The organism is Methylobacterium sp. Leaf106 (assembly GCF_001422895.1).
GTDB classification, from domain to species: Bacteria; Pseudomonadota; Alphaproteobacteria; order Rhizobiales; family Beijerinckiaceae; genus Methylobacterium; species Methylobacterium bullatum.
This window is the reverse complement of record NZ_LMNB01000033.1, coordinates 283,736-396,978: the sequence shown is the minus strand read 5'-3', so window position 1 is coordinate 396,978 and position 113,243 is coordinate 283,736. Positions and strand designations below refer to the sequence as shown.

Annotated in this window: 105 protein-coding genes, 1 tRNA gene and 4 pseudogenes (2 of these 110 running past the window's edge); 52 read left to right on the top strand and 58 right to left on the bottom strand. The window is 67.7% G+C overall.

Annotation, left to right across the window (positions count from 1 at the left end; translation table 11 throughout):
• The 7 genes from ntrB to cysG form a co-directional block, all read left to right on the top strand.
• Positions 1-213, top strand: partial view of a nitrate ABC transporter permease gene (gene ntrB, locus ASF34_RS19435; RefSeq protein ID WP_056163610.1) — the 3' end only. It extends 654 nt beyond the left edge of the window; the window shows 213 of its 867 coding nt (coding positions 655-867); its start codon lies off the left edge, out of view; it ends in the stop codon at positions 211-213.
• Positions 214-289: 76 nt separating this feature from the next.
• Positions 290-1,084 carry an ABC transporter ATP-binding protein gene (locus tag ASF34_RS19430; RefSeq protein WP_018044086.1) on the top strand — a complete coding sequence of 265 codons (795 nt, stop codon included), beginning with the start codon at positions 290-292 and terminating at the stop codon, positions 1,082-1,084.
• Between the two features lie 16 nt (positions 1,085-1,100).
• Positions 1,101-2,324, top strand: a complete 1,224-nt coding sequence (locus ASF34_RS19425) for an NAD(P)/FAD-dependent oxidoreductase (protein ID WP_056163607.1) — start codon at positions 1,101-1,103, stop codon at positions 2,322-2,324.
• Positions 2,325-2,335: 11 nt separating this feature from the next.
• A complete protein-coding gene (locus tag ASF34_RS19420) occupies positions 2,336-4,123 on the top strand; it encodes a NirA family protein (protein ID WP_056163604.1) in 1,788 nt (595 codons plus the stop codon).
• Between the two features lie 247 nt (positions 4,124-4,370).
• Positions 4,371-5,969 carry a sulfite reductase subunit alpha gene (locus ASF34_RS19415; RefSeq protein ID WP_056163601.1) on the top strand — a complete coding sequence of 533 codons (1,599 nt, stop codon included), beginning with the start codon at positions 4,371-4,373 and terminating at the stop codon, positions 5,967-5,969.
• A gap of 209 nt (positions 5,970-6,178) precedes the next feature.
• The gene (locus ASF34_RS19410; RefSeq protein ID WP_056163765.1) at positions 6,179-8,857 is read left to right on the top strand and encodes a nitrate reductase; all 2,679 of its coding nucleotides are present in this window, start codon (positions 6,179-6,181) and stop codon (positions 8,855-8,857) included.
• A gap of 15 nt (positions 8,858-8,872) precedes the next feature.
• Positions 8,873-10,366 (top strand): siroheme synthase CysG, encoded by a 1,494-nt coding sequence (gene cysG / locus ASF34_RS19405; RefSeq protein WP_056163598.1) that lies wholly within the window; start codon positions 8,873-8,875, stop codon positions 10,364-10,366.
• A 9-nt stretch (positions 10,367-10,375) separates the two neighbouring features.
• Here cysG and ASF34_RS19400 read toward each other — a convergent pair whose 3' ends face one another.
• Both ASF34_RS19400 and ASF34_RS19395 read right to left on the bottom strand, forming a co-directional pair.
• The gene (locus ASF34_RS19400; protein WP_056163594.1) at positions 10,376-10,858 is read right to left on the bottom strand and encodes a hypothetical protein; all 483 of its coding nucleotides are present in this window, start codon (positions 10,856-10,858) and stop codon (positions 10,376-10,378) included.
• A 77-nt stretch (positions 10,859-10,935) separates the two neighbouring features.
• Positions 10,936-11,838, bottom strand: coding sequence for an acyl-CoA desaturase (locus ASF34_RS19395; protein WP_056163591.1), 903 nt, complete (start codon positions 11,836-11,838; stop codon positions 10,936-10,938).
• A gap of 102 nt (positions 11,839-11,940) precedes the next feature.
• Between ASF34_RS19395 and ASF34_RS19390 the strand changes: the two genes are divergently transcribed.
• The 3 genes from ASF34_RS19390 (at position 11,941) to ASF34_RS19380 (ending at position 14,219) form a co-directional block, all read left to right on the top strand.
• The gene (locus tag ASF34_RS19390; RefSeq protein ID WP_018044078.1) at positions 11,941-12,264 is read left to right on the top strand and encodes a metalloregulator ArsR/SmtB family transcription factor; all 324 of its coding nucleotides are present in this window, start codon (positions 11,941-11,943) and stop codon (positions 12,262-12,264) included.
• A gap of 144 nt (positions 12,265-12,408) precedes the next feature.
• Positions 12,409-13,524 carry a D-alanyl-D-alanine-carboxypeptidase/endopeptidase AmpH gene (gene ampH / locus ASF34_RS19385; protein ID WP_056163588.1) on the top strand — a complete coding sequence of 372 codons (1,116 nt, stop codon included), beginning with the start codon at positions 12,409-12,411 and terminating at the stop codon, positions 13,522-13,524.
• Positions 13,525-13,640: 116 nt separating this feature from the next.
• Positions 13,641-14,219, top strand: coding sequence for an SCO family protein (locus tag ASF34_RS19380; RefSeq protein ID WP_056163762.1), 579 nt, complete (start codon positions 13,641-13,643; stop codon positions 14,217-14,219).
• Positions 14,220-14,223: 4 nt separating this feature from the next.
• On the opposite strand, the gene ASF34_RS19375 is transcribed toward ASF34_RS19380, so the two are convergent.
• A complete protein-coding gene (locus ASF34_RS19375) occupies positions 14,224-16,092 on the bottom strand; it encodes a glycosyltransferase family 2 protein (protein ID WP_156465781.1) in 1,869 nt (622 codons plus the stop codon).
• Between the two features lie 45 nt (positions 16,093-16,137).
• On the opposite strand from ASF34_RS19375, the gene ASF34_RS19370 reads away from it, so the two are divergent.
• The gene (locus ASF34_RS19370; protein WP_422395341.1) at positions 16,138-17,079 is read left to right on the top strand and encodes a transporter substrate-binding domain-containing protein; all 942 of its coding nucleotides are present in this window, start codon (positions 16,138-16,140) and stop codon (positions 17,077-17,079) included.
• A 31-nt stretch (positions 17,080-17,110) separates the two neighbouring features.
• On the opposite strand, the gene ASF34_RS19365 is transcribed toward ASF34_RS19370, so the two are convergent.
• Positions 17,111-18,181: an NAD(P)H-dependent flavin oxidoreductase gene (locus ASF34_RS19365; RefSeq protein ID WP_056163586.1), complete on the bottom strand. Its 1,071-nt coding sequence runs from the start codon at positions 18,179-18,181 to the stop codon at positions 17,111-17,113.
• Positions 18,182-18,430: 249 nt separating this feature from the next.
• Here ASF34_RS19365 and ASF34_RS19360 point away from each other — a divergent pair, with 249 nt between their 5' ends.
• Genes ASF34_RS19360 through uraD form a run of 4 tightly spaced genes read left to right on the top strand, consistent with a single transcriptional unit; the run spans position 18,431 to position 21,309 of the window.
• The gene (locus ASF34_RS19360; RefSeq protein WP_056163583.1) at positions 18,431-19,798 is read left to right on the top strand and encodes an MFS transporter; all 1,368 of its coding nucleotides are present in this window, start codon (positions 18,431-18,433) and stop codon (positions 19,796-19,798) included.
• Between the two features lie 46 nt (positions 19,799-19,844).
• On the top strand, positions 19,845-20,381 hold the full coding sequence (uraH, locus tag ASF34_RS19355) for a hydroxyisourate hydrolase (protein WP_056163580.1): 537 nt from the start codon (positions 19,845-19,847) through the stop codon (positions 20,379-20,381).
• A gap of 51 nt (positions 20,382-20,432) precedes the next feature.
• Positions 20,433-20,786 (top strand): hydroxyisourate hydrolase, encoded by a 354-nt coding sequence (uraH, locus tag ASF34_RS19350; RefSeq protein ID WP_056163576.1) that lies wholly within the window; start codon positions 20,433-20,435, stop codon positions 20,784-20,786.
• Positions 20,787-20,790: 4 nt separating this feature from the next.
• Complete coding sequence (gene uraD, locus ASF34_RS19345; RefSeq protein WP_056163573.1) at positions 20,791-21,309, top strand: 2-oxo-4-hydroxy-4-carboxy-5-ureidoimidazoline decarboxylase; 519 nt, start codon at positions 20,791-20,793, stop codon at positions 21,307-21,309.
• A 48-nt stretch (positions 21,310-21,357) separates the two neighbouring features.
• Here the strand turns inward: uraD and ASF34_RS19340 are convergent, their stop codons facing one another.
• The gene (locus ASF34_RS19340) at positions 21,358-22,863 is read right to left on the bottom strand and encodes a calcium-binding protein (protein ID WP_056163570.1); all 1,506 of its coding nucleotides are present in this window, start codon (positions 22,861-22,863) and stop codon (positions 21,358-21,360) included.
• 258 nt (positions 22,864-23,121) lie between these two features.
• On the opposite strand from ASF34_RS19340, the gene ASF34_RS19335 reads away from it, so the two are divergent.
• Positions 23,122-24,822 (top strand): lysine--tRNA ligase, encoded by a 1,701-nt coding sequence (locus ASF34_RS19335; protein ID WP_026175983.1) that lies wholly within the window; start codon positions 23,122-23,124, stop codon positions 24,820-24,822.
• Positions 24,823-24,838: 16 nt separating this feature from the next.
• On the opposite strand, the gene ASF34_RS19330 is transcribed toward ASF34_RS19335, so the two are convergent.
• The 9 genes and pseudogenes from ASF34_RS19330 to ASF34_RS19290 form a co-directional block, all read right to left on the bottom strand.
• Positions 24,839-25,156 carry a type II toxin-antitoxin system RelE/ParE family toxin gene (locus ASF34_RS19330; RefSeq protein ID WP_018044061.1) on the bottom strand — a complete coding sequence of 106 codons (318 nt, stop codon included), beginning with the start codon at positions 25,154-25,156 and terminating at the stop codon, positions 24,839-24,841.
• Positions 25,153-25,404, bottom strand: a complete 252-nt coding sequence (locus ASF34_RS19325; RefSeq protein WP_056163567.1) for a type II toxin-antitoxin system ParD family antitoxin — start codon at positions 25,402-25,404, stop codon at positions 25,153-25,155. Before ASF34_RS19325 ends, ASF34_RS19330 begins: the two co-directional genes overlap by 4 nt.
• 116 nt (positions 25,405-25,520) lie before the next feature.
• Positions 25,521-26,381, bottom strand: a complete 861-nt coding sequence (locus tag ASF34_RS19320; protein WP_056163564.1) for an SDR family oxidoreductase — start codon at positions 26,379-26,381, stop codon at positions 25,521-25,523.
• 46 nt (positions 26,382-26,427) lie between these two features.
• On the bottom strand, positions 26,428-26,607 hold the full coding sequence (locus ASF34_RS19315) for a DUF1328 domain-containing protein (RefSeq protein ID WP_018044058.1): 180 nt from the start codon (positions 26,605-26,607) through the stop codon (positions 26,428-26,430).
• A gap of 48 nt (positions 26,608-26,655) precedes the next feature.
• Positions 26,656-28,026, bottom strand: a complete 1,371-nt coding sequence (locus ASF34_RS19310) for a chloride channel protein (protein WP_051074321.1) — start codon at positions 28,024-28,026, stop codon at positions 26,656-26,658.
• A 272-nt stretch (positions 28,027-28,298) separates the two neighbouring features.
• Positions 28,299-29,717 carry a deoxyribodipyrimidine photo-lyase gene (locus ASF34_RS19305; protein WP_056163562.1) on the bottom strand — a complete coding sequence of 473 codons (1,419 nt, stop codon included), beginning with the start codon at positions 29,715-29,717 and terminating at the stop codon, positions 28,299-28,301.
• A 439-nt stretch (positions 29,718-30,156) separates the two neighbouring features.
• The gene (locus tag ASF34_RS19300) at positions 30,157-31,254 is read right to left on the bottom strand and encodes a TRAP transporter substrate-binding protein (protein ID WP_018044055.1); all 1,098 of its coding nucleotides are present in this window, start codon (positions 31,252-31,254) and stop codon (positions 30,157-30,159) included.
• A gap of 121 nt (positions 31,255-31,375) precedes the next feature.
• Complete coding sequence (locus tag ASF34_RS19295; protein WP_018044054.1) at positions 31,376-32,467, bottom strand: branched-chain amino acid ABC transporter substrate-binding protein; 1,092 nt, start codon at positions 32,465-32,467, stop codon at positions 31,376-31,378.
• A gap of 277 nt (positions 32,468-32,744) precedes the next feature.
• Positions 32,745-33,843 (bottom strand): annotated as a pseudogene (locus ASF34_RS19290) (polysaccharide biosynthesis/export family protein).
• Between the two features lie 290 nt (positions 33,844-34,133).
• On the opposite strand from ASF34_RS19290, the gene ASF34_RS19285 reads away from it, so the two are divergent.
• The 8 genes from ASF34_RS19285 to ASF34_RS19250 all read left to right on the top strand — a co-directional run bounded on the left by ASF34_RS19285 (position 34,134) and on the right by ASF34_RS19250 (position 41,266).
• Entirely contained in the window at positions 34,134-35,435 is a 1,302-nt protein-coding gene (locus ASF34_RS19285) for an alpha/beta hydrolase (protein ID WP_443136551.1), read from the top strand.
• Positions 35,436-35,476: 41 nt separating this feature from the next.
• The gene (locus tag ASF34_RS19280) at positions 35,477-35,989 is read left to right on the top strand and encodes a gluconokinase (protein WP_056163756.1); all 513 of its coding nucleotides are present in this window, start codon (positions 35,477-35,479) and stop codon (positions 35,987-35,989) included.
• Positions 35,989-36,813 carry a Cof-type HAD-IIB family hydrolase gene (locus tag ASF34_RS19275; protein ID WP_056163753.1) on the top strand — a complete coding sequence of 275 codons (825 nt, stop codon included), beginning with the start codon at positions 35,989-35,991 and terminating at the stop codon, positions 36,811-36,813. The genes ASF34_RS19280 and ASF34_RS19275 overlap by 1 nt, the downstream gene beginning before the upstream one ends.
• 227 nt (positions 36,814-37,040) lie before the next feature.
• On the top strand, positions 37,041-37,952 hold the full coding sequence (locus tag ASF34_RS19270; RefSeq protein WP_018044048.1) for a transglycosylase SLT domain-containing protein: 912 nt from the start codon (positions 37,041-37,043) through the stop codon (positions 37,950-37,952).
• Between the two features lie 434 nt (positions 37,953-38,386).
• A complete protein-coding gene (locus tag ASF34_RS19265; RefSeq protein WP_081612664.1) occupies positions 38,387-39,343 on the top strand; it encodes a helix-turn-helix transcriptional regulator in 957 nt (318 codons plus the stop codon).
• Between the two features lie 217 nt (positions 39,344-39,560).
• Positions 39,561-40,421 carry a serine O-acetyltransferase gene (gene cysE / locus ASF34_RS19260; protein WP_018044046.1) on the top strand — a complete coding sequence of 287 codons (861 nt, stop codon included), beginning with the start codon at positions 39,561-39,563 and terminating at the stop codon, positions 40,419-40,421.
• A 121-nt stretch (positions 40,422-40,542) separates the two neighbouring features.
• Complete coding sequence (locus tag ASF34_RS19255; RefSeq protein WP_018044045.1) at positions 40,543-40,755, top strand: DUF3126 family protein; 213 nt, start codon at positions 40,543-40,545, stop codon at positions 40,753-40,755.
• 184 nt (positions 40,756-40,939) lie between these two features.
• On the top strand, positions 40,940-41,266 hold the full coding sequence (locus ASF34_RS19250) for a DUF6949 family protein (protein ID WP_018044044.1): 327 nt from the start codon (positions 40,940-40,942) through the stop codon (positions 41,264-41,266).
• Between the two features lie 103 nt (positions 41,267-41,369).
• Here ASF34_RS19250 and ASF34_RS19245 read toward each other — a convergent pair whose 3' ends face one another.
• The 4 genes from ASF34_RS19245 to ASF34_RS19230 all read right to left on the bottom strand — a co-directional run bounded on the left by ASF34_RS19245 (position 41,370) and on the right by ASF34_RS19230 (position 44,580).
• On the bottom strand, positions 41,370-42,053 hold the full coding sequence (locus ASF34_RS19245; RefSeq protein ID WP_018044043.1) for a transglutaminase-like cysteine peptidase: 684 nt from the start codon (positions 42,051-42,053) through the stop codon (positions 41,370-41,372).
• Between the two features lie 153 nt (positions 42,054-42,206).
• Positions 42,207-42,803: a transglutaminase-like cysteine peptidase gene (locus ASF34_RS19240; RefSeq protein ID WP_082494235.1), complete on the bottom strand. Its 597-nt coding sequence runs from the start codon at positions 42,801-42,803 to the stop codon at positions 42,207-42,209.
• Between the two features lie 420 nt (positions 42,804-43,223).
• Positions 43,224-43,850 (bottom strand): PilZ domain-containing protein, encoded by a 627-nt coding sequence (locus tag ASF34_RS19235; RefSeq protein WP_018044040.1) that lies wholly within the window; start codon positions 43,848-43,850, stop codon positions 43,224-43,226.
• 112 nt (positions 43,851-43,962) lie between these two features.
• Positions 43,963-44,580, bottom strand: coding sequence for a PAS domain-containing protein (locus ASF34_RS19230; RefSeq protein ID WP_056163560.1), 618 nt, complete (start codon positions 44,578-44,580; stop codon positions 43,963-43,965).
• A gap of 317 nt (positions 44,581-44,897) precedes the next feature.
• On the opposite strand from ASF34_RS19230, the gene ASF34_RS19225 reads away from it, so the two are divergent.
• Both ASF34_RS19225 and ASF34_RS19220 read left to right on the top strand, forming a co-directional pair.
• Complete coding sequence (locus tag ASF34_RS19225; protein WP_018044038.1) at positions 44,898-45,722, top strand: rhomboid family intramembrane serine protease; 825 nt, start codon at positions 44,898-44,900, stop codon at positions 45,720-45,722.
• Between the two features lie 127 nt (positions 45,723-45,849).
• Positions 45,850-46,281, top strand: a complete 432-nt coding sequence (locus ASF34_RS19220; protein ID WP_026175981.1) for a CBS domain-containing protein — start codon at positions 45,850-45,852, stop codon at positions 46,279-46,281.
• 28 nt (positions 46,282-46,309) lie between these two features.
• Here the strand turns inward: ASF34_RS19220 and ASF34_RS19215 are convergent, their stop codons facing one another.
• The 3 genes from ASF34_RS19215 to folE are packed head-to-tail and all read right to left on the bottom strand — an operon-like array spanning position 46,310 to position 48,656.
• Positions 46,310-47,374, bottom strand: a complete 1,065-nt coding sequence (locus ASF34_RS19215) for a patatin-like phospholipase family protein (protein ID WP_018044036.1) — start codon at positions 47,372-47,374, stop codon at positions 46,310-46,312.
• On the bottom strand, positions 47,371-47,811 hold the full coding sequence (gene hisI, locus ASF34_RS19210; protein ID WP_018044035.1) for a phosphoribosyl-AMP cyclohydrolase: 441 nt from the start codon (positions 47,809-47,811) through the stop codon (positions 47,371-47,373). The genes ASF34_RS19215 and hisI overlap by 4 nt, the downstream gene beginning before the upstream one ends.
• Before the next feature lie 17 nt (positions 47,812-47,828).
• On the bottom strand, positions 47,829-48,656 hold the full coding sequence (gene folE / locus ASF34_RS19205) for a GTP cyclohydrolase I FolE (protein WP_026175978.1): 828 nt from the start codon (positions 48,654-48,656) through the stop codon (positions 47,829-47,831).
• Between the two features lie 231 nt (positions 48,657-48,887).
• Here folE and ASF34_RS19200 point away from each other — a divergent pair, with 231 nt between their 5' ends.
• The 3 genes from ASF34_RS19200 to ASF34_RS19190 are packed head-to-tail and all read left to right on the top strand — an operon-like array spanning position 48,888 to position 50,179.
• Positions 48,888-49,331, top strand: coding sequence for an iron-sulfur cluster assembly scaffold protein (locus tag ASF34_RS19200; protein ID WP_027173118.1), 444 nt, complete (start codon positions 48,888-48,890; stop codon positions 49,329-49,331).
• Between the two features lie 4 nt (positions 49,332-49,335).
• Positions 49,336-49,668: a membrane protein insertion efficiency factor YidD gene (gene yidD / locus ASF34_RS19195; RefSeq protein WP_056163558.1), complete on the top strand. Its 333-nt coding sequence runs from the start codon at positions 49,336-49,338 to the stop codon at positions 49,666-49,668.
• 40 nt (positions 49,669-49,708) lie between these two features.
• The gene (locus ASF34_RS19190) at positions 49,709-50,179 is read left to right on the top strand and encodes an OsmC family protein (RefSeq protein ID WP_056163555.1); all 471 of its coding nucleotides are present in this window, start codon (positions 49,709-49,711) and stop codon (positions 50,177-50,179) included.
• On the opposite strand, the gene ASF34_RS19185 is transcribed toward ASF34_RS19190, so the two are convergent.
• The gene (locus ASF34_RS19185; RefSeq protein ID WP_056163551.1) at positions 50,166-51,527 is read right to left on the bottom strand and encodes a 2-hydroxycarboxylate transporter family protein; all 1,362 of its coding nucleotides are present in this window, start codon (positions 51,525-51,527) and stop codon (positions 50,166-50,168) included. The genes ASF34_RS19190 and ASF34_RS19185 overlap by 14 nt on opposite strands.
• Positions 51,528-51,877: 350 nt before the next feature.
• Here ASF34_RS19185 and thrS point away from each other — a divergent pair, with 350 nt between their 5' ends.
• Positions 51,878-53,905 carry a threonine--tRNA ligase gene (gene thrS / locus ASF34_RS19180; RefSeq protein ID WP_056163548.1) on the top strand — a complete coding sequence of 676 codons (2,028 nt, stop codon included), beginning with the start codon at positions 51,878-51,880 and terminating at the stop codon, positions 53,903-53,905.
• Positions 53,906-54,458: 553 nt separating this feature from the next.
• On the opposite strand, the gene ASF34_RS19175 is transcribed toward thrS, so the two are convergent.
• The 6 genes from ASF34_RS19175 to ASF34_RS19150 all read right to left on the bottom strand — a co-directional run bounded on the left by ASF34_RS19175 (position 54,459) and on the right by ASF34_RS19150 (position 60,159).
• A complete protein-coding gene (locus tag ASF34_RS19175) occupies positions 54,459-55,586 on the bottom strand; it encodes a branched-chain amino acid ABC transporter substrate-binding protein (RefSeq protein ID WP_443136550.1) in 1,128 nt (375 codons plus the stop codon).
• Between the two features lie 70 nt (positions 55,587-55,656).
• The gene (locus ASF34_RS19170; protein WP_056163545.1) at positions 55,657-56,013 is read right to left on the bottom strand and encodes a DUF6867 family protein; all 357 of its coding nucleotides are present in this window, start codon (positions 56,011-56,013) and stop codon (positions 55,657-55,659) included.
• Positions 56,014-56,203: 190 nt separating this feature from the next.
• Positions 56,204-56,974, bottom strand: a complete 771-nt coding sequence (locus ASF34_RS19165; protein WP_018044026.1) for an ABC transporter ATP-binding protein — start codon at positions 56,972-56,974, stop codon at positions 56,204-56,206.
• Positions 56,971-57,891 carry an ATP-binding cassette domain-containing protein gene (locus ASF34_RS19160; protein ID WP_018044025.1) on the bottom strand — a complete coding sequence of 307 codons (921 nt, stop codon included), beginning with the start codon at positions 57,889-57,891 and terminating at the stop codon, positions 56,971-56,973. The genes ASF34_RS19165 and ASF34_RS19160 overlap by 4 nt, the downstream gene beginning before the upstream one ends.
• Positions 57,888-59,240, bottom strand: a complete 1,353-nt coding sequence (livM, locus tag ASF34_RS19155; RefSeq protein WP_156465780.1) for a high-affinity branched-chain amino acid ABC transporter permease LivM — start codon at positions 59,238-59,240, stop codon at positions 57,888-57,890. Before livM ends, ASF34_RS19160 begins: the two co-directional genes overlap by 4 nt.
• Position 59,241: 1 nt before the next feature.
• Positions 59,242-60,159, bottom strand: coding sequence for a branched-chain amino acid ABC transporter permease (locus ASF34_RS19150; RefSeq protein ID WP_018044023.1), 918 nt, complete (start codon positions 60,157-60,159; stop codon positions 59,242-59,244).
• A 314-nt stretch (positions 60,160-60,473) separates the two neighbouring features.
• Here ASF34_RS19150 and ASF34_RS19145 point away from each other — a divergent pair, with 314 nt between their 5' ends.
• From ASF34_RS19145 to ASF34_RS19135, 3 genes are all read left to right on the top strand, one after another.
• The gene (locus tag ASF34_RS19145) at positions 60,474-61,100 is read left to right on the top strand and encodes an acyl-homoserine-lactone synthase (protein WP_018044022.1); all 627 of its coding nucleotides are present in this window, start codon (positions 60,474-60,476) and stop codon (positions 61,098-61,100) included.
• Positions 61,101-61,221: 121 nt separating this feature from the next.
• Entirely contained in the window at positions 61,222-61,371 is a 150-nt protein-coding gene (locus ASF34_RS19140; RefSeq protein WP_244474465.1) for a hypothetical protein, read from the top strand.
• A gap of 284 nt (positions 61,372-61,655) precedes the next feature.
• Positions 61,656-62,306, top strand: a complete 651-nt coding sequence (locus ASF34_RS19135) for a PRC-barrel domain-containing protein (RefSeq protein ID WP_056163543.1) — start codon at positions 61,656-61,658, stop codon at positions 62,304-62,306.
• A 269-nt stretch (positions 62,307-62,575) separates the two neighbouring features.
• Here the strand turns inward: ASF34_RS19135 and ASF34_RS19130 are convergent.
• Together ASF34_RS19130 and ASF34_RS19125 are read right to left on the bottom strand one after the other, a co-directional pair.
• Positions 62,576-62,660, bottom strand: a tRNA-Leu gene (locus ASF34_RS19130).
• Positions 62,661-62,775: 115 nt separating this feature from the next.
• Positions 62,776-63,081 (bottom strand): FliM/FliN family flagellar motor switch protein, encoded by a 306-nt coding sequence (locus ASF34_RS19125; RefSeq protein WP_018044018.1) that lies wholly within the window; start codon positions 63,079-63,081, stop codon positions 62,776-62,778.
• 68 nt (positions 63,082-63,149) lie between these two features.
• On the opposite strand from ASF34_RS19125, the gene lipB reads away from it, so the two are divergent.
• The 3 genes and pseudogenes from lipB to ASF34_RS19110 form a co-directional block, all read left to right on the top strand.
• Positions 63,150-63,872, top strand: coding sequence for a lipoyl(octanoyl) transferase LipB (lipB, locus tag ASF34_RS19120; protein WP_200913334.1), 723 nt, complete (start codon positions 63,150-63,152; stop codon positions 63,870-63,872).
• Positions 63,873-64,257: 385 nt separating this feature from the next.
• The gene (locus ASF34_RS19115; protein WP_056163537.1) at positions 64,258-65,421 is read left to right on the top strand and encodes a PepSY-associated TM helix domain-containing protein; all 1,164 of its coding nucleotides are present in this window, start codon (positions 64,258-64,260) and stop codon (positions 65,419-65,421) included.
• 208 nt (positions 65,422-65,629) lie between these two features.
• Positions 65,630-65,956, top strand: a pseudogene (locus ASF34_RS19110) (transposase); the annotation flags it as partial.
• Positions 65,957-65,960: 4 nt separating this feature from the next.
• Here the strand turns inward: ASF34_RS19110 and ASF34_RS22480 are convergent.
• The 6 genes and pseudogenes from ASF34_RS22480 to attM all read right to left on the bottom strand — a co-directional run.
• Positions 65,961-66,351, bottom strand: a pseudogene (locus ASF34_RS22480) (transposase); the annotation flags it as partial.
• 456 nt (positions 66,352-66,807) lie between these two features.
• Positions 66,808-67,569, bottom strand: a complete 762-nt coding sequence (locus tag ASF34_RS19105) for an SDR family NAD(P)-dependent oxidoreductase (RefSeq protein ID WP_056163536.1) — start codon at positions 67,567-67,569, stop codon at positions 66,808-66,810.
• Positions 67,570-67,571: 2 nt separating this feature from the next.
• Positions 67,572-68,003, bottom strand: coding sequence for a cupin domain-containing protein (locus tag ASF34_RS19100; protein WP_056163533.1), 432 nt, complete (start codon positions 68,001-68,003; stop codon positions 67,572-67,574).
• 20 nt (positions 68,004-68,023) lie between these two features.
• On the bottom strand, positions 68,024-68,809 hold the full coding sequence (locus tag ASF34_RS19095; protein ID WP_056163529.1) for an SDR family NAD(P)-dependent oxidoreductase: 786 nt from the start codon (positions 68,807-68,809) through the stop codon (positions 68,024-68,026).
• A gap of 1 nt (position 68,810) precedes the next feature.
• The gene (locus ASF34_RS19090; RefSeq protein WP_056163526.1) at positions 68,811-69,656 is read right to left on the bottom strand and encodes a fumarylacetoacetate hydrolase family protein; all 846 of its coding nucleotides are present in this window, start codon (positions 69,654-69,656) and stop codon (positions 68,811-68,813) included.
• Between the two features lie 21 nt (positions 69,657-69,677).
• On the bottom strand, positions 69,678-70,463 hold the full coding sequence (attM, locus tag ASF34_RS19085) for an AttM family quorum-quenching N-acyl homoserine lactonase (RefSeq protein WP_056163524.1): 786 nt from the start codon (positions 70,461-70,463) through the stop codon (positions 69,678-69,680).
• A 184-nt stretch (positions 70,464-70,647) separates the two neighbouring features.
• On the opposite strand from attM, the gene ASF34_RS19080 reads away from it, so the two are divergent.
• On the top strand, positions 70,648-71,046 hold the full coding sequence (locus tag ASF34_RS19080) for an acyl-CoA thioesterase (protein WP_043764673.1): 399 nt from the start codon (positions 70,648-70,650) through the stop codon (positions 71,044-71,046).
• Between the two features lie 17 nt (positions 71,047-71,063).
• Here ASF34_RS19080 and ASF34_RS19075 read toward each other — a convergent pair whose 3' ends face one another.
• Both ASF34_RS19075 and ASF34_RS19070 read right to left on the bottom strand, forming a co-directional pair.
• Positions 71,064-71,582 (bottom strand): MarR family transcriptional regulator, encoded by a 519-nt coding sequence (locus ASF34_RS19075; protein ID WP_200913332.1) that lies wholly within the window; start codon positions 71,580-71,582, stop codon positions 71,064-71,066.
• Between the two features lie 86 nt (positions 71,583-71,668).
• Complete coding sequence (locus tag ASF34_RS19070; protein ID WP_056163740.1) at positions 71,669-74,011, bottom strand: bifunctional salicylyl-CoA 5-hydroxylase/oxidoreductase; 2,343 nt, start codon at positions 74,009-74,011, stop codon at positions 71,669-71,671.
• 246 nt (positions 74,012-74,257) lie between these two features.
• Here ASF34_RS19070 and ASF34_RS19065 point away from each other — a divergent pair, with 246 nt between their 5' ends.
• The 5 genes from ASF34_RS19065 (at position 74,258) to ASF34_RS19045 (ending at position 79,622) form a co-directional block, all read left to right on the top strand.
• Positions 74,258-75,925 carry a benzoate-CoA ligase family protein gene (locus tag ASF34_RS19065; RefSeq protein WP_056163521.1) on the top strand — a complete coding sequence of 556 codons (1,668 nt, stop codon included), beginning with the start codon at positions 74,258-74,260 and terminating at the stop codon, positions 75,923-75,925.
• Positions 75,922-76,413 (top strand): acyl-CoA thioesterase, encoded by a 492-nt coding sequence (locus tag ASF34_RS19060; protein WP_082494233.1) that lies wholly within the window; start codon positions 75,922-75,924, stop codon positions 76,411-76,413. The genes ASF34_RS19065 and ASF34_RS19060 overlap by 4 nt, the downstream gene beginning before the upstream one ends.
• A 5-nt stretch (positions 76,414-76,418) precedes the next feature.
• Positions 76,419-76,832 (top strand): RidA family protein, encoded by a 414-nt coding sequence (locus ASF34_RS19055; RefSeq protein ID WP_056163738.1) that lies wholly within the window; start codon positions 76,419-76,421, stop codon positions 76,830-76,832.
• A 4-nt stretch (positions 76,833-76,836) separates the two neighbouring features.
• Positions 76,837-77,679, top strand: coding sequence for an alpha/beta hydrolase (locus ASF34_RS19050; RefSeq protein ID WP_056163518.1), 843 nt, complete (start codon positions 76,837-76,839; stop codon positions 77,677-77,679).
• A 407-nt stretch (positions 77,680-78,086) separates the two neighbouring features.
• Entirely contained in the window at positions 78,087-79,622 is a 1,536-nt protein-coding gene (locus ASF34_RS19045; RefSeq protein ID WP_056163514.1) for a flavin-containing monooxygenase, read from the top strand.
• 141 nt (positions 79,623-79,763) lie between these two features.
• On the opposite strand, the gene ASF34_RS19040 is transcribed toward ASF34_RS19045, so the two are convergent.
• Positions 79,764-80,795, bottom strand: coding sequence for a helix-turn-helix domain-containing protein (locus ASF34_RS19040; RefSeq protein WP_056163512.1), 1,032 nt, complete (start codon positions 80,793-80,795; stop codon positions 79,764-79,766).
• A gap of 217 nt (positions 80,796-81,012) precedes the next feature.
• Between ASF34_RS19040 and ASF34_RS19035 the strand changes: the two genes are divergently transcribed.
• From ASF34_RS19035 to ASF34_RS19025, 3 genes are all read left to right on the top strand, one after another.
• Complete coding sequence (locus tag ASF34_RS19035) at positions 81,013-81,477, top strand: cupin domain-containing protein (RefSeq protein ID WP_018044001.1); 465 nt, start codon at positions 81,013-81,015, stop codon at positions 81,475-81,477.
• Between the two features lie 130 nt (positions 81,478-81,607).
• Positions 81,608-82,612: a SphA family protein gene (locus tag ASF34_RS19030; RefSeq protein WP_056163509.1), complete on the top strand. Its 1,005-nt coding sequence runs from the start codon at positions 81,608-81,610 to the stop codon at positions 82,610-82,612.
• A gap of 301 nt (positions 82,613-82,913) precedes the next feature.
• On the top strand, positions 82,914-83,153 hold the full coding sequence (locus tag ASF34_RS19025; RefSeq protein WP_026175967.1) for an Lrp/AsnC ligand binding domain-containing protein: 240 nt from the start codon (positions 82,914-82,916) through the stop codon (positions 83,151-83,153).
• 688 nt (positions 83,154-83,841) lie between these two features.
• Here the strand turns inward: ASF34_RS19025 and ASF34_RS19015 are convergent.
• From ASF34_RS19015 to ASF34_RS18985, 7 genes are all read right to left on the bottom strand, one after another.
• Complete coding sequence (locus ASF34_RS19015) at positions 83,842-85,203, bottom strand: CmpA/NrtA family ABC transporter substrate-binding protein (RefSeq protein ID WP_018043997.1); 1,362 nt, start codon at positions 85,201-85,203, stop codon at positions 83,842-83,844.
• A 162-nt stretch (positions 85,204-85,365) separates the two neighbouring features.
• Positions 85,366-86,133 (bottom strand): sulfite exporter TauE/SafE family protein, encoded by a 768-nt coding sequence (locus ASF34_RS19010; RefSeq protein ID WP_018043996.1) that lies wholly within the window; start codon positions 86,131-86,133, stop codon positions 85,366-85,368.
• Between the two features lie 79 nt (positions 86,134-86,212).
• A complete protein-coding gene (locus ASF34_RS19005) occupies positions 86,213-87,163 on the bottom strand; it encodes an MBL fold metallo-hydrolase (RefSeq protein ID WP_156465778.1) in 951 nt (316 codons plus the stop codon).
• A gap of 10 nt (positions 87,164-87,173) precedes the next feature.
• A complete protein-coding gene (locus tag ASF34_RS19000) occupies positions 87,174-88,508 on the bottom strand; it encodes an FAD-dependent oxidoreductase (RefSeq protein ID WP_056163506.1) in 1,335 nt (444 codons plus the stop codon).
• Positions 88,505-89,701 (bottom strand): acyl-CoA dehydrogenase family protein, encoded by a 1,197-nt coding sequence (locus ASF34_RS18995; RefSeq protein ID WP_056163503.1) that lies wholly within the window; start codon positions 89,699-89,701, stop codon positions 88,505-88,507. Before ASF34_RS18995 ends, ASF34_RS19000 begins: the two co-directional genes overlap by 4 nt.
• A gap of 59 nt (positions 89,702-89,760) precedes the next feature.
• Complete coding sequence (locus tag ASF34_RS18990; protein ID WP_056163500.1) at positions 89,761-90,312, bottom strand: OsmC family protein; 552 nt, start codon at positions 90,310-90,312, stop codon at positions 89,761-89,763.
• 210 nt (positions 90,313-90,522) lie between these two features.
• Positions 90,523-92,055: a sigma 54-interacting transcriptional regulator gene (locus ASF34_RS18985; RefSeq protein ID WP_200913340.1), complete on the bottom strand. Its 1,533-nt coding sequence runs from the start codon at positions 92,053-92,055 to the stop codon at positions 90,523-90,525.
• Between the two features lie 199 nt (positions 92,056-92,254).
• Here ASF34_RS18985 and ASF34_RS18980 point away from each other — a divergent pair, with 199 nt between their 5' ends.
• From ASF34_RS18980 to ASF34_RS22930, 3 genes and pseudogenes are all read left to right on the top strand, one after another.
• Positions 92,255-92,527, top strand: a complete 273-nt coding sequence (locus ASF34_RS18980) for a hypothetical protein (RefSeq protein ID WP_056163495.1) — start codon at positions 92,255-92,257, stop codon at positions 92,525-92,527.
• A protein-coding gene (locus ASF34_RS22475) for an IS5 family transposase (RefSeq protein WP_443136549.1) occupies positions 92,524-93,320 on the top strand; the annotation gives its coding sequence in 2 pieces (ribosomal slippage) (positions 92,524-92,845 and positions 92,845-93,320; 798 coding nt in all). The genes ASF34_RS18980 and ASF34_RS22475 overlap by 4 nt, the downstream gene beginning before the upstream one ends.
• 110 nt (positions 93,321-93,430) lie before the next feature.
• A pseudogene (locus ASF34_RS22930) lies at positions 93,431-93,532 on the top strand (IS5/IS1182 family transposase); the annotation flags it as partial.
• Positions 93,533-93,691: 159 nt separating this feature from the next.
• Here the strand turns inward: ASF34_RS22930 and ASF34_RS18970 are convergent.
• On the bottom strand, positions 93,692-94,786 hold the full coding sequence (locus ASF34_RS18970; protein ID WP_056163492.1) for a rhamnan synthesis F family protein: 1,095 nt from the start codon (positions 94,784-94,786) through the stop codon (positions 93,692-93,694).
• 33 nt (positions 94,787-94,819) lie between these two features.
• Complete coding sequence (locus ASF34_RS18965) at positions 94,820-95,758, bottom strand: glycosyltransferase (RefSeq protein ID WP_056163732.1); 939 nt, start codon at positions 95,756-95,758, stop codon at positions 94,820-94,822.
• Between the two features lie 273 nt (positions 95,759-96,031).
• Here ASF34_RS18965 and ASF34_RS18960 point away from each other — a divergent pair, with 273 nt between their 5' ends.
• The 3 genes from ASF34_RS18960 to ASF34_RS18950 all read left to right on the top strand — a co-directional run bounded on the left by ASF34_RS18960 (position 96,032) and on the right by ASF34_RS18950 (position 97,316).
• Entirely contained in the window at positions 96,032-96,229 is a 198-nt protein-coding gene (locus ASF34_RS18960) for an Rmf/CrpP family protein (protein ID WP_056163489.1), read from the top strand.
• Positions 96,230-96,378: 149 nt separating this feature from the next.
• Positions 96,379-96,708, top strand: coding sequence for a hypothetical protein (locus ASF34_RS18955; RefSeq protein ID WP_018043378.1), 330 nt, complete (start codon positions 96,379-96,381; stop codon positions 96,706-96,708).
• Between the two features lie 257 nt (positions 96,709-96,965).
• Complete coding sequence (locus ASF34_RS18950) at positions 96,966-97,316, top strand: translation initiation factor 2 (protein WP_244479047.1); 351 nt, start codon at positions 96,966-96,968, stop codon at positions 97,314-97,316.
• An 18-nt stretch (positions 97,317-97,334) separates the two neighbouring features.
• Here the strand turns inward: ASF34_RS18950 and ASF34_RS18945 are convergent, their stop codons facing one another.
• The 6 genes from ASF34_RS18945 to ASF34_RS18920 all read right to left on the bottom strand — a co-directional run bounded on the left by ASF34_RS18945 (position 97,335) and on the right by ASF34_RS18920 (position 105,979).
• On the bottom strand, positions 97,335-100,307 hold the full coding sequence (locus ASF34_RS18945) for a response regulator (protein ID WP_056163487.1): 2,973 nt from the start codon (positions 100,305-100,307) through the stop codon (positions 97,335-97,337).
• A gap of 67 nt (positions 100,308-100,374) precedes the next feature.
• Entirely contained in the window at positions 100,375-101,763 is a 1,389-nt protein-coding gene (locus ASF34_RS18940; RefSeq protein WP_056163726.1) for a pentapeptide repeat-containing protein, read from the bottom strand.
• Between the two features lie 4 nt (positions 101,764-101,767).
• Positions 101,768-103,678, bottom strand: a complete 1,911-nt coding sequence (locus tag ASF34_RS18935; RefSeq protein WP_056163484.1) for an AI-2E family transporter — start codon at positions 103,676-103,678, stop codon at positions 101,768-101,770.
• Positions 103,679-103,762: 84 nt separating this feature from the next.
• Complete coding sequence (locus tag ASF34_RS18930; RefSeq protein WP_018043373.1) at positions 103,763-104,143, bottom strand: response regulator; 381 nt, start codon at positions 104,141-104,143, stop codon at positions 103,763-103,765.
• 421 nt (positions 104,144-104,564) lie between these two features.
• Positions 104,565-105,026 (bottom strand): DUF4126 family protein, encoded by a 462-nt coding sequence (locus tag ASF34_RS18925; RefSeq protein ID WP_056163481.1) that lies wholly within the window; start codon positions 105,024-105,026, stop codon positions 104,565-104,567.
• Positions 105,027-105,181: 155 nt separating this feature from the next.
• Positions 105,182-105,979: a lytic murein transglycosylase gene (locus ASF34_RS18920; protein ID WP_056146745.1), complete on the bottom strand. Its 798-nt coding sequence runs from the start codon at positions 105,977-105,979 to the stop codon at positions 105,182-105,184.
• A 475-nt stretch (positions 105,980-106,454) separates the two neighbouring features.
• Here ASF34_RS18920 and ASF34_RS18915 point away from each other — a divergent pair, with 475 nt between their 5' ends.
• Complete coding sequence (locus ASF34_RS18915; RefSeq protein WP_244479046.1) at positions 106,455-108,674, top strand: TonB-dependent siderophore receptor; 2,220 nt, start codon at positions 106,455-106,457, stop codon at positions 108,672-108,674.
• An 80-nt stretch (positions 108,675-108,754) separates the two neighbouring features.
• Here the strand turns inward: ASF34_RS18915 and ASF34_RS18910 are convergent, their stop codons facing one another.
• From ASF34_RS18910 to ASF34_RS18895, 4 genes are all read right to left on the bottom strand, one after another.
• Positions 108,755-111,076 (bottom strand): TonB-dependent receptor family protein, encoded by a 2,322-nt coding sequence (locus ASF34_RS18910; protein WP_056163475.1) that lies wholly within the window; start codon positions 111,074-111,076, stop codon positions 108,755-108,757.
• Positions 111,077-111,139: 63 nt separating this feature from the next.
• Positions 111,140-111,541 carry a hypothetical protein gene (locus ASF34_RS18905; RefSeq protein ID WP_018043368.1) on the bottom strand — a complete coding sequence of 134 codons (402 nt, stop codon included), beginning with the start codon at positions 111,539-111,541 and terminating at the stop codon, positions 111,140-111,142.
• A gap of 25 nt (positions 111,542-111,566) precedes the next feature.
• Positions 111,567-112,967 carry a PepSY-associated TM helix domain-containing protein gene (locus ASF34_RS18900; protein ID WP_056163473.1) on the bottom strand — a complete coding sequence of 467 codons (1,401 nt, stop codon included), beginning with the start codon at positions 112,965-112,967 and terminating at the stop codon, positions 111,567-111,569.
• 42 nt (positions 112,968-113,009) lie between these two features.
• Positions 113,010-113,243: the 3' portion of a hypothetical protein gene (locus ASF34_RS18895; RefSeq protein ID WP_056163470.1), read on the bottom strand. The gene runs 129 nt beyond the window's last position; only the last 234 of its 363 coding nucleotides appear in the window; the start codon falls outside the window, past its right edge — the gene reads right to left on this strand; it ends in the stop codon at positions 113,010-113,012.

The following is a 113,243-nucleotide window of genomic DNA, read 5'->3' as shown; positions in this document are numbered from 1 at the left end:
CGCATCGGCGTCGGCCTGTCCTGGCTCGCCATCGTGGCGGCGGAGATGCTCATCGGCGGCGTCGGCATCGGCTTCTTCATCTGGGACGCCTGGAACTCGTCGCACATCTCCGAGATCATCGTCGCCCTCGTCTATGTCGGGGTGATCGGGTTCTTCCTCGACCGGTTCGTGGCCTTCATCGGCACCCTCGTCACCCGCGGCGCCACCGCCTGAACGCCTCCGCACGGCGCGCCGGGGCTTCCCCGTCGTGCCGTGCCCCGACCGCCTCTCGCAGAGGGACACGAGACCCATGAGCTATCTCAGCATCGAGAATGTCGGCATCAGCTTCACCCGCGCCGGGCGCACCAACGAGGTGCTGCGCGACGTGAGCGTGAAGATCGACAAGGGCGAGTTCGTCTCGCTGATCGGCCATTCCGGCTGCGGCAAGTCGACGGTGCTCAACATCGTCGCCGGGCTGCTCAAGGCCTCCACCGGCGGCGTCCTCCTGGAAGAGAAGGAGGTGAACAGCCCCGGCCCGGACCGCGCCGTGGTGTTCCAGAACCATTCTCTGCTGCCCTGGCTGACCGTGCGCGAGAACGTGGCGCTCGCCGTCGAGAAGGTGCTCAAGGGCAAGAAAACCAAGGCCGAGCGGTCCGAATGGATCGACCACAACCTCGCCCTCGTGAACATGACCCACGCCGCGGACCGTCGCCCCAACGAGATCTCGGGCGGCATGAAGCAGCGCGTCGGCATCGCCCGGGCGCTCGCCATGGAGCCGAAGGTGCTCCTCCTCGACGAGCCGTTCGGAGCGCTGGACGCGCTGACCCGCGCCCATCTGCAGGACTCGCTGATGGACATCCATGCGCGGCTGAAGAACGCCGTGATCATGATCACCCACGATGTCGACGAGGCGGTGCTGCTCTCGGACCGGATCGTGATGATGACCAACGGTCCGTCGGCAACGGTCGGCGAGATCCTGAAGGTCGATCTCGAGCGTCCCCGCCGCCGCCTCGATCTGGTGGAGGACGCCACTTACACCCATGCCCGCGCCGCCGTGCTCGAGTTCCTCTATGCCCGCCACGCCAAACCCGCCATGGCGGCGTGAGGATCGGACGCAGGTCATGAAGGAGCGTCTGGTGGTGATCGGCAACGGCATGGCGTCGTTGCGGTTTCTAGAGCGGCTGACCGAGCGCGCGCCCGGTCGCTACGACGTCACCGTCGTGGGTGCCGAGCCGCAGGCGGCCTATAACCGCGTGCTGCTCTCGTCCCTGCTGGGCGGCGAGGTGGATGAGGCGGCCTGCGCGTTCCGGGGCCTCGACTGGTACGAGGCGCACGGCATCCGCCTCATCACCGGAGCGCCGGTGACGCAGATCGACCGGGAGAACGCCCTCGTCATGGTCGGCGAGACCCATGTCCTGCCCTTCGACAAGCTCGTCCTCGCGGTGGGTTCGCTGCCGATCCGGCTGCCGAAGCCCGGCATGGACCTGCCCGGCATCATCACGTTTCGCGATCTCGCCGATGTGGCGGCGATCCGGAAAGCGGCGGTCACCGGTGCCAAGGCCATCGTCATCGGCGGCGGCCTGCTCGGGCTGGAAGCCGCCGTCGGCCTCGCCCGGCTCGGCGTCGACACCACCCTGCTCCACGTCATGGACCGGCTGATGGAGCGCCAGCTCGACCATCACGCCGCCGGCCTGGTGAAGCGCGCCATGGAATCGCGCGGTGTCCGCGTGCTGCTTAAGGCCGACACCGCCCATGTGGAGGGCGACGGCCGGGTCGAGCGCCTCGTCCTGTCGGACGGCACGGTGCTGCCGGCCGACCTCGTGGTGATGTCGGTGGGGGTACGCCCCAATGCCGTCCTCGCCCAGGGCGCCGGGCTCGAAGTGGGGCGCGGCATCAAGGTCGACGACCGGATGACGAGCTCCGATCCGCGCATCTTCGCGCTGGGCGAATGCGCCGAGCATCGCGGCATGGTCTACGGCCTCGTCGAGCCCGCCTACGACCAGGCCGAAGTGCTGAGCCGCCACCTCGTCGGCGAGGAGGCCGCCTATCCCGGCACCTCGCTGGCCACCAGCCTGAAAGTGTCCGGCCTGCCGGTCTTCTCCGCCGGGCTGATCGATGCGCCCGAAGGCGCCGAGACGGTGGTGATGTCGGATCCCGGCCTCGGCCTCTACCGCAAGCTGATCATCGGCGACGGCAAGCTCCTCGGCGCCGTCTTCGTCGGCGACATCGCCGAACAGGGCTGGTGCAAGACGCTGATCCGCACCGGCGAACCCATCGCCGACCACCGCGACGACCTGATGTTCGGGCGCGTCCACGCCCCCGATTCCCAATCCCTGGCAGCATGATGGAGGCTTCCATGGCCGACGACTTCAACGCCGAGCAGATGCGCTACCTCGAAGGCTTCGCCTCGGGCATCGCCGCCGCCCGCCTCACCGGCGGCCTCGCCCTGGGGCAGGGTGCCGCCGCTCCTTCGGAGCCGACCGGGCCGGACGCGATCCACATCAAGGCCCAGGACGCCACGGTGAAGGCCGGCGGCAAGCTCTGCGACCAGGAGAAGTGGAAGCGGGCCGAGAACCCGTTCGACGGGCATAACCGCCTCATCGCCGAGGCCGCCACCGGTAAGGCCCCGAAGCCGGAGGACAATTTCCGCTGGCGCTATCACGGCCTGTTCTGGCTCGCCCCGGCCAGCGGCGACTTCATGTGCCGCCTGCGCATCCCCAACGGCATCCTGCAGCATTGGCAATTCGCCGGTATCGCGGATCTCGCCGATACCCATGGCGGCGGTTACAGCCACGTCACCACCCGCGCCAACCTCCAGGTCCGCGAGATCACGGCGGAGCACGGCCAGCCCTTCCTCGACGGGCTGATCGACCTCGGCCTCACCGCGCGCGGCTCGGGCGCGGACAACATCCGCAACGTCACCGGCTCGCCGGTGGCCGGGATCGACGCCCAGGAACTCCTCGACACCCGGCCCCTGGCCAAGTCCTGGCACAACTGGATCATCAACGACCGTTCGCTCTACGGCCTGCCGCGCAAGTTCAACGTCGCCTTCGATGGCGGCGGCGTGATGCCGGTGCTGGAGGAGACCAACGATATCGGCTTCCAGGCGGTGAAGGTCCTCGACGGCGCGGCCGTGGAGCCCGGCATCTGGATGCGCCTCGTGCTCGGCGGCATTTCCGGCCACCGCGATCTCGCCCGCGACACCGGCGTGGTGCTGAAGCCCGAGGCCTGCAACACGGTCGCCGACGCGATCCTGCGGGTCTTCATCAAGAACGGCGATCGGACGAACCGCAACAAGAGCCGGATGAAGTACGTCCTCGATGCCTGGGGCTTCGACAAGTACCTCGCCGCCGTGGAAGACGAGCTCGGCTACAAGCTCGACCGGGTCGACCCGGCCCACATCGCCCCGCGTGGGCCCATGGACCGCTTCTCCCATGTGGGCGTCCACAAACAGGTCCAGCCGGGCCTGAACTGGATCGGCGTGATCCTGCCCGTGGGCAAGATGACCTCCGACCAGATGCGGGAATTGGCAAAGATCTCGTCGGAATGCGGCGACGGCGCCATCCGCATGACGGTGTGGCAGAACTTCCTGTTCTCCGGCGTGCCCGACGCCAAGGTGGCCGAGGTCCAGGCCCGCGTGGCTTCCCTCGGCCTCACCACCGAGGCGTCCAGCATCCGCGCCGGCCTGGTCGCCTGCACCGGCAACAAGGGCTGCAAATTCGCTGCCTCGGACACGAAGGGCCACGCGCTCGTCATCGCCGATTACATGGAGGCCCACCTGCCGGAACTCGACGTTCCAGTGAATGTCCACGTCACCGGCTGCCACCATAGCTGCGCCCAGCATTACATCGGCGATATCGGCCTCATCGGCGCGAAGGTCGTCGTCTCGGAGGAGGGCGACACGGTCGAGGGCTACGACATCGTCGTCGGCGGCGGCTTCGGCGACAGCCCGAAGATCGGTACCGAGATCTGGAAGGCGGTGAAGGCGGAAGAGTGTCCGTCCCGCATCGAGGCGCTGCTGCGCAGCTACCTCGCCCGCCGCGAGAGCCCAGCCGAGAGCTTCCAGGCCTTCACCGCGCGCACCGGCCCCGAGACCCTCCGCAACCTCGCCGAAGATCAACCCGTCCTGAAGGCCGCAGCATGACGCGGATGGGACCATACCCTCTCCCCGCACGCGGGGAGAGGGTCGAGCCCCCCTCGTCGGGGGCGAGACAAGCCCGAAGGGCGGGGGTGAGGGGGCGTCTCCACCCGAAGCTCCTCCGACTACGCCCCCTCACCGTCGGCTGCCGCCTCGCCGCGACGACGACGGGGTCGTCGCGGCCCTCTCCCCGCACGCGGGGAGAGGGGACCGAATGCCGTCGAGCGCTCCGCCAATCCTTCCGGTAATCGCCATGACTCAACACGTTAGCCCCCCCCTCGTTCTCATTCCCGAGAACGCCCCGTTCAACCCGGATCAGCGGTCCTGGCTGTCCGGTTATTTCGCCGCCCTGCTCGGCCCCGCCGTGGAGGGTGCGACGGCCCTCGCGCCCGGCGATACGGGCAGCGGCCCGAAGCTCGCCGACAACGACGACGCGCCCTGGCACGATCCGTCGATGCCGCTGCCCGACCGGATGGAGCTCGCCAAGGAGCGTCCCGAGCCCCAGAAGCTCATGGCCGCCATGGCCCAGCAGGATTGTGGGCAATGCGGCTACAATTGCGCCGACTACGCCAACGCTCTGTTCCTGAAGAAGGAAGAGCGCCTGAACCTGTGCCAGCCGGGGGGCAAGGACACCCTCCGCATGCTCAAGAAGCTGGATGAGGAATTCGGCGCGGGCGGCGGCGCGAAGGCGGCCGAAGCGGGGGAGGGCGAGGCCAAGGCGGAAGCGCCCCTCGGACCGCTCGGCTATTGCCGAGAAAACCCGGTGGAAGCCGTGTTCCTGTCCCGCACCCGCCTCAACGAGCCGGGCGGCGAGAAGGAGACCTGGCATGTCGAGATCGATCTCACGGGCACGCCCATCGAGTACGTGGTCGGCGATTCCCTCGGGCTCTTCCCCTCGAACCCGCCGGCCCTGGTGGATGCGGTGATCGCCGAACTCGGCACCCGGCCGGAACGGATCATCGGCGGCCAGACCCTGCGGAACCGGCTGATCAAGGATTACTCCCTGGGCGCCGCGCCGGACGGGCTCTACCAGCTCCTCTCCCTCCTCACCTCGGGGGAGGCGCGCAAGAAGGCGCGGGCGCTCTCGGCGGGCGAGGACCCGGACGGCGACGCCGCCTATCTCGACGTGCTCGGCGCGCTCCACAAGTTCCCCGGTGCCCGGCCCGACGCGGAGGTGTTCCTGGAAGCCCTCGACGAGCTGCAGCCGCGACTCTACTCGATCTCCTCCTCGCCCAAGGCCGATCCGGGCCGGGTCTCGCTGACCGTCGACGCGGTGCGCTACAACCACCGCTCGCGGCTGCGTCTGGGCGTCGCCTCGACCCATCTCGGCGAACGCATCGCCGAGAAGACCACGGTCAAGGTCTACCTGCAGAAGGCGCACGGCTTCGCCCTGCCGGAGGACCTGTCGAAGGACGTGATCATGTGCGGGCCGGGCACCGGCATCGCGCCGTTCCGCGCCTTCCTGCGCGAGCGCGCCGCGACCCAGGCGCCGGGACGCAACTGGCTGTTCTACGGCCACCAGCGCCAGGCCAGCGACTTCTTCTACAAGGACGAACTGAACGCGCTGAAGGACGGCAAGGTGCTCACCCGCCTGTCCCTCGCCTGGTCGCGGGACGGGACCGAGAAAACCTATGTGCAGGACCGCATGCGCGAGAACGGCGCGGACCTGTGGAAATGGCTCGAAGGCGGCGCCCATTTCTACGTCTGCGGCGATGCCAAGCGCATGGCCAAGGATGTGGAGCGGGCGATCATCGACGTCGCCGGGACCCATGGCGGCAAGAATCCCGACGAGGCCGTGGCCTACCTCGCCCATCTGAAGAAGACCGGGCGGTATCAGGCCGACGTGTATTAGCACACGCCGAACCCTCCCCCCGCCGCGGGGGAGGGTGCCTGCGGAGCAGGCGGGAGAGGGGCAGCGCGACCTTTCCGAATGGGGCAGCGCTCCCCTCTCCCGACCCGCATTCGCGGGCCACCCTCCCCCGCAGAGGGGGGAGGGAGATGCGCACATCCGGCCCGACTCTTGCTGCCCTTCGAACCCTGGAATTCGCCGAGGATTTCGCCATGAACGCGCACGTCCAGGCACCCGCCGCCGCCGTGAAGACCACCTGCCCGTATTGCGGCGTCGGCTGCGGTGTGATCGCCACGCCGGACGGGCAGGGCGGCGCGGGCATTGCCGGCGATACCGAGCATCCGGCGAATTTCGGCCGCCTCTGCTCCAAGGGCTCGGCCCTCGGCGAGACCCTGTCCCTCGACAGCCGCCTGCTGCATCCCTCCGTCGACGGGGTGCGAGCGAGCTGGGAATCGGCCCTCGGCACCGTGGCCGGCGGCCTGCGCAAGGTCGCCGAGCAGCACGGCCCGGATTCGATCGCCTTCTACCTGTCAGGCCAGCTTCTCACCGAGGATTACTACGTCGCCAACAAGCTCGCGAAGGGCTTCCTCGGCACGCCGCATGTGGACACCAACTCGCGCCTTTGCATGTCGAGCGCGGTGGCCGCCCACCGGCGCGCCTTCGGTTCGGATACCGTGCCGGGCTGCTACGAGGATCTCGACGAGGCCGACGTGATCGTGCTGGTCGGGTCCAACACCGCCTGGTGCCACCCGATCCTGTTCCGCCGCATGGTCGATGCACGCGCCAAGCGCGGCACCAAACTCGTGGTGATCGACCCGCGCCGGACCCAGACGGGGGAGGAGGCGGACCTCTTCCTCGGCCTGAAGCCGGGCACCGACACCGCCCTGTTCTCAGGCCTCCTCGTGCATCTCGCGAGCGCGGGCGCCCTCGATTACCGCTTCGTCCTCGACCACACGACGGGCTTCGAGGGGGCGCTCGAACGCGCGCGCTCGATCGCGCCGGACATCGCCGCGACGGCCGCCGCCACCGGCCTTTCGGACGCGGATGTGGGCGCCTTCTTCGCGCTGTTCACCCGCACGAAGCGCGTCGTCACCGCCTTCTCACAGGGGGTGAACCAGTCGGCGCAGGGGACCGACAAGGGCAACGCGATCATCAACTGCCATCTGGCCACCGGCCGCATCGGCAAGGCCGGCGCGGGGCCGTTCTCACTCACCGGCCAGCCCAACGCCATGGGCGGGCGCGAGGTCGGCGGCCTCGCCAACATGCTGGCCGCCCACATGCATTTCGCCCCCGAGGAAGTGGACCGGGTCCGCCGGTTCTGGTCGGCGCCCAACATCATCACCGGCGAGGGCATGAAGGCCGTCGCCCTGTTCGAGGCGGTGGAGCGCGGCAAGATCAAGGCCCTGTGGGTGATGGGTACCAACCCCGTCGTGTCGATGCCACGCGCCGACGCGATCCGCGAGGCGATCAAGGGGCTCGACCTCTACGTCGTGTCCGAGGCCGTGGCCGACAGCGACACCGCCATGGCGACGGGCCGGAAGACCGTGCTGCTGCCGGCCCAGGCCTGGGGCGAGAAGGACGGCACCGTCACCAATTCCGAGCGGCGCATCTCGCGCCAGCGCAGCTTCCTGAAGGCTCCCGGCGAGGCACGGGCGGATTGGGCGATCATCAGCGACATCGCCAAGCGCCTCGGCCACGGCGAGGCCTTCGCGTATCCGAACGCCGCCGCGATCTTCCGCGAGCACGCGTCGCTCTCGGCCTTCGAGAACAACGGCACCCGCGACTTCGACATCGGCGCGGTGAGCGATATCTCGGACGCGACCTATGCCGGCGCGAAGCCGCTGCAATGGCCGCTGACGAAGCGCGGGGCCAAGGACGGCAAGCCGCGCCTCTTCGCCGACGGACAGTTCTTCACCTTCGACAAGCGCGCCCGCTTCGTCGCCGTACAGCCCCCGGCCCTGGCCCAGGCGGCGAGCGCGGACTTCCCCTTCGTGCTCAATACCGGCCGGGTCCGCGACCATTGGCACACGATGACGCGCACGGGGAAAAGCCAGCGCCTCTCGGCCCATCGCGACGTGCCCTTCGTGGAGATCCACCCCGACGACGCGGCCATGATGGGCCTGGTCCATGGCGGCCTCGCCACGGTCTCCACCGCGCATGGTGCGGCGGTGCTGGAGGTGATGGTGGGGGAGGGTATGCGCCGGGGCGACCTCTTCGCCGCCTTCCACTGGAGCGGGGCCACCGCGTCGGAGGGCCGGGTCGGCGCCCTCGCGCGCGGCATCCCCGATCCGGTCTCCGGACAGCCCGAGTTGAAGGCGACGCCGGCCGCCATCGCGCCGGCGGTCTATCGCAGCCGAGGCTTCCTGTTGACCCGCGAGCAGCGGTCGCTTCCCACCGGATGGTGGTGGGCGCGCGCCACGATCCAGGGCGGATCCGGACTGCACTTCGCCACCCAGGAGAGTTCGCGCGAGGTCGCGCTGATGCTGCGGGGGATGTTCCAGGGCCTCGAGATCGCCGAATATGCCGACCACGCCCGTGGCCGCTACCGCTTCGCCGCCTATGACGGGGAGCGTCTCGTCGCCTGTCTGGCCCTGACGCCCGGCGACGCGAAACCGGGCTGGGAATCGGAGAAGGCCTATTTCGCCTCCCCCGACCTCGAACCCTCCGCCCGGCGCGCCTTGCTTTCAGGCCGGGCCGAGACGACGTCGGCCGGGCCGACCGTCTGCGCCTGCCACGGGGTCGGCCTCGACGTCATCACCGGCACCATCGCTGCCGGGGCGCAGAGCGTCGAGGCGGTGGGTGCCGCCTGCAAAGCCGGCACGAATTGCGGCTCGTGCATCCCAGAGATCCGCAAGCTGCTGCCGCAGGCGCTTGCGCGCGACGCCGCATAAGCTCATTTTCATAGGATGAGCACGCCCCGCCAGCCCCGGGAAACCCGACCCGCCGGAATCGCCGCCCGTGAGGGCGCCGGACATGCCGGCCTCGAACCGCTGGCGGTCCTGCCGGTCTTCGTGCCGCTGCAGGGCAAGCGCGCGGTGCTGGCCGGGTCCAATGGCGGCGCGCCGTGGAAGGTGAAGCTGCTCGCCGCCGCCGGGGCCGATGTCGACGTCTACGCGCCCGAACCCAGCGACGAGTTGCGCGCGGTGCCGGGCGAGATCGTCGCCGGCAGCGTCACCCTGCATGAGCGCCAGTGGCAGCCCTCCGACCTGCAGGGCGCGGCCTTCTGCATCGGCGCCATGGAGGACGAGGCCGATTGCATCGCCTTCGTGGCCGCCGCGCGGGCGACCGGAGCGATCGTCAACGCCGTCGACCGGCCGCATCTCTGCGACGTAAAGTTCGGCGCCATCGTCAACCGCTCGCCCATGGTGGTGGGCATTTCCACGGAGGGCGCGGCTCCGGTCTTCGGGCAGACGGTGCGCGCCCGGATCGAGGGCATGCTGCCGCGCGGGTTCAAGGCCTGGATCGGCGCCGCCCGCGACTGGCGCGAGGAGGTCACGAGCCGCTTCCACGCCTTCTCCGACCGCCGCGCCTTCTGGGAGCGCTTCACGGATCGCGCCTTCGCCGAGCCGGATCGCATTCCGACCGAGACGGATCTGGCCGAACTCCTCGATCACACCGAAGCCGCCCCGAAGGGCGGGGCGGTGACCTTGGTCGGGGCCGGGCCGGGCGATGCCGAGCTCCTCACGCTGAAGGCCCTGCGGGCGCTCCGCAACGCCGACGTGATCCTCTACGACGACCTCGTGGCGCCCGAGATCCTCGATTATGCCCGCCGCGAGGCGCGCACCATGCTGGTGGGCAAGACCGGGCACGGCCCCTCCTGCCGCCAGGACGACATCAACGCGCTGATGGTGCAGCTCGCCAAATCCGGCAAGCAGGTGGTGCGCCTCAAATCCGGCGACCCCCTGGTCTTCGGCCGGGCCGGCGAGGAGATCGACGCCTGCCATCAGGCTGGTATCCCCGTGAGCGTGGTGCCGGGCATCTCGGCGGCCCAGGGGGCGGCCGCGTCGCTGGGCGTCTCCTTGACCAACCGCGACTCGGCGCGACGCCTGCAATTCGTCACCGGCCACGACCGCCGCGGCACCCTGCCGTCGGACCTGAACTGGGGCGCGCTCGCCGATCCGAGCGTCACCACCGTGGTCTACATGCCGAAGAAGACCCTGCGCGAGCTGCTCGACCGCGCTGTCGCCGAGGGGCTGGCACCGGCCACCCCCGCGCTCCTCGTCTTCAACGCCACGCGCCCCAACCAAGCCGTCGTGTCCGGCACAGCCGCCGATCTGGCGGACCGGGTGGAGGCATCCGGCTACGATGGGCCGGCCTTGCTGATGGTGGGCGAGGCTTTGCGGCGACAGGGGGCCGCCCTGGCGGACGAGACCGGGGAACGAGATCAGATCGCCGTGTGACAGGGTTCGTCACACCGGAGGCGTCTGCTTTCGCGGCACCGACAAGCCATAGAATGCGAGGCCCGACACGAGGGGCCCCAACAGGAAGAGCAGGTTTTCCGCCGACCCCATGGCGGCGGCGAGCCGGTGGAGAAATCCCTGCGGCCTGGAGGCGGATTCCGTCATCAGGACGAGGACGAGACAGGCGAACAGCCATACCGCGACCGGCGAGCCGAGGCTCCATGGCAGGAGATGCCGCTCGATTGACGGCCGGAAGATCGCCCCCGCGAAAATCGCGATGAGGATCAACGGCCCGGCAAAGAGAAGTCCGGCCACCATCAGGGCCATCGTTCTGCCGAGGCCCCTCGACAGGGCTAGGGCCATCGTCTCCGTCGCGGCCCCATCCGGCAAAGCCGGCCAGAGCAGCATCTGAATGACCAGAACCGATCCGACGAGGCCGATGATGCCCGCCAAGGCGACGCGCAGGGTGATCGGCCAGGAGGCGGATGACATGATCGTGTTCCTTTCGTCGGCCGAGGCAGCGAGGGGATCGCGGTCGCCCCGGAGCGGGCGGGCTCCGGGGGATGGGTTCAAACCGTGACGCGGCGCAATCCCTCCCTCGGCGTCAGGTCGCCCGGCTGCTTGAGCCCCCACACCAGACCGAGCCGGCGCATCGCGAGCAGCACCCACCAACCCGGATCGTGCTGACCCGGCTCGATGCCGAGGCGAGCGGAGTCCGGCCAGGCATGGTGGTTGCCGTGCCAGGCCTCGCCGAAGGTGACGAGGGAGGCCGCCGGCAGGTCGTGTCCCTGCACCGCGACCCCGTCCACCGCCCAGCCCTGCGGCCCACACCGGTGGGTCAGGTGGCCGACGAGCCAGTGCCCGGTGAGGCTCACGGCGATCCGCACGGGAATGCCCCAGACCAGCCACGGCATGCCGCCGAGCGCGTAGAACAGGATCGCCCACGGGATCTGCTGCGCCATCCAGGTCGCCTCCAGCCAACGCAGGAAGCCATCGCGGGCGATCCTGTCCTCCGGCACGAAGCGGGGCGGGTGGGTGAGATCGAGGCGGCAATGCATCTGCCACCACGCGTCACGTAGAAACGGTGCGCGGTGGGCATGGAGATCGTGGCACGAGGCCTGGCGCTGCGCCCAGTCCCGGGTGTCGTGGAGCCGTACCATGCCGAGTGGTCCCGCCATGCCGACCAGCGTGCCGAGATAGACCAGCACCCGCTCCACCCAGAGCGGCGCCGACAGGCTGCGATGGATCAGGAGCCGGTGCAGGCCGATGGAGTGCCCAAGGCACAGGGTGACCGCACTGCTGGCAAGGAAGAGCAGCACCGCACCGGGCGTGACGAAGAGCGGCGCCAGGAAGACAGCCGCCAACGTCATGCCACCGGTCCAGAGCGAGCGGGACGGCGCCCAGCGGACCCGCCCTTCCGTGGCGGAGGTGTCCGGTCCCGCAATGAGGCGGGGTGTCGAGAGAAGCGTCATGCGGGCCTCCAATGATTAGGCACTTACCTAATTATATCAGCGACCAGTTTGTCAATCGTTAGCTCATCGCCTAAATGTTCGATGAAGTGAGGCACCGATCCCATGCAGCGCGTCTTCGAGGCCCTGGCATCCCCAGTGCGACGGAAAATCCTCGCCTATCTGGCGCATGCCGAGCTGAGCGCGGGCGACATCGCCTCGCGCTTCGAGATGTCGAAACCGTCGATCTCGCAGCACCTGTCGATCCTGGAAAATGCCGGCCTGGTGGCGAGCGAGAAGCGCGGGCAGTTCGTGTTCTACCGGCAGGTGGAGGACAATCTCGCCAACACACTCGCCGGCTTCGTGCAGGAGGTCTGCCCCGTCGGCCGCCCGCTCCGGCGCGAGAGCGCCACCCTGGCCGGCGACCGTGGGAAGGGCGGGGAGGGCTGAGATCGGACGTCCCGTCGCGGCGACTTGCCTCCGGACGGCGTGAACGATCAAACACCTGTGAATCGACCCGGCGGCGCCACCCGCCCGATGGGCTTGCACCACGTCCAATGCGTGTAGAGTTCCGACCAGAATCGGAGCCGCGCCGTGATCAAGCGATTCGCTGTCCTCGCCCTTGCCCTGTCGCTCGCGACGACGACACGAGCAGCCAGCGCCGACGATCCGGTGATCGCGGCGGCGACGGACTTGACCGGTGACGTCCTGTTCCTCGAATCCGGCGCGCCCGGCATGATCCTGGTGGTCGTGCGCGGGGACGGGACCTTCATCCGCGGCTACGGCGAGACCAAGAAGGGCAACGGCATCACGCCCGATGGAACGAGCCTAGTGCGGCTCAACTCCATCACCAAGGTCTTCACCACGGAGGTGCTGGCCTCGCTCGCCACGGAGAGGAAGCTCTCCCTCGCCGATCCGCTGCAGAGCTTCGCGCCGGAGGCGAAGGTTCCCGCTTTCGAAGGGCGGCCCATCACCCTCCTCGATCTGGCGACCTATTCGGGCGCCCTGCCACGCGAGATGGGACACGCCCCCGAAGGCACGAACCCACGCGCCTGGCCGACCCGCGACGACCGCTGGTCCTGGCTCGGCACATACACGCTGCCCTGGGCTCCCGGCACCGTCACGTCCTACTCGAATGTGGGGTTCGACCTCCTGGCCGATGCCGTCGGCGCGGCGGGGGGCGCGGCCTATCCCCAGTTGCTGCGCAGCCACGTCACCAGGCCGCTGGGAATGGCCGATACCGGACTGTCACCGACGCCAGAGCAATGCGCGCGGCTGATGATCGGCTCGGGCCTCGGCGGCCCGGCCACCTGCGTCGACACCCAGGCGACGGGCGGAAGCGGCGGCCTCTACAGCACCGGCAACGACATGGCGCGCTGGCTCCGGCACAACGTCACCGCCACGAGCGGCGCGCTCGCCCTGAGCCACGCGGTCTACCGCCAGCGCCAATCGATGCCGGCAGCGATCGGCTTCGACGAAGCCTCGCCCATGGCGGGCCTCGCCCTCGGCTGGGTGGCCCTGGCGGCCAAGGGAAACGAACCGGCGATGCTGGCCAAGAGCGGGGGAGGCGCCGGCTTCATGAGCTACGTCGCCTTCGCGCCGGGGCGCGATGTCGGGGTCTTCGTCGTCATCAACAGCATCGATTTCGCGGCGTTCTCCGCCTTGACCAGCACGACCCACAAGCTGATCGCCGCCCTCGCGACCCGCTGACACGGGCGGTGAAGCCGGTTCAACGGCGCCCCCCCGGCGACACATTGACGGTTGCCCGCATCCCCGGCCCATGCTCTTGCCGCAGCGTCCCTCCGGAACCGGCTTGAAGGCTCCCCATGCGTCGCGCCCTTCCCCTCATCCTCTTCGCCCTCGGCCTCGTGGCGCTCGGGGTCGCCGCCACCGTGATGCTCGTGCCGAAGGCCGGGCAGGTGGCGACCAGCAGCGTCGGCGGCCCCTTCACCCTCACCGACCAGGACGGACGGCGCGTCACCGAGCGCGATTTCGCCGGGGCGACCCATCTCGTCTTCTTCGGCTTCACCCATTGCCCCGACGTCTGCCCGACCACGCTGCAGCAGATCGGTGATGTGCTCCAGGCGCTCGGCCCCAAGGGCAAGGACACGAAGGCGCTGTTCATCGCGGTCGATCCCGAGCGTGACACGCCCGAGGCCCTGAAGACCTACCTCGCCAGTTTCGATCCCCGCATCATCGGACTCACCGGCTCGCCGGAGGAGGTCGCCGCGGCCGTGAAGTCCTACCGCGCCTATGTCCGCAAGGTGCCGACCAAGGGAGACGACTACACGATGGAGCACACGGCGCTCGTCTACATCATGGATGGCCGGAACCGCTTCGTGAACGCCCTCAACCTGATGAAACCCGCCGACCAGGCGGCGGCGGAACTCGCCAAGGCGCTGTGACGCGTCATCGCGGCGGGTGCGGTGTCAGCGCCCCGCTGCGCGAGGTGCGGGACAGGCCGTGCTCGGTCTTGTTCCAGCGGTCGGGTGCGAGGATCAGTTCGATCACCCCGCGCCAGGCGGCGAGGCTGACGAGCAGGAAATAGGCCGGCAGCAGGGGCACGAAGGGGACGAGATCGTGCCAGCCCCGGCGCCGGCAGCCGATATAGGCCGGCAGCAGCATCGCCACGAAGCCCGAGACGAGCACCGTGATCGCGGCGCCCGTCGGCAGGTTCGACCAGAAATCGCTCCCCGCCTCGATCCGGCTGGGCCAGAGGAAGACCAGAGCCGGCAGCATCAGAAACGGATAGGCCAGAGCCGAGGCCACCGTGCCGGGGATGAGGGCGATGGCGCATAGGCTCGCCAGGGGGCCGAGTTCGCGGAACGTGACCAGGGGGGTGCGGCCATGGGTGAGGCTGGTCTGGAGGAAGCCCTTCATCCAGCGGGTGCGCTGGTTGAGCCAGGCCTTGTAGCGGGCCGGCGCCTCCTCGATCGTGTTGCTCGGCAGGTCGCCGACATCGTAGCCGGCCCGTGCCAGCCGCAGGCCGAGATCGGCATCCTCGGTGACGTTCCAGGCATCCCATCCACACACGGCGCGCAGGATGTGGGTTCGGAAATGGGTGGAGGTCCCACCCAGCGGCGTCGGCAGCCGCCATGCGGCCAGCGCCGGGCCGAGCACGTCGAACAGAGCCGTGTATTCGAGGGCGAAGCACCGGGTCAGCCAGGAATCGCGGGCATTGTCGATGACGAGGCGGCCCTGCAGGCAGGCGGTGCGCGGGGAGGCGCGGGCGAAGGCCTCGGCGGCCGCCCGCAACTGGCCGGGATCGGGCACGTCCTCCGCGTCGTAGACGACGAGGCAGCTTCCCCTTGCCAGGGGCAGGGCGGCGTTGAGGGCGCGCGGCTTGGTCCTCGGCAGCCCCGGCGGCACGACGACGACCTCCACATGCGCCGGCAGGGTGAGGCGGGCGAGCGCCTCCGCCGTAGCGGCGTCGTCGGCCTCGGTGAGGAGCTTGATGTCGAGCTTCGCCACCGGGTAATCGAACCGCGTCAGCGCCTCCAGCAAGCGCGGCACCACCGCCGCCTCCCGGTAGAGGGCGACGAACACCGTGTAGACCGGCAGGTCGACGTCCGACATCCTTTGCCCGGGCGTGTCCTCCGGCGCGATCCTGCCGGTCGGGCCGATGGCGGCCACGCGAAAGGTGAGCAGGACGAGAAATCCGACCTGCACCAGGACCCAGGCCGCCGTGACGAGGAACGCCGGCAGGCAGGCCAGGGCGAACAGGAACGCGCCGAAGACGAGGCCCGCCAGCGCAAGGAGCGGCGCCACGGGGACGGCGTTGTAGGCCCAGTCCGGCCTCCGCCTGAGAAGGTCGTCCGAGGCATGGGCCGCGACTCCCACCGAGCGCTGGGCGAAGATCGCGTGGCGCAGGGCCGTCGGGGTGGTGATCGCCGGCATCAGACCGGTGGGGCTGCGTCCCTGCAGCAATTCGACGACGGCGCGTCCCCGCGGCGCGTAGACGAAGGCCGCTCCCGTCCCCGGATCGAGGGGCGCGACACCTGCGACCAAACTGTCGGGAAACCGCGCCCCGGCGCCGAGGGGCAGGCGCGCGCCGAGATAGCGCGCGCCGAGGGTAAGGGCGAGGGCACGGTAGAAGCGTTCCTCGTCCATCAGCCCGGACTGGATCAGGGCGGTGGCGGCATCGGTGCCGCTCGCCCGCGCCAGGGCGGCGGCCTTCGCCAGCAGCATCGGGGAGGCGGCGTGGCTCAGGAGAAACGCGATCTCCGGCGGCAATGCCACCGTTTCGCCGCGCAGGCTCCTGAAACCGAGGATCGACACCGGAACCGGCTCCCCGAGGCCCGGGAACGTGATAGGGGGAGAGCCGTGAGCCAGACGATTCCCGCGCACAACCAGTGCGCCACAGATACAACCACACCGTCAAGCCGCCTCGCCTGGTGTGCCGCCGCTTTGCTGGTGATGGCGCTGTTCTCGGCTTGGCCGGCGGCAGCGCAAGACTCGACAGCGCACGATACGGCCTCGCGGGACACGGCCTCCCCGAGCGTGACGATCCCGAATTTCTGGAACCCGCGCAGCCGGCTCGAACGGATCGAAGCGCCGCAGACGGCGCGCGCCGTCCGCTTCCTCACCGACGACGAGTTCCCGCCCCTGCATTTCGCCGGCCCGGACGGCGCACCCACCGGCTTCGTGGTGGAACTCGTCCGGGCGGTCTGCGAACGCCTGTCGCTCAACTGCACGATCCAGGCGCGGCGGTTCGATACGCTGCTCGACGCCCTGGCCGACCGGCAGGGCGACGTGGTCGCGGCTGCGATCCCGCTCACCCCGACCCTGCGCAGCCGCTTCCTCGCCACCCGTCCGTATTTCCGCTGGCCGGCGCGCTTCGCGGCCCGCACGGACAAGGGCCTGCCCGCCCCCTCGGCCAAGGCGCTGGCCGGCAAGTCCGTCGGCATCGTCGGGGCAAGCGCCCATGCGGCCTATCTGAAGGCGTTCTTCCCCCAGGCGGAGGCGCGCGAGTTCACCGACCTCGCCACCGCCGAAGGGGCGCTCCGGCGCGGCGACGTGGATTACGTCTTCGCCGACGGGCTCAACCTCGCTTTGTGGATCGGCGGCATCGATTCCTCGAATTGCTGCGCACTCGTGGGCGGCGACTACCTGGAGAACCGCTATTTCGGCGAGGGCATCGGCCTCGTCACCCGGCGCGAGGACACGGCCCTCTCGCGCGCCCTCGACGAAGCCCTCCAACGGCTCTGGGACGAGGGGAAATACGCCGAGCTGTACCTGCGGTTCTTCCCCGTCAGTCCGTTCTGACTCGCCGGCCCATGCCTATCGGGCAGCCGGGCTAGCCGCGGGCCTGCAAGATCCCGCGCGCCTCCTCCGCCAGTTGTAGGGTCAATTCCGCCGCCCCCGTTTCCCCCGCCAGAGCCGCCGCCTGTCCCGACCAGAGCGGCGAGAAATCACCTGAGCCTGCAGCCTCCGCGCGCTGGCGCAGGGGCTGGAGCGCCACGGCGGCGGAGGGAAAGGCCGGCGCGTCGGCGCTCACCGGGCCGAGCTCCGCCAAAGCACGGTTGACGAGACCTCGGGCGGGACGGCCCGTGAACACGTTGGTGAGCGCGGTATCCTCGTCGCGGGCGGCCCGTAGCGCCGCGAGATGGACGGCGGAGATGCCGGCCTCCGGGCAGAGGAGATAGGCCGTGCCGATCTGGACGGCGGACGCGCCGAGGGTGAGCGCCGCGGCGACCCCGCGCGCATCGGCGATGCCGCCCGCCGCGATGACGGGCACGCGCACCGCGTCCACCACCTGCGGCACCAGGGAGAAGGTGCCGACCTGGGACTCCACCGCATCGGTGAGGAACATGCCGCGATGGCCCCCGGCATCGGCCCCTTGGGCGATGATCGCGTCCACGCCGCGCTCTTCGAGCCAGCGGGCCTCGCGCACCGTGGTGGCGGAGGAGACGACGAGACAGCCCGCCTCCCTGACGCGGCGGAGGAGGGCGGCCTCGGGGAGCCCGAAATGGAAGCTGACCACCACCGGGCGCAGATCCTCCATGACGGCGCACATCGCCTCGTCGAAGGGCGCACGGTTGGCCATGGCGACGGGTACTGACGGGTCGAGGCCGAGTTCGCGGTAATAGGGCGTCACGCGCTGGAGCCATGCGGCCTCGCGGGCCGGATCGGCGGCGGCCGGCGTGTGGCAGAAGAAATTCAGATTGAACGGACGATCCGTGCTCCGGCGGATCGCCGCGACCTCGCTGCGTAACTGCTCGGCGTTCAGGGCGGCGCAGGCCAGCGACCCGAGGGCGCCGGTGGTGGAGACGGCGGCCGTGAGCCGGCCCCGAGGCCCGACCATCGGGGCCTGGACGATGGGATGATCCAGACCGGCGAGATCGAGGAAGCGTCTGTCGGGCCACATGGCATGGTCTCCTTGGCAAGGCGTCGATCACCGTCTGTCTACACCATCGAAGTGCGATGGTTTCCGGTTGGCTCCGCAGCCCGTGAGGAACGCGATGGAAAGCCTCGCGTGGGGTGGATAACCCCGCTCGCAGGCGAGTTTCGCGGCCCGTCCGGATGTCGGATCGCGCGGGAACATGGTCCAATTATTGCTGGTGTTTCGGCGAGGTTTGCATCGGCGCCGATGGTGTGACGGACCTCGAGGCGATCCATGGCGATCCGGTCATATCCCGTTCCCGATGCGTCATCGACCCGGCCTCGTCCGTCGCTCGACGCGGCTTACCGCCGAATCACCTGGCGCCTGCTGCCGTTCCTGATGGCGCTCTGGATCCTGTCCTGGATCGACCGCGTCAATATCGGCTTTGCCAAGCTGCAGATGCTGTCCGATCTCAAATTTAGCGAGACGGTCTACGGCATCGGGGCGGGCATCTTCTTCATCGGTTACTTCCTCTGCGAGGTGCCGAGCAATCTGCTGTTGGAATATATCGGCGCCCGCAAGACCATCGCGCGGATCACCTTCCTCTGGGGCGCCTGCTGCGTGGCGATGATGTTCGTTACCACACCGGCCTTCTTCTACGTGCTGCGCTTCCTGCTCGGAGTGTTCGAGGCCGGCTTCTATCCGGGCGTGATCCTGTATCTCACCTACTGGTACCCGAGCGAGCGGCGGGCGAAGGTGTTCGGGCTGTTCATGTCGGCATCGGCGATCGCCGGAGTGATCGGCGGGCCGCTGGCCGGGGCGATCCTCACCGGCATGGACGGCGTGAACGGCTGGGCCGGCTGGCAATGGGTGTTCCTGCTGGAGGGCATCCCGTCGATCCTCGCGGGATTCGTGACGCTCCTCTACCTGACCGACCGTCCCGCCAAGGCCAATTGGCTGACACCGGAACAGCGGGCAATGATCGAAGCCGATCTCGCCCGCGACGCCGAGGCCTTGGGTCCGCGCGAGCACCGCATTCTCGCCTCCCTGAAGGATGTCCGGGTCTGGCAGTGCATCGCGATCTTCTTCTGCATCATCATGGCAAACTCGGCCCTGACCTTCTTCGGGCCGAGCGTGGTGCGCGATGCCGGCTTCACCGATCCGCTCACCGTCGGCTGGATCATGTCGGCGGCCTATCTGTTCGGCGGCATCGGGATGATCCTCAACGGGCGCCATTCCGATCGCACCGGCGAGGCGCGCCTGCATTGCGGGATCCCAGCGACGATCGGGGCGCTGGCCATCGCCCTCGTCGGGTTCCTGGTCCCGTGGAGCCCGGTTCTGGCCATGCTGGCGCTCGCCGTGGCGATCGTCGGCACGATGAGCGCGATCCCCGTCTTCTGGCAGATCCCGGGGCGGTTCCTGGCGGGCTCCGCCGCCGCGGCCGGCATCGCCCTGATCAATTCGGTGGCCAACCTGGCAGGCTTCGGCGCTCCCGCCCTCATGGGTTACCTGCGCGAACATACCGGCTCGGCCTCCGCCGGCCTGTGGCTGGTCGCGGCCTTCGAGCTCGCGACGATCGTGCTGATCCTCGCCTTCGTCCCACCCGCCACCCCGGCGCTGGAGCGCCGGGCCGCCGCCCGTGCCGCCCATGAGCCGGCCTGAACCCGCCCCCGGTCACGCCGGAACCGGCCCTCTGCAGGAGACACAGTTGAACCCCCCCCCTGAGCGACCCGACCTTACGCGCCGCAGCCTGGTCGGCGCCGGCCTCGCCGGAATCGGTCTCGCCGGCACGGTCGCCGCCACCGGCACCGTGCTGGCCCAGGGCGCGCCCGCCCCGGCTCCGGCACAGCCGGGTGCCCTGACCACCGGCCCGACGATGCAATCGGGCCTCGGCCCGCGCCTCACCATGCACGCCATCGACAATTTCCACGGCACACCGGGCGCGGGCATGGTCTGCGACCTCTCCGTGCGCGATGGCGACACCTACCGGCCGATCAAGACGATCACGACGGGAGCCAACGGCCGCTCGCGCGAGCCGCTCCTGATCGACGACACCCTGAAGACCGGGCGCTACGAGTTGCTGATGCATGTGGAGGAATACTTCGCCCGGATCGGCGTGGCGCTGCCGAGCCCGAACTTCCTCGGCCTCGTGCCGATCCGCTTCCACATCCGCGACGCGAGCCAGCGCTACCACCTGCCGATCCTGTTCACGCCCTGGGGCTACTCGTATTATCGCGGCAGCTGAGAGCCCCGACCGTCCGCAACCGCTTACCCACGACACGATCCGAGAGACCCGATGGCCGGCATCACGACACATATCCTCGACTCGGAGCGCGGGCGCCCCGCGCCCGGCGTGCGCATCGACTTTTCGGTGATGGAGGAGGGGCGCTGGCGCCTCGTGAAGAGCGTCGTCACCAATGCCGACGGGCGTACCGACACACCGATCCTGCCGGCGGACGAGGCGAAGATCGGCCAGTACCAGCTCGAATTCTTCATCGACAGCTATCTGAAGAGCCGACCTGGGTTAAGCGAGGCGGACATCTTCGTGGACAATCCGGTGGTGCGGTTCGCCGTCTTCGACGCCAAGCAGCATTACCACGTGCCGATGCTGTGCACGCCCGGCAATTGCACGACCTATCGCGGGAGCTGAGCCCTTGCCAGATCTGGCCGCCATCCACCGTCTCGACCGGGACGCCTTCGTCGCCCTGCTCGGCGGGGTGTTTGAACACGCGGCCTGGGTCGCCGAGGCGGTGGCGCCGGCCCGCCCCTTCGCCAGCGTAGCCGACCTGCACGCCGCGATGATGGACGCGGTGCGCCATGCGCCCGAGGCGCGGCGCCTCGCCTTCCTCAACGGCCACCCGGAACTCGCCGGACCCGAGGCACGGGCGCGGGCCATGACGGCCGACTCGGCGAGCGAGCAGGGCAGCGCCGGCCTCGACCATCTCCCCCCGGAGGATGCGGCGGCCTTCGACCGCCTGAACGCCGCCTACCGGGAGAGGTTCGGCTTCCCCTTCATCATCGCCGTGCGCGGCCGCAGCAGGGCCGAGATCCTCGCTGTCTTCGAGGCCCGCCTCGGACGGGAGCGGGCCGAGGAAGAGGCCACCGCCCTCGACGAGATCGGCGCGATCACGCGGATGCGCCTGGACATGCTGGTCTCCGCGGCGAGCGACTGAGCGCGTCTCGGGGTTCCGGACTCGGAACCCACCGACTCGCGAACCCGCTCAGATGATGAAGTCGGCTTCGCCGAGCGCCGAAGCGGCGACGTCGTGCAGGATGATGCGGTGGTCGATGCCGGTGTATTTCGCGAAGGTGACGAGGGTATCGTCTCCACCGTGGACCGACGTGATGACGACATCGTCGAAATTCGTCGTCAGCGGCACGACGTTCAGCTTGTCCCTGCCGAGCTCGAACTCGTGGATTTCAGTGCGGCCCTTGTCCGACCGGAAGATGAACTGGTCCTTGCCCACACCACCGAGGACGGTGTTGTCGCCGCTCCAGGCGTCGATCCGGTCGCCGCCGCTTCCCGCCCTGATGCGATCGTCCCCGGCGGTGCCGACGATCTTGCCGTGATCGCCCGCGACGCTCTGCGAGATGATCGACGTTCCGAGAGTGACATCCCTCATGTCGATGGACCCGTCGCTGCGGACGGCCACCTTCTCGATGCCCGAGAAGGTCTCGTCGCTGAGATGGATCGTCTCGAGATACGGGTTCACCTCCACGATCAGGACGTCCCGTCCCGCGCCACCGTCGACCTCGACGGGCGTGGACGAGACGATCAGGCGGTCGTTGCCGTTGTTGCCATAGAGCCTGTCGGCGCCGCCATTGCCGTCGAGGGTGTTGTCCTTGCCGTCGCCCGCGAGCCGGTCGCCGTAGAGGCTGCCCGTCACGTTGGCGATGTCGTAGAGCGTGTCCTCGTTCGCATCGCCGCCGCTGACCTGATAGTTGCGGAAGAGATCGATCGTGACCCCGGACGAGGAATGCTCGTAGCTCGCGGTGTCGATCCCGCCGCCGCCGCGGATCGCGTCCGCGCCTGCGCCGCCTTCGATGAGATCGTCGCCGCCGCCGCCATCGATGCTGTCATCCCCGGCGCCACCGTCGACGTCATCGCCGCCGCCGCCACCGCCGATGACGTCCTTCCCAGCGCCGCCCTCGATGCGATTGGCGCGGCCGTCTCCCGTGAGCACATCGCCGAAGCGGGTGCCGCGCACGTTCGCAATGCTCGACAGAGTATCCTCGTCGCCGGTGGGAACGGTGTAGGCCCGGGAATCCTCCAGATACACCTCGATGCTGTATTGGGCGTGCTCGTAGCTCACCGTATCGGAGCCGGTGCCACCCTTGATGACGTTGTCGCCCTCGCCGCCCTCGAACACGTCGTTGCCGCCGCCGCCGCGGAGGGTGTCGTCGCCGCTTCCGCCCCGGAGCACATCCCCGAGCGTGCCACCGGTCAGGCTCAGCGATGCCGTGTTGTCGGACAGGTCGAGGAAGACCGCGTAACGGTCGCTCGTCAGGGCGGCGTAGCCCCCCGGGACGGGCCGCGCGGCATCGGTGAAGGTCGCACCGCCATCGTCGAGGGCGCCGGTGTCGTTCAGGATGATGCGGCCCTGACCGTCGGGGCCGAAGGCGTGGCTGCTGGCCGGCCCGGCATAGGAGGCGAGGGGGTTGCGATCCAGGCGGATAGTCTTGGCGGAATCGTAGTCGTCGTCGAGGGTGAAGGAAACGGATGCCATCGGGGTCGCCTTTCCGCTGCATATGCCGGGATCGGGCCGCGGCACGGTTCCCGCCCGTCTCGATCGTCGCCAGGGTCAGGGATGCCCGCTTGCATAACGCGCCGAGGATTAAAGCCGGGTTTCACGCGAAGTCCGCTCCCGCCTCGCCTTGCCTCGCCCCTCCGCGTTGACCCTCCCTGGCCCGCTCCCTAGGGTGCCGGGCCGCATCCGGCCGGTTGCGGTCTTCCTGTTTCTCCTCACAGAACTGACGCTGTTCCCATGTCCCCCCCGCCTGCTTCGTCTCCCCTCACCCTCGACCCCGCCCTCGTGGAAGCCGCGGCCAGCGCGGCCGCATGGCCGTTCGAGGAGGCGCGCAAGCTCGTGGCGCGGCTGGAGCGCAAGCCGAAATCGGAAGTGCTGTTCGAGACCGGATACGGCCCGTCGGGCCTGCCGCATATCGGCACGTTCGGCGAGGTGGCGCGCACCTCCATGGTGCGCCACGCGTTCCGCGTGCTCACCAACGACAGCGTGCCGACCCGCCTCATCGCCTTCTCGGACGACATGGACGGCCTGCGCAAGGTGCCGGACAACGTGCCGAACAAGGAGATCCTGATCCCGGCGCTCAACCAGCCGCTCACCCGCGTGCCCGATCCGTTCGGCACGCATGACAGCTTCGGCGCCCACAACAATGCCGAACTGCGCCGCTTCCTCGACGCCTTCGGGTTCGACTACGAGTTCCGCTCGGCCACCGAATGCTACAAGGCCGGCCTGTTCGACACGGCCCTGCTCACGGTGCTCGACCGCTATGAGGCCGTGATGGCGATCATGCTGCCGTCGCTCCGGGCCGAGCGTTCGGCGAGCTACTCGCCGTTCCTGCCGCTGCACCCGGAGACCGGGGAGGTGATGCAGGTTTCCATCGACGAGGTGCGGGTCTCCGCCGGCACCCTGGTCTGGCGCGATCCGAAGACCGGCACCGCCTACGAGACCCCGGTCACCGGCGGCCACGCCAAGCTGCAATGGAAGCCCGATTGGGCCATGCGCTGGGTGGCGCTCGGCGTCGATTACGAGATGGCCGGCAAGGACCTGATCGATTCGGTGAAGCTGTCGGGCGAGATCGCCCGCGCGCTGGGTGGCGAACCGCCGGAGGGATTCAACTACGAGCTCTTCCTCGACAAGGAGGGTAAGAAGATCTCGAAGTCGAAGGGCAACGGCCTGTCCATCGACGATTGGCTCGTCTACGGCACCGCCGACAGTCTCGCCCTGTTCATGTACAACAAGCCGCGCGAGGCCAAGCGCCTGTTCGTGGAGATGATCCCGCGTCAGGTCGACGATTACCTGAACTTCCTCGAGAAGTTCCCCGGCCAGGAGCCGGCGCAACAGCTCGGCAACCCGGTCTGGCACCTGCATGCGGGCCATCCGCCGGCGGCAGAAGCCGTGGGCAAGGGCGGCTCGTTGAACTTCGCCATGCTTCTCAACCTCGCGGCGGTGGCCAATACCGAGGATCCGGCGGTGCTGTGGGGCTTCATTCGCCGCTACGACCCGGAGATCGGGCCACAGACCCATCCGGTCCTCGACAAGCTCGTGGGCCATGCGCTCGCCTATTTCCGCGACCTCGTGCGTCCGGCCAAGACCTACCGGACGGCGACGGAGGAGGAGAGGGCGGCGCTGGCCGACCTGTCGCTGACGCTGGACGCCCACAAGGGCTCCACCGATCCGGAGGGGCTGCAGGCCGTGGTCTACGAGGTCGGGCGGCGGCACTTCCCCGACCTGTCCGGCAAGGCGAAGAGCCCGGACGGACGGCCCGGCGTGTCGCAGGCCTGGTTCACCACCATCTACAACGTGCTGTTCGGCGAGGCACGCGGACCGCGCTTCGGCTCGTTCATCGCGCTCTACGGCGTGGCGGAGACGCAGGCACTGATCGAGAAGGCCCTGTCCGGCGCGTTCGTGCCGGCCTCGTCCGAGACAGCCTCTCTCGCATGAACCTCGACCTCACCGATCATTCGCTGGTAGGATGATCGGTGAGGTGAGGACCTGGATCCCGGCTGGAATGCAGGATCGCGACGATTTCCACCGTTCCGGCATCATAGCGGAAGAAGATCACGTAATTTTCGCAAGGAAAGCTGCGGAGGTTGCTGTGCAATTCCGGACGTGCCCGACCGAGCCGCCCCGGGAGCGTCGCCAATCGATGGCATTGCCGGCGAAGTCGCGCAACGAATCCCTGCGCGGTGGCGAGGCTGCCACTCATTTCCGTGACGTGGACGAGGATATCGACGAGGTTTGTTCGCGCGAAGGCGAGGAACCGAACCTTGCTCACTCCCCATAGCCTAGAGCCTTGAGTTCCGCGCTCTTTGCCGCGAGCGCGGCATCGATCTCATCCTCGCTCGCGTCGCCGCCTGCCTCAACGGCCTCGCTCAAGGTCCGACGCAGGGCCTGGAGTTTCGCCTCGCGCTCTTCGACGAGGCGAAGGCCTTCGCGAACCACCTCGCTCGCCGAGCCATAGCGGCCATCCTGCACGATGCGGGAGATGAACCCTTCCCACCGGTCGCCAACAGATACGTTCATGCCATCCTCGCCTCTCAATCGACGCGACGAATAACATAGACAGTGCATTTTTTGATATGGAAACGGATTGAGAAGGGGCCGACATCAGGCGATCCCACCGGCGGGCGGCCGTCGCCCTATTCTGCCCGTCCGAGCTGCCGCAGGCTCAGCGCCCAAACCCGTTCCTGAAGCGCCTGATCGCGACCGTGGCGTGAGGTCGGCACGGGGCGGCGCTTCGAAAAATACAGGCCGCTGACGCCGTCCACCTCCGGCGAGGTCGCCAGATGCAGGGAGGTCGCCGCCCCATCGGCCGGGTTGCCGAGGAAGGGCCTGATCAACGACCAACTGACGCCGAACCATCCCCCGGTGCCGCCGGCGAACCCGCTGGCGATCACACCGGGATGGAGGGAGTTCGCGGTGACACCCGTGCCGGCGAGGCGACGGGCGAGGGCGGCGGTGAACAGCACGTTGCCGAGCTTGGCCTGGGAATAGGCCTTCCACGTGCCGTAGCGGCGCGCCCCGTCGAGATCCTCGAGATCGATCCGGCCGCGCTTATGCGCCATCGACGCGACGTTGACGATGCGGGCCGGCGCGCTCGCCTTCATCAGGTCGAGGAGGTCCAGGGTCAGTTGCATGTAGGCGAGATGGTCGAGGGCCCAGGTCCGCTCCAGGCCATCCACCGTGAGGCGCCGGGCATCGAAGACGGCCCCGGCATTGTTCACCAGCACGTCGAGGCGCGGGTAGAGCGCCCGCACCTCTGCGGCGAGACGCCGGATTTCCGCCTGTGAGGACAGGTCGGCCAGGAACACGTCGATGACGACGCTCGGCACGGTCTCGCGGATGCGGGACGCCGTCGCGTCGGTGCGGCCGGCATCCCGGCCGACGATCCCGACACGGGCGCCCGCCCGTGCCAGGCCCAGGGCCGTCTCGTAGCCGATGCCCGAGGTGGCGCCGGTCACGAGACAGATCTTGCCGGGGATGGGTGCGGCGTTCGCCATGGACGTCACGAACTCCCGCAGGCCCGGTTCCCGATCGGATGACCGCTTAGAAGACCGCCTGGCCGACAGCCAGGGCGAGCACCACGATCACGATGGCGATCACTAGGAACACACCGAACAGGATGCGCGACAGGGAGCGCGCGCCCGAGGCGATGCCGGTGAAGCCGAGGCCGCCCGCCAGGAGCGAGATGACGAAACAGATGAGGGCCCATTTGAGAAGGGTCATACGCGCAAAACTCCAGCGTGCGGAACGACCGATAACCCTCCTGTCGGGTCAAGCGTTCCGCTCAAGCTTGTGCGGCGTCGCGATGACGGGCGCGGCACTGGATTCGGCCTTCTCCAGGATGGTGGCGGCCAGCGCGTGATAGAGCCCTTCGCGGCAGATCAGCTTGGAGACCGCATCGGCAATGAGGGCGGTGACCATGAGTGGGATCATCATCGCATGGTCCTGGGTCATCTCGGTGACGATGACGAAGGCGGTGATCGGCGCCTGCAGGGTACCGGTGAGGTAGGCGGTCATGCCGATGAGCACGAGCGCGCCGATGGGCACGTCCGCGAACAGGCCATGCAGCCAGACGCCCATCCCCGCCCCGACGCTGAGGGAGGGGGCGAACAGGCCGCCGGGTATGCCGCTGATGGAGGAGAACACCGTCGCGAGGAATTTCAGCGGAGCATAGGCCGGATGCCCGGTATCGGTGCCGTGGAGCATGGCGCGGGCCTCCTCGTAGCCGGTGCCGTAGACCGTGCCGCCGGAGGCGAGGCCGCAGAGGGCGACGCCGAGCCCGCAGAGGGCACCGAAGACGATGGGGTGGCGGCGGATGGCGGCGCCGATCCGGCCGGGCATTCCCCTGGCGAAGAGGAGGGTGACGCGGCCGAACAGGCCGCCCGCGATGCCCCCGACCACGCCGAGGATCGCCACGGCGAGCCATCCCGGCCCGAAGGGCAGGGCGGCCTTGGTGGTGCCGAAATACGTGTAGTCGCCCTGGATCGCCAGCGCGGTCAGCCCGGCCGCGATGACGGTGGCGACGATGAGGCCGCTGGTGCGCGCCTCGTAGGTCCGGCTCAGTTCCTCGATGCCGAAGACAATGCCGGCGATGGGCGTGTTGAAGGCAGCGGCGACTCCCGCCGCGCCACCGGCGAGGATGACACCCGGCAGGCGCTCCGCGTCGAGCCGGCCGACAGCCGCCATGATCGCGGCCCCCACCTGGACCGTCGGCCCCTCGCGCCCCGTCGAGGCGCCGCAGACGAGGCCGAGGGTCATGACCAGGATCTTGCCGAACGCGGTCTTCAGGGAGACCAGGGCGTTGCGGATCGCCGGATCCTCCGTATGGCGCGCGGCGATCACCTGGGGGATCCCAGAGCCTTGCGAATTCGGAAATACCCGGATGGCGAGCAGGATTGCGATGGCGAAGCCGAGCGGCGTCAGAACCAGGGCGACGAGGGGGGAGGGCGAAACGATCCAGCGGAACGCCTCGTGCGCCCAATCCGCGAGCTTTGCCATCGCCACGGCGGCGAGCCCGACGCAGAGGCCCCCGAACAGGAACAGCAGGCGCTGCCGCCACAGGGGCGCCGCATCGGAGGCCGCGCCGCGCAAGCGGTCCAGTCGCCTGCGCGGCGGAGGGGAGGCGGGAGCGGGGTCAAGCATGAACGCCGGCCTCAGCGGGCGATCGATCGTCGGATGGGCGACACGTCCGTGAACCGACCCCGTCTTTCCGGGCCTGCGCGGTAGAGCCCGGATTCCAGAACCAGAGGTCGATCGTCATTCTGCTCCACCGGCGGTTCTGGATTCCGGGCTCATCGACGGCGTTCCGGAAGGGCGGGAAGGACTATGAGCGTGTAGGGCGCTTGTGCCGGTACGAACTCAAAACTTGAGGACACTCGCCAAGCAAGGCCCGCGACGCAAGGCGCATACCGCCCTCAGCTCTTCTTGCCCGTTGTCCGTCCCGCCTTCTCCTCGGCTTGGCAGAGTTCGCGGACGGTCTTGAGATAGGCTTTGGCGTCGAACTTCCGGAGCGAGTTCTCGCTCTGGTAGCGTACCGTTCCGAAGATCGGACGGCGCGCCCAGGGACGGTCGTGCAAGCCGTAGACCCAGGCGACGTTGGTGAAGGAATTGGCGTCGCGCCCGTCGAGGAAGTAGCGGTTGTTGAGGCGCAGGGTGCGCTGGAACCCTTCCTCCGCGCTAGGGGACCATTCGAGGATCTTCTTGCCCCAGTACATGCGCAGGTGGTTGTGCATGTAGCCGGTCACCCGCATCTCGGCCTGGGCGGCGTTCCAGTATTCGTCGTGGGTCTTGCCCTCGGCGAGCTCGGCCTCGGTGTAGAGCGTGGGCCGCTCGTCATCGGCGTGTTCGGCCAGGGCCTTGCGCGCCCAATCCGGCACCGCGTGCTCGAAACTGTCGTAGCGCTCCGTGTAGTTCACATGGTTCATGGCGAGTTCCCGCCGCACCACGAGTTCCTCGAGATAGGAGGCCTTGTCCTCCGACGCCCCCGCCTTCGAGGCCCGTACCGCCAGGGCGATCTCCACCGGCGAGATCTGCCCGAAATGCAGGTAGGGGCTCATATGCGAGGCGGCCCCCGCTTCGGGCCGGTTGCGGTCGCTGCCATAAGAGCGGAACGGCCCGGCGAGATAGGCCTTGAGGCGCCGGCGCGCTTCCGTCTCGCCACCGGTGAAGCGCGTCACCGGGGCGACCTCGCGGTCGAGGCTCATCCCCGCCAGCACGTCCTCGGGGTCCGAGACGTCGATCTCGCTCTTCGGCAGGCCGCGCCCGGCCTTGTGCTTCACGGCACGGGGTTTGAGCTCCTCCACATACTCGTCGAGGAGCTTCAGGATCTTGGGACGAAGGGTACGGGCCGCGTATTCGTGCTTCGGGGAGGCGGCCTCCACCGGAACCACCACGTCTCCCTCCACCTGGACGACGCGGGTCTTCACCGCCTCCACGATCTCCCCGTACCAGCGCTTCTGGATCGCGAGGTAGCCCCGGTCGAGGACGAGGAGGGCCGCCTTGGCCGAGAGGTCGATAGCGATCTCGGCCGGCGAGGCCTTGCGCATCACGAAATGGATGCCGCGCGCCTCCAGCCCTGCCTTCGCGTCGGCGAGTCCCTGCAGCAGGAAGGCGTAGTGGCGCGCATTGGCTTCGGGAAACCCGTTGGCCCCGTCGAGAAGTCCGAAGCAGGCGACGACGGGAAGGCCGAGCCGGTTGGCCTCCTCGATGGCCAGTTCGAGCGCCGGGTTGAAATGGGCCCTGTTCGCCTGCTGCAGCAGATAGAGGACGTAGGATCCGTCCGCATCCGGTTCGAAGTCGTTCAGTTCCCGAACCCGCCTCGCCTGTATCGCCATCGTGTGAGACCGCCCCGCCACCGTCGAAGTTTATGCCCCCGCCAGGCGGGAATCAGGAATTATCAATCTCGCAAGCTGGCCGTCAGGGAGACGGCTGCACTAGAATTCGCAATCGCGCGGGCAATGCAGATGGGGCGTCTCCCATCGCGGTCATTGCCTCCGGAGGCGACGGGGTGAGGAAAGACTGATCTGACCTTGCCCCGCGACATTTTCGACACATAAGAATTAGGAAGTGCGGCCTCACACGAAAACGCATGGCGCCGTTGCACGAACGACCTTGCAATTCCGTGCGGGACGATCAGATTGTGCATTGCGGGAACGCGATGGCGTCGCGGTCCTGCTGCCCTTCTTGGGCGTTTCCTCCCTAGACTTCGGGCCGCTCTTCGGAGCGGCCTTTTTTCTGTCCGCAGCCCTTCATCACCCGTCGGCCACGCAGTGCTCATCCCCGAGCGCGCGCTCGGATCATGAAATTGTCGTAGGTGTATTCCGCCACCTGGAACCAGAGGTATTCCTCGTTCCGGAACGTCTTCATCGCCTCGTAGATGCGCTTGAAATCGGCGTTCTTGGCCGAGATCTCGGCATGGACATCGTTGGAATGCTTCAGGGCCGTCTCCATGACGTCCTGGGGGAAGGGCCGCAGCTGTGCACCGGCGGCCACCAGACGGCGCAGGGCGCGGGGGTTGCGCGCATCGTATTTCGCCAGGACCTCGGCATGGGCCTGCGTGGCTGCGGCCTGCAGGATCGCGCGATAGACCTTCGGCAGGGCCTTCCACGCCTCGGCGCCGATCCAGAAATGCAGCATCGCGCTGCCCTCCCAGAATCCGGGGTAATGGTAGGTCGGCGCCACCTTCTGCAATCCGAGCTTTTCGTCGTCGTAGGGGCCGATCCATTCGGCCGCATCGAGGGCCTTCGATTCGAGGCCGGCATAGATCTCCGGCCCGGGCGTCGTCTGGGGCACCGCGCCGAACTTCGCCAGAACCTGACCACCGAGACCCGCGATGCGGATCTTCATGCCCTGGAGGTCGGCGGCGCTCTTCACCTCGCGGCGGAACCAGCCGCCCATCTGGGCACCGGTATTGCCGCCGGGAAGGCTCACGAGACCGTGCTTGGCGAAGACCTCCGCGAACAGGTCGGCCGCGCCGCCCTGGAGCCACCATGCATTCTGGCCGCGGGCATTGAGGCCGAAGGGAAGGGCGGAGGCGAGAGCGAAGGTCGGGTCCTTGCCGCTGCCGAGGGTGGCCGGCGCATGTCCCATCTCCACCGTCGCGGCCGACACCGCGTCGATCACGCCCTCGGCCGGCACCGGCTCGCCCGGCGGAAGCACCTGGATCTGGAAACGACCATCCGTCGCCTCGGCCACGAGACGCGCGAGCGTCTCCGGCGCACCGAACAGGACATCGAGGGATTTCGGGTAGTGGGAGGCCAGCCGCCAGCGCGTCTCGGGCATCGTCTCGGCTCTGGCCGCCCCCATCGACAGGGCGGCGGCACCGCCCAATCCGGCGGCGAGCAGGCTGCGGCGCGCTGGGTGTGAGGCCATGACAACTCGCTTCAAAAACTCGCTTCCCCCGTCTCTCGGTCCGTTCACGAACGGGGCAGGAGGCAAATCGATCCGATATTCCTTCGCGCGCCGTCGTTTCCGCTTCGCTGGCCGGTTTCCGTCAGGGAGGAGGCGCGTAGGTGAAGGTCCCGTCCTTCCAGACATAGAGCACGTAGCCCTGTGCGGTGACGTCGCCCTTGCCGTCGAAGCCGACCGAACCGAGGACGAGATCGAACCGCTCCGTGTGCAGGGCGGAGGCGATGCGGCGCGCATCCGTGCTGCGGGCGAAGTTCCCCGCCTCCACCAGGGCCTGGAGAGCGGCGTAGCCATAGATCGTCGAGCCCTCCACGTCGCCGCCCTGCGCCTTGAGCGCCTGGACCACGGCGGCCGCCTCCGGCTTGCGGCGCGGATCGAGATAGAAGGTCATCAGCACGCCGTTGCTGGCCGGTCCCGCCGCGGTGGCGAAATCCTGCGTGGCGATGGCGGAGGTGCCGAACCATTGCGGCCGGAAGCCCCGCTCGGCCGAGATCCGCACGAGGCGGCCCATCTCCTGGGCGTCCCCGCCATAATAGGCCACCGCGATCCCCGCCTCCTTCAGCCGGTCGGCGAGAGCCGCATCATCCGCGTCGCTGGCGACGAAGGCGGTCGCCAGGGCTTCGTTGATGCCGATCCGGTTGAGATTGTCCTTGGTGGCGGCGGCGAGCGCCCGGGAGCCGGGGCTCTGGTCGTTGAGGATGGCGATCTTCTTGTCGCGGAAGCGCTCGGCCAGCACCGTGGCCGAGAGCTTGGCCTGATCGTCGTCGCGCCCGCAGACCCGGAACACGTTCGCCAGGCCGCGATCGGTGAGCTTGGCGGCGACGGACGCCGCGGTGACCATGGTCATGCCGTTGGCGGCATAGACTTCCGAGGCGGCGAGCGAGGCGTTGGAACAGACATGGCCGACGACGAGGCGCACGTCGCTCAGGGCGTAGTGCTTGGCCACCGCCACGGCCTTGTTGGAATCGCAGGCATCGTCCTGGACATCGAGCTGGATGGTCTGGCCGGCGAGGCCGCCCTTGGCGTTGGCGTCCCGCACGGCGGCGCGGACCCCGCGAAGGACCTGCTCGCCGACGGCGACATACGCGCCCGATTGCGGCACCGCCACGCCGACCGTGACATCGGCTCGGGCGGAGGAAACGACGGAGAGGACGATCAGGAACCCGGAAGCGAGCATGCTCGGCGCGCCGCCCGTCCGCCCCGGCAGGGACCTCCGAACGCCCCCGCTCGCCGGCCCGAAGAAGCGGGCCACCCGTCTCATCCTCATGTCGCCCCGCCCCAACGCCCGTCCGGCCCACTGAAAGACAAGCGAGCCCCGCGAGTGCCCCCAGGCCCTCGTGGCATCGCGGATGCCGTGCGGCAAGGCCAGCGAGAACGCAAGTACCCCGGCCCTTCGGCCCGACCCGGCGGCTCCATCGAAGGGCCTATCCCGATCCGTGAGGATCGGGACGGCTTCAGTCAAACGCGCTGCCCACGCGGACGCCGGTCGTGATCGGCTGAGACGCGGCGGCGAAGACGGACAGGACCTTCTTGATCTCGGTGAACGGCGCATTCGAGACGTAGATCATGTCGCGGTTGCGCATGCGGAAGGCCTGGGTGAGGAACAGGCTGTTCGGGTCGCGCATGTCGACCCGGTAGACCACGGGGACGAGCGGCGTTCCGAGGAGGGGGCTTCCCGGCTTCAGGCGACGGACCACCGCCGCCGGCTCGAAGCGGAAGATGAAGGTCCCGGTCGGGTCGGCATCGGCATCGCGCTGACCGCGCGCCTTGGCCAGTGCCTGCGCCAGGGTGATGCCCTCGGCCTGGAACGGGATTTCGGTCGCCTGCCCCAGCGCGCCCACCGCCAGGAAGGTCTGGGGATCGCGCACCAGGGTGAGGTTGTCGTTGGGGCGCAGGTAGATGTTCTCTTTGGGGTTCGACACCACGGTGGTCAGCGGAACCGTCGCCGTCGTGCCGCCCCGCGACAGGCGCACGAAGGTCTCGTTGACGGGCGTCTTGACCCCGCCCGCGGTGGCGATGACGTCGAGAATGCGATCGCCCTGGGTGCCGAGCGGGACGCGGGCGCTGGATCGCCTTGCCGGCGAGCTCGGTCTCGATCAGCGCCTGGACGTCCTGGGCACGGCGCCCCGCGACTTTGATCCGGCCGGCATAGGGCACCGAGATCGCGCCGTCGCGCGAGACGATCTGCTCGGGCAGCTGTGCCGCCTTCGAGCCGGCGGAGAACGAATTGACCGTGAGCGGGCCGGAGAACAGGCCGCCCGAACCGGCTTCGAACACCGAAACGGAGACGGCGTCGCCGACGCCGATCACGGATTCGGCCGGAGCGCGACGATCGCCGAAGGATGCGAACAGGCTATCGAGGGAGCGCCCGCGCAGGGCCTCGACCACGGCGGAGTTCATGTCGATGAATTCGTAGCGGGCGAAGGTTCCTTCGCTCGTCGCCTGATCCGCGCCGTCGACGACGGCCGAGGTCGACGGACCGGCGGCGGGCAGGAAGGCGCCGCATCCCGACACCGAAAGCGTGGTGATAAGGACGATAGGCAGAGTGCGCATGCAGTTTCGCCTGTCGGTTTCTCTCATCCGCTGCCTAAACCAAAGCCTTGTCACTGTCCGTGGCGGGTTGGACACAGTGCCGTCCCGTCGGGACGCGTGCAACGGATCGTCCCCGATACCCACATGCCGGCCTTCTGGACTTGCCGTCGTGGCTCCGCAACGGACGACGTACGGGGCTAATTGGCCGCATCCGCCTCGTCTTGCTGCCGAAATCGCTCGACGCTGGGCGGATCGGCATGCGAATTTCCCGACTTACGAGCAGGGGGCACCTGCGAGGACAGCCGAGCAGGATGCCTTTGTCTGACACGATCCCCGACCGCCCTCTCGGCGCGCGCGCCACACGGACCCACGATGACGCCGCACGAGGCCCGGTGCGGCGCCGGCACGTCTTCTATGTGCCGGGCTACGATCCGGAAGGGCGCACCCGCTACCGCATGCTGTTCGTGCGGGAACTGACGCTCCATGCCAAGAGGTTCGGTGAGCCCAAGCGCCGCCCCGGACGCGCGGTCATGGGCGCGGACGGGCTTTCCCAGCGCTGGACCGTGGCCGCCGAACCGGAGGTCGGCGGAGCGGAGACGAGCTACGACGTCCTGCTCTGGGACGACATCGTGCTCAAGGACTTCGCCCGCTGGCGCATCGTCAGCGTCCTCTTGCTGTTCGCCGGCAGCCTCCAGGCCATCGTCTCGGGCATGGCGGTCAAGTTCTACCGGCTGAACTGGAAATACGGCAACGTCATCCTCTATCCGCTCGGCCTCATCCTTCTCCTCACCCTCGTGAGCGGCCTGATCGCGCATCAGATCCATGCACATCTGGGCGACGGATTCGGGCACAGCCTGCAATGGCCGGCCTGGGTGACGGTGCCGCTGGGCCTCGCGGCCGGCCTCGTCTGGATCAAGTCCCTCGATGTCCTGCTTGAACGCGCGTTCTTCTGGCAATTGCTCAACGACTGGGTCTTCAACTGGCAGCATGGCCAGGGCTGGCGGCGCGACTACGAAACCCGCGTCGACGCCTTCGCCGCCCTGGTGGTGGACCGCCTCGCGGCATTCCGGGCGGAGGGCACCGAACTCGACGAAGTGCTCATCCTCGGCCATTCGACCGGCGCGCTCACGGCGGTGGAAGTCGCCGCCCGCGTGCTCGCCGCCGATCCGGTGATCGGCACGGGAACGACGGCCTTCTCCTTGCTGACCCTCGGCTCGGGCCTGCCCATCGTAGCATTGCAGAAGGAGGCGCGCCGGGTGCAATCGGACATCGCGAGCCTCGTCGTCTCGGAGCGGATCGTCTGGGTCGATTATTATGCTCCCCAGGACTGGATGAACTTTCCCGATTTCGATCCGGTGGAGCGCCTCCCCCTCGACCTCGGCGGCCGCCCCCCGCGCAACCCGCTGGTGCGCTCGGCCAAGTTCCGTGAGATCATCGACCCGGAGACCTACCTCAAGGTGCGATGGCGGCCGTTCCGGATGCATTTCCAGTTTCTCTTCGCCAACGATCGTCGCGGCGAGTACGATTTCTTCGCCATGGCGCTCGGTCCACAGCGCCTGGGGGAGCGGGTGACCGGACCCCGGATCGGCACCGCCACGGCGACCGGGCCTTGAGCGCGGAACCGGAGACGGGGCTGCCCCGAATCATCATCGTGATGGGCGTCTCGGGCTCGGGCAAGAGCACGATCGCCGGCTTGCTGGCCGAGCGCCTCGGGTGGGATTTCGTCGATGGCGACGCTTTCCACAGCCCGGAACACGTGGCCAGGATGCGGTCCGGCCACGCCCTCGACGATGCCGACCGCGCCCCCTGGCTGGCGGCGATGGCGGCCTGGATCGGCACCCGCCTCGAGACCGGCAAACCGGGCGTTCTCGCGTGCTCGGCCCTCAAGCAGGCCTATCGCGATGCGCTCATCCAGGGCCGGGCGGGCATTCGCATCGTCTATCTCGACGGCGACCGCGACCTGATCGCGGCCCGCATCGCCCGCCGGACCGGCCACTTCATGCCGGCCGCCCTCCTCGACAGCCAATTCGCCACGCTCGAACCGCCGCGTCCGGAGGAGGGGGCGCTGGCGGTGCCGATCGTCGGCAGCGCGGAGGCCATCGTGGCAACGATCCTGGACCGATCGGGTTTGCGGCCCGACGATCCCGTCAGACAGGACACAGCATGATGGCGGACCCTCCCTCCGGCGACCGGACGATCGCCTTCGTGATCTCCGACGTGGACGGAACCCTCGTCACCTCCGACAAGAGCCTGACACAGCGCAGCCGGGATGCGGTCCGGCGGCTCGATGCGGCCGGTATCGGCTTCACCATCGCGTCCGCCCGGCCGCCGATGGGGCTCACGTCTCTGATCGCCGACCTCGGCCTGCGTCATCCGATCGGCGCCTTCAACGGCAGCACCCTGCTCGCCCCGGACGGGCACATCCTCGCCGAACATCTCATCCCGGAAGAGACGGCCCGGCAGGCCGTGCGGCTCCTCGACGGGTTCGGTCTCGATATCTGGGTTTTCGCGCGGGGGCAGTGGAACCTGCGCGACCCCCATGGGCCCTACACCGATCTCGAACGCCGGACCCTCCAGGCCGAGCCCACCCGTGTCGAGGATCTCGGCCCCCTCCTCGCGGGCGCATCGAAGATCGTCGGCGTCAGCGCCGATACCGATCATCTGGCCGCATGTGAGAGCCGGGTCGCCGAGGCGCTGGGACACGGCGCCGACGTCCATCGCTCGCAGGCCTATTATCTCGACGTGACGCCGTACGGGCGGGGCAAGGGGACGTTCGTCGACGAGATCGCCCATCGCCTCGGGATTCCCCGCGCGCGGATCGCGACCCTGGGCGACGCCGCCAACGACGTGGCGATGTTCGCGCGCAGCGGGTTCTCGGTGGCCATGGGCAATGCGACGGAGGCCGTGAAACGGGCCGCGTCGGCGGTCACGTCGGGAAATGACGACGACGGGTTCGCAAATGCGGTGGATGAATTTCTCTTGACGCGTTGACGGGCAAACTCCGCCGATCCTCGTCCCGTACAGCCCAGCTCCTTGGCATCGTTCGCGAATCTTTCGGGGCGACGCGCGGGCTCGCGTTCCGCGCCTGTGCCATGTGCGCCACAGCACGCGGAGAAACGGCTCCGCTTCCCCGCAATCATGGCGATGGAGCCGCCTTCCGGCCTCAATTGGCCTCGACCCTGAGCGTCAGATCAAGAACGACGCCACCGGGTTTCCGAATGAATCAGCGCCTTCTGCTCCTCGCCGTGGTTGCGGCCGTCCTGCCGGGTCCCGTTCTCGGCCAGGGAACCCCGGCCCGCGACAACATCGATGCGCTGATCGAGGAGCAGGCAAAGGCAAACGGCGTCCCGGCGAGCTTCGTCCACCAAGTCGTCAAGCGGGAAAGCAACTACAATCCCAACGCGAAGGGCGGCAGCGCCCTCGGCCTGATGCAGATCAAGCATGCGACCGCACGCGGCATGGGATATCGCGGGGATGCGGCCGGTCTCTACGATCCAAAGATCAATCTCCGCTATGGCATTGCCTATCTCGCCGGCGCCTATCGCACCGCCAAGGGCAACACCCACCAAGCCTATACGTATTACAACCGGGGCTATTACTACGCCGGAAAACGCCAGGGCACCCTGGTCGCCGGTCTCGAGGACACCACGGCCGCCTCGCCGCAATCGAGCGCGGCCTTCAGCGACGTGTTCACCCGTGGCTTCGGCACGCAGCGCAAGGCGCAGCCCGATGCGAACGTCACCGCTGCCGGAACGGCCCTGGCCTATGCTCCGAGCCTGACCACTCCGCCCGTGCCGACCGAGCTGGTGGAAGTCCCGCTGCCGCCGCGCCGCCCGGCCGCCTTGTCCGGCCTCGCGCCCGCCGTGGCGGAGATCGGCCCCGCCCATGCGCCGGCCATTACCCCCCAGGCCACGGCTTTGGCCGCCCTGTCGGTCAATCCGGCAATGCCGCAGCCCGCCGCCGTTACGGCCGCCGCCGAATTCTCCGTGACGGAGAAAGTGGAAGTGCCGCTGCCGCCGCGTCGGCCATCGGCCATCGTCCTCGCCTCAGTCGGACGGCCGATCGTGGCCAAGAAGGCGCCGACCCCCGGTACGATCATGGAAGCCTCGGCTCTTCCGCCGAGCCAGTAGGTTCCCAAGGGTTCTCTGCCCCCGACGCATCGCCTCACCGGGCCGGTCGATCCTCCCCACCCGAACCAGCTGTGTGTCTCAGACCCAGACAAGCGAATATCGTTTTTCGAAACCACGCCACGCAAAAGCTCCCTCGGCCACGCTGATTGCGGCAAAGCCAACACATGTTTCGCTTGCGTATGACGCAAGCCCACATCACATGGTGCAGTGCGGCATTCAGAGACCACGGTCTTGCAAGATCGGGCTTCCAACGTGAAGCGCGAAGTGCAAGTCTTGGACATCAAGCCCAACGCCGACGATAGTGAAGCGTAGTCGCGAGCCTGATCTTGGTCGAACGACCACGGAACAAAGGACCGCGACCGGCGCTCGGGAGCCCGCTGCAATCGATCTCGCCAGCACGATCTTCGTGCCGAGTGAGGATCGCGTGGCGGGATATGGTGAGGTCATCAGCCTCCGGGACGGTCAGGTCCGGGACGCGAACACGGAAGACGGACGACGGCATGGCCGGCGCGGCTGAACAAGAATCGATTTTCCTGGCCGAACTCGGTCGGCGTGTCAGGCACGCGCGGACGGTGCGTGGCCTTTCACGAAAACTCCTCTCCCAAACCTCGGGGCTGTCGGAGCGCTACATCGCCCAGCTCGAGAGCGGGCAGGGCAACGTCTCGATCATCCTGCTGCGCCGTGTGGCGGATGCGATGGGCGTGCGGCTCGACGACATGATCACCGTGCAGGACACCCCGCCGGACTGGCACGTGATCCGCGATCTCCTCGCAACGGCATCGGCGGAACAGATCACGCTGGCGAAGGGCATCCTGTCCGGCCACGCCACGGCCAACGGCGAGACCCCGATGCCGCGGGTGGCCCTGGTCGGCCTGCGCGGAGCGGGGAAATCGACCCTCGGCCGCCGGGTGGCCGAACGCCTGGGCTGGACCTTCATCGAGCTCAACGCCGAGATCGAGCGCGAGAACGCGCTGTCCGTGAAGGAAATCTTCGCGATCTATGGCCAGGAGGGGTATCGCCGCCTCGAACAGGCTGCCCTGCGGCGGCTGACCGAACATCCCGGCCCGATGATCCTCGCCACGAGCGGAGGCATCGTCGCCGAGCCCCTGACATACGACCTCCTCCTCCAGGCCTTCTTCACGGTCTGGCTTCGGGCCAAGCCCGAGGAGCACATGCAGCGCGTGCGCGACCAGGGAAAACTCGCCACCACGGGGGATCATGCCTCGGCCATGCAGGAGCTGCGCGCCGTGCTGCTCAGCCGCGAGCCACTCTATGCCCGTGCCCCGGCGGTGGTGGACACATCCGACGTCGCCTTGGAAGAGATGATCGACCGGCTCGCCGCCGTGATCGACGCGCGTTTCGGATCGGCGGATTACCGGCGCAGTGCCTGACCGGCCTTCGGTACGGGCGGGAACCCCTTGATACCGGGGATGCCTTTCCCCACGCTATGGGGAGAGCCCGAGGGAACGGAGTGCTCCGTCCGCCCTTGACCTCGGGGGAGAGTGTGCTCCCGTATCGGTTCCCGGCAAGGCCGTCCGCGCCTGGACGAGGGGATCCAGCCGTCCGGGCCGCGCCGTTCGCCTCAGATTCCGCATTGCGGAGGAGTCCATGTCCGCCAGCCCACTCTCGAATCCCGCGATCGGACACGAATCCATCGCCGGGACCGTCGATCCGGTCTGGTCGCGCCTGCGCGGCGAGGCCGAAGCCGTGGTTCGCGAGGAGCCTCAACTCGCCTCGTTCATCGTGGCGACCATCCTCAACCAGGCGACGCTCGAAGCCGCCGTGTCCCACCGCGTCGCCGCGCGTCTCGGCCATCCCTCGCTGCCGGCGGAACTCGTGGCGCATGGCTTCCACGAGGCCATCGCCGCCGATCCACGCATCGGTGACAGCTTCCGCGCCGATATCGGGGCCGTGCTGGATCGCGACCCCGCGGCGGCGCGGGCCATCGAACCCGTCCTGTACTTCAAGGGCTTCCACGCCATCCAGGCCCATCGTCTCGCGCACTGGTACTGGACCAGCGGCCGCCGCGACCTCGCGCTCTACCTGCAGAGTCGCTCGTCCGAGGTCTTTCAGACCGACATTCATCCGGCCGCCCGCATCGGGCGTGGCATCTTCCTCGATCACGCCACCGGCGTCGTCGTCGGCTCCACCGCCGTCATCGAGGACGACGTCTCGATCCTGCATGCCGTCACCCTCGGCGGCACCGGTAAGCAGGGCAGCGACCGCCACCCCAAGATCCGTCGCGGCGTCATGATCGGTGCCGGTGCCAAGATCCTGGGCAACATCGAAGTGGGCGAGTATGCCCGCGTTGCCGCAGGCTCCGTGGTCCTGCGCCCGGTTCCGGCCCATACCACGGTGGTGGGCGTGCCCGCCCGCGTGGTCGGCACCGCCGGCTGCGCCGAACCGGCCCGCGCCATGGACCAGTTCGTCAATATCGACCAGTTCATCCACATGGCCGAAGGCATCTGAACCCGTCCGCCCGCGCTTGCCCGGCGCGAAGCGGCATGGCAAGCGGTGCCCATCCCGAGGCGCTGGACCGCTCGAACCGGTCCCGCCTCCACCGACCACCGACGAAGCAAGAGGCGAAAGCGTGAACAAGACCGACATCGCGAAGGTCCAGGATTTTATGCGCCGGACGTTCGCCAACACGAATATCCGCCTCGTGGCCCGCCCCAAGAAGGATGATTCGGCCGAAGTCTATATCGGCGAAGAGTTCCTCGGTGTGGTCTCCGTCGACGACGAGGACGGCGATCGCTCGTTCAACTTCGCCATGGCGATCCTCGACATCGATCTCGAAGACTGAAGCTGCCCGGCCGAGAGGCCTCGCACCTCGATCGCGGGCTCTCCGGAGCCGCGATCCGCATGACGCCGGAATGCGCGTAGTTCTCCTTGTGCGTCGGCCAATCCTGACGCCGGGAAATCCTTAACAACTCGTAAACGCTCTGGCAGAGTGCGTGCTCAATCCGTCGTCAACGGTCGAGCGCGCCATGGACATCAGCCCCTCCGCCATCGAATCGATTCGGACCCTGTGTGTCGGTCTCGCCTTGTCGGGCCTCCTCGCCAGCGCCTTCGAGCTCGTCTCCGACCGCCGCGCGAGCTTCAGCCTGCTGGAACGCGGCGGTGTCGGGGCGGTGGCGGCTCTGCCGATCCTGGCCTTCGGTGCTCCCTTCATCATCCTGCGCAACACCGTCCGCGGTCGCCGGATCGAGGGCCGTCCGATCCCCTTCGTCATGATCGCGACGATCATCGCCTGCGGCTGGAGCCTGCTCTCGGGCCGGATCGCCCTCGATCTCGCCCACATGATCACCGGTTGAGCGGAACGAGCCGCGCCAGCGGCTCGATGCGAGACGTCGCCGAGCCTCGCGTTTCGTCCGTCCGGGTCAGGACCAGCGAAGGGCGGATCGAGGCCACGATCGATCAGCGGTTGGCAGTGGCCACCGGCGAGGCGACGCCGTTGAGCGAGACCCAGGCCATGCTGTCCTGGCCCTCACGCTTGACGTAGGTGTAGCCGGTGCGGGGCGCGGACAGGATCGCGGTGGTCTTGTTGTCGAGGATGAGATCGCCCTTGTCGGTGCGGACCATCAGGACCGCATGGCCTTCGCCGATATCGTCGATGACGACGGTCATCCGTAGGGCACGACGGGGGAGGCCGCGCTCCACCAGCATCCTGCGCTTGAGAAGCTGGAAATCCTCGCAATCGCCGAAACCGTCATCGGGAAAGTCCCACCGGTCGACGACGCCCCAATGGGCCATGTCGGTGATCGGATGGATACGTGCGTTGACGCGGCGGTTGACGCTGGTGAGCGTGCGCCAGATCGCCGGGTTGAGGGCGATGATCGCTGGCTGTGACGTGTCGACGATGCATTCGGCGGGGTATTTGGCGCAGAACCCGTTCCAGGCCGCCACCGGCCGGGCGCCGCCATTCTCGTTCACGGCCGGCGCATCGGGGAGGGCGGCGACCGGGCGCGCTTGCGTGGCGGCCCCGCCGAGGAGCAGGATGGAGCCCACCAGGGACACCCTGGCCGCACGGCCGACCCGTCTCAACAGCCCGCTTCCCGAGAAGCTTCCGCCGTCGACGCCTCGCAGAATCGCGTGCCGCATTCCGGTCGCCCTGCCATTCGTTGCCGAAGGCAAGAAACTGGCACGCCCGGAGCCGGGGCTCAATCCAAAAGTTAAACCGGAATTAACTTCCCACTGGCTCGGGAGTTCCAGGGCAGAATTGTGATGTTTTCCGGCAACCCCGGAGAATCCGGTTCAGCGGTTCGCGGTGGTCACCGGAGACATGACGCCGCCCAGGGACACCCAGGCCACGGAATCCTGGCTCTCGCGTTTGATGAAGACGTAACCGGTCCGATACCAGGGCAGGATCTCGCTGGTCTTGTTGTCGAGGATAAATTCGCCACGGTCGGTCAGGAGCGTCAACACGGCATGGCCCTCGCCCTTCTCGTCGATGACCACGGTCATCCGCATGGCGCGGCGGGACAGGCCGGCATCGGCGAGGCGCTTGCGCTTGACGAGCTGGAAATCCTCGCAATCTCCCATTCCGTCCTCGGCGAGGTCCCAGCGGTCGGCTTCGCCCCAATGCTCCGCATCGGTGACGGCGCGCAGACCGGTATTCACCCGACGGTTGACCGAGACGATCAGGCTCCAGGTGGCGGGGGTGAGGGCGATACGGAGCGGCTCATTCGCGTCGATGGCGCATTCGGCCGGGTAACGCTGGCAAAACGACACCCAGCCGACGATGGGGCGGGCGGCACCGAGAACATCGGCGGATTGCGAGGGCGAGGGCAGGGCGGCCATGGTCTGGGCCTGTGACGCCCCGGCGCCGAACATCGCCAGCGCCGCGAGCATCCCCAGCAAGAATGTTTTCGTCCGTGCCATCGCGACCACCTCGTCCAACGAGGACCACGATGCCGCCACGCTTCCTGTGCTGCGCTGAAACGGATCGGCGCAATTTTATCGATCCGACCTCGAAGCCGGGCCGCTGGCAGACAAAGCCAACCGGCGGCTGAACCAAGGACTCGCATTGGCGCGATCGCGGCAGGTAAACCGTAACCATGACGAGGCGGATGCGATCGGCGAGGATCTCATCCCCACCTTGCCCGGGCGCCGTGGATGTCGGAACGAACGACGAGGAAAGCCGGCACGGCCATCCCGAGCCGGGAGGCTCCGACCTGTTGGACCGTATCTCGCCGACGCCAGGACGACCGAACTGTCGGCAGAACCCGAAGAGGCGGCACTCTCAAGCCGAGGCGAGGCGGGGGGACGCTCTCAGAGCGTCAGGCCCTCATGGAACAGGTCGGGCGAGATCGGGAGCATGAAACCCACGCCGATGCCGCCCTCGAAGTAGCGCACCACGCGACCCGGCGTCCGCCCCACCATGACGCTTGTTCCAATCGGTGGCTGCGCCTGGGTCGAGAGGGCGACGCCGGACAGGGAGACGTCGATGATACGGGCGGCGACCTCGCGCCCGCCCTCGAGCTTCACCGTCACCCCGGTTTCCTGGGGCGTGAGACGCTCGTGGTTGCGCCCTTCGGGCAGGCCGAGGGCCTCGCGGTTGGAGATCCAGGTGAGCTGGGATGCGATCTTGTCGCGCTTGCGTTGAGTCGCGTTCAGGCGAACCGCGATGCCGCCGCTGGGGAACCGGGCGATGGTCCCCTCGATGCGGCCGATACTCTCGAGATACAGCACGACGCGCTCGTCGAGTTCTCCCAGTACCGCGCAGGTCAGGCGGACGCCGCCCGGTGACATGTCGACGGTCTGGCAGGGAAATTCGCGGCGGTCGGCCAGCATGTAACGGCCGAGGAGGGCGACCTTGACCCGCTGATGACGACGCAGATCCGACGGCCGCAGCAAGCGAACCGGCTTCGCTTCAGTCTGCGCGAGAGCCTCGATCATCGCGGAATCCGCACTCGGGTTGGATCGTCGTCAGCACAATCGTACAGGTCTCTTGGTTACGAAAATCTTTGCCGGGATAGACGCGTCCCACGCACCGTCCGTCAAAAGCCGATCAGGCCCGCCCGCCGGGATGCACCATCAGGTGGCCGCGACGCACCGGCAGGCTGTCATTGGCGGGTTGCGGCAGGTTCCTGAGATTTGCCGCGGCGTCGCTCCTGGCGAGGTCGATGACGTCGTAAGTCGGATCGAGGACGCGCAGGGACACGGATTCGAGCCGTTCCACGGGGCGCAGCCCCAGCCATTGCGGAACCACCTTGGGGCTGAGCGCTCCGAGCAGGCGGACCTGGGTCTGCCCACGGTGGCGCAGGGGAAGGAGCAGGAGTTCGAGGTCGATCTGCTCGTCCCGCTGCGTCATCCCGCGCAGACCCGCGACGATCCCCACCGTATCGACCGCCACCGTCTCCACGAGACGCCAGGGATCGGCCTGCCCCTCGCCCCAGATGGCGGCGAAGGCGCTGCCGCGCAATTCACGCCCGAACAACGCGCAGACGCGGGTTCCCGCAAGCCTGACCGTCGCGACGGAGCGCGCCATGTCGAGCTCCAGAATGAGGCTCTCGGACAGGAGGTTGCGGATCTCGCCGGGCTCGATCTCGCTCCTCTCGGGCGCGGCCCGCGTACCACGAAGCTGGTCCCAGTAATGGTAGAGCATACGGCTGGTCGGATGCTTCATGGTGTCCCGTCGTGGCACGGCCCCCGGGGGGACCTGTTCGAAATCGGCCCGATCCGCGCAGCGCTGGACACAGCGGACGGTTCGGTTAACAAGCCTGCGCACACCTTATGCCCGTCCAAGGCGGCACGCTCGCTTAAGCTTTGATTAGGGTTAACGCGCCAGGCTCACTCTGCCGCCGGGCAGCCATCGCGGCGATGTCCAGCAGGGTCGGAGCGTTCGGGTAGGGTCGGCGCTTCGCCCAAATCGCGCGCCGCTCGCCTGAATTTGCATGGACCGAGGGCTTGCGGCGGCAGCATCCGCGCCGACATGGTGACGCCATGGATGCCATGCCCGATCTGCCGCGCCAAAACCGCGTCCCCGTCTTCAACATGCCCGGCGCGGTGACGGCATCGATCGCCCTCCTGCTCGGCCTCCATGCCCTACGGGACTTCGTCCTGCCGGACGAATGGGACATCAGGCTTCTCCTGGACCTGGCCCTGATCCCGGGTCGCTGGCTCGCCTCGGTGGACCCGGATCGGGTCGCGGAGATTCTGTCGGCCGCCCCCTCGGCCTTGGGCGACACGGACGTGAACCAGGCCCGTGCGGCTTTCGCCCAGTACGTGGTGGCCAACCCTTCGGCGAGCCTCTGGACCTTCGCCACCTATGCGTTGCTGCACGGCTCGTGGACGCATGTGATCTTCAACGTGGTCTGGCTCGCCGCCTTCGGCTCCCCCGTGGCGCGGCGATGCGGCCCCTGGCGCTATGGCCTCCTCGGGCTCGTCGGCGCGGTTGCGGGAGGCGTCCTCCACGTGGCGATCGACCCGTTGAGCACCGCCCCGCTGATCGGTGCCTCGGCCGCTGTCTCGGCGCTGATGGCCGCCGCCGCGCGCTTCGTGTTCCAGCCGCCGCCATCCTTCCTTGCCGGCCAGCCGTGGCAGCGCGTGGCGCATCCGCCGCTTCAGACCATCCCCGAACTCCTGCGCAACCGCACGGCGGTGATGTTCCTCGGCATCTGGCTCGTCACCAACTTCGTGTTCGGGATCATCTCGCTGCCGCTGGGCGCGGAATCCTCGACCGTGGCGTGGGACGCCCATCTGGGCGGGTTCCTGGCAGGATTTTTCCTCTTTCCGATGTTTGACCGATCAAGAGGCGCAAAAGCGTAATTTTCCCGCATGTTTCGGCATCGGAAGGGCGGTCCCGTGGGTTGTCACGTCAGAGATGACGTCACACAATTCCGTGATGCGTCGGGATCAACCCGGCCCGCGTAACAGCCTATGGGAGATCATGGTCATGACCGTCGCACGCATCCTTTCCGAGAAGGGCGGCTCAGTCGTCACTGTGGAGCCGAACCGGACCCTGGACGACGCCATCCATCTTCTCGCCGAGAAGCGGATCGGCGCCATAGTCGTGAGCAATGACGAGGGTGCGGTCCTCGGCATCCTGTCCGAGCGGGACATCATCCGGGCCCTGTCGCGGCAGGGGGCTGGGGCGTTCGATGCGCCGATCTCGCAGCACATGACGGCGTCGGTGACCACCTGCACCCGGTCGAGCACCGTCGAGGAGGTCATGCAGCTGATGACCGACGGGCGCTTCCGCCACGTGCCGGTGGTCGAGGATGGACGGCTCGCCGGCCTCGTCTCCATCGGTGACGTGGTCAAGCGCCGGATCGCCGCCGTGGAGGCGGAGCATCAGGCCATGCGCGACTACATCACCATGGCCTGAAGCGGCGTCGATCGCGCCAGCTGGGGTCTCAGACCCGTTCGGCCGCCAGGGCCACGAGTTCCCTGATGCGCGGCAGGGCGGCCTTGGCCGCTTCCCGCCCGAGGAGGATCGCCTCTTCGGCGCGGTGGAACTCGAACAAGCCCATCTCCGCGAGGCGCGGAGACAGCATGAGATCCGGCGGGTCCCGCTCCAGCCTTGCCCTCGAAATCCGGTCCTGGGTGATGTTGAACGCGTCGAACATCACCCGCCCCATGCCGGGAGGGCCGGGCTCGCGGGGCGGGGCAGGGCGTTGCGCCGGCCCGCGCCGACCGGTGCCGCGCATGCGGTTCAGCAGGTTCCATCCCCGGCGCGACGTGGTGAGGGGCAGGGCCGGCGAGGCGGCCCCGTCGCCGTCAGGCCCGATCACCAGGCCGGGCTCGGCCCGCGGATCGCCGTTGAGGTTCACGCAGATCACCAGTTCGGCCCCGAGCCCGCGCGCGAGCTTGACCGGCACCGGATTGACCAGTGTTCCGTCCATCATCAGGCGCCCGTCGAGGCGCACCGGGGGAAACAGGCCGGGGAGGGCGTAGGACGCCCGGATCGCCTCCACCAGGGAGCCACGGGTCAGCCAGACCTCGTCGCCCGAGCCGAGATCCGTCGCGACGCTGGCGAAGCGGATCGGCAGGTTCTCCACCCGCCGCGTGCCGAGGTCGCCTTCGAGGCGGCGCTTCAACCGCTCGCCGGCGATGAGGCCAGACCCCAGGCGCAGGTCCAGGAGCCCCATGACCCGCCGCCGCGTCAGCGACAGGGCGAAATCCTTGAGCAGATCGAGTTTGCCGGCGGCGTAGCAGCCCCCCACGACGGCACCGATGGAGCAGCCGGCCACCATGTCGGGGTGGATGCCGGCTTCTTCCAGCACCTCGATGACGCCAATATGCGCCCATCCGCGCGCGGAACCGCCGCCCAGTGCCAGACCGATTCGCGGTCGCGGCGGCGGCTGTTCGGCCACGGGCTCGACACTGCCCCGTGGAAAGACCGGCTTCTGCGACAGGGTGGACAGCATGCCCTGGCGGTAGAGGGCGACCCCGCGAAAGGACAGCCCATCCCAGGTCACGGCCCGGCGGGTCCGAGGAGGGCCTCGCCGGAAACCGGATCGAGGGAGACGGCGCGGTAGAAGCAGGAGCGTCGCCCGGTATGGCAACATCCGCCATCGCCCCCGACCTCCACCGAGATCAGGAGCGCGTCCTGGTCGCAATCGACCCGCATCTCGACGACACGCTGGACCTGTCCGCTCGTGGCGCCCTTGTGCCAGAGCTCGCTCCGCGAGCGCGACCAGTACCAGGCCTCGCCGGTCTCCAGGGTGAGCCGCAGGGATTCGGCGTTCATGTGGGCGAGCATCAGGACCCGGCCGTCATGGGCATCGACGGCGATGCAGGCGACGAGACCGTTCGCGTCGAAGCGCGGAGTCAGCGTTCCGCCTTCCTCCACATCCTTGCGCGAACCGGGCAGGGAGAACCCACCGGGCGCGGCGGAAGCTTGGCTCACCGTCATCGCGTGGAATGTCCGCGTCAGTTCTTGTTGTTGCGGACGAGGGTCAGGAACCGGACCTGCTCGTTGGCATCGTCCTTGAACACGCCGCGGAACTGCGTGGTCAGGGTGGAGACGCCGGCCTTCTGCACGCCGCGCATGGCCATGCAGAGATGCTCGGCCTCCACCATCACGGCGATGCCGCGCGGCTTCAGGATGCTCTCGATCACGTCGGCGATCTGGGCCGTCATGGTCTCCTGCGTCTGCAGGCGGCGGGCGAAGGTGTCCACCACACGGGCGAGCTTCGACAGGCCGACCACGCCCTTGGTGGGGTAATAGGCGATATGGGCGAGGCCCATGAACGGCACCATGTGGTGCTCGCAATGGGAATAGAACGGGATGTCGCGCACGAGGACGATGTCGGAATAGCCCTCGACCTCTTCGAACACGCGCTCGAGCAGGGCATCGGCATCCTGCTCGTAGCCGCCGAAGAGCTGGCCGTAGGCCTTCGCCACACGGGCGGGCGTGTCCTTGAGGCCTTCGCGACTCGGGTCGTCACCGGCCCAGCGCAGCAGGGTGCGCACGGCGGCCTCGGCCTCCTCCCGGCTCGGGCGGCCGGTGGCCACGGCATCGGGCACGCGCTTGGCCGAAGCGGGCAGGGGGGCGACCTCGGCGGGAGCCTCCACGGGGCGGGAATTGTCGTTGCGCATCCCGTTCAGGGGCGCGGGCACAGCCTTGGCAGTCGGGTCCATTCCCTGATGATCCGTCTCGGTCAGCCGGTAGGAAAGGGATTTGAGCGCGGCATCCATGGCATCTCCCGCACGGGCGACCCGTGCGTTCATCGTCGAACTATCTGGTTTTGCGTACATCGTCGAACCATCTCGGTCGCGTTTTCAGCCGCGTTGCCGCAGGCCGGCGCCCGAACGATGAGAATTTCCTTGGCCGTGGGCGCGACCCTGGTCGACGAACCGCCTCCTCGCGAAACGGTACGCTGGCGCCTATATCGTCGTTATCGCGCCGCCGCGCAATGCGGGGAATGCGGATCAGACCATCGTGATCGGAAGCCGGCTCGCTGCCGGCGCCCCGACGGGACCTCGCATATGCTCGACGATATCTACAACCGCCGCATCCTCGAACTCGCCGCCGACATCCCGCGTCTCGGCCGGCTCGACGCACCGGATGCCAGCGCCACCGCCCATTCCAAGCTCTGCGGCTCCACCGTCACCGTCGATCTCTCGGTCAAGGACGGCACGGTGACGGACTTCGCCCATGAGGTGAAGGCCTGCGCCCTGGGCCAGGCGTCATCCTCGCTCATGGCCCGCCACGTGGTCGGCGCAAAGGCGGACGAGTTGCGGGAGGTGCGCGATACGGTGCGGCGCATGCTCAAGGAGAACGGGCCGGCGCCGCAGGGCGAGTGGGCCGACCTCGCCGTTCTCGAGCCGGTGCGGGATTTCAAGGCGCGCCACGCCTCGACCCTCCTCACCTTCGATGCCGTGGTGAATGCCCTCGATCAGGTCGCCGCCAAGGCCCAGGCCGCCGAATAGAGCCATGGTCCGCCGCGCGGCCCATTGGGCGATCCGGGGCTACCAGCTCACCCTGTCGAGCCTGATCGGCCGGCAATGCCGGCACTGGCCGTCCTGTTCGGACTACACCGATGAGGCGATCCGCCGGCACGGATTGTGGCCGGGCGGCTGGATCGGGTTCTCGCGCATCTGCCGCTGCGGCCCGTTCGGCACGCATGGCATCGATATCGTGCCCGAGACCCTGCCGCCGCGCTCGGCCTGGTACGCCCCCTGGACCTATGGGCGCTGGCGCGGGGTGAACGCGCCGCCATCGCCGTTTGCGTGCGAGGCGGTAGAGGACGAGCGCAGGGGAGGGTAGCGTTGCCCCATCACCGGCGATGCGACGGAAGAAACACTGCATGTCGACCCATATCGCGGATGTCGCCTGGGCCCTGAAGCCCGGGGAGGATTTCGCCGCCGGGCGTTACGGCCGGGGGCACACAGTGACGTTCGATGGCGGCGTGACGCTCGCCGGCACCGCATCGGCGCACGTGGTCGGGAAATGGGCCGCTCGCGAGGCCGTCGACCCGGAGGAGATGCTGGTCGCGGCGCTGTCGAGCTGCCACATGCTGACCTTCCTCCATCTCGCGCGCCTCGCCGGATTCGGCGTCACCGCCTATCGGGACCATGCCGAGGGCGTGCTGGAGGAGACGAGGCCCGGACGTCGTGCGGTGACGCGGGTCACGCTCCGCCCGGACATCGACTGGGCCGGCGCCGCGCCGGATCCGGAACGGCTCGCGGCGCTCCACGGGGCCGCGCATGAGGAGTGCTTCATCGCGAATTCGGTGAGAACGGAGGTCGTCGTGGCCGCTCCCCTCAGCCCCCGCTGACCCAGCGCATCACCACCAGCGTCCCCGTCACCGTCAGCGCGCCGCCGATGCGGGTGGCGATCTGGGCGAAGGGCATCAACGCCATGCGGTTGGCGGCGGTGAGGATCGCCACGTCCCCGGTGCCGCCCTGGCCGCTATGGCAGGCATTCACGATGGCGGTCTCGATCGGGTACATGCCGAGGCGGCGTCCCACCAGGAAGCCGGTGGCCATCAGCGTCACCACCGTCGAGACGATGGTGATGAGGTTCGCCAGCGTGAACGCCGCCACCAGCTTGTCCCAGGGGGTCATCGACACGCCGATGGCGAAGAGCAGCGGATAGGTCATGCTGATCTGGACGAACTTGTAGGCGACGAAGCCGCCGGCCTGGAGGCGTGGCGAGACGGCGCTGGCGAGCTTGGCGAGCACGGCGAGGAACAGCATCGCCACGGGAGCGGGGAGCCCGGTGAGGTGGTGCATCATCACGCCGAGGAGGTAGAGCGTCACGGCGGTGAGCGCGGCCGCTCCCACCGTTGCCGCATCCACGGGCGCGTCCTCGACCTTGGCGGCGGTGACGTCGTTGTCCCGGTCCGGCTGGAGCCGGCCCTCGCCGGTGAGATGCGGCATCCGCTTGCCCACGGCATTGAGGGTGCCGGCCAGCACGATCGCCGTCAGGCTGCCGAGCATGACGGGAGGCAGCACCTGAGCGAACACGTCGCCCTGGCCCTGGCCGAGGATGGCGGCGTAGCCGATGGAAAGCGGGATCGCCCCCTCGCCGACGCCGCCGGCCATGATCGGCACGACGATGAAGAAGAAGGTGTGATAGGCGCCGAGGCCGAGCAGGGTGCCGACCAGCGTGCCCACGCAGGCCGCCGCCACGGAGCCGACCGCCAGGGGTACGAAGATCTTCAGGAAGCCCTTGATCAGCACCTCCCGGTCCATGCCCAGGATGCTGCCGACGATGATCGTGGCGATGTACAGGTAGAGGAAGTTGGTGAACTTGGTGAAATCCGTGATCGCCTTCACCAGCGGCGTCGGGATCAGCATGTAATAGACCAGGGCCGAGGGAATGAAGGTCGCGAAGATCGCGCCCGCCCCGATGTTCTTCAGGACCGGCAGCCGCTTGCCGATCTCGGCGCAGGTGAAGCCGCCGAGCGCCAGCACCGCGATCATCGTCGGCGCATCGGCCTTGATCTCGCCCTCCGAGGTCAGGACGGCGAGGAGGGCGACGAGGATGAGATAGACCGGCAGGGGAATGATGCCGATCTTGATATCGACGATCCGCCACCAGCCCTGCGGCCAGAACCGGCGCGCGGGCGTCTCCGCCGCCGGGACGGGCTCGGCGGCAGCGGCGGAAGCTGGATTCGCCATCGATACTCTCCCTTCGGCCGGTCGCCTGTCGGGCCGGCCTGATTGATCGGACCTTCTCGGCGAACCGGCACGAGCATCCGCCCGCTGCCGGCCATCCCGGTTCCGTGATGCGTGAATGGGCGGATGGGGCCGGAAGCTTGTCAATCGCAGCTTGTATCAACCGACCCGGATCGTCTCGGAAGTGCGTTCACGTCCGCGAGAGCCCGTAAAAGGCCGGTCGATGGCCCGCGCGGATTTCTTCCTCCTGCGAAACGGTCTAAACCGCGCCCCTCGCGCCGAGCGCGCGCCATCCGAACACCAGCCGCTTACCTGCCTCGTTCGCAGGAGTGAGCGCAAGGAGACCCGATCCGATGCCCATCCTGACATTCCCAGACGGCAACACCCGCAGCTACGACGCCGCGGTGACCGGCCGTACCGTGGTCGAGGGCATCGCCAAGAGCCTCGCCAAGCGCACCGTGGCGATGGCCCTCGACGGGCGGGTCCGCGATCTCGACGACCTGATCGAGGCGGATGTGCGCATCGAGTTCCTCGACCGCGCCGACCCCCGCAGCCTCGAACTGATCCGGCACGATTGCGCCCACGTCCTGGCGGAGGCCGTGCAATCCCTGTGGCCGGAGACCCAGGTCACCATCGGCCCGGTGATCGAGAACGGGTTCTACTACGACTTCGCCCGCGACCAGCCGTTCACCCCCGAGGACTTCCCCAAGATCGAGGCGAAGATGCGCGAGCTCATCGCCCGCGACGCCCCCTTCACCAAGGAGGTGTGGAAGCGCGACGACGTGCGGGCGCTGTTCGAGTCGAAAGCCGAACAATACAAGGTCGAACTCGTCGACGCGATCCCGCCCGGCGAGGACCTGAACATCTACCGCCAGGGCGAGTGGTTCGATCTGTGCCGCGGCCCGCACATGACCTCCACGGGCAAGGTCGGCACCGCCTTCAAGCTGATGAAGGTGGCGGGCGCCTATTGGCGCGGCGATTCCAACAACCCGATGCTGACCCGCATCTACGGCACCGCCTGGGCCACGAAGGAAGACCTCGACGCCTATCTCCACCGGCTGGAGGAGGCCGAGCGCCGCGACCATCGCCGCCTCGGCCGCGAGATGGACTTGTTCCACTTTCAGGAGGAGGGGCCGGGCGTCGTGTTCTGGCACGCCAAGGGCTGGACTATCTTCCAGGAGCTCATCGCTTATATGCGCCGGCGCCTGAAGGGCGACTACGCCGAGGTGAACGCGCCGCAGATCCTCGACAAGTCGCTGTGGGAGACCTCCGGCCACTGGGACTGGTACCGGGAGAACATGTTCGCCGCGCAAAGTGCGGGCGACGAGGCCGAGGACAAGCGCTGGTTCGCGCTGAAACCCATGAACTGCCCCGGCCATGTGATGATCTTCAAGCACGGCCTGAAATCCTACCGCGACCTGCCCCTGCGCATGGCCGAGTTCGGCATCGTCCACCGCTACGAGGCCTCGGGCGCCATGCACGGCCTGATGCGCGTGCGCGGGTTCACCCAGGACGACGCCCACGTCTTCTGCACCGAGGACCAGCTCGCCGACGAATGCCTCAAGATCAACGACCTGATCCTCTCGACCTATAGCGATTTCGGCTTCGGCGACATCGTGGTGAAGCTCTCGACCCGGCCCGAGAAGCGGGTTGGCTCGGATGCCCTCTGGGACCATGCCGAGGAGGTGATGACCCGCGTCCTGGTGCAGATCGAGGAGCAGTCGGGCGGCCGGATCAAGACCGAGATCAGCCCGGGCGAGGGCGCCTTCTACGGGCCGAAATTCGAATACGTGCTCCGCGACGCCATCGGCCGCGACTGGCAATGCGGCACGACCCAGGTGGATTTCAACCTGCCGGAGCGCTTCGGGGCGTTCTACGTCGATGCCGACAGCCAGAAGAAGGCTCCGGTCATGGTCCACCGGGCGATCTGCGGCTCGCTGGAGCGTTTCACCGGCATCCTGATCGAGCATTTCGCCGGCCATTTCCCGCTCTGGCTCGCGCCGGTTCAGGTGGTGGTGGCGACGATCACGCAAGATGCCGACGGCTACGCCCGCGAGGTGGTGGCCGCGCTCAACCGCGCCGGGCTCCGGGTCGAGTCGGACCTGCGCAACGAGAAGATCAACTACAAGGTCCGCGAGCATTCCCTGGCCAAGGTGCCGGTCATGCTCGTGGTCGGCCGAAAGGAAGGCGAGGAGCGCACCGTCTCGATCCGGCGGCTCGGCAGCCAGCAGACCCGCACCGCCGCCCTCGACACGGCTCTCGCCGACCTCCTCGCGGAAGCGACCTCACCGGACATCCGCCGGGCGCAGGCCGTGAACGAGAGCGTGCCCAGCGCCGACGTGGCGCTCGACGGCCAGCACGGGGAAAGCCCGACGCCTTGAGGCAGTCTCGGTGAGCACTGCCTCTCCTCGCATGCGGGGAAAGGCGGAAGACTATGCCCTACGGGTTCTGTTCCGAAAGGCAGGCGCGCACTCCCTCTCCCCGCACGCGGGGAGAGGGAAGCGACGACCCCGTCGTCGGCGCGGCGAGGCGGCAGCCGACGGTGAGGGGGCTTGGCTGGAGGAGCCATACCCGGAGTCACCCCCTCACCCTCGCCCTGCCGGGCTCACGCCGCCTCCCGACAAGGGGAGGACGACGTCCTCTCCCCGCCCGGCGGGGAGAGGGGGACCCCGACTCTTCCGAAATCGGAGCGTGCCCTATGGGTTGTGTTCCGAAAGACCGGTGCGCATTCCCCTCTCCCCGCACGCGGGGAGAGGGCCGCGGCGACCCCGTCGTCGGCGCGGCGAGGCGGCAGCCGACGGTGAGGGGGCGCTTCCGGAGGAGCCACACCCGAAGATACCCCCTCACCCTCGCCCTGACGGGCTCACGTCGCCTCCCAGCGAGGGGAGGACGACGTCCTCTCCCCGCCCGGCGGGGAGAGGGGTAAGCGTAGTTCTACGGGACCTCGTTGCCGGCGTAGTTGATGGAGCCGTCGGCGCCCTTCTTCCACATGTACATGACGTAGTCGGGCCGGGTGATGTCGCCCTTCTTGTCGTAGGAGATGTCGCCGATCACGGTGTCGAACGGCTTGCCCTGCTGCATGTATGTGGCGATCTTCTGCCCGTCGCTCGACTTCGTCGCCTCCATCGCCTGTTTCAGGATCTGAACCGCGGCGTAGGAATAGAGCGTGTAGCCTTCCGGCTCGAACTTGATCGCCTTGAAGGAATCGATCGTGGCCTTGGCCTTGGGGTTCTTGCGGGCGTCGGGCGAGAAGGTCATGAAGGTGCCTTCGGAGCCGGGGCCGCCGACCTGCGCGAACTCACGGTCGGCGAGAGCATCCCCACCCATGAGGGGAGCCTGGAGACCCTGGTCGCGCATCTGGCGGATCAGCAGCCCGGCCTCGGTGTAGTAGCCGCCGAAGTAGATCACATCGACATTGGCCTGTTTGAGCTTCGAGACGAGGGCAGAAAAATCCTTCTCGCCGGGCGTGAGGCTCTCGGAGATCGCAGCGGACCCTCCCTTGGCCTTCAGCGCCTTCAACGTCTCTTCGGCCAGCCCTTTACCGTAGGTGCTCTTGTCGTGGATGAAGGCGACCTTCTTGCCCTTGAACTTGTCGGCGAGATACGCCGCCGCGACCGCGCCCTGCTGGTCGTCACGGCCACAGGTGCGAAACGTGTTCCAGTTGCCGCGTTCGGTGAACTTGATCGCCGTGGAGGCGGGGGTGATCTGGATGATGCCGGCCTCGATCAGCGCTTCGGAGACAGGAATCGAGACGCTGGAATTGAAGTCGCCGACCACCATCTTCACGCCCTCGCCGGCGAACTTGTTGGCGACCGACACGCCCTGCTTCGGGTCGGAGGCGTCGTCACCGACCGAGACGACGAGTTTCTCGCCGTTGACGCCGCCGGCCTTGTTGATGTCCTCGACCGCCTGAACTGCGCCGTTCCGGATCTGCGCGCCGAACGCGGCGCTCGGCCCCGTGATCGGCGCGATGACGCCGATCTTGATCTCCGCCTGCGCGGTACCCGCCAGCATCAGCGCGCCCAGCGCCACGCTCATCGCCATCAGTTTTTTCATGGTCATTTCCCCTCGATCAGCGCGGCGGATCGAACCGTCTCCGCATGGCGCATGGTTGCATGAAGATGGTGCGGATTCACGCCCCTTGCCGGTCCCGCCAGGTCAGCGGGCCGGTGCGCTCGTAGAGCCAGCGATACTGGGTGGTCATCTGCCGGGTGCGGGTGACCCGGTAGCCGAGCGCGCCGATGGCGAGGATCACCACCGCGTCGAGGGCGTAGCCGGCCGGCGAGAGCAGCGTGCCCGAGAACAGGGCGTAATGCAGGAAGCGCGAGACCGCCGCGATGGCGAGCCCCGCCAGCGCGCACTGCCAGAACGGACGCCATCCCCTGGCGAAGCTGCTGCCCGCCATCCAGGCCGCCCCCCCGCCCATCGCCAGCGTGACGAGGAGGAAGATGCCGAGATTGGGCGTGTCGAGGGACAGGGTCTCGGTCATGATGCCTTGCCTACCGATGCCATCCGAAGCGGGACGCGCTTTCCCTCCCCCCTCAGCGGGGGAGGGTGGCCCGCGAAGCGGGTCGGGAGAGGGGAGCGACGGCTCCGGAGAGGGCGCCCCCTCTCCCGCCTGCTCCGCAGGAACCCTCTCCCGCAGGGGGGAGAGGGTGGGGGCGTCGTTGCCAACCCGCTCAATGCTGGCCCCCTTCGAGATAGGCTGCCTTCACCTGCGGGTTGTCGAGGAGCTCGCGGCCCGTGCCGCTCATCGTCACCGCGCCCGTCACCATGACGTAGCCGCGATGGGCCAGCTTGAGGGCGTGATAGGCGTTCTGCTCGACGATGAAGACGGTGAGCCCCTCGCGCTCGTTGAGCTCGCGCACCGCCGAGAAGATCTGCTTCACGATGAGCGGGGCGAGGCCGAGCGACGGCTCGTCGAGCATGAGCAGGCGCGGGCGGCTCATCAGGGCGCGGGCGATGGCGAGCATCTGCTGTTCGCCGCCGGACATGGTGCCGCCGCGCTGGTCGAGCCGCTCCTTCAGGCGCGGAAACAGGACGCACATGCGCTCCAAATCCTCGGCGAAGTAGCGCCCGCCATGCAGGGCCGCGCCCATCTGCAGGTTCTCGCGCACGCTCATGCGAGAGAAGATGCGCCGCCCCTCCGGCGACTGGGCGATGTTGAGGCGCGCGATCTCGTGGGTCGCCATGCGGGTGATGTCGCGGCCCGCATAGGTGATGCTGCCGGTCCGTGCCTGCGGCTGGCCGAAGATCGTCATCATCAGGGTCGACTTGCCCGCCCCGTTGGCGCCGATCAGGGCGACGATCTCGCCCTCGTTCACGTGCAGATCGACGCCTTTCAGGGCCTGGATGCTGCCGTAATAGGCAGAGACGCCGCGCACATCGAGGAGCGGCGCCTGCAATGCGCGGGTCTCCTCCACGAGGACGTTGATGCCGGCGACACTCATGCTTGCGTTCCCGTCAGGCCGACCTCGGCCTCCACCGCCGCCACCTCCTCGTCGTCGACGCCCAGATAGGCGGCGATGACGCGGGTATCGGTGCGGATGTCGTCGGGCGTGCCGTCGGCGATCTTGGTGCCGTAATCGAGCACGACGATCCGGTCGGAGATCTGCATCACCACCGACATGTCGTGTTCGATGAGGAGGACGGAGGTGTCGTACTCGTCCCGGATCAGCCGCAGCAGGGTGTTCAGCTCCGAGGATTCGCGCGGGTTGAGGCCGGCGGCGGGCTCGTCGAGGCAGAGCAGCACCGGATCGGTGCACATGGCCCTGGCGATTTCGAGCCGCCGCTGATCGCCGTAGGGCAGGTCGCCGGCGGCATCGTCGGCCCGCGCCGTGAGACCGATCCGGTCGAGCCAGGCGGCGGCCTTCTCGATTCCCGCCTTCTCCGCGCTGCGATAGGCCGGCAGGCCGAGAATGCCGAGGATCGAGAAACCCGAGGCGCGCATCAGCGGCTTGTGCATGGCCACCAGCAGGTTCTCCAGCACGGTCATGCGCGGGAACAGGCGGATGTTCTGGAAGGTGCGGGCGACGCGGGCGAGCCGGTTCACGTCATGGCCGGGCAGGCGCTCGAGGAGGTAGGTCTCCCCGCCCTTCTGCACCAGGCGGATCATGCCCTCGCTCGGCTTGTAGAAGCCGGTGATGCAGTTGAAGACCGTGGTCTTGCCCGCGCCGTTGGGGCCGATCAGGGCCGTGATGTCGCCGCGCCCGACCTTGAACGAGAGGTCGTTGACGGCGGTGAGGCCGCCGAACCGCATGGTCAGGTGGTCGACGATCAGCACCGGATCGGCGGGGCCACCGGGAATCGCGGCGGGGGGCTCGTCCTGCAACGTCGCGAGCCGGTTGATGCCTGTGGCGAGGGTCATCGGCCGCGCTCCGCGATGGTGACGGAGGGCGTTCGCTCGGAGATGAGGCCGCGCGGGCGGAACACCATCATCGCCACCATGGCGAGGCCGAACAGGAGAAGGCGGTACTCGTTGGGGTCGAACCCTTCGCCGAACACGGCCTTGAGGAAGCCGAGATTGCGCAGGAGTTCGGGGCCGCCGATCATGACGATAGCGGCGATGGCGACGCCGATCTGGCTGCCCATTCCGCCGAGCACGACGATGGCCAGGATGATGGCGCTCTCCAGAAAGTTGAAGCTCTCCGGCGAGACGAAGGCCTGCCGCACGGCGAAGAACGATCCGGCGAAGCCCGCGAACATCGCCCCCAGGGCGAAGGCGGTGAGCTTGGTGATGGTGGTGTCGATGCCGAGCGAGCGGCAGGCGATCTCGTCCTCGCGCAGCGCTTCCCAGGCCCGCCCGAGGGGCAGGCGCCGCATGCGCAGGGTCACGAGGTTGGTGACGAGTGCCAGGACCAGGATCAGGTAATACAGGAAGACCAGCCGGTGCATGGCGTTGAAGCTGAGCCCGAACGTAGCGGCGAACCCGTTCTCACCCGCCGTGAAGGGCAGGCCGAAGAAGCTGACGCGCGGGATCGAGGAAATGCCGGCCGCGCCCCCCGAGAAGTCCGTCCAGTTGATGAGGACGAGGCGGATGATCTCGCCGAAGGCCAGGGTCACGATGGCGAGATAATCGCCCCGGAGCCTGAGGACGGGAAAGCCCAGCAGCACGCCGAAGGCGGCGGCGAACAGGCCCGCCAGCGGCAGGCAGATCCAGAAGGACAGGCCGAACACCGTGGAGAGCAGGGCGTAGGAATACGCCCCCACCGCGTAGAAGGCGACGTAGCCGAGGTCGAGCAGGCCCGCGAGGCCGACCACGATGTTGAGCCCCCATCCGAGCATGACATAGGTCAGGATCAGGATGCCGAGATCGATCCAGTAGCGGCCCTCGCCGAGGGACCCGGTGAGGAGGCTGGCGAGGAGCGGCAGGGTGAGGGCGACCACGAGGGTGATGGGCGCGAGGATCGCGGCGAGGCGGCTCGCCCCTTCCACCACCGGCGCACGGGCGGCCCGCCGCCGCGCCCGCCCGGTGAGGTAGAGCTGCTGTACGAGGCGCAGGACGAAGATGGCGGCGCAGAGGGCGAGCACGGTGCCCCAGCGGCTGGTGATGACGAGGCCGATGCCCTGGCCGAGATCGGTGCGGTAGCTGACGATGGGCACGCAGAGGCCCAGCGTCACCAGGGCGAACAGCCCGGCATCCTTGATCAGGCCGGGCAGGGGAGAGGCCTCGGCGCGGGCTGGCGCGGCGATGGGGGTGGTCGAACCGGATGCCACGTCAGACCTTCTCCACTTCGGGCCGGCCGAGAATGCCCGAAGGCTTGAAGATGAGCACGACGATGAGGATCAAGAAAGCGGCCACATCCTTGTACTCGATGGTGAAATAGGCCGACCAGAAGGTCTCGATCAGCCCGATGATGATCCCGCCTATGACGGCGCCGGGAAGCGAGCCGATGCCGCCGAGCACGGCGGCGGTGAAGGCCTTCACGCCGGGCACGAACCCGTCCGAGAACGAGACCACGCCGTAATAGAGCAGGTAGAGCGTGCCCGCGACCGCAGCCAGGGCGGCGCCGAGGACGAAGGTCAGGGAGATCGTGCGGTCGACGTTGATGCCGAGCAGGGCCGCCATGCGCCGGTCCTGCTCCACGGCGCGCTGCGCGCGGCCGAAGGGCGTCTTCTGCACAAGGTACCAGAAGCCCGCGAGCAGCACGGCCGTGGTGATCATGATGATCGCCTGCTTGTAGGACAGGGTCACGGTGTACTGCTCGTTCTGGTAGAGCACGACCACGTCGCGAACGAGGGGCGGCACCGGCTTGTTGCGGGCGCCCTGCACCACCTGGACGAAGTTCGACAGGAAGATCGACACGCCGATCGCCGAGATCAGCGGTGCGAGGCGGAACGAGCCGCGCAAGGGCCTGTAGGCCACCCGTTCGATCGCCCATCCCCACAGGGCGGTCAGCGCCATGGCGATGACGAGCACGATCAGGAAGACCAGGGCCACCGAGGACAGGCCGAGCCAGGTGGTGAGGATGAGGAACGCGATGAGCGCGATGAAGGCCGAGACCATGAAGACGTCGCCGTGGGCGAAATTCACCATGCCGATGATGCCGAAGACCATCGTGTAGCCGATGGCGATCAGGCCGTAGATCGACCCGAGGGTCAGGCCGTTGATGAATTGCTGGGCGAAGAATTCCATCGATGGGCTTTCGCGAATGGCATGCCAGATGGCCGCCCGGGGCTTTCCCGCGGCGGCCCACCGCCAGGATCGAGCGTGTTCGGCGCGGGCGAGTGTCTGCAAGAACGCTTCGGGGTCAATGCGGAAATCGCCACGGTCCGAAGGGATTGTCAGCCCTCGTCACGGTGCCGTCCCCGGAAAACGACGGCACGAAGAGACGAATACGCTCCGCCAGCACCCTGGCGTGGGGCAACTCGCCATCGACCCTACGGTTTCCCGTAGTACGCAGCATCTCCCGGCACTGCCAGACATGCTCCGAAGACGGAGAGGCTGGCATGATCCACATCGTTACACCCGCCAACGAGACCATGTATCGCGACGAGATGGAACAGGCTTGGCGCCTGCGCCACGACATCTTCGTGACCGAGAAGGGATGGACGGACCTCGCCAAGCCGGATCGTCGCGAGATCGATCAATTCGATACGCCGCATGCCATCCATTTTCTGGCGATCGAGGAGAGCAGAGTCATCGGCTATAGTCGGCTTCTCCCGACGACACGCCCGCACCTGCTGTCGGACATCATGCCCCAACTGTGCGAAGGCGAACTCCCGCGCGGCAGCGATTGCTGGGAATGGACGCGGCAGGCGGTGGCGCGCTCGCACCGGGCGCGGGGCAAGGCGGTCAACCCGGTCTCCCTCGCTCTCCTCACCGGCATCGTCGAATGGGGAATGCATCACGGCGTGAACCGGCTCGTGCTGCAGATGCCGACGCTTTACCTTCTGCATGTGGTGCAGCTGCATTTCCGCGCCCGCCCGCTCGGCCTGCCCCACGCGATCAGCGGCGAGGACATCATCGCGGCGACCGCCGAATTCGACGAGCGCACCCTGGCGCGCCTGCGCAACGTCAGCGGCAATCCGGATTCGGTGCTCGCGCCGGCCTCCTACGCCTACCTCGCCGCCTGAGCGACGGCCGCTCGACGACCCATCCAGACCATTTCGAAGAGGGGGCTCTTCGACAAGATGAAGAACAAGGGCTGACATCATGTACGCATCGGTGATCGAGAGAGACGAAAGTCTCGACTCGTTGGCAGGACATTGCATCGCGGCACGGACCATCATCGAGGCTTCGGGCACATCGGTGATGCGCCAATTGATCGACCTCCTGCTCTTCGAGATCGGCGTGGCCATGGCGAAGGCGACGGAGACCGAACAGCAGCCGGCACGCAGCAACTGACGCGGTGGAGGGTGCGATCCCGCTCGGATTCGTGCCGTCTTGGTCCCGGCATCTCGAACCTGCTCCCTCGAACGAGGCGAGGACTCTGCCGACGGGCGCGGCCTCGCCATCGACATGGGGGACATGCGCACGGGCCCACCGCTCTCCTGGCGGAGCAATACCGACCGCATCCATGCCGGCGAAGGCGAGGGCGCCATCGTCGGGGGCAGGGCAGGGATGAACCAGTATCCGTCCGCGCGTGTTGAGCCCCGGTAGATCGCTCCGGATCGCACGGAAGAACCCACATGCCGATACTAGCCCGCACCCTTGCGCTCATCCTCGCAGTCTCCGCAGGGCCGGCACTCGCGCAGGAGGGACAGGCGGCCGAGGGGCGGCAGGCGGCCGAGGGGCGGCAGGCGGCCAAGCCTGCCTTCCTCACGCAGGCGCCGCTGGGTAGTGTCAAGGTGTCCAGGATCATCGGCCTGCGCGTGGTCGGCCAGGATCACGTCAAGGTCGGTACGATCGAGGACGTGATGGTGGACGGCAGCGGCCGCGCTCAGGCCGTGGTGATCGATGTCGGCGGCTTCCTCGGGGTCGGTGGCAAGAAGGTCGCGGTGCCCTTCGACCAATTGGTGTGGAACAGCCACGCGAAGGCGGGGCAGGCACCGGACCCCTCCATCGTCAAGCCGAAGGACGCCCCATCCGAGGGCCGGGCGGCCGAGGTGACGCCGGAGACCATGCCCGGCGCAAAGTCCGGCAACGCCGTCCTCAACGCGGAGACCACCGGCGACACCAACCAGGCCACCGGCCCAGCCGGCGCCGCCGTCACGACCGATGCCACGAAGGACCGGGCGACGGTCCAGATCGGAGAGCCGGTCGAAGCAGAGATCCGCCGCACGAAGGCGGAGCTGGAGGCAGCACCGGTCTTCACCTATCCGACACAGACGGCGCCGTGATGCGTGGTTCGGGAATGGCCGCGACGATGCGGTCCGCTGGTTGAGACACCCGTTTGAGGCGCAACGGGAAGCCTCCGGTCAGTCACGACCGGGCGCCATGCGGATCAGACCGCCAGTAGAATCTCGCGAAGCGCGCCCGACATCGTCGGCCCCTAGCCGGGATCGAGGCAGCGCAGCGATATTCAGACTGATTTCGATGTAACGAGCCCGGAGGCACTCGAGCCTTCATCGGGCATCAGACGCTTTGGGGTACATCAACTCGAAAGAGTTGGTGCGGCCAAGAGGACTCGAACCTCCACCCCTTGCAGGACTAGCACCTCAAGCTAGCGCGTCTACCAATTCCGCCATGGCCGCATCGGTACCACCCGTTCCGCCGCGCTCTCCGCCGGAGGGCGGTGCGGGGCGTTTCGTGTGGCGCGGCGCAGCGGATAACAGATCGAATCTGCCACGACAAGCGCCGTCATGCGTCTCAGATGAGATCCACCGGTCCATCGAGGATCTGGACCGCCCCGTCGCCGATGGTCACGCCGGGCGTGCGCACCACTTCCGCCTTGCGGATCAGTTCGGTGATCTCCACCGAAATCCGGTTTCCCGTCACGACGATCTGGCCGCGCGCGATCGGGTGGTCGTTGGCGAGAATCTCGACCATATCGGTTTCCGTGGATTCGAGTTCGATCACGGCGCCGCGTCCCATGCGCAGCAGCATGTGGAGCGGCATGTGGCTGCGCCCGAGCACGACCGAGAGATCGACCTTGAGGTCTTCGAAAACTGCCACGCGCCACGAACTCCATCGGCCCATATCGGGCCTCACTCGACAGAGTGTTCCTGAGATATGGTGAAGCCTTGGTAAACGATGCCCCCCGCAGCGCCCGGCTTTCCGCCTCGACGGCCGATTTTCGACCGCGATCCGGCATGCGGCCGGTCCTGTGGCGGATCAGCGACACCCTCGTCCCCTACGACGAGGCGGTGGCGGCAATGGAAGCCCATACCGGGCGGATCGCGACCGGGGAGGCGGCCGAGATGGTCTGGCTGCTCGAACACCCGCCGCTCTACACCGCCGGCACCTCGGCAAAGACCGCAGATCTCGTCGAGCCCGACCGGTTCCCGGTCCACGCCACGGGGCGGGGCGGCCAGTACACCTATCACGGGCCGGGGCAGCGGGTGGCCTATGTGATGCTCGACCTCAACCGGCGCAGACCGGACCTGCGCGCCTACGTTTCCGCCTTGGAAGCCTGGATCATCGCCACCCTCGGCGCCTTCAACGTGCGCGGCGAACGGCGCGAGGACCGCGTCGGCGTCTGGGTGCGCCGGCCCGAGAAAGGGGAGGGGGTGGAGGACAAGATCGCAGCGATCGGTATCCGCGTGCGGCGCTGGGTGAGCTTCCACGGCATCAGCCTCAATGTGGAGCCCGACCTGTCGCATTTCACCGGCATCGTCCCCTGCGGCATCAGCGGCCACGGCGTGACCAGCCTCGTCGATCTCGGCCAGATCGTCACCCTGCCCGAAGTGGACATGGCACTGCGTGCCTCGTTCGAAGCGATATTCGGAGAGACGCAAGACGGATAAGGACGTGTGCAATACGGAAACAGGATCCGACGTGGGATCGACGACGGTCGCGGAATACTGCTTTTATCCGATTCAACACGCAGGCGATCAAGCCAAATATTGAATTATAATTTTATTTGTCGGATCGTCGCCGACAAAGCCTGCAGAGAATGACCGTCGGCGCCCAGGCCGACAACAATAAAGCCATTCTAAATCAAGCATCGATTCGTTCTGACGTGACGACGGACGTTGACAGGCCCGTGGTCGCGTTTGTAGCTCATGATCGAGCGTGGTCAGGCAGAGCAGCGATCCGTCTCGCATAGCGCCGCCCGGCTCCGGTAGCGGGCGTTGGGCGATCCGTTCCACGCGATCGTGTCAGCACGGCTGTTCTGGTAGGCGCCCGCTCATGACGATCCGCACCGTTCTGTTCCGCCTGCATTGGCTGCTCGGCCTCACGGCCGGACTGGTCCTCGCCCTCGTTGGCGTGACCGGCGCGATGCTGAGCTATGAAGAAGCCCTGACGGAGTGGGTGAACGGCGACCGCGCCTTCGTCGCCGCGAGCAGCGATGCGCCCCGCCTCTCGCCCGCCGCCCTCAAGGCGAGGATCGAGGAGCAGCGGCCAGGCCTCACGGTGAGTTCCCTGATTCTTTGGGCCGATCCGGAGCGAAGCCCGCGCATCCGCTTCGCTGGCGATGCCAAGCTGAGCGCGCGACCGCCGACACTCTATCTCGACCCCGTCGACGGCCGCGAACTCGGCGAGATGCGGCTGGAGGGCGCTTTCGCCACGATCCGCAAGCTGCATCGCTGGCTGCTCCTGCCGGGGGACGGCAAGGGCTGGGGCCGCAGCATCACCGGCATCTGCACCATCGCCCTGCTCCTATTCCTGGGAACGGGGCTCTACCTGCGCTGGCCCAGGATCCATTCCTGGAAAATCTGGCTGAAGCCCTTCCTCAAGCGGCCCGGTCGGCCGCGCTGGTGGTCGCTACACAGCATCGCCGGGACCTGGCTCATTCCGTTCTACGCCGCCATCGCCCTGACCGGGCTATGGTGGTCCTACGACTCCTATCGAAACGCCGCGACCTGGCTGCTCACCGGCGAAACCCGAGCCGCGCGGGCGCCGCGCAGTCCGGGCGCACCCCCGCAGGTCCACACGTCGGCCCTGGATATGGCCTGGGCGACCTTCAGCGCCAGCGAGGGGGCGGGCGCTCACATGGCTCTCATCGCACTCCCTGGGCCGGAACTGGCGACGATCCGCATCCGCTTCCTCGCCGCTCCCTCTGATCTGCCGAAGGCGCGCGACGAAGCGACGTTCGATCCCGTCACCGGCGCCCGCCTCTCTCAGACCCGATTCTCCGACAAGCCTTTGGGCCAGCAGATGGCCGAGAACATGCTGGAGGTGCATCGCGGGCGTTTCTTCGGCGGCATCGTCGCCTTCCTGTTCTTCACAGCGGCCCTGGCCATGCCGCTCTTCGCGGTCACCGGCCTCGTCCTCTACGTCCTGCGCCGCGGCGCCCGGCGCCGCAGATCGATGGCCGCGGCACCTGTCGGCGCAACGACGAGTCGCGCCTGATCTGATGGCTGGTCCCGGCGCGGTGGCATGCCGCCAGTTTCATGGACATCGAGATCGGGTGCTTCAGGAGGCCGGAGATGGCCTGTGCAGGGAAAACGATCTGGGCGTGAATTCAAGATCGAGGCGGTTCGCCCGATCAGGAAACACGGCGCATGAACTGAACCGCACCGGGTTTCCCGGAGGCCCCGACTCTTGCGAGGTTGGAGCTATGACGAAGCGAACCCCACCGTCTTCCCCTGAGGTCCGTGAACGCGCTGTGCGGATGGTGTTGGAGCACCAGGGCGAGTACGACTCTCAGTTCGGTGCGATCCGCTCGATCGCCGCGAAGATCGGCTGCTCGGGCCAGACTCTGCGGAATTGTGTAGGCCAGGCCGAGCGGTAGCGGGGTCAACGAGCGGGCCCGACGACGGACGAGCGCGAGCGGATCAAGGCGCTGGAGCGGAAAATCGCGAACTCCGGCAGGCGAACGAACCGAAGGACCGCGCAGCGAGATCCTGAGAAAAGCATCGGCGTATTTCGCCCAGGCGGAGCTCGACGGACCGTGGCACTGCGCCCTTGTCCATCAAAGCGTCCAGCGCGAACTGCTCGTGGCGCTCGCCGGCCGTCAGCACCGCCGCGACCGGCTTGCCGCCACCCTCGGCGCGCAGATCCAGTTTGGTCGAGTACCCGCCCTGACTGCGCCAGTAAGCGTTGCAGAACTTGGTCGAACATTCCGGCCTGCCGCCAGCGGTAGAACTGGCTCGACATGGACCCGACAGGACCATAGGGCACCGGCAAATCCGCCCAGGGCGCACCCGTGCGTAGGATCCACAGCATGCCCTTCAAGACCTGACGCTGATCCTCGGCAGGCCGGCCCGTGCGCGGCTTCTGCGCAGGCAGCAGCGGGGCGATCTGCTTCCACTGCGCGTCGGTCTGTTCGTCGCGTCGCATCCCGCCAGCATGGGGGTTGATCACTCTACCTGTGAACCCTTTGCAGAGACGCCCTGGTCAGCGGTGGAGGCTCGGGGCTCATGGGGCACGTGGCTCTTTCCTTTCAGCGGAAAAAAGCTCGCGTCCATGTAATGCAGCAAGACAATCGATTCCCGCTCGAACGATGCTCGGCACGACCATGCCGTTGATTGACTATTCACCCGAGCATGCCTTCAATGCAGAAATCTCAGTGGGCGCGCAGCTCTTAAACGAATGAATGGGACGTAGTTCCACGCTTCTCGGCTTCGAATCAATATTCGCCTTGAGACGGATATTACCGTTGTTCGCGTATGCCATCCGGCAGTAGCTTACTTCGATCTCCAAATTCCCGGCATACGAAACCAGCGGCAGCACCGTAGAAACCATAGGGCGCCGTTCTCGTCTCGACGAACGCCCCTCCGCTTCGAAGGAGGCGGGTCAGAGCTCCCCACCCGCGACCGTGACAACCTGACCGGTCACGGCACCCGCGGCGGCTCCGCAGAGCCAGGCAACGGCGTCGGCGATCTCGTCGGGGTGGATGAGGCGACCCTGGGGGTTGTGGCGCACGAGGGAGGCGAGCGCCGCGTCCCGGTCCCGACCGGTCACGGCCATGATCCGCTCCAGGCTGTCGCCGACGAGGTCGGTGTCAGTGAAGCCGGGGCAGACCGCGTTGACGGTGACCCCGCTGCAGGCGGTCTCCTGGGCGAGCGCCCGGACGAGGCCGACCACTGCGTGCTTGGCCGTGCAATAGGCGGAGACATAGGGGTAGCCCTTCTGTCCGGCGGTCGACGCGATGGCGACGATCCGGCCGAACCCCCTGCGCGTCATGTCCGGCAGCACCGCCTGCGCGGCGTGGACCACGCCGAAAAGGTTTACATCCAGCATTCGCTGGAAGAGTGCGGCGTCGCTGCGTTCGAAGGGGCTGGATTCGGCCGCCCCCGCATTGGCCACCAGAAGGTCCACGGGGGCGCGCGCCGCGATGTCCGCGAAGACGCGGACGATCGCCGGCCCGTCCGTCACGTCGACGGGGACGGCGTGATGCGCGACGCCCTCGTTAACAGCCTGCTCCAGCGCTTCGGCATTGCGCCCGAGGATCGTCACCGTGGCCCCATCCCGGACCAGCCGCGCCGCGATCGCGCGGCCGATGCCGCGGGCGCCGCCGGTGACGACGGCGTGGCGGAGAGGACCGGATTCGCCCACGGTCAGGCTCCGGGCCGGACGTAGCCGGGCAGGCTCGCATCCGGCACGTCGTCGAGATTGACCACGATGTTCTCCGGTGTGCGGGCCGTGAGCCAGACGAGATCGTCGGTGGAGCTCATGTTCGCCTCGACATGGGGCATGAACGGCGGCACGAACACGAAATCGCCCTCGCGCATGTCGATGTACTCGGCATAATCCGGGCCGAAATAAATCCGCGCCCTGCCCCGCAGCACGTAACCGCCGGTCTCGGCCTCACCATGATGGTGTGGCAGCGAGCGGTAGCCCGGCGCGTTGCTGACCATGCCGTACCAGATCCGCGTGGCGGGTGTGTGCTGCGGGCTGACACCCGAGATGCGCACCGCGCCGCCGGACTGGCTGGTGCGGGTATCCTCCTCGCCGGCACGGGTGACGACGGGCTTCAGGGGCTCGGACATGTGTGTTTCCCTCGCAATGCTCACAGAAGGCCGGTCTCGATGGCGACGCGGCGATAGGCGGCTCCGGCGGTGAAGCCGCCGTCGATCACGAAATCCTCGCCGGTGATGAAGCTCGCCTCGTCGCTGGCGAGGAACCGGACGAGACGGGCGACCTCGTCGGGCACGCCCGGACGACCCATCGGCGTCAGGCCGATCATCGGGGCGAGATGCGGCGAGCCGGCGTTCAGTCCCGTCACCACGAGGCCCGGGCAGACGGCATTGACACGGATCCGGTCGCCGACGAGTTCCATGGCGGCGGACTTGGTCAGCCCGCGCAGGCCCCATTTGCTTGCGGTATAGGCAGGGTCGGCATGGCCGGAGAAGGCCGAGTTCGAGGCGATGTTGACGATGCTCCCGCCCGTGAACGCCCGCATGGCGGGCGCGACCGCGCGGATGCCCAGGAAGGCGCCGGTGAGATTGACCGCGAGCACCCGATTCCAGGCGTCGAAATCGGTCGCCGCTACGCCGGTGCGGTTGATGATGCCGGCATTGTTGACGAGGATGTCGAGGCGACCCCGCCAGGCCAGGGCCTGCACGACGAGGTGTTCCCAATCCTCCGGTCGGGTGATGTCTGCGGCCTGGAAGCGCGCATCGAGACCCTCGGCCCGCAGGTCCGCGGCATAGGCCTCGCCCGCGTCGGCGAGCACATCGCAGATCGTGACGGCAACGCCGGACTGTGCCAGGAGGCGTGCCTGTGCCGCGCCCTGGCCGCGGCTGCCGCCGGTGACGAGGGCGGCCTTGCCGCCGAGATCGCAGAAGGCGTCCATCTCAGGTCCCCTGGACCACGGCTTGGCACTGCTCGCCGAGCCGGTCGATGCCCAGATGCATGGTTTGCCCGGCGCGCAGGAACACCGGAGGCTTCTGGCCGAGGCCGACTCCGGGCGGGGTTCCCGTGGCGATGATGTCGCCCGGATGGAGCGTCATGAACCCGCTGATGTAGCTGACGAGTTCGGCGACGCCGAAGATCATCCGCGCGGTGCTGCCGGTCTGCCGCCGAACCCCGTCGACATCGAGCCAGAGCCCGAGGGATTGCGGATCCGGCACTTCGTCCCGCGTCACCAGCCAGGGGCCGAGCGGACCGAAGGTGTCGGCACTCTTGCCCTTGGTCCATTGGCCGCCGCGCTCGGACTGGAAGGCGCGCTCGGAAACGTCGTTGACGACGCAGTAGCCGGCGACGAAATCGAGGGCCTCGGCGCGGGTGACGTGCTTGGCGCGTGTCCCGATCACCACGCCGAGTTCCACTTCCCAATCGGTCTTCTCGGAGCCGCGCGGGATCTCGATGGCGTCGTTGGGGCCGCAGACGGCGCTCGTCGCCTTCATGAACAGCACCGGCTCCATGGGTGGCGTCTTGCCGGTCTCGGCGGCGTGGTCGGCGTAGTTCAGGCCGACGCAGACGAACTTGCCGATGGCGCCGACGCAGGCGCCGATGCGGGGTGTCCCCCCCGCGAGGGGCAGGCTTTCGAGATCGAGGGCGCGCAGTCGGCTCAGGCTCTCATCCGACAGGAACGACCCGGCGATGTCGGACAGGTGATCTCCGAGGTCGCGGATGCGGCCTCGATCATCGAGGAGGCCGGGACGCTCGACGCCGGGCTCCCCGTATCGCAGCAGTTTCATGCCGTATCTCCGGAAGGTGATTCAGTAGAAGACCGGGAACTGGTTCAGTGTCGGCCACAGGATGGGGTCGTGCCCCGGCACCACGCGGGCCTGCGCCCCCTCGGCGACGGCGCGCAGCTTGCCGACGGAACGCACCGCCTCCGTGACCGAAGTGACGGCACCGGGCAGCGCGCGGTCCTCCCAATGGTCCATGGTGTCGGCAGCATCGATGGCGAGCAGGGTGGCGCCGCGCGGCGTCCGCACCAGGAAGGATTGGTGCCCCACAGTGTGGCCGGGGGAGCGGATGCAGGTGATCGCCCCGTCGCCGTAAAGGTCGTGGAAATCCCCCCAGGAATCCTCCAGCAGGCGCCAATCGAGGTTCGGGCGGTCGAAATCGGCCCGCACGAAGGCGCCGGCGCAGAACCAGTCGGGGGCGAGGGCGTATTCGAGGGCCGCGCGCTGAACCACATGCCGGGCGTTCGGGAAGACGCCGATAGCGCCCGTGTGGTCGAGATGGAGATGAGAAAGAAGTACGGTGCGCACGTCCGACGGATCGAAGCCCGCCGCCCGCATCTGCGCGGCGCAATCCTGCCTGGGTGCGACGCGCGGCACGAACACCTCGGCGACGGAGCCCCAATGCCCGAACGGGTCGGTGGCACAGACAGCCGGAAAGCCGCCGTCGATCACCACATGCCCGCGCGGATGCGTGATGAGATACCAGGGCACCGGAATCTCGAACGGTTCGCCCAGGCCCTGGTTCAGGTAGATGTCCTGATACCGGCAGCGGAGTGTGCCGGTCTGAAAGAGATGAAGGCGGACCTCGGACATCGTTCCCCCCGAAGTTCCTGGTCGTATAATTTCTTCAAGCTTGAATCTTATGCAGATTGGCTCGAAGATCGGACGTCTGTCAAGATATGTTTCAAGCTTAAAGCTTGATCGCCATGCATCCGTCGCCTAGGCTCCCGAAAAGCGGCGGGCGAGCCCGCGTCGGGGGACAGGATCGATGGGCCAGATGACGGAGCAGGCAACAAAGGAGTCCCAGTCCCCTCAAGGAGCCCTGCCGCTTCTGCGCACTTTGACCCTCCCGTCGGAAGCGAACCTCAACGGCGGGGTGTTCGGCGGCTGGATCATGGCGGAACTCGACAAGGCGGCCGGGCTTCTCGGGATGCGGCGGGCGCGGGGGCCGTGCACGACGGTCGCGGTGGAGAATCTGCGCTTCGTCGCGGCTCTCAAGGTCGGCGAGGAATTCTCGATATACGGACAGGTCGAATCCGTCGGCCGCAGCTCGATGCGGCTCAGGCTCGACGGCTTTGCCGCCGATCCGTCCGGGGGGGAGCCACGCCGCGTGGTCGAGGCACTTTTCGTGGCCGTCGCGCTCGACGATGCGGGACGCTCGCGGCCGCTGGCGTGATGCGTCCGGGTCGTGCCTCAGGTGCCCCGGCGGCGTGATGGCTCGCGGGGCGCGATCCCGTCATGCGCGGAGCGTTTGAGGCGGGCCAGGCTTTCCGTCAGCGTCGTGAGTTCGGCCTCCGAGAGGCCGGCGAATAGCTCGTCGACCCAGCCGCTATGCGCCTCCGCCATGGTGCGGAAGGCAGCACGGCCCGCATGGGTCAGGCGGATGATCTGGACACGACGGTCGGTCGGCGAGGGTTGGCGGGTGATGTAGCCGTTGGCCAGCAGCTTCTCGACCACAGCCGTGACGTTACCGGCCGAGACCATCAGGAGCTTCGAGGCTTCGCCGAGCACCAGCCCGTCCTCGGCCTTGTCGAGCTGGGCCAGGAGATCGAAGCGCGGCAGAGTGAAGTCGAACTGCTCGCGCAGGCGCGAGCGAATCTCGTTCTCGATCAGCGTGGTGCAGGTGAGAAGGCGCAGCCACGCGCGCACGGCCGTACGCGCGTCCCGCCCCTCCGCCCCCGCCGAAACGCCGCCGTCTGCTGTCTCACCCAAAACCAGAACCCCGGCGCGATCACCGCCCCCGAGGGCATCAGCCCGATTTCCTCGCGCAACGCAAATACGGGCGGACGCGCCCCCGCTCACGATGTCTCGGCCGAGGGCCGTGCCCGCAACTCGGCTCGGGTCCTGGGACGCCCGCGCAGCTTGAGATCCTCCAGGTCCGCGCGGTCACGCACGGAATTGCGAAAGACCTGATCCTTGCCGGGGGCATATTGGGGTGGGCAGTGGATCTCCTCCGCGCCGTACCAGGCCGCCGCCCGCAGGGTGAAGCCCGGATCGGCGAGATGCGGACGCCCGAGGGCGACGATGTCCGCCCGGCTGGCCGCCAGGATGGTGTTGATCTGGTCCGGCGTCGTGATGTTGCCCACGCACATGGTCGCCGTGCCGGCCTCGTTGCGGATCCGCTCCGCGAAGGGTGTCTGGAACATCCGCCCGTAGAGGGGGCGCGAGGCGGTGACGGTTTGGCCGGTGGAGACGTCGACAAGGTCGACGCCGGCATCGCGGAAGGCGTTCGCGATCGCCACCGAGTCCTCGGGTGTCAGGCCGCCCTCGGCCCAGTCGGTCGCCGAGAGGCGGACAGACATGGGCTTGTGGAGGGGCCACGCCGCCCGCATCGCCGCGAACACCGCAAGGGGAAAGCGCAGCCGGTTCTCGAGGCTGCCGCCATAGGCGTCCGTACGGTGGTTCGTGAGCGGCGAGAGGAAGCTCGCCAGCAGGTAGCCGTGGGCGCAGTGCAGTTCCAGCATATCGAAGCCCGCCCGCTCGGCGCGGTGCGTGGCGGCGACGAAATCGGCGGTCACCGCCTCCATGTCGGCGCGGTCCATCTCCCGTGGCACGGTGCCGTCCGGGAAATAGGGAAGGCTCGAGGCCGACATCACCTCCCAGCCGCCCGTGTCGAGGGGGCGGTCGATGCCCTCCCACATGAGCCTGGTCGCACCTTTTCGCCCGGCATGGCCGAGCTGGAGACAGAATTTCGTCGCCGCGTTCGCGTGGACGAATCCGACGATGCGGGTCCAGGCCGCTTCCTGTTCGTCCGTGTAGAGCCCGGCGCAGCCCGGCGTGATGCGAGCCTCGCGCGAGACGCAGGTCATCTCGGTGAACATCAGGCCCGGGCCACCGATGGCCCGCGCGCCGTAATGGACGAGGTGGAAGTCGTTCGGAACGCCGTCCTTCGCCGAGTACAGGCACATGGGCGACATCGCGACCCGGTTGGGGATCACCATCTCGCGTAAGCGGAGGGGCTGGAACATCGGCGCGGCGGGCCTGTCGAGGGAGACGTCGAAGCCCGCCCGCCGCACGCCTTCGGCGAAGGTGCGATCCATCTTGGCGACGAAGTCGGGCGCGCGCAGGCGCAGGTTGTCGTAGGTGATCGCCTTCGCCCGCGTCATCGCCCCGAAGGCGAACTGCACCGGCTCGAAATTCAGGTAGCGCGCCACGTGCTCGAACCAGACGAGGGAGACGTCGGCCGCGTGCTGGATCTTCTCGACCGCCTCGCGCCGCCCGCTCTCGAAGCGGCCGAGGGCCGCGGAAACCTCCGGCTCGGCCACCAGGGCCTCGTAGAGCGCGATGGCGTCCTCCATGGCGAGCTTGGTGCCGGAGCCTATGGAGAAATGCGCCGTGGCCTTGGCATCGCCGAGCAGGACCCGGTTGCCGCGCACCCAGCGTGCGTTGCGGATCATCGGGAATTGCCGCCAGATCGAGCGGTTGGTGAGCAGCGGATGCTCACCCAGGAAATCGGCGAAGACGCGCTTCATGAAGGCGGCCGAGCCGGCCTCGTCGAGTCCCCCGAGCCCGGCGCGAGCGAAAGTCTCGGGGTCGGTCTCGAACACCCAGGTCGAGCGCCCGCGCTCATACTGATAGGCATGGGCGATGAACGGTCCCCACTCCGTCTCGCGGAACAGGAACGTGAAGGCGTCCAGCGGCTTGGTCGAACCCATCCAGACAAAGCGGTTCGGCCGCAGGTCCACCGTGGTGCCGAAATGCTCGGCGTGGCGCTGCCGGTAGGCGCTGTTGATGCCGTCGGCTACGACGACGAGGTCGTGATCGTCGAACGCCTCCGCGTCGGCCTCCGCCTGAAAGACCATCTCGACGCCGAGGGCGAGGGCGCGCTCCTGCAGGATACTCAGCAGGGTCGATCGCGCGCAGCCGCAGAAGCCGTTGCCGCCAATCCGGTGGACCTCGCCCTTCACGTGGATGGCGATGTCGTCCCAGTAGGCGAATTCCTGCGTAATCCGGGCGTAGCTTTCGGGGTCGTAGCGCTCGAAAATGTCGAGGGTGGCGTCCGAGAACACCACCCCGAATCCGAAGGTGTCGTCGGGCCGATTACGCTCGTAGACGGTGATCCGCGCGGCCGGGAACCGCTTCCGGACCAGGATGGACAGGTAGAGGCCTGCCGGACCCGCGCCGACGACGGCGATGCGCAGGGCCGTGGCCCGGCTCGGGCTCCCGTTCGCGGGCGATTCGCCCGGCCGGGCTTCCGGACCGACGGCATTGACCTTGGTGACCGCACCCATCGCATCCTCCCGGATCGCCCGGCCCAATCGCCGTTGGCCCGCAACATGCTTGAGGCTTAAAGCACCTTGCACCAAGGCGCAATATGCTTTAAGTCTCAAGCATTCCGGCGGACAACGCGGTCCGTCCGGCCCGATCCCGAACGCGAGGGCCTCACCGTGGATGCGCCGTCCGAACTCGCAAGGGGAATTGCCGCCCCTATCCTCGATACCTTCCCCCGCGACCATCTTCCGCCGCGCGACACCTGGCCCGACCTGCTCGTCGCGCTGCCGGACCTGCGTTACTCGCGCCGCCTGAACTGCGTGACGCAGTTCCTGGACCGTTGGATCGTCGAGGGGCGTGGCCATGCCCTCTGCCTGATCGGCGAGCATGAATCGCTCACCTATCGCCAGCTCTTCGAGCGCGTGAACCGCATCGCCAACGTGCTGGTGAACCGGCTCGGCCTCCAGCCCGGCAACCGCGTACTCCTGCGCTCGGGCAACACGCCGATGATGGTGGCGACCTACCTCGCCGTGCTGAAGGCGGGGGGCATCGTCGTCGCCACCATGCCGCTGCTGCGGGCGCGGGAGATCGCCTATCCGCTGAACAAGGCGCGGATCGCCATCGCTCTGTGCGATCGTCGCCTCGCGGATGACATGGAGGGTGCGCGCGCCCACGCGCCGGGCCTGGAACGGGTGGTCTACTGGGGCGGCGGGTCCAACTCCCTCGAGGCACTGATGAGCGCCGAGAGTCCGTCCTTCACCGCCGTCGACACCGCGGCGGACGAGGTCTGCCTCATCGCCTTCACGTCCGGGACCACGGGGGAACCGAAGGGAGCGATGCACTTCCACCGCGACATGCTCGCGATCTGTGACACCTACGCCCGGCACGTGGTCCGGGCCGGGCCGGACGATCGCTTCATCGGTTCAGCGCCCTTCGCCTTCACCTTCGGCCTCGCCATCATCCTGTTCCCGATGCGTGTCGGCGCCTCTGCCGTCGTTCTGGAGAAGGCCGCTCCCGAGGATCTGGCCCTGGCGATCGGACGTGAACGGGCCACGATCTGCTTCACTGCGCCGACCGCGTATCGGGCAATGCTGGCCAAGCGCACGGCCTACGATCTCTCATCCCTGCGCCGCTGCATTTCGGCGGGGGAATCCCTCAACCGGGCAACCTTCGACGCCTGGAAGTCCGCGACCGGCCTGACGCTCCTCGACGGCATCGGCGGCACCGAAATGCTGCACATCTATCTCGCTTCTCCGGAGGAAGAGGTGCGCCCCGGCGCCACAGGACGGCCGGTGCCGGGCTACGAGGCCCGTGTGGTCGACGAGCAGGGTCACGAGGTGGCACCGGGGACGATCGGGCGTCTCGCCGTGCGCGGTCCGACCGGCTGCCGCTACCTCGCCGATCCGCGCCAGACCACCTATGTCGTCGACGGCTGGAACTATCCGGGCGACAGCTACCTCATGGATGAGGACGGTTACTTCTGGTATCAGGCCCGCTGCGACGACATGATCGTCGCCTCCGGCTACAACATTTCCGGGCCGGAAGTGGAGGCCGCCCTCCTGCGCCATCCGGATGTGCTCGAATGCGGCGTCGTCGGTGCGCCCGATCCCGAGCGCGGGACCATCGTCAAGGCCTACGTGGTCCTCGCCCCCGGCGCGACGGTGCACGCAAAGACGCTCCAAGATTTCGTCAAGGCCGAGATCGCGCCCTACAAGTATCCACGCGCCATCGACTACGTTGCTAGCCTGCCCAAGACGGCCTCCGGCAAGATCCAACGTTTCGAGCTGCGTCGGCTCGCCGCCGAGCAGGCCGCCGCGGGGGCGTCGGTCGCGGTGCCGGCATGAGCGCGGCGGGCCGCGCGCCGGCGCCGGTTCTGGCGCATCAGGAAGGGCTCTTCAGCGTGCCCGTGCGCGTGCGCTTCTCGCATTGCGACCCGGCCGGCATCGTGTACTTCCCGCGCTGGTTCGACCTGCTGAACGGTGTGGTGGAAGACTGGTTCACGGACGGGCTCGGCCTGGATTACCGGGGCTTCCACGAGGAGCGGGGCATCGGCCTCGGCTACGGACACGCCGCGGCGGATTTTCTTAGGCCTGGTTTCTGGAACGACCGCCTGGATGTTTTTCTCCGCGTCGCACGGATCGGCGGCGCCTCGCTGGAGCTCGCCCTGACGGCGTTTCGCGACGTAGAGCCCGTGCTCGCCGCCCGCCTCGTCATCGTCACCACCGCTCTCGCGGAGCGCCGCGCGATCCCCCTTCCCACCGATCTGCGCGTGGCGGCCGAGCGCTACCGCGACGCCCAGCCACAGAACCACGCATCCGGAGACAGCCCGTGAGCACCATGATCGAGACCCCGCGCCGGAGCGCCGCCTTCCTGCAGCCCACCAGTTGGCCCGCGCCGCGCGGATACGCCAACGGCATGGCCGCCTCCGGCCGGCTCGTCGTCACCGGCGGCATCGTGGGCTGGGACGAGACCGAGCGCTTCCCCGATGGGCTCGTCGCCCAGGTCGATCAGGCCCTCCGAAACATCCGGGCGATCCTGGCGGAAGCGGGCGCCGAGCCGCACCACCTCGTGCGGCTGACGTGGTACGTCACGGACATGGACGCCTATCTCGAAGCCCGGCGCGACCTTGGCGGCATCTACCGTGACGTGTTCGGCCAGCATTTCCCCGCCATGGCCCTGGTACAGGTCGTACGCCTCGTCGAGCCGCCGGCCCTGGTCGAGATCGAGGCCACCGCCGTGATTCCGGAGTAAGCCGATGACGCCGGCCGAACGCGACAGGCTGGATCGCGAATACAATGCACGACTGAGCGTTCCGAGCTTCGAGGTAGAGTACGCGCGCTACGTTGCGGCGAGCGCCGAGGTCGTCGATCGGTTGGAGCGAGTGGCGGGCCTCGTCTACGATCCGGCCTCGGGCGAGACCCTCGATCTCTACCCGGCGGGTCCGGGAAGCCCGCTCTTCCTCTGGATTCACGGCGGCTATTGGCGCGCTTTGTCGAAGGACGACAACGCTTTTCCGGCCCTTGGCCTCGTGCCGAACGGTGTCTCGGTGGCGGTGATGAATTATTCGCTCGCCCCCGCTGTCGACCTCGACGAGATCGTGCGCCAGACCCGCGCGGCGCTGGCCTGGCTCCACGCCAACGCCGCCACCTACGACATCACGGGCCGCCGCATTCATGTGGGAGGCTCCTCGGCCGGCGGTCATCTCGGCGGCATGCTGCTGGCGGATGGCTGGCACCACGCCTTCGGCGTTCCGGAGTATACGATCGCGTCCGCCCTGCTTCTCTCGGGCCTGATGGACCTCGAGCCCCTCATCGACACCCACATCAACGCGTGGATGAAGCTCGACACGGTGTCCGCCCGTCGCAACAGCCCTTTGCACCGGATCCCCCAGCGGTCACAGGCGCATCTGCTGGCCTCGGTCGGCGGCTTGGAAAGCGACGCCTTCAAGGCACAGACCGGGGATTTCGCTCACGCCTGGACCGAGGCCGGCCATGCCGGACACCAGATCGAGATGCCCGGCTACCATCACTTCGACATCGCCTTGAGCCTGCGCGAGCCGGCCGGTCCGCTCGCCCGGGCCGTGTCGGCACAGTGCTGACACGACCGCCGGCCGATCGCCGCGTCGGCGCTGCACGTTCGGATGCTCTTTGCGGCGCAGCGCACCCAACATCGTTCGAAATCCATGAAACCAGAAACCCCGCCCGACGAAGGCAGGGTTTTTCGTATTCGGGTAGGCTGATGGGTCAGTCGAACCTGAGGCGGCCAATGCTCAGGACGTCGGCAAACCGCCCGTTCATTGTGCAGGCCCAGCGGTTTATTCTTTGGGAATACCTTGCCCCGGACAGATTGCTTCCTCGAACGGACAAATATTGGCGCTTGCAAGATATTGCTGCGCGATCTGGATAGGTGGGACGTGTTCAGGATAGCTCGGCGCACAGTCTGACGTGAGATTTTCTCCATGAAAGCACGCCCCGTCTGGGACGTCCGTGGAGGAAGGTTCAAACCATGGTCACGCAACGCACCGTCTGCGTCATCGGCTCGGGCATCAGCGGGCTCGCCGCCGCCAAGGCGTTCCAAGAGCGCGGCCACCGCGTGACGGTGCTGGAACGCGGCCCCGAACTGGGGGGCGTGTGGGAGCCGTCACGCTCCTATCCGGACGTAAAGACCCAGACCCCCAAGGGGATCTACGCCTTCAGCCAGATGTCGATGCCGGCCGATTATCCCGAATGGCCGTCCGGCGGCCAGGTCTTCGCCTACCTGCGCGCCTATGCCGAACGCTTCGGCCTCCTCTCCCTGATCCGCTTCGGCCAATCGGTGACCGCCCTGACGAAGCGGACGGATCGCGGATGGGACGTGGCGACGACGGGCGCCGACGGCGTGGTGCGGACAGAGCGTTACGACTTCGTCGCCCTCTGCACCGGGCAGTTCAGCCAGAAGAACACGCCGGTCCATCCCGGCGCCGACGCGTTCCGGGCAGCGGGAGGGACGATCTTGCATTCGAGCGAGCACACGGACGCCGAATCGGTGCGGGGCAAGCGAGTCATCGTACTCGGGTTCTCGAAATCGGCGACCGACGTGGCCGTGAGCGCGGTGAAGCACGGCGCCGAGGCGGTGACGCTCGTCTTCTTGGAGCCGGCCTGGAAGATCCCGTATTTCTTCGGCGGCCTGGTGAATTTCAAGAACATCCTCTATTGCCGCGCCGCGGAGTCGATGTTCCTACCCTTCAATGCCGGCCCCGTACGACGCTTCGTCCAGAAGCTCGCCACCCCGCTGATCTGGGCGAACTGGCGCGCCCTGGAGGCGCTCCTGAAGGTTCAGTTCAAGCTCGGCAAGAACGGCCTCCTGCCCGGGACGCGGATCGAGGACGACATCCATTGCAACCTCGCGGTCGAGACGCCGGGCTTTTATAAGCTCGTCACGGACGGCAAGATCACGGCGATCCAGGGCACCATCACCGCCTATGACGGGGCGAACGCCGTGCTCACCGGGGGGCAGCGCCTGCCGGCCGACCTCGTGGTCATGGCCACCGGCTGGCGCCAGGAGATTCCGATCCTGAACGACTCCGACCGTGCCAAGCTCGTGGCCGAGGACGGACAGTACAAGCTCTACCGGATGATCGTGAACCCGGATCTGGCGGATCTCGGTTTCGTCGGCTTCAACTCCAGCTTCGCGACGAACCTCTCGGCCGAACTCGGAGCCAACTGGCTCGTGCGATTCATGGATGGACGACTCGCGCGGCAGCCAAGTCGCGCGCAGATGGAGACGGGGATCGCGCGGTCGCTTGCGTGGCGCCGCACCGAACGTCTCTCCGCCAGGACCTATGGTGGCCTGTGCATCGCCCCCTACCACAATCACCACTTCTCCGGGCTGCTCGCCGATATCGGCGTCCGCACTCGGGAGGCGAACCCGATCACCGCCGCGTTCGCGCCCTTGCGGCCCCCCGTCTACGCGAAGCTGCTCGCGCAGGCTCCGGCCTATCAGGCGACGCCCGCCGCCGAACCGGCCAACCTCACGGTCGTCGAGGCGTCGCACGCCGCCTGAACCGGACTCGCAAGAGCGAAGTCCAGCGCTCCCCGCCGACCGCTCTCCGCGTCGGTGGGGAGCGCGCCGGTGTCGAAGAACGCCCACCGGTTCGTGTTTCGACACAAGCCCCAGGGCGCTCCGCCCGCGGATCGGCCGGGATCAGCGATGCCGTTTGCGCAGGGTCCGGGACGGGACTTCGCCGAAGCGGGCCCGGTAGGCGGCGGCGGCGCGTCCGAGATGATTGAGGCCGACGGAGAGCGCAAGATCGCCGACCTTGACCTCCGGGCCGGAGGTGAGGATCAGGGTCCGCCAGCGGTCCAGGCGCTGCGCCATGATGAAATCCGAGATCGTACTGTCCCGGAATTGCCGGAACCCCTCCTGCAGTGAGCGAATACTGCTGCCGGCCTTATCGGAGATCTGCGGCAGGGTCAGTGCGGCGTCGAGATGGGCGCGAATATAGTCTTCGGCCCTGCGAACATGGACGGGCGCCACGGATGCACGCTGCGGTCGCAGGAGGACGCCTCCCTGTTCGGCATGTTCGAGCATGTGCCCGACGAGCAGCGTGACGAAGCCTGAGGCCAGTTCGCGCTCGAACACGTCGGTGCCGGCAACGCCCCCCTGCACCCGGCTCTCGGCGAGATGCAGCAGCAGCTTGGCTTGCGACAGGATCGCCGAACCGCGCGGGAGCCCAAGGTCAATGCCCGGATCGAAGCCGAAGAGCTTCGGAATCCGGTCGAGAACCCGGACCACGTGCTCCTCCAGAAGCTCGCGCGGGACGAGGATGATCAGTTTCTCGCACCCGGCCTCCCATACCATCTGGGTCGGCATCACCGGCGAGAGCAGGGTCGCCCGCTCGGTGTTGGCGATGGTGGTGTAGCGTCCGTTCCGAACCACCGCCGATCCGGCGAGGGGGATCTGCACCAGGAAGAACCGGTCCAGACAACCGGGATCGATCTCCACCCCGGCGCCGTAGGCGACGTAATTGATGGTCAGCCCACCGAACGCCACGGTGTGGTGCCGCGCGTCGAACAGGGCTGCGGCGCCTACCGGAACGAGACTGTGCGGACAGAAGAGGCGCCCGATCCGCTCGCGCGCTTCGTCGGCATCCCGGGTTTCGACGCGGGCGTATTGCGCCAGGGGACGGGCGTCGTACGGCCGCTTCGGTGGCGCGTGTGATGGGTCTTCGTCCATGGCCTCGTCTTTCGCTCAGGCCTGTCTGCGGACGGTGCCTGTTGCAGCAAAACCAGCACAAGGTGCGCCAAACCGAAATTCACGCTTTCCTGCGCGATCTGGATAAGGTCGACGCTAATTGGATAGCCCAGTCTGGATCCAAATATCAGTATTAATTGATTCGAACGTTCGGGTTTTACAATAAGTCTGCTGAATTATTCATCATAGTGAGTATATCATGAGCGATATCGGACCGCTACCGGCGGGCATCACGAGATCCGGCGAGGGCGTCGATGGAACAGTGTGGAATATCCTGGGGCACACCTATTGGTTCAAGGCTAATTGCGACAGCGCGTTCTCATTCGAGACCTACGATCCGCCGGGAACGTTCGTTCCTCCGCATATCCACCCGACGCAGGACGAGTTCCTTTACGTCCTGGAGGGAACGTTCGATCTCTACTTGGATGGACAATGGCTGCAGGCCAAGTCCGGCGACCTCGTCTGCATGCCCAAGGGTAAGCCGCATGCGTATTACAACCGAACCGACACCCCCAACCGCGCGATTTTCTGGGTCAGCCCTGGCCGGAAGCTGAAGGAGTTGTTCGGCCTCCTGCACGACCTGACCGATCCGGAGGAGGTCGTGCGCCGCTCCGCCATCTGCGAGGTGGATTTTTTGCCGCCGGGCTCCGTTCCGGGCGCCTGAACCCGAATCGGTGCAGCAAGACCGAACAATCGGATCCCACACATCAACGACACCGCGTTTGGGCGCCGAGCCCGACCGCCGAATGACTCGCGACGCATCCGGAACTGACGGGACAATCATGACGAACCAAATGGTCGAGCGGCCGAAACGGATTCGGACACGCACGAAGAAAAGCGCCGCCGGCCGGGCACGCCTCGTGCGGCACGCGGCACTCGCCCTGGCGACGCTCGCCGGCCTCTCGGGACCAGCGACGGCCTACGACCTGCCGAGCCTGAACCTCGGCTTCTCGAGCTTCCTCGACGGCGCGCCGCCAGCGGGGCCCGGCTGGTACCCGACCCAGTACCTGCAAGTCTATTCGGCCGGGCGCCTGACCGACAATCGCGGCCGCAGCCTTGGCCTTCCGCGTCAGGACATCAGCGTGTTCGCGAGCCTGACGCAGCTCCTCTACATCTCGCCCGTCAAGATCGGCTCCGGCGCCCTCGGCTTCGACATCATCATCCCGGCGATCATCTCCTCGAGTGCGGATGACGGCCTGGGCGGCGCGGCCCTAAAGGCTCAGCAGGGTATCGGCGACCTTCTGATCGGACCGTTCATCCAGTTCGATCCGATCATGGGGGAAAAAGGGCCGTTGTTCTTCGGTCGCATTGAGGCGCAGATGATCCTGCCCACCGGCCGTTACGACGCGGCTGCGGCGGTCAATCCCGGATCGAACTTCTTCTCGTTCAATCCCAACGTTGCCGGCACCCTGTTCCTGACGCCGGACTGGACCGTCTCGGTTCGTCTCCACTACCTTTGGAACGCCAGCAACGACCGCCCGAATGTCGGGTTCGGCCCGGCCGTCCTCTCGACCCAGGCTGGACAGGCACTGCATGCGAACTTCGCCAGCGAAGTCAGCGTGACGAAGGAGTTGAAGCTCGGCGTCAACGGTTATTGGCTGCAGCAGATCACTGACACGCTCGCGAACGGCGTCGCCGTTCCCGGCCGACGCGAACGCGTCTTCGCCCTTGGTCCGGGAGCATTGTGGGCGCTGAAGAAGGAAAATTTCTTCTTCTTCAACGCTTATCAAGAGTTTGGCGCGGAGAACCGCCCGGAAGGCCAGCGTTATGTCATGCGCTGGGTCGGACACTTCAATTAGCCGTGTCTCGTCATGTCAGGAGATCGGCGCTCTTAGCAAACGTGGGGCCGTCGCCGGTACGTCGAAGGCGGCGTCCTCGCGCGGGGTCGGCATGGCCCACGACCTCGGTGCCTAGACGACGAAGCTCAACGCTAAGGCGGGGGGATCTTCATGGGAACGTCAACGCTTTTGCCGAACGTCTCAGACGCGCTCGACCAATTGACGCAAATTGCCCATTCCTGCTCCGCTTAGGCCAGCGTAGAGGAGCTTTCGCGAGAAAGGCTTGATTCGCTCGCCTGCAACCGATTCGATTGAGGGAAATATGAAAACTTTTTTTGTTCAAATAAAATGCGAGATCGGAAAGACATACGAGATTTCTGAAAATCTATTGTCTCTCAACATAGCATCGGAAATTTACTCGACCGCCGGAAAATTCGACATCATGGCAAAATTTCATGTTGATAATGAAGTCGACATTGGGTTGTTCGTCAACGACTTCCTCGGCAGACTGCCGGGCGTAAGAGATTCTGAGACGATCATTGGATTCAAGGCTTTTATTTAAGGCTCTTGCTTGCCTAGGTTCGCAAGGCAAGCATCTCCCAATGGAAGCTCGGCATCTGCCTCCTGTCCGTGCCCTACTGAGAGTTGCGGGAGATTTCGCAGGAAGGCTGAGATATGGTCACTTGGGTGGTCGGGTGATCGAGAGGCCTCGCCGGGGCGAAGGCGAGCGGCACGAACACGCCCTGAGCCGTGGCGGCCCTCTCGGCGAAGAATTACCGACAAAGCCCTTCCCACTCCTGAACAACCGCTCCTGCGGCGGGCCGGCGGCAAGGCTGTGGTGGGTATCATCGCTGATCTAGAGCACATGCATGCCCATCAGCCCGGCGACGCGCTCGGCCTCGGCCTTGTCCCTAGCGGCAAACCGCGAAGCGTGGGGGCGGTGGCGTTGGTCGCGGCCGAATGGGATCAAGCCTGGCGGTAGGGCGGTGGCTATGCTGATTACGGTGGCCATCGTCATGAATGGGCTCCAGCGTCGATAAAGGCGGCCCGGGGGCCGCCTTGCGTTGAGTGTGAGGGGGAGGATGCAGCCGATTGGGCTCGGGCGGCGGTAGTGATCGCAACGGCAGGCTCATCGAGGGCATCCGTTCAGCTGCAAACAGGCCGCAGCGACCCTCACCTCATAAGATTATAGTCTCAGTTTCAAACTTGGGCTGACTTATGACTTGCGCTAAGTTGTAGGCGAGAATGGCTCAGCCCGCCCGCTTGATCTTAAAGGAGTCGATGTACTCCTTCGGCTTGGCCGGATCGAAGGTCTTACCCATGACCACGAAGGTCTTCGTAGTGCCCTCCGGAGGCGTGAGGCCCGCCTCCCGCATCAGGCGCATGGCGTCGGTGGCTAGGTAGACCTGCTTCGCGATGGCCGCGTAGTTGACGTCGCCCTTGATCTGACCCCAGCGCTGCATCTGGGTCAGCGTCCAGACCGCGAAGCTCTCGTACGGGAAGGGATCGAAGGCGACGCGCTTCGGATCCTTCTTCACGCCGCCGAGCCCATCCGCATAGGTACCGGTGAGGACCTGCTCGATGACGGTCTGAGGCTGGTTCAGGTAATTCGCCGGAGCGATGGCGGCAGCGATGTCCTTGCGGTTCTCGGGCTTGGACGCGTGCGCCGTCGCTTCCATGATGGCCCGCAGCAACGCCGCCGTCGTGTTCGGCATCTGCTGGATCGTGTCCTGCGCGATCGAAAAGGCGCAGCAGGGATGCCCGTCCCAGATCTCCTTCGACAGGATATGGATGAAGCCGACGCCGTCATAGACCGCGCGCTGGACCACGTTGTCGGGGGCCAGGAACCCGTCGATATTGTCGGCCCGCAGGTTGGCGACCATGTCGGGCGGCGGCACCGAACGCAGCTGCACATCCGCGTCGGGATCGATGCCGTGCTCGGCCAGATAGTAGCGCAGCAGGTAATTGTGGTTCGAGTAGTCGAACGGAATGGCGAACTTCATGCCTTTCCAGTTCTTCGGGTCGCGGTTGTCCCTGTGCTTCATCGCCAGGCAGATCGCCTGGCCGTTGACGTTCTCGATGGCCGGCACCGCGAAGGGCACCGCGGCCGAGCCAAGCCCCAGGCTGATCGCGATGGGCATCGGCGCCAGCATGTGGGCGGCGTCGTATTCCTTGTTCAGGGTCTTGTCGCGGATCACCGCCCAGCCTGCGGTCTTGACCACATCGACGTTCAAGCCCTGCTTCTCATAGAAGCCCATGGGTTTCGCCATGATGATCGGCGTGGCGCAGGTGATCGGGATGAAACCCACCTTGAGGTCGGTCTTCTCCGGCTTGCCGGCATTCGCGAAGGCTTCGGCCACGAACCGCGTCGGCAGGAGCTGGCTGATCGCCGCCGCGGCGGTGGCGGCGCCGACGCTTCGGAGGAAGGCGCGGCGCTCGGCTTCCCGGGGGAACACGGCACGCATCATCGACGCCTCGACGACCCGCTGGACAGCGGCGTCGCCCGTCGGGAGCGCCGCCTCGTGCTCGGCCTGGCTCACATGCACCCCGCAGTTGCAGCCACGGCGGCTCAGGCGGGGTCGTGAACCGGAAGACTTATCGAACAGGGCCATCGCGGACTCCGGTGATGATCGTTTAGAAAAATGGCAGCAAGAACTGAGCCGGCAGGTCTGTTTTGGGAGAGCGGCCGAAGGCCAGTACTCGTTCGGATCTCAGGCCGGATCGTCTTCATTCGCGGTGTCGGCCGGTGGCGAACACCCACGTTGCGCTCGGATCTACCGCATCAGCATCACCAGCCCCGCGCCTCCGATGATGGCGGCCAGCACCGTGTCCAGCGCGCCCTTGCGGGCGATACAGACGGAACGAAGACGAAGGCCGATGAGGCCGCCTCCCGCTCCCCCGGCCACGAAAGCCAGGACGAGGGCCCAATCCACGAGGTGGGACAGCGCGTAGCTCAGCCCGGTCGTCACCCCGAAGGCCGTGATGACCACGAGGGAACAGCCGACGGCACTCACCAGCGGCATCCCGGTGGCGGCGACGAGTCCGGGGACGATGAGGAAGCCGCCGCCTATGCCGAAGAAGCCCGACAGCAGGCCCGTGGCGCTTCCGTAGCCGACGAGTTTGGGCACGCTCTCCCGAGTGACCTCCAACGGCGCGGCGGCCGGTGCGAACCGCCGCTTCAACATCAGGCCCGCCGCCGCGAGCATCACCAGCGCGAACAAGAACTGCAGGCGGTGCCCGTCGAACTGCTTGCTCAGATCCGCGCCCAGCAATGCGGCGAGGATGCCGGCCGCCCCGAACAATCCCGCCGCTCTCCACGGGACCCGCGCGACCCGAAGATGGCCGACGAGGTTGACGAGAGAACAGGCGGCGACGGCGAAAGCGCCCGTTCCCACCGCCACATGGGTGTTGCGCAACCCCACCACGTGGATGAGCATCGGGAGGGCGAGGATTGAGCCGCCGCCGCCGACCAGCCCGAGGAGGAGCCCGACCAGCGAACCGGAACTCGCGCCGAGAGCGTATTGCACGGGTTCGAGCGTCAACACCCGCTCCCCTCGATCGGCCGGATCGGGCGCTGCGGGAAGACCCGCGCCGGGGACGGTCCAAGCGCTTCGGCCATGCTCATGACCGGACCGTCGTCAGCGGAATCTTGAGGTAGCGCGTGCCGTTGGCCTCCGGTTGCGGCAGGCGTCCCCCGCGCATGTTCACCTGGATCGACGGCATGATCAGCCGTGGCGCCTTCAGGGTGCGGTCACGCGCGGTGCGCATCGCGACGAAGTCGTCCTCCGCCATTCCGTCGCGGACGTGGACGTTCTCGGCCCGCTGCACGGCCACCGTCGTCTCGTAGATGAACTCGTCCCGGCCGGGGGCCTTGTAGTCGTGGCACAGGAACAGGCGCGTAATGTCCGGAAGCGCCAGCAGCCTTCGGGTCGAGCGGAACAGCTGCCGGGCGTCGCCGCCGGGGAAATCCGCACGGGCCGTGCCGTAATCCGGCATGAACAGGGTGTCGCCGACGAAGGCCGCATCCCCGATCACGTAGGCGAGGTCGGCGGATGTATGACCCGGTACGTGGAGCACGAGGGCCTCGATCCCGCCGACCGCGAAACGGTCGCCGTCATCGAACAGGCGGTCGAACTCCGAGCCGGCGCGGGCGAACTCGGTTCCGGCGTTGAAGATCTTCCCGAACTCGTCCTGGACCTGGACGATGCCACGGCCGATCGCGAGCCGTCCGCCGAGCTGCTCCTGAAGGTACGGGGCGGCCGAGAGGTGGTCGGCATGGACGTGGGTCTCGAGGATCCACTCCACCGTCAGGCCCTGCGCGCGCACATAGGCGACGACCCGGTTCGCCGCCTCGTAGGACAACGTCCCGGATGCCGGGTCGAAGTCGAGGACACTGTCGATCACCGCCGCGGAACGACTTTGAGGATCGTGGACGACGAAGGTCGCGGTGTTCGTCGGCTCGTCGAAGAAGCCTTGCACGACAGGTCGGGGAACGGCGCCCGAGAGGGTCGCCGCCACCTGTTCGTGCGCCTGCGAGAGAACGGGATCGGTTGCGGGAACGGCGCTCGTCATCGTCGATTCCTCAGGCTGCGAGCCAGGCGGTGATGTCGCCGTCGTGCCGCTGCTCCATCGCGAGACGGCGTTCCGTGTCCTCGACGACGTGCCAGGGGGCGCCCGGAACCGGAATGCCGTGGAGTTCGACCGGCGCGGAGCGCGTCTTCAGGCGGATGACGGGTGCGGCGTGCGCGTAGCCCGGATGCGCCCGGCCGACGATGGCATGCGCGATCGCCTCCGCTTGCCGTGCGACCGGCTCGATGTAGCGACAGGGCTGCCCGTCGATGCTGATGCAGTCGCCGAGCGCGAAGATGTCGGGTCGGCTCGTCCGCAGCGTCGACCGATCGACGACGATTCCGCGCTCGAAGGCGAGGCCGGCTCCGCGGACGAGCCGCGAGGGCGTGGCGAGGCCCGTCGCCGCGACCACGGTGGCGGCGTCCAGGACCCCGCCGTCCGAGAGGGCGAGCGTGACATGGCCGTCCGCCCCGCGGCTCAGGCCGGTCACCAGGGTGCCGGCACGGTAGCGTACGCCCAGGCGCTCGAGGCCCGCCAGCAGGCGAAGACCGGCCATCGCGGGCAGGAGTTCGGGCAGCGGAAGCGTCCCGGCGCCGATGAGCGTGACGCCATGACCGGCACGCGTGAGATCCTCGGCGAGTTCGCAGCCGACCATGCCGGCGCCGATCACCGCCACGGTGCGAGGACCGCGCCCGAGTTCGGCATGCAGGGCGGACCATGCCGCGAGGTCGTTGACGCGCCAGCACAGCGTGGGATCGAGGCATGCCGGCAACGCCGCCCTGGCGCCGTGGGCGAGAACGAGCTGCGTGTAGGCCAGGGTGCCACGGGTCGTCCGCAGCCGATGCCGATCCGGCGAGAGGCCCACCGCCACCGTGTCGGGCATGAGATGCAGGCCGAGGCGGGCCGCCGCGGTCGCGCCGCTCTCCCGGAGCAGAGTGTCCGGTGACATACCGCGTCCGAGCGCGACCGAGAGTTCCGGCTTGTGGTAGACGTCGCCGCTGCAGGCCGTCACCAGGGTGATCGGAACCTCTGCATCCTCGGCACGGATCGCCTCGGCGACGCTCCAGCCCGCCACACCGGCCCCGACGATCACCACGCCCGGCCGGCGCTGCCGGACGAGGGGAAGGGGCGCGGGCGCGACGGATGCCCGCCGTTGATAGGGCTCGAAATCCGATTTGGTGACGCCGCAGATCGGGCAGGCCCAATCCTCCGCGATGTCCTCGAAGCGGGTGCCGGGAGCCAGCCCGCTATCGGGATCGCCGTCGCCCTCGTCGTAGATCAGGCCGCAGGCCCGGCAGAGGAACTGTCTCCAGGGCCCGAGCCCGTCGGTCGGCGCGAGCGCGGTCATGCCCGGCCTCCCTCGCGGGTTTCGGCCGGAAGGATCTCCCGCGACAGGCGGGCCATCTCCCAGCGCAGATGCTTGATGGCGGGCGTGACGATGGCGACGAAATGCGCTTCGCGGATACGCCGTTGGGGTGCGGCCGACATCAGGTAGCCGCGCGCGCCCTGGTGGAGCAGGGCGGATTGCGAGGCGCGAAGCGCGAGCTCGGAGGTCTGCGCGCGGGCGTCGAGCACATCGATCAGGTAGTCGTTCGAGCCGTCATAGGGGGATTCGGCGAGCGTGAGGATTCGGGCGCGGAGTTCGGCGAGTTCGGCCGCAATTTGTCCGGGGCGGTCGTCGAGGAACTGGTTGACGTGCCCGAGGGTCTCCTCGACCGCGATCATGGAATCGAGGCTTCCCTCCGCGACGCCGAGGCCCATGCCGCATTGAAGCAGGATGAAGGCGGCTCGGATGCGGCCGATGAAGGGGCGGGCAGGATCGGCGATCAGCTCGTCCTGGCCGACGAAGTACTCGTCCAGGCGCAAGCCCCAGGTGCTGGTGCCCTCCATGCCGGAGAATTGCGGACAGGGCCGCAGCTCGGCCCGGTCGCAGCGCAGCAGGAACATGATCTCGTGGCTGATCGTGTCGCCGGCGCCGACGACACCCGCGATGGCGCCGCAATACTGCCCCGGTCCGATGTGGCTGACCCATGGCAGCATGCCGTTGACCCGGTAACCGCCCGTCACGCGCCGGGCGCGCAGCAGGATCGGTTCGATACCGGCAAAGGCCTTCATCGGGTTGGAGAGGGCCGTGCCGCCGAATGTGCGACCCGCGGCATGGTCGTCGAGAATGGCCCCCGTCAGGGCGGGATTGCCCGACTGTTCCACGTAGAGGCCGCAGACGTTCTGGCACCACATCAGGAAGCCGGTGGCACCGCAGGCACGGCTCGCCGCCTGCATGGCGGCGATGGAGAGGCCGACGCGGGTGCCGTGCCGGTCGAGGTGGACGCCGAGAGCGCCCGCGCCACCGAGCCCGGCCATGATGTCGAGCGGGTAGGCCCCGTGGTCGATCTGGGCCGCTGCCGCGCTCAGGGGACCGTCTGCAATGGCCGTCGTTCCGGCGAGGACGGTCTCATCCGTCCATTCGGAAGCGGCGGGCGTGACGCGTGGCGCCACCGCGATAGGGGCATCGGCCAGCCGAAGAGCGGGGGCGCTCGACATCGTGCAATCTCCTCAGGAGGGATCGGACGGGGCGGGACCGACCGGTCCCGCCTCCGGCTTCAGTCGGCCAAGCCGATGTCGAAGGGGATCGGGTTGCGCATGGAGTTGGCGACCGGCGAATAGACATTCGCGTGGCGCACGATCTCGTCGAGCTCCTCGCGTGTCGCGTCGCCTTCGATGGTCACGGCGACGCGGATCGCCTGGAAGCCCATCTCCTCCGGCTTCTTCTCGGCACCGCCCGCGCCCCAGGCAGCCGGGTTTCCGATGTCGCCCTCGATGTGGAGTTCGAGGCGCGACAGGCGCACCTGCTTCCACGTCGCCACGGCGGTGATGCCGACGGCAAGGCAGCCGCCCAGCGCCGACAGCACGATCTCGCCGGGTGCCGGGGCGGTATCCTCACCGAACAGGTGCAACGGCTCGTCGACGACGACCGGCTGGTGATTGCCGACATAGCTGAGGGTTCGATACTGGCCGTCGACGACGGTGTGGACCTTGTTTGTCCCGCGTGAAGCGGGATTGGCGCGGCCCTTCTCGGCGAACTTGGCGAGGCCGTCGCGATCGATCGGACGCAGGTAGGTCGTGAGGGTCGTCGGGGCGGCGCTGGCGCTCATGGGTGGCTCCTCTGGCTGCACGTGCCCCACGCGTTTTCGGGGCCGGCTCGAGGAGAGATGCGCAAGGCCGATGCCAAGGCGACCGCGCTCTCGGATTTTTAAAAAAACATTATGCGACAGTATCTTAGTGGGTATCTTGGCCGGTCGTCCCAGTCCGGCCCCGTCAAATGTCGACACTATGTCGACATTGTCGAACTTTGTCAGTCTGCCTCAGGGCGTGGTCTGGAGCTTCCTCCATCGGTAGGAGAACTGGCGCTCGGTGAGGCCGAGTCTCTGCGCGGCGCGGGTCTTGTTCCCCCCGGCCTGGGCGAGCGCAAGGCGCAATTGCTCGTGTCCATGCGAGTCGGCCGACAGATAGGGGCGGATCGTCGCCATCGCGGCTGCCGGGGAGTCCCTTGCCGTAAAGCCGGGGAGGGCAATCGACGTCCGGGCGGCGTCTCCGAGCATCGGCCGCAGGCCGTCCACATCGAGCACGCCCTCACTCGACAGCAGCACCGTTCGCTCGATGAAATTCGCGAGCTGCCGGATGTTGCCCGGCCATTGCTGGCGAGCGAGATGCGCGATCGCGGCCTGTGTCAGGTTGACGTTCCGCTGGTTCTCCTGGTTCGCCCGCGTCAGGAAATGCAGCACGAGATCGGGAATATCGCCCCGTCGCTCCGCGAGCGGCGGCAGCGTGATCGGGATGACGTTGAGGCGGTAGAACAGGTCTTCGCGGAAGCGGCCCTGCGCCACGTCTCCCGCGAGATCCCGGTTCGTGGCAGCCACGAGGCGCATGTCGACCCGGATCTCGCGCTTGCCGCCGAGGCGCACGACGGTGCCCTCCTGGAGGGTCCGCAACAGCTTGGTCTGGAGGAGGGCGGGCATCTCGCCGATCTCATCGAGGAAGATGGTGCCATCGCTCGCCTGCTCGAACCAACCCGCGCGTGCCTCGACCGCGCCGGTGAACGCGCCGCGCTCGTGGCCGAACAGCTCGGATTCGAAGAGGGTTTCGGGAATGGCCGCGCAATTGACCTTGATGAAGGGCTTGCCCCGCCGCGGGCTGGCGAGATGGAGCGCTCGCGCGAACAGTTCCTTGCCGGTTCCCGAATCGCCGAGCAGCAGGACGCTCGCCGTCGCGTTCGCAACCTTCTCGACCTGAGCAAGGGCGCGCAGGAGCGCCGGCGACGTGCCGATGATGCCGTAGCGAGCCCGCTTGATGCGAAGCTCACGCGCCAGCATGTCGTTGTGTTCCTCGAGCGCGCGCGTCTTCTGCTCGACGCGCTCGTTTAGGGTCAGCAGCTGACCGATCAACGTAGCGATGATGCGCAGGATGGTGAGATCGTCGGAGAGCGCCCGCTCACGGTGGCGGATCCGGTGACACGCGATGGCACCCACCGTTCTCTGGTCGACCCGGATCGGAAGCGCCAGGAACGAGACGGCACCTTGCGGTAGCGTGGTCCGTTCCACGGCCCGCCCGAGGAAGGTCGGATCCTTGTCGATGTCCTGGACGATTATGAGATGGCCGTCCTGGATGACGCGCCCGGTGATGCCTTCGCCCGGTGCGTATCTGCCCCGGTCGACCTCCTCGCAGGTCAGGCCATAGGAGTGGGCGATCCGATAGCCTTCCCCGTCCGGGTCTTGCAGGACGATGCGTCCGCGGTTGAGCCCGACGATCTCGGACAGCAGATGCAACATTTCTCGTGCGACCTGATCGAGGCGGATACCTTTGCCGATCAGGTTCATGACTTCTTGAAGCAGGAACATTTCCTGGGTACGCCAATGCGCACTGGATGCAATCTTGCTCACACGTCCATCGCTCACTCAGTGAGCCTCATTTTCGCATTCAAGGCCCCGACAGACAGCAAGCTTCGTGCAAACTGTCCGCTCACCAAGCATTCCTGATCGCCAAGCATTCCTGATCGCCAAGTGGGGTCCGACGACTTTCTACCTGAACGCCGGGGACATGCCCAACAAGGCAACGTGTGCCCGACTCGTCCAATGGGGCATCGAGATCGAGCCCGCTCCGCTGGTCGGTCTCACGGGCGACGGCGATACGTTGTCGGAGGGGCTCATCGACGGCAGAACGGTCACGATTGATAACCTCTGCCTCGCGCTATGTTCACGCCTGCACAGCCCACTGGCGGAACGGTTGGGCTCCGCGCTGGATGAAGGAGCATTCGGTCCGGTCATCCGCACGAATGCCATCAAGCTGATAACGGTGCCGGATGTCGGGTGAGAGCGTCGAGGTCGTGGACCTCCCTTGGACCCCCAGGTCGAAATTGCGGGGCTCGGCATACTWAGGGCGGGCGTCGTCCGATCGAGAATCGGGCCGCACTGACGGGCATCCTGTTCGTGCTGCGCTCGGGTCTGCCATGGGAGATGCTGCCGGCCGAGATGGGCTGCGGCTCCGGCATGAGTTGCTGGCGGCGGCTGCGGGATTGGCAAGCGGCGGSCGTATGGAGCCGCCTGCATCACGTGCTGCTGGAGCGCCTGCACGCAGCGGGTGAGATCGACTGGAACCGGGCTTGCYTGGACAGCGCGTCTGTCCCGGCTAAAAAAGGGGGCCTGCCACCGGCCCGAACCCGACGGACCGGGGCAAGCCGGGCACAAAGCGCCACCTCGTCACCGACGCGCGCGGCACGCCGCTCGGCTTCTGCCTGAGCGGGGCCAACCGACACGACACCGTCATGATGGCGGCCACCCTCGATGCCATTCCGCCTCTGCGGAGTGGCCGACGAGGGCGACCGCGACGCCGTCCGGACAAGCTGCACGCCGACAAGGCCTACGATGCCCGACCCCGCCGACAGGAGTGCCGGGCRCGGGGGATCGTCCCGCGCATCGCGCGGAAGGGTATCGAAAGCAGCGAGAAACTCGGTCGGCATCGTTGGGTCGTCGAGCGTACCCACGCGTGGTTCAACCGCTTCCGCCGCCTACCCGTCCGCTACGAGCGACGCAGCGACATCTACGAGGCCTTCACGAGCCTCGCGACCAGTCTCATCACTCTCAACCAGATCAAACGGTTCTGTTAGGCGCTCTTAGCCATCGCGGGCGGTTGCTTCTCTCGGGGGGCGGGCCTATGACAGACGTCTTTCCGCCCGAATAGCACGAAGCGGCTGTTGGCTATGAGATCGTACAATGCCGCCTACCCGTCCGCTACGAGCGACGCAGCGACATCTACGAGGCCTTCACGAGCCTCGCGACCAGTCTCATCACTCTCAACCAGATCAAACGGTTCTGTTAGGCGCTCTTAAGCCCGGCGGCGAAAACCGACCATGACGGCCGCCGCCGGGTTATGGGTTTCCTCCACGTCGCGCTGACCGGCTCCGTCAAGTCGCTCCATCACGCCGTGTTCTGGCGCGCCCATACGCCGATGCCCACGGTGACGTTCTGTTTGGCGATCCTACGGTAGACCGCCGTCGCGCGGAAAAGACCGTTGCTTCGATCTCGCAAAAACATGACGGAGAGGCACTGAATTATAATAAAACTGACGCAGGAGCAGGCGTTTCAGTCCATGGAACCGAGAGTAAGCCAGATTGACCCAACTTGCGACCTTGCGTCCTGTGGTTGCGTAGTCATAGTCTCGCCCCACGAAAATTTGTAAATCATTGGGGAGGGCCGGTAGGCGATGGAGGGATTCAACATCGTTCGTCCGACCCTTCGAGGTGCGGGCAAGATGGCTTTCGATCATCGCTGCCAGTTCGGGCAGCTTGGCCGTGACAACATCGTTCCATTTGGAAATCGAAGCGATCCGGCACGGGTTTACGCGAAGAAGTTCAACCTTGAGAAAAGGTATCTCCTCGATCTCGATAAGTTCGCGCCATAAAAAATGACTGGCGTTCGACGAGATTTTCAGGCTTTGCCCGTTCCTGAATTTGCCGTCGAACAATGCTCTTATGCTGTAGCCGTGTGAGATCAAGCTCTGCGACAGGCCGATTTCACCGTCCCGAATAATCTCGGCCTTCGTCATTTGGTGGAAAGGCTGTTTAAATACGCTTCGGAAGGCGGCGCTGTCGTGTACGTGCGGCTCGAAAATGATGAGCCAGCTTTGCAGGTGGCGCTTGATTTCTCTGCTTTCGATGATCCCGTAAACGTCCGATCGTACGCTGGTCAGGCGTGCGAGAGCCTGGCTCAGATCGCCGATCGGGCCGTAGACACTGTCGTTTGCAATCATGAGCTGTCCGGAGACAAGGCTCGCGTACCGCTCGATGCCGAGCGCCCAAGACGCGAAATCGTGGCCCTTGTTCTCACGCAGAATGACATCGTGAGCGACGGATCGGAGACGCGATACATCGTTCGCGGGCAGATGTGAGGTGGAGATGACGACGATGTCGAAGCCTACAGCCCGGATGGCTTCCAGGTAATGGATTACGTAATCTGCGAGAATGTCGTCTTGGTCGAAATGCGCGAACAGGCATAAGTTGTTGAACATATCGAGACCCGAGGCGACGATGGCGTCAGAGAACGGTTGCTGACTGAGGACGTGAATCCGTGTCACGCAACGTCATGATGTTGCGCGTCGCGAGTGATTTCAGTGTCGTGTGAGGGGATCGTCACGCACCGACTTTCCGAACACGGCCTCCGGCAAGTCGAGTCTGGCACGGGCACCGTCGATCAGGCCATGCCAAAGAGCGGTCCGTGTCTCGCGCGAGAAGCGGTTATGGACGAGATACGCAGCGATGCGCAGAGGGAGGGCAAGCAGCGTCTTGGCTTTGTGACCGATAGGTACATGGCGCATGCGGAGCATCGCCAATTGGTTGCGCAGGAAGGTGTAGAGCCGTCGCGGCGGCTGGTCGGTGAGCAGCAGGCCGAAGGGAAGCCGGATCAGTCCCCGCCCGAGTTCGTGCGCCATCAGGACATCGTCCGCCATCCAGATCGAGTAGCCGCGGTAATTGGCGCGCATGCACCACTCGATGTCGATGGCGTCGATGAAGAAATCCGCGCGGAAGGGGCCGATCATCTGCGCCGCCTCGCAATCCACGAGGGAGCCCGAGGAGATGACGAACTGCACGCGCGTGACATGCGCCTCGTCCCTGTCGCTCGCCTCCCCCGGAGGCGCCCTCAAGGGCTTGCCGGACCAATCCGTCGGTCGCGGGCCGACGATGGCGGGGCGCTCGCCTGCCGCGCACAGGCGCCCGTGGATCGTGGCGAGGCGTGGGATTGTGCCCGCGGAAGGCAGGCTGTCCTGATCGAGGAGAAACAGGAAGGCACCGCCCTGACGGTGGGTATGGTCCAAGAGCGCGTTGTAGGCGACCCCGAGGCCGAGATTGCCGCCGGGTCGTATCACGGAGAGGTCGGTGCCCTGCGCCGCCGCGCGCAGGCGGTCCTCCTCCTGCGAGGAGACGGCGGAATTGGCGTAGATCACGATCTCCCGCACGTCGGGCGCCAGCGCGCCGACGAGGCGAAGGAGGTTCGCCTCGTCGGGATGATAGATGACGATCCCGGCGATCGTCTGCGGTTGCGCGGACAAGGCGGCTTCCTGTTGCGGCATATGTCGGCGGGACTGCCATTCTGATGAGGCCTACGCAAGCCGCAGAGGTCATGTGGCGGAAACCATCCTCTTGCGGCGGAGGAGGGAACCCGCGGCGCCCGAGCCCGTTCTCATCTGGCTTAGAGACTCCACCTTCACCCGCCCGGCTCATGCCGCGGCGGGTTTTTCGTCGCAGGGCGAGGGTGGCATCGATCCTCCTCCCCGCTGTCGCGTTTCCCCGGTTCCAGAAACGGTCGGGATGGGAGACGAACCATGAGCGACGGCGCCACCGCGAGCGACAGCCCCTTCATCAAGGGGCGGAACGCCCGCCTCTACGGCAAGACACGCGACAGCTGTCCCTATTCCGAAGGCAGCGACGATCACGCCGCCTGGATACAGGCTTTCGATGAGGCCGCCGGCGTCGACAGCGCGACGGACACCGGAACCGTCGATCCGCAAAAGGCGACCTGACCGCATGCCGTCCGGCCGGGAACACCCGGCCGGCGGTTCCTCTTCACCATCGCCGGGCCCTGATCCACGCGGGAAGAGGTCTCGAAGACCTGGTGTCCGTCATGCGATAGTCGATCCGGCCTGAACTTTTCCAAGCGCCGGAGCCATCCATGAACGGACGAAGCCCGAAGGGCGGCGGCGCCCGAGCCCTGTCCCAGCACATCCTGCCCGCGGCGGGAACGATGATCGGGGTCTGCACGACGCTCGTTGGGTTGGTGAAGATCGCCGAGGCTCAGATCGGCCCGAGCCACGTGGACGAGGCCGTGTCCCTCACGGCGATCCTGTTCCTCGTCAGTGCGGCGGCTTCGTATCTCTCCATGCGTCTCGACGACGACCGTCCCCTCGCCCTTCGGCTGGAGCGTGTCGCCGACATCTGCTTCGTCATCGGCCTCCTCGGCCTGTCTACGATTACGCTTCTTTTTGCCTACGAGACGATCTGAACCGACGCGGGGATCTCACCGTTGGCAGGCACGCCTCGAACTACCGACGGATGCCTGTGTATCGGGAATAAAGGGACGCGCTACTACTCTTGCGGGACGAGACCCGTCGCGCGACAACCTTTCGCCGACTGAGAATGCGGCGCATGGGGGACGTCATGGTGGGTCGGATTGTCAGGGCTGCGGCAATGGCCGCGGTGGGTGTCGGCGTGCTCGGATTGGGAGCGTGCGGCAGCATCACGCGCGGAACCTCCGAGAAGATGGCGTTCCAGACCGAGCCCGCCGGCGCCATGATGACCAGCACCAAAGGTTATGCCTGCCCGGCCACGCCCTGCTCGCTCGATGTCGACCGTTCCGACGAGTTCGACGTCACCTTCGCCAAGCCCGGCTTCCGGCCCGAGACCATTCCCGTGCGCACCAAAGTCGTGGGAACCGGGGCCGCCGGTATGGCGGGCAACGTCATTGCCGGCGGCATCATCGGCATTGGCGTCGATGCCGCCACGGGCGCGGCGTTCGACCATTTCCCCAACCCGGTCGTGGCCACCCTGGTGCCGGACAGCCTGCCCAGTGCCCAGCGCGAGCGCAGGCACCGTGGCAGGCCCGGCGTGTGAGGGCGCAGCACCGTCCGCCTACGACGTGACCAGGGAGCGGAGGGCGTCGGCGAGGTCGGACAGGCTGAGCTGGCCCTTCTGCAGCACCCGGTCGGCCTGACCGGCCAGACGCCGGCGGTCGTCGGCGGTGACGTCCTTGGCGGTGAGCACCACCACGGGGATGTCGCGCCATTCGGGTTTCGCCCGCAGGACGCGGAGGAAGCCGAACCCGTCCATCTCCGGCATCATCAGGTCGAGGAGGATGAGGCAGGGCTTCTTCACCGCCACCGCCTCCAGCCCGGCCCGGCCGTGCTCGGCGGAGGTCACGCGCCAGCCCTCGCGGGTGAGCATCGCCGTCATCCGCTCGCGCACGTCGGCGTCGTCGTCCACCACGAGGACCGGGCCGTCGGAGCCCGTGGCCCTGAAGCGCTCCATCGCTTCCTTCAGGTGTCCCCATTCGATGGGCTTGTGCAGGTAGTCGGTGGCGCCCAGCGAGAAGGCGAGGCTCTGCTCGTCGAGCACCGTGACCATGATCACCGGCGTCGCCCCGAGTTCGGGATCGGCGCGCAGCGCCCGTAGAACCGACCAACCGTCCATGCGCGGCATGGTCACGTCGAGGAGGATCACCCGCGGGCGCAGGGCGCGGGCGCGCTCCAGGCCCTCGCGTCCGTCCGCCGCGCTGGCCACGCGAAAGCCGTCCTTCTCGAGGTAGCGGGTGAGGAGATCGCGGGTCGCCGGATCGTCGTCGATGATGAGGACCTGATCCCCCTTGGCGGTGGCGGAGGGCGCCGTCGCGGGTCCGTCATGGGCGATCGCGGAGGGGGCCTGCACCTCGACGTAGCGGGCGGGAATCCGGATCGTGAAGGTGGTGCCCTCCCCTTCGCGGCTCGCCACGTCGATCTGCCCGCCGAGCATGGTGGAGAAGGCGCGGGTGATGGCGAGGCCGAGGCCGGTGCCGCCGAACCGGCGCGTGGTCGAGGCATCGGCCTGGGTGAAGCGCTCGAACAGCTTGGCCTGCTGCTCCGGGCTCATCCCGATGCCGGTATCGGCCACGTGGAAGACCAGCCAGGCGTCCTCGCGATCGCCCTCGCGCACGGCCGAGAGGGTGATCCGCCCGTTCTCGGTGAACTTCGCCGCGTTGCTCAGGAGGTTGATGAGGCACTGGCGCAGCTTGGTCTGGTCGGTATGGGCGAGCCCGAGATCCTCGGCGAGGTCGAGGTCGAGGGCGTTGCCCTTCTTCCCGATGAGGGCGTCCACGGTGGAGGCGACCTCGCGCACCATCTCGGCGACGGGGAAGTCCTCGGCGTAGATCTCCATGCGCTCGGCCTCGATCTTCGAGAGGTCGAGGACGTCGTTGATGAGGCCGAGGAGATGGCGGGCATTCGCCTCGATCTTGCGCATGTCGGCGAGCAGGCTCTCCTGGCCGAGATCCTCCATCTCCTCCTGCAGCATCTCGGAATACCCGATCACCGCCGAGAGCGGCGTGCGCAACTCGTGGCTCATATTGGCCAGGAACTGACTTTTCGCGCGGTTGGCCTCCTCCGCCGATTCCTTGGCGGCCTCCAGGGCCTGCTCGGCCTCCTTGCGCGCGGTGATGTCGGTATGGGCGCCGACCCATTCGCGGACCGTCCCCGCCTCGTCGAGGATGGGGACGCCGCGCACGGCCATGTGGCGCCACACCCCGTCGTGCCGGCGCAGGCGGTGCTCGATCTCGTAGAGCGTGACGTTCGAGACCGCGTGGTCCCATGCGAGTTGCGTCTTGTCGCGGTCGTCGGGGTGGATCGCGCCGAGGAAGCCGTGGCCGGCGGCCTCCGTCGGGCTCTGGCCGGTGAAGCGGGTCCATTCGGACGGGGCGACGGCGAAGCCGCCGTCCGGCGGGGTCGCCCAGACGATGGAGGACGTGGCCTCGGTCAGGGAGCGGAACCGCTGCTCGCTCTGGCGGGTGCGCTCCTCGGTGAGCTTGCGGAGGGTCTCGTCGGTGACGACGAAACCGACGCCGTCCACCGTCCCGTCGGAGAGGCCCGCCGCGCCTGGCAGCGGATAGACGCTGATCTGGAGATGGCGGACGCCGCCCGGCGCACTCGGGGTCGGCACGGCGACGTCGATATCGGGCGTGATCAGGCCATTGTCGCGCGCCGCCTCGAATTTCGGACGGAGCAGGTCTTCGAGCTCGGGAATCGCGGCCCAGATCGGGCCGCCGAGGGATGCCTGGAATCCGCGCGCGTTCATGGTCTCCAGGGCGCGGTTCATGTGGCGGATCGACAGGGTCTGGTCGAGGAAGCCGAGGCCCACGGGAGCGTTGGCCAGAACCCCATCGAGGAGCGCCGTCATGCGCTGGCTGTCGCGCCGGCGCAGCAGGGCGATGCGGCCCAGCAGTCCCATCGCGGCGAGCCCCGAGGCCGCGCAGACGAGGGACAGGATCAGCCCGCGCCAGAATTCCGTCGCCTCGGAGCGGGCGAGGCTGTCGCGGGCATGGTCCTGGCCGACCCGCGTGGCTTCGCGGATGCCGTCCATCATCCGCTTGCCCTCCCCGGTCTGGACCAGGGTCACGGCCGCGTCGAAGCCGCCGGCATCCCGCGCCTCCACCACCCGGCGGGCGAAATCGCGCTCACCCGTGATGAGGGTCCGCAGCTCCCGACGCCGGGCGGTTCCCGGATCGGCGGATTCCGATTCCAGCCGGTCGAGCTCGCCGATCTGTCCGTCGAGGGTGTCGACCGCGCGCTTGTAGGGGGTGAGGTAGTTCGGCAACCCGGTCAGGGTGTAGCCGCGCATGCCCGTCTCGAGGTCCTTCATGGTCGAGAGCAGGCGCTCGTTCAGCGTGATGATGTCGTGCTGGCGGGAGGCTTCCGTGCGGCTGCGCTCGGCGAACACGTAATTGGCGAGGCCGGCGACCACGGCGACCGCGAACAGGCCGAAGGCCACGGGGGAGCCCGGAATCCCCTGCAGGGCGGTGGGGACGGTCTTGGGGCCGCGCCAGCGCCAGAGGCGGCGGGATGAGGTCGGGGTGTCCATCGGTGCGGCTCGCGGTGATGTCGATGACGGATCGGTGGTGTGCGGGGACGGCGTTTCCGGCGGGTGCCTATCGTCGCAGCCGGTTGCCCAGGACGAAGCCGAACAGGCCCATCAGGATGATGCCGGCGGCGCCCTCGATCCCGACGAGGAGGTTGGTGAACCTCCCGACCGGCTTGACGCCGATCTCGGGAGGGTTCGCCGTCATCATGTTGAGGGCGCTGTAGCTGAGGAGGTCGAGGGGGTTGTACGTCGCGCTTCCGTTGCCGCCCTCGGGGATCAGCCCGCCGGCGATGCCGAACAGGGCGCCGAAAACGAAGATCAGGATCACGAAGGCGCGGGCGATGCGCGACAGGCTCTCCCCGTAATCGCACAGCCATTCCACGAACCGGTCGGCGACCCAGCGATAGCCCGATTGCAGGACGGGCTTCCAGGTTTTGGGTGCCCTGGTCCGCCGGGACCAGGCCGCCCGCGCCTCGGCGCCGGCATGGAGCCGGCCCATGCGACGGCCGCGCTTGTAGGCCCAGCTCGCCTCGTCATGGCTGCCGATGCTCTTCATGTTGTGCTCGATGGCGAGATAGCTCGCCTGCGCGGCCTCGTACTCGCCCGCGATCTCCTCGCCCACCGCGCCGCCGAGCTGGTCCACCCGGAAGCGGACACCGGTGAGGAGCGCGCCGGAGAATCGCGCATGGCGCAGACGGCACGACATCAGGTTGAGGCGCACGAGGTTGGTGTCGGACAGGTCGGCGCCCGACAGGTCGGCCCCGTCGAGGGCGGCGCCCGAGAGGCTGGCGCCGCGCAGGCGCGAGCCGGTGAGACGCGCCTTCTTGAGGCTCGCCCCGTCGAAATTGGCGAAGGTCAGGTTCATGTCGGAGAGGTTCGCCTCATCGAGGCGGCCGCCGTCGAACCGGCTGTAATCGGCATCCGCCCCGGTGAAGTCGGCCCCCCAGAGATCGGCGCGGGCGAAGGTCGCCCCGTCGAGAAGAGCGCGCTGCATCCGGGCAAAGCGCATCGTCGCGCCCGTGAAGTCGGCATCCTCTAGCATCGCGTCGGAGAAATGCGCCTCGCCGCCGACGATGCCGGTGAAGTTCGCGCCGCTGCAATCGGCCTCGCTGAAATTCGCTTCCTCCAGAATGGCGCCTTCGAAACGGGCGGAGCGGGCCAGCGCTCCGACCAGGGAGGCGCCGGACAGGTTGGCGCCGGAGAGGTCGGCCTCGACGAGGTCGGCTCCGTCGAGATGCGCGCGGCACAGGCCGAGGCCGCGATGCCTGGCGTCCCACCACGGGGGAGCCGCCTCGCCGGGCGGGATGCGCGCCAGCAGAACCTCTCGCCCGGCCCGGAGGCCGGACAAGGCGAGGCGCTCGTCATCGGCGCGGAAAGGTTGCCCGTCCGCTTCCGCGATACGGGCCAGCAGCCCTTCGGTGGCGGCGTGGGCGGGGGGGGGATCGCGATCGGCCATGGCCTCAGCCGCGTCCCGCCCGCCCCGGCGCGGCATAGCGCAGGGCCGCGTCGAGGGCGTCGTTGAGGGAGGTCACCAGCACGTCGGCGGAGGTGGTCCGGCGCAGGCGGTCGAGGGTCGAGGGGTCGCGCTCACGCCAGAACCCGACGAGCACCTTCACGCCCGGCAGTTCCTTGCGGGCCTGGCGGACGGTGAGACGGATCTGCGAGAGGCTGACCGGTTCGAGATAGGAGAAGCAGATCATCGCGATCTCGTCGGCGCGCTCGGGCCGCTTGTCGGCGCGCAGGTCGGCGAGGGAGGTCATCTGGGCGGCCAGACCATGACGGCCGAGGATCTGGCTCAGCATCAGGGTCGCGGCCTCGTCGAACGGACCCCGGCTCGACACACAGAGGATCGGGGTGGCGCCGCGCCAGTTCGCGGCGAGATCTTCCCGCGCCAGGACGATGCCGGCGCTGCTGCTGTCCGGCCCCGCCGCGGCGATGGCCGCCGCCGCCTCGGCATTTCCGGCGGAGCCCGACCGCTTGATCGGCGCGAGCTTGAGCCTGTCGACCACGGTGCGGATCGCCGCGCCGACTTCGCTCTGACGCGACCGGTCGAGGGCTCCGCGGGCGAGGTCGTCCTGGGCGAGGCGAAGGCCCGCCAGCACGACCTCGTCGTAATAGGTCACCAGCGCCCGCGCCTTCAGCACCTGCCGGCCCTGCTCGATCGCCTCGGCTGGGTCTCCGGCGAGCATGCGCTGGTAGAAGATCTCGGGCGGCGCCAGGGCCGGCTGGTCGCCGAGGATGACGTCGAGGAACCAGAGCCGGTCCACGTGGCGGCCGAGGACGACGAGGCAGACCGTGATCGGCGTCGCGAGGACGAGGCCGATCGGTCCCCAGAGGAAGGTCCACACCGTGGCCGCCAGGATGACCGCCAGCGGCGAGAGGCCGGTGGAATGGCCGTAGAGCAGCGGTTCGACAACATGGCCGGCGATGGGCTCGACGATGAGGAACAGGAGCGCGGTGGCGATGACCATCGACCAGCCGGGATCCACCGCCGCCGCCAGGATCAGGGGCAGCAGGGCGCTAATGGCGCCGCCGATATAGGGCACGAAGCGCAGGATGGCGGCGAGCACGCCGAACAGGATCGGGCTCGGCACGCCGATGAACCAGAGGCCGGTGCCGATGACCGCGCCGAAGGCGATGTTGAGGGCGAGCTGCGCCAGGAAGAACCGGCTGAGCCGGCTGGTGGCGTCGTCGATGGCCGCCGTGGTGCGACGCAGGTCGCCGGAGCCGGCGAGCCGGATGGCGCGGTTCCGCAGGTCCTCCCGCTGCAGCAGGATGAAGATCGTGAAGAGCAGGATCAGGCCCGCTGTGGCGAGCGGGTGCAGGATCGGCCCGACGAAGGCGCCGAGCGTCGTGGCGAGGGCGGCCTGCGGGGTCGCGACCACAACGTGGAGGGGGTTGGCGCGGCTGCCCGACCGGCCCGGAAGGTCTTCGTCCTTCGAAGGCGCTGGTTGCAACTCCTCGCCGAGGTCCTGCACCATGTCGACGATGCGCGACAGGGTTCCGCTGCCCGAGGTCGCCTCCTTCACCGAGGCGATCTTCTCGCGGATGGTGATCTGGTAGCGCGGCAGGTCGGAGGCGAGCTGCCCCGCCTCGGTGGTGATGAGCAGCCCTACCCCGATGATCGCCGCGAAGGCCGCCACCACCACGAGGGGCGCCGCCGCGGCGCGCGGCACCATCGCCCGCCTCAGCACGCGCACGGCGGGCACCAGGACGAAGCTGAGGAGGATCGCCAGGACCACGGGCACGATGATGTCGCGGCCGAAATACAGCATCGACGCGATGGTGACGACCAGCAGGCACGAGGCCAGGATCGTGAACACCGGCATCGCCTGCCGCATCAGGCGCGCGGTGATGGGATCGTCACTCATGGAGGATGGGTCTTCTCGTCTCGACGCGTGTCAGTGGAAGCCCCGTCCCGTCGGGACGCGCGAAGTCCTGGATCGGACCGGCGGTCAGGCCGGCGTTTCCGCGCCGCCCAAAGCCGCGCCGATCTGGGTGAGGAGCTTGGAGAAGTCGATGGGCTTGGGATGGTAATCGTCGCAGCCGGCCTGGATCGCCTTGTCGCGGTCGCCGAGCATGGCGTGGGCGGTGAGCGCGATGATCGGGATGTCCCGGGTGTCGCCGCTGGATTTCAGGGCGCGGGCCGCCGACCAGCCGTCGAGGATGGGCAGGTTCATATCGAGGAGGATCACGTCCGGCCGTCCGGCACGCGCCTGCTGCACGCCGGCCTCGCCGTCATGGGCCAGGATGACGTCGTAGCCGCGTCGCTTGAGACGGCGGGAGAGGAAGTCCCAGATCTCTTCGTGATCTTCCACCAGTAGGATCTTGGCCATCAAGGGAACTCCGGCATCATGTCGACCCGACTCGTCGGGGCTGCGTTTGCGTGAGCGGTCGTTCGGCAGGCCGGGAGCCCTCACATCCGATCGCTCGTGTTCTGATCATCACGTTCCGTGCCTGCCGGCCCGGTCGCCACATCCTTGTCACGACGTCCTTGTCACGACGTCTTTGCCCGCCTCCGTCGAAGACCGGCGCCGGATAGGTCCGGGCATTCGGCGGATGGGTGCAAAGAGGCATCGTCCCCTCCCCGCCCGGCCCCGGATGGTCGCTCCGCACGACGGAGCGCCCTGGTGTCAGGCGTGGTGACGAAGTGCAACGCACCAATCGGGCTTCCGGTCCTTGAGCACGACAATTCTGTCGCCCGTCACGCAGGGGGGATCGAAGGGGTAGGGCCTGGAGCGAGACCCGGAGGCGGCGCTAGAGCGCACTCGTGACGAGGATCGCGGCGACGACGGCGACGGCATCCTCGGTGAAGGCGGCGGGCCGGTCCGAACCGAAGGCGGCGGCCATCCGCGCCCTCGCCCATGCGCCGCCCAGCGTACCGATGACGGCGCCCGCCGCGCCCGCAAGGGCTCCGGCGACGGGCTGTCCCAGGCCGATCCCGATCGCGCCTCCGCAGAGGGTGCCGCTCGCGATCCGCGCGGCGAATTGCACGGGCACGGTGCGGCTCGGCGTGGCGGGAAGCGTGTCCGTGACGAACTCGGCGAGCGCGAGAAGGGTGAGGATGACGGCCGTCGAGCGGTAGCCGAGAAAGGCGAGCCAGCTCCCGTCGAGGGAGATCCAGCCGAGATGCGCCGCCCAGGCGATTGCCGCCGGTGCGGTCAACGTCCGCAGACCCGCCACCATCCCGATCAACCCTGCGAGAACGATCCCGGCCATGGAGTAGGTCCCGCTGCGACGCCATCGTCGAAGCCGGAAGATCGACCGGGCAAGGGCCAAGTCAAGGTGGGGTTACGGAAACAGCGCCGAGCGGGCCTCCGGCGCGAAAAGCCCGGCCCGAACGAAAACGGGGCCCCGCAGGGCCCCGTGATCCGTCACTGGCCGTCGATCTGGCGTCCGAGCTGGGCGATCGCCTTCTGGTAGACGGTGGCCGCGTTCCATCCCTGGATGGCCGCGAAGTTCGGCTCGCCCGGCTGGTATCCGGCTCCGGCCTTCCAGCCGTGACCCTTCAGGAAGTTCGCGGTAGCGTTGAGGGCATTCGGAATGCTGTCGAGGCTTCCGCCGGTGCCGTAGGTCAGCACGTTCTTGGGCAGGAACTGGGTATGGCCGACCTCGCCATGGGCGGCGCCGCGGGTCCCGGAGTTGAGGATGCCGCGATCGACCAGGGTGAGGGCCGCGTAGAGCTGGTCGGTGAAGAAGTCCGAGCGGCGGCAATCGTAGGCGAGGGTCGCCACGGCGGAGAGCGTGTTGATGTTGCCGCGAACCGCGCCGAAGCCCGTCTCCATGCCCCAGATCGCCAGGAGCGGGCCGGCCGGCACGCCGTAGCGCTGCTCGATCGAGTCGAACAGGGCCGCGTTGGTCTGCTTCAGCTTGCGGCCGCGGGCGACGATGGTGGGGCCCCCGCGCTTGGCCAGGAACTGGTCGAGGGTCAAACGGAAGCTCTTCTGGCCCCGGTCGGCCGAGATGGTGGCGCCGGAATAGGAGGTCTCCATCAGGGCGGCGAGGCTCGCGGCGCTGGCGCGTCCCTTCGCTTCCTGCGCGAACTGGGTCTTCCACGCCTCGAAACCGCTGGCCGTGTTGCCGCACTGGGCCGCCTGCGCCGTGCCGGCCATGCAGGCCAGGGCACCGAGGGCGGCGGCGGCGATGGCCCCCTTGTAGCCGCGTCTGGTCATCCGAAACTCCTTCGTCGCGGCAGCTCTCGGGAGACTGCCAGCTTTGCCGATCGCCCTAAGCCGTTCCGCATGGGAAGGCTACAACCTTGCCGAGGTGTCGGCGCGGCCCGTGCCAGTTCCCGGCAAGATGTGATCTTACGGTTACCACCCTGACCGTTCGCGAGTGCGCTGCCGGCACGCGATCCGGCGGCGTTACACGCGCTGCCGAACCCGCGATGTGCCCGATCCCGCTCGCCTCCGAGGACCCCGCGAACGGGCGCACGTCGCATCACGCTTTAGATGGTCAGGCAATTGTGCATGCGAGATCAAGTAGCAGAAATTTAATTATTCGTGGATTGTCCACTCAGATGAAAAATATTGCCCAACAATCTACCATTAAATTGCATAATTAGAAGAATTACAATGTTTATAATGGATATTGTCAGCATATATCATTGGTAATACTTGTGCTTCCGGAGTGTTCCGGGAGCCGACGATGCAAGACCAAACAGGATGCCCGCCTCATGCGGCGAGGCTCGACCGCAGAGCCGCCAATCGCCTGCCATGGTTGCTGGGGGGCGGGGCCGCCCTCGTCCTCGCGGACACGGCCTGGGCCCAGAACAGCCCGGCGGCGGTGCAGGCCGCCTCCCCGATCGCCGTGTCCCTCGATCAGATCACCGTCGACGGCGATGGCAGCGGCACCATCGGGTATCAGCCCCGGCGGACCAGTTTCGGGGCCGGGTCGGACACCTCGCTCCTCGACACGCCGGCCAACATCGCCGTGGTGCCCGCCACGGTCCTGCGCGACCAGCGCGTGCTGTCCCTCGACGAGGCCTTGCGCAACGTCAGCGGCACCGCCCAGGCCAACAGCCTCGGGGGCACGCAGGAAGGCGTGATCCGGCGCGGATTCGGGACCACGCGGGACAGCTCGATCCTGCGGGACGGCCGCCGCACGGTCCTGCAGCAAAACTTCAACTACGCCATCGAGCAGGTGGAGGTGCTGAAAGGGCCGGCCTCCCTGCTTTACGGCATCTCGGAGCCGGGCGGTCTCATCAACCTCGTCTCGAAGCGTCCCGAATTCACGTCACACGGCGCCCTCAGCGTCACCGGGACGAGCTTCGGCGGCGGCCTCGTCCAGGCCGATGTGACCGGGCCGGTGGAAGGCACCAACCTCGCCTACCGGGTGGTCGGGGATTTTCAGGATTACCAATACTGGCGCAATTTCGGCGCGATCGAACGGCAGGTCGTGGCCCCGTCGCTCACCTGGAAGGGCGACGACACCAAGGTGACGGTGGCCTACGAGTTCGCGCATTATAATATCCCGTTCGACCGCGGCGCCATCTTCGATCCGCGCAACGGCCAGCCCCTGCGGGTCCCGCGCGACCGCCGCTTCGACGAACGCTTCAGCCGTGTGGACGCCACCAGCCATCTCGCCAGCCTCGACATCGAGCATCGCTTCAACGACGATTGGCGGCTGCATTTCGGCTACAGCTTCAGCCATCTCGGCTACGACGACAATCAGGTCCGCGCGGTCTCGTACAATGCCGAGACGGGCTTCCTGACCCGACGGGCCGATTCAACGCAGGGCGGCGACTTCAACGCCCATGTTGCACGCCTCGACCTGACCGGACGGGTCGACACCTTCGGCCTGAGGCACGACATCCTGGCGGGCGCGATGTACGAGCGGGTGGACTACTTCCGCAAGACCACCATTCGCGGAGCGAACCAGGGCGGTTTCGACGTCTTCGACCCGGTCTATGGTCGCCTCGGCCCGTCGAACCAGGTTTCGCTCACGGGCAGCGACGTCCGCGACCGGCTCAACAACACCAGCCTCTACCTCCAGGATTCGTTCCACCTCACCGACCAGCTCATCTTGGTGGCCGGTGTCAGCGCCCAGATCTACGATCAGCTCGCCTATGCCGGGCGGCCGTCCGTGGTCACCACCGACATCAACGGCGTGCAGCCGGTCCCGCGTGCCGGGATCGTCTACAAGCTGACGCCCGATCTCTCGCTCTATGGCAGCTTCAGCCGCTCGTTCCGGCCCAACGTCACCGATCTGGAGACCAATGGCTCCCTCGCCCCCGAGGAGGGGGAGGCCTACGAGGTCGGCGTGAAGGCCGATCTCGGCCCCGGCCTCACCGTGACGGGGGCGATGTTCGATGTCGAGAAGGCGAACGTGCTGGTCACCCAGGTGGTGGACGGAGCGCGGATCGCCACCACCGCCGGCAAGGCCCGTTCGCGCGGGTTCGAACTGGACTTCGCCGGACAGATCCTGCCCGATTGGGCGGTGATCGGCAGCTACGGCTTCACCCAGGCCCTCGTGACCGAGGACCCGGTTCTGGCGGGCAAGGAGCTCCAGAACACGCCGCGCGTGACGGCGTCCGCCTTCCTCACCCACCGGTTCGGCGCAGTGACGCGCGAGGGCGAGCTCGGCTCGCTGCGCCTCGGCCCCGGTTTCCTCGAGGCCGGCTTCGGCACCCGCTATATCGGCGAGCGGCCGGGCGATGCCGCCAACACCTTCACCATGCCCCACTACCTCGTCTGCGATGCCTTCCTGGCCTATCGCACGGCGGTGAACGGTCGGGCCACGACGATCCAGCTCAACCTCAAGAACCTGTTCGACGAGACCTATTATACGTCGTCGGCGGCCAGCAACCTGCTGGTGGCCGTGGGCGAGCCGTTCCAGGCCCTGGTGACGGCGCGTGTGACGTGGTGACGGCAATCCGCCGATAGGCCGATCTCACGATCGGCCCCGATGGCGGCGGGCCGGATGTGGCATCCGGCCCGCCGCCATCGTCAGAAGGACAGCCTCATCCCGGCGACCACGTTGCGCGGTGCCCCGGCGAAGACCGAGCCCGGGGTGGTGGCGAGCACGCCCGCGCCGTTCTGCAGGCCGGTCGTGGAACTGAGGGAGTTCGCGAGGTTCTGGGCCGAGGAGACGTAGGTCTCGTCGAAGACGTTGCGGACTTCCGCGTAGAGGCTGATGCGCTTGGCGTAGCCGCCGGGGAGGTCGGCCGCGTAATGCACGTTGGCATTGACGACGGCATAGCCCGGCGCCTTCAACTGGTTGGCGTTGTCGATGAAGAACCCGTCCTGGACGACCGCCTCCACATAGGCACCGAGGCCGGCGAGCGGCCCCGTCGGCTGGTCGTAGCCGATGCGGGCGAGGAGCTGATGGGCGGGCACGCCCGGAATGGCGTTGCCGGCGCGGTCGAACCTTTCGGTGAAGGCTCCGGCGCTGAGTTGCTCGGTGTATGTCGTGTAGATCTGGTCGTCGAACGTGTAGGCGGCGACCGCCCGCCATCCGGGTGAGAAGGCCCAGTCCGCCGCGAACTCGATGCCGCGATGCTCCGAGGCCGGGGCGTTGAACGTGTAGCTCAGGAGCCCGGCGCCGGGGGATTGCGACACGAGCTCGTTGCGGAAGAACTCGTAGAACCCGGTCAGGCTGAGGCGCAGGTTCTCCGTCGGCGTCCAGTCGGCGCCGAGGTCGAAGCCGAGATTCTCCTGGGTCTGGAGTTGGGTGTTGCTGCCCGGAACACCGGCGGGCGTAATGAACAGGTTGCTCGCCGCCGGCGTGGTGTATCCGGTGGCGACCCGCCCCCGGAACGCCCAGGCGGCGTTCGGCCGGTAGACCAGGGCGAGTTCGGGGGCGACGTTGAGGAAGCTGCGGTCGGTCGTGGCCACGGTGGTCGTCCGTCCGTCCGCCGAATAGCCGTAGGCGAGGTTGCGCCCGGTGATGGTGGTGTTCTCCGCCGCGATCCCGAGGACACCCGTCAACTGGTCCGAGAGCGCGACCTCCGTCCTTGCACGGCCGCCGAGATTCGATTGCACGGCCTCCTGGTCGCCGATCAGCGCGCCGAGGGTCGGCCCGCCATAGGGGGCGCGGTTGAAGGTCGTGATGTGGTTGTCGATGGTGTTGTAGGCGAGCGCCACGTAGCCGACCGCCGGAAGGCCGAACAGGTCGCCGCGCCGGGTCAGGTCGGTGAGGAAGTTCCAGGACGGATAGGAGCCGCGCGACGAGGACGTATAGAAAGGCTGGTTGAAGTTTCGCTCGTCGAAGCCGAGCTGCGTGCGCCACGTGGTCTGCGCGTCGATGTCGTGTTCCCAGCGGGCCGCCACGATGGTGCGGCGGTCCTTGCGCCCGAAGGCGCCCTCGTCCGCCGTGACCGGCACGGTGGCGCCGAAGGCCCCGTTGATGCGCAGGTTCGTGAGCGTGCAGCCCGGGGCCGCGGTGGCCGCCGCCGCGCAGCCGCGCTGGTAGGGGTTGATGCCGAACTGGTCGAGGGAGGAGCGGGCGGGAAGGTCCGCGTTCACCTGGTTGTTGATCACCTTCAGGGTGAAGCGGTTGTCCGGGGTCGGGGTGTAGCTCGCCAGCAGGTTGATGGTCTGGGTGTCGTAGGAGGAATGGTCCTGGTAGCCGTTGCCGCGCGCGTCGCTGGCGAACAGGCTGATCTCCACCGGACCGCTGGCGCCGCCGACGGTGAAATAATTGCTGAGATAGCCGAAGCTGCCCGCCTCGGTGCCGATCTCGTAACCGTCGATCTCGCGGCCGGTCCGCGTCCGGAAGGCCAGCGCGCCGCCGGTGGCGTAATTGCCGAACAGGGCCGATTGCGGCCCGCGGAACACGTCGATGCGGGAATAGGCGCGCGGATCGACGAGATCGAAGCGGGAGGCCCCGTCCGGCTGCGTCAGGATGAACCCGTCCTCCAGGACCACCATGTTCTTGGTGACGCCGGTGGAGCGGGCGTTGTTGCCCCGGATCGAGATGACGACGTCGCGCGCGCCGTTGCCCTGGCGCACGGTGACGCCCGGGCTGTTGACGAGGACAGAGCCGATATCGGTGGCGGGGCGGTTGTCGATCGTACCGCTGCGCCCGACCTGCGTCACCACCTGCCCCATGGGCTGTTCGATGACGCTGGGGGCCGAGCCCTGGGGCGAGGCGACACCGAAGCCGCTCCGGCCTGGCTCTCCGACGACGGAGAGTTCCGGCAGGGTGACGCCGTCCTCGGCGGCCTGCGCCAGGGCGTCGGCGCCCGCGAGCGGCAGGGCGGCGAGGGTGAGGAGGGCATGCCGGGCGCCGATGCGGCGGGCGGCATGAGGGGGACGGGAGCTGGGCATCGAGGGGGTTCGTTCCGGATCGCGGCAGAGGGGATGCGCCGTGGGAAGACGGCGCGCGCTGGATCAGGACGCGGTCGGCGGTGCGCGCGGCTGGCCGGCCGGGCGATGCGGACGGGCCGGCTCGGATGGCGGCGGGATCGGCCAGGCCAGCGCGTGCCATCCCTGGCGCCGCGCCACCGATGGTGCTTGGGGAACGAGGGGGCTCGACAGCCCGACCGCGCAGAGCGGGCAGGCCTTGCAGGCCGGCGTGGCGGGAGACGGATCCCCGATGGCGGGGGAGCCTTCCGCATGACCGCAGATCGCCGAGAGCGCGAGCGGGTCGACCGAGGCTCCCGGTACGGCGTGGTCCGCCATGATCCGCAAGCCGGCCAGCGGCGCGATCGCCTGTCCCCACAGGGCGAGCAGGATCAACCCGCTGCCGAGGCAGAGGCGCAGGGCGCGAAACTGGCGGATGAGGTCGGTCACGGGCGCGGTCCCCGCGTCGCTCGGATCAGGCCGCCGCCGGTCGCCGCGCTTGGCGCCGGAGGGCCTGGATGCCGAGGTCGAGCCCGATCATGGCGAGGATGGCGAGGCCGGTCAGCGGAAACAGCGCGCCGAGACCCAGGACCAGGGCGGTGACCGTGGCGGCGATCCGGCGGTCGCGCGGCCAGGGCGGGACGCCGAGGCCGCCCGCCGGCCGCCGTTTCCACCACATGGTTCCGGCTGTGACGCTGAGCAGGATCGTGGCGAGGCAGAAGGCGAGCATCGCCAACTGGTTCAGGCGGCCCCAATACTCGCCCTTGTGCAGGCCGATCCCGTACTGGATCGCCTGCCCGACGCCGCCGAGATCGGCGAAGGCCACGTCCACCAGAGGGACGCCGGTATATTGGTCGAGGGAGATCAGCCGCTGGCGGTCGACGTCGCGCGGGTAGATCGCGGCGGCATAGATTCCGGTGGGACCCTCGGGCAGCGCGACCTCGTAGCCCCGTGGCATGCCGAGGCCGTCGAGGATGGCCAGGGCCCGGTCGAGGCCGATGGTGGGCGCGTCCGCCGGTTGCGAGATCGGCATGGGTGCGTCCTCCATGGTCCAGCCTGCCTGAGTCAGCCGGTCCTTCATCGGCACGGCGGACACCGCCTTCCCCGCCCACAAGGCGCGCGGTTGGCCGAGCCCCGCCTCGTTGGATAGGGCGCGGACCTGCTGGCCCCACCAGACCGACCAGGGCAGGCCGGTGATTGCGAGGAAGAACAGGCCGGCACCGGCCACGAGCCCGGTCACCGCGTGGAGGTCCCGCCACCAGACGCGCTTGGACGGCCTCGCCCGGACGGTGACGACACCACCCCCCTTCCCGCCCCCTTGCCCGCGCGGCCACCACAGATAGGTGCCGGTGACGACGAGGATGATCGCGAAGCCTGCCACCACCTCCACGATGCCGTTGGCGACCGTGCCGAAATAGCTGAGGCTGTGCAGGCGCTTCACCACCATCATCGGGTCGCTCTCGGCGTCCACGACGTCGAGGACGTCGGCGTTGTAGGGGTCGAGGTAGACCTGAATCCGGCTGCCGCCCTCCCTCATGGTCACGAGGGTGGGGGCGGTCGCGGAGGCCGGGCCGGTGAAGGAGACCGGCACACCGCCCGGAACCGCTTCGGAGGCGGTGTAGACGAGGCGGCTCGCGCTCACGGGCGCTCGGTTCTGCGCCGCCACCTCGGTCCGGTGGGCGAAGAGCGCGGCGTTGATCTCGTCCTTGAACAGGTAGATCGCGCCGGTCGTCGAGAGCAGGACGAGGAAGGGCAGGCACAGCAGGCCGGCGTAGAAGTGCCAACGCCAGACGGCGCGATAGATGCCGTCGCGGGACAGGCGCATGGCGTCGGACCCGCGAAATGCGGGGGCGCCGCCCTGGGACGATGGGGTCATCGGGGTCAATCCGGGTCTGAGCGATCGAAACGGTCTGATCTCTCAGGCGGAAGGCGGACCTCGCGATCCGATGGATTGGTCGGGCGGTGCCCGCGCGGCGGGGACCGCCACGTCCGCACGTGGCGCAAGCGGGGCGGGGCGAGCCTGCCAGACCACCGTTTCGAAGGCCGTGTCCTGCCCCGGCGCCTGCGGTCCCGCATGGGCCGCCGTGCAGCACGCATGCGCGCAGGCCGGGCTCGCATCGGCAGGATCGTCCGGCGCGTCATGCCCGCAGAG

Bases quoted from the DNA above. Each gene is read 5' to 3' on its own strand.
- ASF34_RS18940 (WP_056163726.1), bottom strand. From the start codon at position 101,763: ATGGCCGATCGCGATCCCCCCCCCGCCCACGCCGCCACCGAAGGGCTG.
- ASF34_RS19000 (WP_056163506.1), bottom strand. From the start codon at position 88,508: ATGACCGCGCTCGCGCCGACCGACGGGCTCGGGCCCTGGAGACAGTTC.
- cysE (WP_018044046.1), top strand. From the start codon at position 39,561: ATGTCCGCCAGCCCACTCTCGAATCCCGCGATCGGACACGAATCCATC.
- ASF34_RS19185 (WP_056163551.1), bottom strand. From the start codon at position 51,527: ATGGCGAATCCAGCTTCCGCCGCTGCCGCCGAGCCCGTCCCGGCGGCG.
- ASF34_RS18930 (WP_018043373.1), bottom strand. From the start codon at position 104,143: ATGGCCAAGATCCTACTGGTGGAAGATCACGAAGAGATCTGGGACTTC.
- ASF34_RS19160 (WP_018044025.1), bottom strand. From the start codon at position 57,891: ATGACCCTCGCCACAGGCATCAACCGGCTCGCGACGTTGCAGGACGAG.
- ASF34_RS19005 (WP_156465778.1), bottom strand. From the start codon at position 87,163: ATGACGAGCGCCGTTCCCGCAACCGATCCCGTTCTCTCGCAGGCGCAC.
- ASF34_RS19135 (WP_056163543.1), top strand. From the start codon at position 61,656: ATGCCGATACTAGCCCGCACCCTTGCGCTCATCCTCGCAGTCTCCGCA.
- ASF34_RS19285 (WP_443136551.1), top strand. From the start codon at position 34,134: ATGCCTTTGTCTGACACGATCCCCGACCGCCCTCTCGGCGCGCGCGCC.
- ASF34_RS19395 (WP_056163591.1), bottom strand. From the start codon at position 11,838: ATGACGCTTCTCTCGACACCCCGCCTCATTGCGGGACCGGACACCTCC.
- ASF34_RS18915 (WP_244479046.1), top strand. From the start codon at position 106,455: ATGCAAGACCAAACAGGATGCCCGCCTCATGCGGCGAGGCTCGACCGC.
- ASF34_RS19040 (WP_056163512.1), bottom strand. From the start codon at position 80,795: ATGGACGAAGACCCATCACACGCGCCACCGAAGCGGCCGTACGACGCC.
- ASF34_RS19430 (WP_018044086.1), top strand. From the start codon at position 290: ATGAGCTATCTCAGCATCGAGAATGTCGGCATCAGCTTCACCCGCGCC.
- ASF34_RS19245 (WP_018044043.1), bottom strand. From the start codon at position 42,053: ATGCGGCACGCGATTCTGCGAGGCGTCGACGGCGGAAGCTTCTCGGGA.
- ASF34_RS19015 (WP_018043997.1), bottom strand. From the start codon at position 85,203: ATGGCCCTGTTCGATAAGTCTTCCGGTTCACGACCCCGCCTGAGCCGC.
- ASF34_RS19095 (WP_056163529.1), bottom strand. From the start codon at position 68,809: ATGGACGCCTTCTGCGATCTCGGCGGCAAGGCCGCCCTCGTCACCGGC.
- ASF34_RS19425 (WP_056163607.1), top strand. From the start codon at position 1,101: ATGAAGGAGCGTCTGGTGGTGATCGGCAACGGCATGGCGTCGTTGCGG.
- ASF34_RS19280 (WP_056163756.1), top strand. From the start codon at position 35,477: ATGGGCGTCTCGGGCTCGGGCAAGAGCACGATCGCCGGCTTGCTGGCC.
- ASF34_RS19335 (WP_026175983.1), top strand. From the start codon at position 23,122: ATGTCCCCCCCGCCTGCTTCGTCTCCCCTCACCCTCGACCCCGCCCTC.
- ASF34_RS19165 (WP_018044026.1), bottom strand. From the start codon at position 56,974: ATGAGTGTCGCCGGCATCAACGTCCTCGTGGAGGAGACCCGCGCATTG.
- ASF34_RS18935 (WP_056163484.1), bottom strand. From the start codon at position 103,678: ATGAGTGACGATCCCATCACCGCGCGCCTGATGCGGCAGGCGATGCCG.
- ASF34_RS19275 (WP_056163753.1), top strand. From the start codon at position 35,989: ATGGCGGACCCTCCCTCCGGCGACCGGACGATCGCCTTCGTGATCTCC.
- ASF34_RS19325 (WP_056163567.1), bottom strand. From the start codon at position 25,404: ATGAACGTATCTGTTGGCGACCGGTGGGAAGGGTTCATCTCCCGCATC.
- ASF34_RS19190 (WP_056163555.1), top strand. From the start codon at position 49,709: ATGTCGACCCATATCGCGGATGTCGCCTGGGCCCTGAAGCCCGGGGAG.
- ASF34_RS19410 (WP_056163765.1), top strand. From the start codon at position 6,179: ATGAACGCGCACGTCCAGGCACCCGCCGCCGCCGTGAAGACCACCTGC.
- ASF34_RS18960 (WP_056163489.1), top strand. From the start codon at position 96,032: ATGAGCGACGGCGCCACCGCGAGCGACAGCCCCTTCATCAAGGGGCGG.
- ASF34_RS19310 (WP_051074321.1), bottom strand. From the start codon at position 28,026: ATGCTTGACCCCGCTCCCGCCTCCCCTCCGCCGCGCAGGCGACTGGAC.
- ASF34_RS19315 (WP_018044058.1), bottom strand. From the start codon at position 26,607: ATGACCCTTCTCAAATGGGCCCTCATCTGTTTCGTCATCTCGCTCCTG.
- ASF34_RS19320 (WP_056163564.1), bottom strand. From the start codon at position 26,381: ATGGCGAACGCCGCACCCATCCCCGGCAAGATCTGTCTCGTGACCGGC.
- ASF34_RS19250 (WP_018044044.1), top strand. From the start codon at position 40,940: ATGGACATCAGCCCCTCCGCCATCGAATCGATTCGGACCCTGTGTGTC.
- ASF34_RS19240 (WP_082494235.1), bottom strand. From the start codon at position 42,803: ATGCTCGCGGCGCTGGCGATGTTCGGCGCCGGGGCGTCACAGGCCCAG.
- ASF34_RS19265 (WP_081612664.1), top strand. From the start codon at position 38,387: ATGGTGAGGTCATCAGCCTCCGGGACGGTCAGGTCCGGGACGCGAACA.
- ASF34_RS19295 (WP_018044054.1), bottom strand. From the start codon at position 32,467: ATGCTCGCTTCCGGGTTCCTGATCGTCCTCTCCGTCGTTTCCTCCGCC.
- ASF34_RS18990 (WP_056163500.1), bottom strand. From the start codon at position 90,312: ATGAGCGCCAGCGCCGCCCCGACGACCCTCACGACCTACCTGCGTCCG.
- ASF34_RS19115 (WP_056163537.1), top strand. From the start codon at position 64,258: ATGACGATCCGCACCGTTCTGTTCCGCCTGCATTGGCTGCTCGGCCTC.
- ASF34_RS18900 (WP_056163473.1), bottom strand. From the start codon at position 112,967: ATGACCCCATCGTCCCAGGGCGGCGCCCCCGCATTTCGCGGGTCCGAC.
- cysG (WP_056163598.1), top strand. From the start codon at position 8,873: ATGAGCACGCCCCGCCAGCCCCGGGAAACCCGACCCGCCGGAATCGCC.
- ASF34_RS19035 (WP_018044001.1), top strand. From the start codon at position 81,013: ATGAGCGATATCGGACCGCTACCGGCGGGCATCACGAGATCCGGCGAG.
- ASF34_RS18925 (WP_056163481.1), bottom strand. From the start codon at position 105,026: ATGGCCGGGATCGTTCTCGCAGGGTTGATCGGGATGGTGGCGGGTCTG.
- uraH (WP_056163576.1), top strand. From the start codon at position 20,433: ATGGCCGGCATCACGACACATATCCTCGACTCGGAGCGCGGGCGCCCC.
- yidD (WP_056163558.1), top strand. From the start codon at position 49,336: ATGGTCCGCCGCGCGGCCCATTGGGCGATCCGGGGCTACCAGCTCACC.
- ASF34_RS19170 (WP_056163545.1), bottom strand. From the start codon at position 56,013: ATGACCGAGACCCTGTCCCTCGACACGCCCAATCTCGGCATCTTCCTC.
- ASF34_RS18950 (WP_244479047.1), top strand. From the start codon at position 96,966: ATGGCGTTCCAGACCGAGCCCGCCGGCGCCATGATGACCAGCACCAAA.
- ASF34_RS19175 (WP_443136550.1), bottom strand. From the start codon at position 55,586: ATGACCATGAAAAAACTGATGGCGATGAGCGTGGCGCTGGGCGCGCTG.
- hisI (WP_018044035.1), bottom strand. From the start codon at position 47,811: ATGACGGTGAGCCAAGCTTCCGCCGCGCCCGGTGGGTTCTCCCTGCCC.
- ASF34_RS18995 (WP_056163503.1), bottom strand. From the start codon at position 89,701: ATGTCGAGCGCCCCCGCTCTTCGGCTGGCCGATGCCCCTATCGCGGTG.
- ASF34_RS19060 (WP_082494233.1), top strand. From the start codon at position 75,922: ATGAGCGCGGCGGGCCGCGCGCCGGCGCCGGTTCTGGCGCATCAGGAA.
- ASF34_RS19270 (WP_018044048.1), top strand. From the start codon at position 37,041: ATGAATCAGCGCCTTCTGCTCCTCGCCGTGGTTGCGGCCGTCCTGCCG.
- ASF34_RS19145 (WP_018044022.1), top strand. From the start codon at position 60,474: ATGATCCACATCGTTACACCCGCCAACGAGACCATGTATCGCGACGAG.
- thrS (WP_056163548.1), top strand. From the start codon at position 51,878: ATGCCCATCCTGACATTCCCAGACGGCAACACCCGCAGCTACGACGCC.
- ASF34_RS19025 (WP_026175967.1), top strand. From the start codon at position 82,914: ATGAAAACTTTTTTTGTTCAAATAAAATGCGAGATCGGAAAGACATAC.
- ASF34_RS18920 (WP_056146745.1), bottom strand. From the start codon at position 105,979: ATGACCAGACGCGGCTACAAGGGGGCCATCGCCGCCGCCGCCCTCGGT.
- ASF34_RS18945 (WP_056163487.1), bottom strand. From the start codon at position 100,307: ATGGACACCCCGACCTCATCCCGCCGCCTCTGGCGCTGGCGCGGCCCC.
- folE (WP_026175978.1), bottom strand. From the start codon at position 48,656: ATGTACGCAAAACCAGATAGTTCGACGATGAACGCACGGGTCGCCCGT.
- ASF34_RS19360 (WP_056163583.1), top strand. From the start codon at position 18,431: ATGGCGATCCGGTCATATCCCGTTCCCGATGCGTCATCGACCCGGCCT.
- ASF34_RS19030 (WP_056163509.1), top strand. From the start codon at position 81,608: ATGGTCGAGCGGCCGAAACGGATTCGGACACGCACGAAGAAAAGCGCC.
- ASF34_RS19230 (WP_056163560.1), bottom strand. From the start codon at position 44,580: ATGAAGCATCCGACCAGCCGTATGCTCTACCATTACTGGGACCAGCTT.
- ASF34_RS19400 (WP_056163594.1), bottom strand. From the start codon at position 10,858: ATGTCATCCGCCTCCTGGCCGATCACCCTGCGCGTCGCCTTGGCGGGC.
- ASF34_RS19055 (WP_056163738.1), top strand. From the start codon at position 76,419: ATGATCGAGACCCCGCGCCGGAGCGCCGCCTTCCTGCAGCCCACCAGT.
- ASF34_RS19050 (WP_056163518.1), top strand. From the start codon at position 76,837: ATGACGCCGGCCGAACGCGACAGGCTGGATCGCGAATACAATGCACGA.
- ASF34_RS19340 (WP_056163570.1), bottom strand. From the start codon at position 22,863: ATGGCATCCGTTTCCTTCACCCTCGACGACGACTACGATTCCGCCAAG.
- ASF34_RS18910 (WP_056163475.1), bottom strand. From the start codon at position 111,076: ATGCCCAGCTCCCGTCCCCCTCATGCCGCCCGCCGCATCGGCGCCCGG.
- ASF34_RS19415 (WP_056163601.1), top strand. From the start codon at position 4,371: ATGACTCAACACGTTAGCCCCCCCCTCGTTCTCATTCCCGAGAACGCC.
- ASF34_RS19390 (WP_018044078.1), top strand. From the start codon at position 11,941: ATGCAGCGCGTCTTCGAGGCCCTGGCATCCCCAGTGCGACGGAAAATC.
- ASF34_RS19420 (WP_056163604.1), top strand. From the start codon at position 2,336: ATGGCCGACGACTTCAACGCCGAGCAGATGCGCTACCTCGAAGGCTTC.
- ASF34_RS19300 (WP_018044055.1), bottom strand. From the start codon at position 31,254: ATGGCCTCACACCCAGCGCGCCGCAGCCTGCTCGCCGCCGGATTGGGC.
- ASF34_RS19380 (WP_056163762.1), top strand. From the start codon at position 13,641: ATGCGTCGCGCCCTTCCCCTCATCCTCTTCGCCCTCGGCCTCGTGGCG.
- ASF34_RS19225 (WP_018044038.1), top strand. From the start codon at position 44,898: ATGGATGCCATGCCCGATCTGCCGCGCCAAAACCGCGTCCCCGTCTTC.
- ASF34_RS19235 (WP_018044040.1), bottom strand. From the start codon at position 43,850: ATGATCGAGGCTCTCGCGCAGACTGAAGCGAAGCCGGTTCGCTTGCTG.
- ASF34_RS19080 (WP_043764673.1), top strand. From the start codon at position 70,648: ATGACGGAGCAGGCAACAAAGGAGTCCCAGTCCCCTCAAGGAGCCCTG.
- ASF34_RS18985 (WP_200913340.1), bottom strand. From the start codon at position 92,055: ATGTTCCTGCTTCAAGAAGTCATGAACCTGATCGGCAAAGGTATCCGC.
- ASF34_RS19100 (WP_056163533.1), bottom strand. From the start codon at position 68,003: ATGTCCGAGCCCCTGAAGCCCGTCGTCACCCGTGCCGGCGAGGAGGAT.
- ASF34_RS18955 (WP_018043378.1), top strand. From the start codon at position 96,379: ATGAACGGACGAAGCCCGAAGGGCGGCGGCGCCCGAGCCCTGTCCCAG.
- ASF34_RS19220 (WP_026175981.1), top strand. From the start codon at position 45,850: ATGACCGTCGCACGCATCCTTTCCGAGAAGGGCGGCTCAGTCGTCACT.
- ASF34_RS19365 (WP_056163586.1), bottom strand. From the start codon at position 18,181: ATGTGGCCCGACAGACGCTTCCTCGATCTCGCCGGTCTGGATCATCCC.
- attM (WP_056163524.1), bottom strand. From the start codon at position 70,463: ATGTCCGAGGTCCGCCTTCATCTCTTTCAGACCGGCACACTCCGCTGC.
- ASF34_RS19200 (WP_027173118.1), top strand. From the start codon at position 48,888: ATGCTCGACGATATCTACAACCGCCGCATCCTCGAACTCGCCGCCGAC.
- ASF34_RS19150 (WP_018044023.1), bottom strand. From the start codon at position 60,159: ATGGAATTCTTCGCCCAGCAATTCATCAACGGCCTGACCCTCGGGTCG.
- ASF34_RS19045 (WP_056163514.1), top strand. From the start codon at position 78,087: ATGGTCACGCAACGCACCGTCTGCGTCATCGGCTCGGGCATCAGCGGG.
- ASF34_RS19305 (WP_056163562.1), bottom strand. From the start codon at position 29,717: ATGGCGATACAGGCGAGGCGGGTTCGGGAACTGAACGACTTCGAACCG.
- ASF34_RS19090 (WP_056163526.1), bottom strand. From the start codon at position 69,656: ATGAAACTGCTGCGATACGGGGAGCCCGGCGTCGAGCGTCCCGGCCTC.
- ASF34_RS18980 (WP_056163495.1), top strand. From the start codon at position 92,255: ATGCCCAACAAGGCAACGTGTGCCCGACTCGTCCAATGGGGCATCGAG.